Source organism: Kitasatospora sp. NPDC006697 (assembly GCF_042869935.1).
Classification (GTDB): domain Bacteria; phylum Actinomycetota; class Actinomycetes; order Streptomycetales; family Streptomycetaceae; genus Kitasatospora.
Genome location: NZ_JBIAGU010000031.1, coordinates 1 through 113,604 on the forward strand (window position 1 = coordinate 1; position 113,604 = coordinate 113,604).

Consider the following 113,604-nt stretch of genomic DNA (forward strand, 5'->3'; position numbering starts at 1 on the left):
GAGGAACTGCCGGACCGGTCACGCTCGATGATCCAGTGGGCCATGGTCAACTCCATGGCCACCCGACTGACCGCCAGCCCGGACAGAATCGGGCAATACCTCCGCCCGAAACTCCTCGCGGCAGCCTAAATCGGTATCGAACACCCTCTCAGGACTTCCTCGGTGTACCGCGTGGGCTTGGACATGGAACCCCTCCTTGTCGGGGGCAACGACCCAAGCCCAGGTCAAGTAACGGCCCATCATCAAACCAGATGAACCGGTGATGAGAATCACGTAACCCCGCCCCGGCCCGTTGACAACTGATTGGTACAGACCTATTGACCCTTGTGGTCCAGACCACATAAGTTCGGCGCCAATCCGCAGCGCGGCGGGCGGCGCGATGCCGTGCGGCCGGGGCGGGTTGTCCACGCAGCCCCCACGTTGGTACGCGCCCCACACCGTGTGCCAGCCGACACTCTCTCCTGGAGGACCGAGTGTTGATTCGCAATCAGGCCGGCGGGCGTCCCACCGCTGCCGGCCGTTCCAAGGCCGGACGGCGGCTCGGGTTCGCAGCCACGGCGGCGGCCGGCATCGCCGGGCTGCTGCTCGGGACCGTCGCGGCGGCGCCCTCGCAGGCGGCGGTCGACAACCAGGCCTGCCGGCCCGACGGGATGTACACCACGCCCGGCGTGAACGTGCCGTACTGCCTGGCCTACGACACCAGCGGCCGTGAGCAGATGGGCGCCGACCACCAGCGCCGGGTGATCGGGTACTTCACCGGCTGGCGCACCGGCAAGGACGGCACGCCCGCCTACCTGGTGAACAACATCCCCTGGGACAAGGTCACCCACCTCAACTACGCCTTCGCGCACGTCGCGGGCGACAACACCATCTCGGTGGGCACCGACGGGCCGAACAACGCGGCCACCGGGATGACCTTCCCGGGCGTGGCCGGCGCGGAGATGGACCCGACCGTGCCGTACCAGGGCCACTTCAACCTGCTGAGCAAGTTCAAGAAGCAGTACCCGAACGTCAAAACCATGATCTCGGTGGGCGGTTGGGCCGAGACCGGTGGCTACTTCGACGACTCGGGCAACCGGGTGGCCTCGGGCGGCTTCTACTCGATGACGGTCAACCCGGACGGCAGCGTCAACCAGGCGGGCATCAACACCTTCGCCGACTCCGCGGTCAAGTTCGTCGAGAAGTACGGCTTCAACGGCGTCGACCTCGACTACGAGTACCCGACCTCGATGAACAACGCGGGCAACCCGCTGGACTGGACGCTGGCCAACAGCAAGCGCGCCTCGCTGATGAAGGGCTACGCGGCGCTGCTGCAGACCATGCGTCAGAAGCTGGACACCGCCAGCGCGGCCGACGGCAAGTACTACCTGCTGTCGGTGGCGGCGCCGTCCTCCGGCTACCTGCTGCGCGGCATGGAGACCTTCCAGGTGACCAAGTACCTGGACTACGTCAACATCATGTCGTACGACCTGCACGGCGCCTGGAACCAGTACGTCGGCCCGAACGCCTCGCTCTACGACGACGGCAACGACGCCGAGCTGAAGTCGGCCAACGTCTACGGCACCTCGCAGTACGGCGGGATCGGCTACCTGAACGGCGACTGGGCCTACCACTACTTCCGCGGCTCGATGCCGGCCGGCCGGATCAACCTCGGCCTGCCCTACTACACCCGCGGCTTCGAGAACGTGCAGGGCGGCACCAACGGCCTGTGGGGCACCGCCTCCACCACCACCTGTCCGGCCGGCTCCGGCCTGACCACCTGTGGTGACGGTGCCGTCGGCATCGACAACCTCTGGCACGACCAGGACGCCAACGGCAAGGAGTCCCCGGCGGGCTCCAACCCGATGTGGCACGCGATGAACCTGCAGAACGGCATCCTGCCGGACTACCTGTCGAAGTACGGGCTCAAGGACACGTCGCTGACCGGCACCTACAGCCGCAACTACAGCTCCTCGCTGGTCGCGCCCTGGCTGTGGAACTCCACCAAGAAGGTCTTCCTCTCCACCGAGGACGAGCAGTCGGTCAACGCCAAGGCGGACTACCTGGTCAACCAGGGTGCCGGCGGCGCGATGATCTGGGAGCTGGCGGGCGACTACAGGTTCGACCCGACCGCCAACGGCGGCAAGGGCGAGTACGTGGCGGGCTCCACGCTGACCACCGACCTCTACAACAAGTTCAAGTCGGCCAGCCCGTACGGCAGCACCCGGGCGACCGTCGCGATGCCCGCGCAGACCCTGCCGATCGACGTGTCGTTCACCAACTTCGCGCTGGGGGACAACAACTACCCGATCAACCCGAAGATCCACATCGTCAACAACTCGACGGTGACCCTGCCGGGCGGCACCGAGTTCCAGTTCGACTACGCCAACTCGGCGCCGAACAACGCGCACGACCAGTCGGGCTTCAACTCCTCGGTGATCAGCGCGGACAACCCCGGTCCGGGGAACGTGGGCGGCCTCAAGGGCACCTACAACCGGGTCTCGCTGAAGCTGCCGGGCTGGCAGTCGCTGGCGCCGGGGGCCTCGGTGGACGTGGACTTCGTCTACTACCTCCCGGTCTCCACGCCGTCGAACTGGACGGTGAACGTCGGCGGCACGCTGTACGGCATCCCGGGCGACTTCACCCGCGGCAGCACCGGCGGCTCCACGCCGACGCCCACCCCCACGCCGACCCCGACTCCCACGCCGACCCCCACCCCGACGCCGACGCCTACTCCCACCCCTACGCCCACCCCCACCCCGACTCCCACCCCGACTCCCACCGGTGCCGGCTGCACCGGAGCGCCGAGCTGGAGCTCCGCGACGGTCTACGCGTCGCCCGGGAACAAGGTCGGCTGGAAGGGCCACTACTACAGCAACAAGTGGTGGACCCAGGGCGAGGACCCGAGCGTGAACGCCTCGGGCGTCTGGAACGACCTCGGAGCCTGCTGACCTGATCCACTGATCCAGGCTCAGCGCGCTCGCCGAGGCGAGTGACGGCGGTGGCGGTGCACCCGGTCGGGGGGTGCACCGCCACCGCTTTCCGTTGTCCCGATCACTCTCCGAGCACCCCCTGACCGGCCCTCGGAGGCGCTCAGGAGGCGCTCATCCCACGGGTACCATGTCACGTGGTGACATTTTACTCCCGCGCAAACAACGGTTCTGTTGCGACCTGTGCGAATCTGTGCGAAACCTCTTGACGCAGGAGGTTACGCGAGGGTGTCATAAGGCCACCTCGTTCGAACCTGTTTGGTTCTGATGGATTGTGGTCCCCACCCCTCGCAAGGAGCCCGACCCCATGACCACCGTGCGTAACCGTCGTCGTACCATCGCGGCCGCCCTCGGCCTGCTCGTCACCCTCGGCGCCTCCGCCTGCTCGACCGGGCAGCAGAGCAGCAACGCCTCGGGGGACACCGCCAAGGTGACCGGCAAGATCAGCATCACCTACCTGCAGAAGCAGGGCGACCAGCAGTACTTCATCGATGAGGCCGCCGGTGCCAAGGCCAAGGCCGCCTCGCTGGGCGTGGACCTCAAGGTGGTCAACCTGGGCAACGACGCCAACCAGACCGTCAACGACGTGCAGGCCGCCATCGCGCAGAAGTCCAACGGCCTGATCATCGTGGTGCCGGACCCGGCCGTCGGCCCGCAGGTCGTCCAGACCGCCAAGGACGCCAAGGTCGCGCTGCTCACCTCCGACGACCAGGTCTGTGCCACCGGCCCGGCCCCCGCCTCCTGTGACAAGTCCAACCTGGTGCCGCGGATCGGCTTCTCCGGCCAGCAGATGGGCACCGAGGTCGGCAAGCGCGCCGCGCAGGAGTTCCAGAAGGCCGGCTGGACCGCCGCCGACACCCGCACCATCTCGGCCTGGAAGCAGGACGTGACGGTCTGCGGTGACCGCGTGAAGGCGGCCAAGGACGCCTTCGGCCAGGCCGTGCAGGGCGTGCAGAACATCGACGTCGCCACCGACAACACCCCGACCGGCGCGCAGGACAAGATCGCCGCGACGCTGACCGCCAACCCGGGTGTCAAGCACTGGGTGATCTGGGGCTGCAACGACGAGAACGTGCAGGGCGGCGTCACCGCCACCGAGAACGCCGGGATCAGCCCCGACAACGTGATCGGTGTCGGCCTCGGCGCCTACCTGGCCTGCAAGGACTGGGGTTCGGGCAAGCCCTCCGGCATGAAGGCCGCGCTCTTCATCAACGGCAGCGACGTGGGCGCCCTCTCGGTCCAGACCATGGTGGACAAGCTCAAGGACGGCAAGGACTTCCCGCAGGAGTCCTTCGCCCCCACCCAGATGGTCGACGCCTCCACCTGGCAGTCGGCCGGCGTCAAGTGCAGCTGAGGCAGCCCCAGTGACGACCACGACCACGACCGCAGGCGCGGGCGTGCGGGACCTCGGCAAGCGGTTCGGCGAGGTCCGGGCGCTCGGCGGGGTGACCCTGGACTTCCCGGCCGGCCAGGTGACCGCGCTGATGGGGGAGAACGGGGCGGGCAAGTCCACCCTGTTGAAGATCCTGACGGGTGACCACCAGCCGACCGAGGGCACCGTGGTGCTGGACGGAGCCGAGCTCGCGCTCGGCTCCCCGGCCCGGGCCCGGGCCGCCGGCATCCGGATCATCCCGCAGGAACCGGAGATCATCCCGCACGTCTCCGTCGCCGAGAACGTCTACGCCGGTGCGCTGCCCCGCGGGGCCGGGCGCCGGCTGGACCGGGCCGAGCTGCGCCGGCGGATCCACGCCGACCTGGAGCGGCTCGGCTTCTCCCGGGTGCTCGACCCGGACCTGCTGGGCTCCGAGCTGACGCCGGCCCAGCGCCAGCTGGTGGAGATCATGCGCGCGCTGACCGGCGAGGCGAAGGTGATCGCCTTCGACGAGCCGACCAGCTCGCTCTCCGAGCAGGAGGTGGACGCGCTCTTCGCGCTGATCCGCCGGCTGCGCGACCAGGGCGTGGCGGTGATCTACGTCTCGCACCGGATGAAGGAGATCTTCCAGCTCGCCGACCGGATCGCGGTGCTGCGCGACGGCTCGCTGGCCGGGGTGCTGGACGCCGCCGAGGCGAGCGAGCAGGACCTGGTCCGGCTGATGGTGGGCCGCGACCTGTCGCAGCTGTTCGTGCGCCAGAACGTGGCCACCGACAAGGTGATGCTGCAGGTCACCGGGCTGTGCACGGACGACGTGCAGGACATCGACCTGACCGTGCGGGCCGGCGAGGTGGTCGGCCTGGCCGGCCTGATCGGGGCCGGCCGCTCGGAGCTGGCGCTGGCGCTGGCCGGCGACCAGCCGGTGCACCGCGGCACCGTCACGCTGGACGGCAAGCGGCTGCACTCCGGCCACCCGGGCGAGGTGATCCGGGCCGGGCTCGGGCTGGCGCCCGAGGAGCGCAAGGCCCAGGCGCTCTTCCTGCACCGGACCATCCGGGACAACACCACGCTGGTGGTGCTGGAGCGGCTGCGCCGGTTCCGGTTCGTCAGGCGCTCCGCCGAGAAGCAGCTGGCGCAGAGCTACACCGACCGGCTGCGGGTGCGCGCCCCTGGCATCGAGCACGAGGTGCGCAAGCTCTCCGGCGGCAACCAGCAGAAGGTGGTGCTGGCGCGCTGGCTGGCCCGCAAGCCCAAGGTGCTGATCCTGGACGAGCCGACCCGCGGCATCGACATCGGCGCGAAGGCGGAGATCTACCAGATCATCGCCGACCTCGCCAAGGAGGGCGTCGCGCTGCTGGTGATCTCCTCCGAGCTGCCCGAGGTACTCGGTCTGGCCGACCGGGTCGTGGTGATGCAGAGCGGCCGCATCACCGGGGAGCTGGACCGGGCCGAGGCGACCGAGGAGAAGATCCTCGCCCTGGCCATGGCCGATGACCTGAGCAACGAAGGAAGGCAACCATGACCACCTCCACCGCTGAGCGGAGTACGCCGGCGGCCACGAAGAGCGGGCGGCTCGGCCCGCTGGCCGCGGTCGGCGGGCAGAACCTGAGCCTGATCGCCGCCCTGGTCGTGGTGCTGGGACTGTTCGGCTCGCTGAACGGCAACTACCTGGCCTGGGCCAACGTCCAGGTGATCGCCGAGACGGTGACCATCGCCGGCCTGCTGGCCGTGGTGCAGACCGTGGTGATCATCTGCGGCGGTCTGGACATCTCGGTCGGCTCGCAGGCCGGCCTGGCCTCGGTGGTCAGTGCGATGGTCTTCACCTCGGCGGGCGCCAGCCCGTGGGCGGGCATGGCCGCCGCGATCGGCGTCGGCCTGGCGGTCGGCGTGCTGAACGGCGTGATCATCGTCTACGGCCGGGTCAACCCGACCATCGCCACGCTGGCCGGCCTGGCCGCCTACAAGGGTCTGGCGCAGCTGGTCTCGGGCGGCCGGGCGCAGGGCTACGTGCTCAACGACGACATCTTCATCTTCCTCAGCCGCGGCAAGATCGCCGGGCTGCCGGTGATGGTGTGGCTGCTGATCCTGGTCGCGGCCGCCGTGCACGTGCTGCTGAAGTACACCGACATCGGCCGCAACATCTACGCGATCGGCGGCAACGACACCGCCGCGCGGCTGGCCGGCATCAACCTGAACAAGTACCTGATCTCGGCCTACGCGCTGGCCGGTTCGGTGGCGGCGCTGGCCGGCATCCTGCTGACCGCGCGCACCGGCTCCGGCCAGCCGGTCTCCGGCAGCGAGGGCCTGGAGCTGCAGTCGATCACCGCTGCGGCGCTGGGCGGCTGCGCGCTCAAGGGCGGCAAGGGCGGCATCGGCGGCACCCTGCTCGCGGTCGCGCTGCTCGGCGCGCTGCAGAACGGCCTGACCGTGCAGGGGATCAACTCGTTCTGGCAGAACGTGGCGCAGGGCTCGCTGCTGGTCGTCGCTGTGGTCATCCAGCAGCGGCGCAGCGGTGAGCGGGCCGTGGGGTTGCCCGCCTGATCCTGTCGTCGCGAAGCGCGGTGGTCCCGACTCCTGTGTGGGGGAGCCGGGGCCGCCGCGACTCGTTCGCGGGCACGGGCCCGGTCAGGCCTCGATCTTGAGGTCGCGCAGCAGCTTGGCGACGTGGTTGGTGGCCTTGACGTTGTAGAGCGCCCGCTCGACCTTGCCCTGCTCGTCGACGATCACGGTGGAGCGGATCACGCCGACCACCGTCTTGCCGTAGAGGGTCTTCTCGCCGTAGGCGCCGTATGCCTCCAGGGTCTGCTTGTCCTCGTCGGCGAGCAGGGTGACCTTGAGGTTCTCGGTCTCGCGGAACTTGCCGAGCTTGGCCGGCTTGTCGGGGGAGATGCCGATCACGTCGTAGCCGGCGCCGGCGAAGACCTCCAGGTTGTCGGTGAAGTCGCAGGCCTGGGTGGTGCAGCCGGGGGTGAGGGCGGCGGGGTAGAAGTACACGATCACCTTGCGGCCGAGGTGGTCGGCGAGCGACACCTGGTTGCCGTCGGCGTCGGGCAGGGAGAAGGCGGGGGCGGTGTCCCCCGCCTGGAGGCGCTGGCTCACGGTCGGTTCTCTCCTCGTGCGGGACAGGTGGTCGTGCCGACTGCAAACCTACCCCTGATGGTGGGTGGGACTGCGCGCGGTCGAACCGGAGCTGACAGACTGATGGGGCAGCAGACCGTGACGTCAGTTCAGGTGAGTGAGGTGGCCCGGGTGGGCAAGGGGAAGACGAAGGACAGCGCCAGGGACGACGCCGGGCGGACCACTGCCGAGATCGAGGCCAATATCGCCCGGACCCGCGACCAGCTGGCCGACACGCTGGACGAGCTGGCGATGCGGGTGCACCCGACCACCATCGCGGCGCAGGCCCGGGCGAGGGCGCTGGCTTCGGTGGAGCAGAAGGTGGGCCGTTTCTACGTGGCGGCCAGCCGGGGCGTGGAGCGGGTGCGGGTCGAGCTGACGGACGACCAGGGCCGTCCGCGTCCGGAGCGGATCGCTCCCGTGGTGCTGGTGGGCGGCGGTGTGCTGCTGCTGCTGGCATCGGGGAAGCGGCGCAGGAAGGGCTGACACCGCCCGTCCGGGTGCCTGCGGAAGCCCGGGTCCGCGCACGGGCGCGGGCCCGGGCCAGGTACGGTCTGGGCGTGAGCGTGAACGACGACGAGCAGAACAGGCAGAGCGAGCACGGCCGGCACGACCGGCTGGGCGAGAAGCTGCCCATCCGGATGCTGCACGACCGGGTGCTGGTGCGCACCGACACCGGCGAGGGCGAGCGCCGCTCGACCGGCGGCATCCTGATTCCCGCGACGGCCGAGCTGTCGAAGCGGTGCACCTGGGCCGAGGCAGTGGCGGTGGGGCAGAGCGTGCGCGCGGTGGAGCCGGGGGACCGGGTGCTCTACGACCCCGAGGACAAGCTGGAGGTCGAGGTGCGCGGCGCGACCTACGTGCTGCTGCGTGAGCGGGACCTGCACGCGGTGGCGGCCGAGCGGCTGAAGGACGCCGAGGGGTCGACCGGCCTGTACCTGTAGGGCCGTTCACCCGCGGCCCGGTTCAGCCGTAGACCTGTTCGGAGCAACTGCGGTGGCCGGGGGCGGGGTTGGAGCTCACTGTTTGGAGCGGGGCGAATCCGCTCCGTGTGCTCTACCCCGAACAGGAGAACCACCCTCATGCGTGCCATATGGACGGCTGCCGCTATCGGCGCGGCGCTGGGCCTGACCTCGGCCACCGTTGCGACGGCCGCCGTTCCGTTCCGCGAACTCGACGGTCCCCGGGCGGTGGCGCCGGCCCAGCCGGCTGCGGCGCGTCCGCACGGGCAACTGGTGGCGGACCTGCCGCCGGCTGCCGCCGGGCTTTCGGCCCCGTCGGCGCCCTCGGCTCCGTCGGCTCCGGTCGCGCCCTCGGCGCCCGGGATGCCGTCCTTCCCCGGGCTGCTCGGCCAGTCCGGGCGGCCGGTCAAGGGCGCCGCGGCATCCGTGCCGACGCTGCCGGCCCTGCCCACCCTGCCCGCCCTGCCGACCGGTGCCGCCACCGCCCCCGATACCGGGGCGCTGCTGAAGCTGCTGAACACGCTGCTGGCGACCATCGGCAGCCTGCTCAGCGGGCTCGGACTGCCGGTCACCCTGCCGACGCTGCCCGGTCTGGGCGGCTGACGGTTATTCGGCTGCGCGGCGGCTCGGCTTGCCGCTAGCGTGAATCGACACAACTCCACATGCTTGCGCAGCCCCGAGCGACACCCGGGCACCCCCCGGGGGTCCGTCGCTCGGGGCCGTGGCGTTGTGCGTTCGCGCGGTGCGGGACGCGGTGGTCCCGCACCCAAAAAGTCGATAAGGAGACAGTCAATGGCCTCCTCGGCCGGTCTCTACCTGGCCATCGCCCGCGGCGGCTTCCGCCGCTACTCCACCTACCGAGCGGCGACCGCGGCGGGCGCCTTCACCAACACCGTCTTCGGCTTCGTCTTCGCCTCCGGGTTCCTCGCCCTCTGGCACACCAGGCCGCACCTGGGCGGCTACGACAGCCGGCAGGCCGTCACCTACATCTGGGTCAGCCAGGCGCTGCTGGCCTCCGTCGCCACCTGGGGCGGCGGGTTCCAGGACGACCTCCAGGAGCGGTTCCGCTCCGGCGACATCGCCGTCGACCTCTACCGCCCGTGCGACTTCCTCGGCTGGTGGCTGGCCGGCGACCTCGGCCGGGCCGGCTTCCAACTGCTCACCCGGGGCGCCGTGCCGCTCACCGTCGGGGTGCTGCTCGGCCACGCCCGGCTGCCGCACTCGCCGCTCACCTGGCCGCTCTTCCTCTGCTCGGTGCTGCTGGCGGTGGTGGTCAGCTTCGGGGTGCGGTTCCTGGTGTCGGTCAGCAGCTTCTGGCTGATGGACGCCAACGGGCTGCGCTCGCTCAGCGTGGTGGTCTCGATGTTCCTCTCCGGGATGCTGCTGCCGCTCGCGCTCTTCCCCGACGGGCTGCGCCAGGCGGCCCAGCTGCTGCCCTGGGCCGCGATGATCCAGGCGCCGTGCGACGTCTTCCTGGAGCGCGGCGGCGGCCGGGAGCCGGCCGAACTGGGGCTGCAACTGCTCTGGGCCGTGCTGCTGCTGGCCGCCGGCCGGGCCGCCCAGGCGCTGGCCACCCGCAAGGTGGTGGTGCAGGGTGGCTGAGACCTTCGACGCCGGGCGCCTCGGCGCCGTGCCCGTCGGCGGCGAGCCCTTCGGCACGGCCCTGCCGAGCGAGCCGCTGGGCGCCCGGATCCGGTGGGCCGTCACCTCCTGGCGGCTGGCCGCCGCGATGTGGATGCGCGCCCAGTTCGCCTACCGCGCCTCCTTCTGGCTCACCTCCGCCGGGAACCTGCTGATCACCTCGCTGGACTTCGTGGTGCTGGTGCTGATGTTCCGGCACACCGGCCGGCTCGGCGGCTGGTCGCTGCCCGAGGTCGGCCTGCTCTACGGCACCTCGGGCTTCTCGCTCGGCCTGGCCGACGTCCTGGTCGGGAGCGTGGAGGAGCTCGGCGGGCGGATCCGCAGCGGCGCGCTGGACGTGCTGCTGCTGCGGCCGGCCCCCGCGCTCTCCATGGTCTGCGCCGAGCGGTTCACCCTGCGCCGGCTCGGGCGGCCGGTGCAGTCGGTGCTGGTGCTCGGCTGGGCGGTGCACCAGCTGCCCGGGCGGTGGAGCGCGGCGCACCTGCTGCTGCTCGGCCAGCTGCTGGCCAGCGGCACGGTGATCTTCGGCGCGCTCTTCATCGGCGGGGCCGTGGTGCAGTTCTGGTGGGGCGAGGCCAAGGAGTTCCAGAACTCCTTCACCTACGGCGGCGCCACCCTGCTGCGCTACCCGCCCGGCATCTTCGCCCGGGAGCTGGTGGCCGGGGTGACCTTCGGCCTGCCGCTGGCCTTCGTCAACTGGCTGCCGCTCTGCCGGATCCTCGGCCGCCCCGACCCGCTCGGCCTGCCCGGCGCCTTCGAGTACGCCTCGCCGCTCGCCGCCCTGCTCAGCGCGGCCGCCGCCGGGCTCGCCTGGCGGGCCGGCCTGCGCGCCTACCGCGGCACCGGCAGCTGACCACCCCCTTGGCCATTGCAGAGGAGACAGGCATGGACCTCATCGAACTCGACCAGGTCTCCCGCACCTTCACCGTGCGGGCCAAGACCGGAAGACTGCGCCGCGAGCGCCGCACGGTGCGCGCCGTGGCCGACCTGAGCTTCACCGTCCGGGCCGGCGAGTGCGTCGGCTACCTCGGCCCGAACGGCGCCGGCAAGTCCACCACGATCAAGATGCTCACCGGCATCCTGGTGCCCAGCGGCGGCCGGCTGCGGGTCGCCGGGGTGGACCCGGCCCGCGAACGGGTGGCGCTCGCGCGGCGGATCGGCGTCGTCTTCGGACAGCGCACCACCCTCTGGTGGGACCTGCCGCTGCGGGACTCCTTCGAGCTGTTCCGGCGGCTCTACCGAATCCCGCCCGCCCGGTACGCGGCCAACCTGGACCGCTGCGTCGAGCTGCTGACCCTCGGGGACCTGCTCGACACCCCCGTGCGCCAGCTCTCGCTCGGCCAGCGGATGCGCGGGGACCTGGCCGCCGCGCTGCTGCACGAGCCGCAGGTGCTCTACCTGGACGAGCCCACCATCGGGCTGGACGTGATCAGCAAGGCCCGGGTCCGGGAGTTCCTGCGGGAGGTCAACGAGGCCGGCACCACCGTGCTGCTCACCACCCACGACCTCACCGACATCGAGCAGTTGTGCGGCCGGGTGATGGTGATCGACCACGGCCGGATGGTCTACGACGGCGACCTGCCCGGCCTGCACCTGGCCGGACGCAGCGAGCGCACCCTGGTGGTCGACCTGCAGAGCGAGCACCCGCCGATCGAGCTGCCCGGCGCCCGGGTGGTCCGCACCGAGGGCAGCCGCCAGTACCTGGCCTTCCCCGCCGAGCAGAGCGCCGCGCCGCTGGTCGCCGCCGTCGCCGAGCGCTACCCGCTGCGGGACCTGTCGGTGCGCGAGCCGGCCATCGAGGACGTGATCGCCCGGATGTACGCGGGCGCCGCCGTCCCGACCGGCTGAGCCCGTAACCCGGACGGCCCGCGGGCAGTTGGTCCCATGGGCCGTCCGGGCCCGGTCGAGCTTCAGACAGGTGGGCGGGGTGGGCGGGTGATCGCGGTGCGGCGCCGGCCCGAGGTCACCGTGCTGCTCGACGGCGGCGACCTCGCGCCCGCGCTGGAGGCGCTCGCCGCGCAGACCCTGAGCCTCGTCCAACCGCTGCCCTCCGGCACCGGCTGCCCGGCCGGCCGCTACCTGCTCCACCTGGACACCGCCGAGCGCCTCGCTCCCGAGGCGCTGCGGCGGCTGGTCGAGCTGGCCGACCGCACCGGCGCGGACGTGGTGCTCGGCCGTGGCGCCGACGACGCCGACCCGCCGCCACCGGCCTGGGCGCTGAACGGCGTCGCGCTGTTCCGCCGCGAGCTGAGCACCGGAGCGGCCGTGGACGCCCGGTTGCCGTTCACCCTGGAGCTCTGCCTGCGCGCCCGCCGGGTCGCGGTGCTGGACGGCTACGCCTGCCTGCGCCCCGCCCGGCCCGACCCCGCGGCCGGCGCACCCCGCGCCCGCCACGAGGACCGCCTGCGCGCCCTCGCCGCCGCCCTCGCCATCGCCGAACGCCTCGCCGAGCCCGGCCCCGACCTCACCGCCCTGCGCGCCCGCCTGCTCACCTGGGACCTCCCCCGGCTGCTGCGCCCCGACTTCCTCACCCTGGACGTGCCGGTGCAGCGCCGCGTCTGCGCGGGCGTCGCCCGCCTGCTCGACCGCCACGGCGACGCCGCCGCCCTGCAGCCCTTGGGCATCCGCGACCGCCTGCGCCTGGACCTCGCCCGCCGGGGGCGGCTGGCGGCGCTACGACGGCTGATCCGGTACCAGGCGGCGTATGGGGAGCGGACGTCGCCCCGGGCCGTCGGTGCCCCCGTTCCTGCTGCGCCCGTCGTACCGCCGCCACCGTCGCTGGCGCTGCAGGTCTGGCGGGGCGTGGTGCCGGCGCAGCTGCGGCGGAGCCTGCGGCAGCGGCGCGCGTGGCTGGGGTTCGCGCAGTGGGGGTACGCGCGGTGGGGGTAGCGGGCGTCAGGTGCTCGGGACGCCGGGCCGGGTGGCCGGGCCGGTCAGGCCGCCTGCGCGGGCCTGCGTTGCTGTTGTGGTGAGCTACCGGACGGGACGCGGCCCATCGGTGACACTGGTCCGGTGGAGAGTCAGCGCAGTGGGGCGACGGCGGTAGGGGTCCGGTTCACCGAGGCCGACGAGGAGAAGCGCCGCGGGGTGCGGCGGATGAAGGCGATCGCGACCGGGTTCCTGGTGGGCGCGACCGTGGTGTTCGGGCTGGCGAGTTGGGGCAAGGCGGCCGGGTGGGGGAGCTGGACGGGTTACGTGGCGGCGGCCGCCGAGGCGGGCATGGTGGGCGCGCTGGCCGACTGGTTCGCCGTCACCGCGCTGTTCCGGCGGCCGTTCGGGCTGCCGATCCCGCACACCGCGATCATCCCGACCAAGAAGGACGCGTTCGGCCGGTCGCTGGGCAGCTTCGTCGGCGAGAACTTCCTCTCCGCGCACGTGGTCCGCACCCGGCTGGCCTCGCTCGGCATCGCCCGGCGGCTCGGCGAGTGGCTGGCCGCGCCGGGCAACGCGGAGCGGGTGACCACCGAGGCGGCGGCCGCGCTGCGCGGGGTGCTGGCGGTGCTGCGGGACGAGGACGTGCAGGCCGTGGTGGGCGAGGCGGTGACCCGGCGGGCCGCCGCCACCCAGGTGGCCGCGCCGCTGGGGCGGATGCTCGGCCGGGTGGTGGCGGACGGCGGGCACCGCGGGGTGGTGGACCTGGTCGCCGTCCGGGCGCACGACTGGCTGGCCGAGCACCACCAGGACGTGGTCTCCAAGGTGGCCATAAAGTCGCCCGGCTGGACGCCCAAGTTCATCGACCACCAGGTCGGCGAGCGGGTCTACAAGGAGCTGATCCGGTTCACCCGCGCCGTCCGCGACGACCCGGAGCACCCGGCGCGCGGTGCGATCGACACCTTCCTCGCCGACTTCGCCCTCGAGCTGCAGACCGACGGCGCCACCCAGGAGCGGGTGGAGCGGGCCAAGGCCGACCTGCTCGCCCGGGACGAGGTGCAGGAGTTGATCGCCTCCTCGTGGAGCGCGCTGCGCGGCCTGGTGGTGGCCGCCGCCGAGGACGAGCAGAGCGAGCTGCGCCGCCGGCTGCGCGACGGGCTGCGCTCCTTCGGGGAGCGGCTGGCCACCGACGAGAAGCTGCAGCGCAAGACCGACGGCTGGCTGCAGGACGCCGCCGCCTACGTGGTGAACACCTACCGGGCCGAGATCACCTCGCTGATCTCGGACACCGTGGCGAGCTGGGACGCGGCCGACGCATCCCGCAAGATCGAGGCCAACGTCGGCCGCGATCTGCAGTTCATCCGGATCAACGGCACGGTGGTCGGCGCCCTGGCCGGACTGTTGATCCACACCGCGGCCACCGCGCTGGGCGGCTGACAGGGTCTAATGGCGGAGTTGCACACGACGATCTGTGAGGAGTGGGGATGACGCGCGGGATGGACGCGTTCATTGCGGGACTGCCCAAGGCGGAGCTGCACGTGCACCACGTGGGCTCGGCCTCGCCCCGGGTGGTGGCCGAGCTGGCGGCCCGTTACGAGGGCCGCAGCCAGGTGCCGGCCGATCCGGCCAAGCTGGCGGAGTACTTCACCTTCACCGACTTCGCGCACTTCATCCAGGTCTACCTCTCGGTGGTCGACCTGGTCCGGGACGCCGAGGACGTCCGCTCGCTGACCTACGGCGTGGCCGAGGACATGGCGCGCCAGCAGATCCGGTATGCCGAGCTGACCGTCACCCCATACAGCTCGGTGCGCCGGGGCATTCCGGACGTGGCGTTCATGGAGGCGATCGAGGACGCCCGGCGCTGCGCCGAGCGGGACTTCGGCATCGTGCTGCGCTGGTGCTTCGACATCCCGGGCGAGGCCGGCCTGGCCTCCGCCGAGGAGACCGCCCGGCTGGCGCTGGAGGTGGGCGCGGACGGCCTGGTCAGCTTCGGCCTGGGCGGACCGGAGATCGGCGTGCCGCGGCCGCAGTTCAAGCCGTTCTTCGACCGGGCCCGGGCGGCCGGCCTGCACAGCGTGCCGCACGCGGGCGAGTCCACCGGCCCGGAGACGGTCTGGGACGCGATCCGGGAGCTGGGCGCCGAGCGGATCGGCCACGGCACCCAGAGCTTCAAGGACCCGGCCCTGATCGACTACCTGGGCGAGCAGCGGATCCCGCTGGAGGTCTGCCCGACCTCCAACCTGGCCACCCGGGTGGTGGAGCGGATCGAGGAGCACCCGCTCAAGCGGTTCGTGGACGCCGGCCTGCTGGTCACCGTGAACAGCGACGACCCGCCGATGTTCGGCACCGACCTGAACACCGAGTACGCGCTGGCCGCCCAGCTGCTCGAGCTGGACGAGGCGGGCGTGGCCGGCCTGGCCAGGAACGCGGTGGAGGCCTCGTTCCTGGACCAGGCGGGCAAGGCCCGGCTGACCGGCGAGATCGACGCCTACCTGGCGGGCTGGACCCGCGGCTGACCCGGCGCCGGCTGCACCGGGGCGGCTTCGCCCCGGTGCAGCCAGGCCTGCTGGGCGGCCTGCGCCGCGCCGGTCCAGTCGCTGGCGAAGCGTCGATCTGATGGTGCGTCGGCAGCTCAGCCCAGGGCGACGGTCTGTCCGGTGGCCGCCGAGTGGCGGGCCGCCTCGAGGATGGTGAGGGTGCTGGCGGCGTCCTGCGGGTCGACCGGCGGCGGGGTGCCGGTGGCGAGGGCGTGCGCCAGGCCGGCGTAGAAGGCGGGGTAGTCGCCGGGCTCGGTGGGGAGCACGGTGCTCGACTCGTCGGTGCCCAGGGTGCCGTGCTGCGCCGGGTCCTCCGCGCCCCAGGGCCGGTGGGTGTCCGGGCGCAGACCGGCCCGCAGGTCGGCCTCCTGCGGGTCCATGCCGAACTTCACGTACCCGGCGGTGTCGCCGAGCACCCGCAGCCGCGGCCCGGCCAGCGGGGCCAGCGCGCTGGTCCACAGGTGGGAGCGGACCCCGCCGGCGTGGGTGAGGGCGAGGAAGGCGTCGTCGTCCACCACCGCGCCGTCCCGCCGGACGTCGATCTCCGCGTACACCGAGGAGACCGGGCCGAACAGGGTCAGCGCCTGGTCCACCAGGTGGCTGCCCAGGTCGTAGAGGGTGCCGCCGGCCTCCGCCGGGTCGGCCAGCTCGCGCCAGCCGGCCTTGGGCTTGGGCCGGAAGCGCTCGAACCGCGACTCGAACCGGTGCACCCGGCCGAGCGCGCCCTCCGCCACCAGCTTGCGGACGGTGAGGAAGTCGTTGTCCCAGCGGCGGTTCTGGAAGACCGTCAGCAGGGTGCCGCGGGTCTCGGCCAGCCCGCAGAGGGCCCGTGCCTCGGCGGCCGTCACGGCCAGCGGCTTGTCGACCACGGTGGCCAGTCCGGCCGTCAGGGCGGCCCGGGCCAGCGGGAGGTGGGTGCGGTTGGGGGTGGCGATCACCACCACGTCGAAGTCGCCGGCCCGGTCGAACAGCTGCTCCGGGTTGGTCAGCGCCTCGGCCTGCGGGTGGTCCTCGGCCAGCCGGGCCCGCCGCTCGGCGTTGGCGGTGACCACGGCGGCCAGCCGCAGCCCGGGCGTGGTGGCGATCAGCGGGGCGTGGAACGCGGCGCCGGCCAGGCCGTAGCCCAGCAGCGCGACGCGGTAGGGCGCGGGGGAAGCGGTACTCATACCCGCGAGTCCATCACACCGCGGGGCGGCGGGTCCCGAGGCGCTCGGGGCCCGCCGTCAGGGGGCGTCCTCGCCGGTGTGTCAGATCAGGTCGACCAGGTCGGCGATCGAGTCGACCACCCGGGTCGGGCGGTACGGGAAGCGCTCGACGTCCTGGGCCTGGGTGAGGCCGGTGAGCACCAGGAAGGTCGACATGCCGGCCTCCATGCCGGAGACGATGTCGGTGTCCATCCGGTCGCCGATCATCGCGCTGTTCTCCGAGTGCGCGCCGATGGCGTTCAGGCCGGCCCGCATCATCAGCGGGTTCGGCTTGCCGACGAAGTACGGCTCGACGCCGGTCGCCTTGGTGATCAGCGCCGCGACCGCGCCGGTGGCCGGCAGCGCGCCCTCGGCGGACGGGCCGGTCTCGTCCGGGTTGGTGGCGATGAACCGGGCGCCCGCGTTGATCAGCCGGACCGCCTTGGTCATGGCCTCGAAGGAGTAGGTGCGGGTCTCGCCGAGGATCACGAAGTCGGGGTCGCTGTCGGTGAGGACGTAGCCCACGTCGTGCAGGGCGGTGGTGAGGCCGGCCTCGCCGATCACGTAGGCGGTGCCGGCCGGGCGCTGGTCGTCCAGGAACTTGGCGGTGGCCAGGGCGGAGGTCCAGATGTGCTCGGCGGGCACGTCCAGGCCCATCCGGGCCAGCCGGGCGTGCAGGTCGCGCTGGGTGTAGATGGAGTTGTTGGTGAGCACCAGGAACGGCTTCCCGGAATCGCGCAGGCGCTTCAGGAAGGTGTCGGCACCAGGGATCGGCACGCCCTCGTGGATGAGGACTCCGTCCATGTCGGTCAGCCAGGTCTCGATCTTGCGCTCTGCCACGTCGGTGTCTCCTCGGTGTTGCGATGGTTCTGAACGATCTCGTGCATCGCTCCGGACGGACACCGCTGGCCGGCCGGGCGCCACTGGCTGCCCCAACACGGACCAGCCTAGTCGGCGGGGGCCGCTGCTCGTAGTGCTGGTCAGTGGGCGGACGGGCCCGGACGCATCACGCGTCCGGGCCCGTCTTTCGGCCGTGCGGTCGGCCGGCTCGTCGCCGGCCGTCGGGCAGGCTCAGGCGAGTCCCTTGCGCCGCGCCGCCTCGCCGGCCCGGCGGGCGGTGCGGGCCATGGTGAAGGCGACCTCGTGCAGGTCGTCGCGCTGCCAGCCGGAGGCGCCGGTCGGGCTCATCCCGTCGCCTTCGTTGTTGTGCGAGAGCAGCACCGAGTAGAGGTCGACCACTCCGGGGGTGCGCATCCGCTCGCCCAGCTCGTCGAGTTGCCCGGCGACGTCCTCGATGTGCCGGTGGCGCACCAGCAGGTCGCCGTACTGCTGCTCCGACTCCGGCTGCAGCAGGTGCAGCACCCGGGTCTGCCGGTCGGCGACGGCGCCGGCCTGGGTCTCCCGGTAGGTGCGGATCACCGAGTGGCCGCCGTCGATCAGCCGGAAGACCGTCAGGTTGCCCTTGGGACGGGCGCCGTAGAGCACGGCCTGCTGGATCAGCGTGGGCAGGATGTCCGGCACCAGGCCGAGCGCGCCGTCCCCGACGAAGGCCAGCACGTTGCCGTCCCGGGTGAGCGCGACGGAGGGCACGGCCTGCAGCGCGTCGCCCATCAGCGCCCGGCCGTACCAGCCGGAGAAGCCCGGGCCGGTGCGCGGCAGGTTGCGGATCGCCGACATCGCGCCGCGCCCGACGTCGTACAGCCCGGTGTAGCGGTAGCCGTGACGGGTGATCAACTCCTCCACCAGGGTGCCGAGGTGGTGGAAGAAGTAGTTGGGGCTCATCGGCAGCAGCGGCAGCTGGTGCACCATGTCCGAGGCGCTGTCCCGGGTTTCGGCGATCGCCGCACGGCGCAGCGCCAGCACCTCGGGGTCCACCGGGTCGGCGGCCAGCCGCTCGCGCAGCTGGCGCAGGAAGGCCAGCGCGTCGGCCTGCACCTTGACGTCGGCGAACGGCGCCAGGTGCGCGGCCTCCCGGGTGACCTGGGTGATGTGCAGGGTGCGTTCCAGCGCCCGCTGCTGGAACGGGGTGGTCAGCTCGGCGATCCGGCTGTTCAGGAAGAGCAGCGCCAGCTCGTTGCGCTTGCGCAGCCAGCCTTCCCGGTGCAGGAACTCGTGCACCCGGGAGGAGCAGCCGAACATGCCCAGCGTGCCCAGGTACTCGGGTATCCGCTCGCCCTCGTGGTAGCGGGCCACGGCGCCGGGCCGGATCGGCGAGTCGGCCAGCGCGATGCCCGCGGTGCGGGCCAACTCGTAGGTGAGCGACCGCTCCTGGGTGCCGAGCGGGCCGCACTGCCAGAGCAGCCGGACCGGCTGTTCGGCGACCGCCCGGGCCACCTCCTCCAACACGTCGGCCTGGACCAGCAGTTCGGCGGTGGGGCGGGGCTGCGGCAGTTCGGCCGGCCCGGTGGCGGCCGCGTCCAGCACGGCGGCCGAGACCAGCAGCACCACCGGGCCCTGGTCGGCCTCGTAGGCGGCGAAGGCGGTGGCCAGGTCCTCGGTCAGCCGGGCCGGGTCCTCCAGGTAGACGCCGTTCAGCCGGCGGGCCTTGAGCACCTCGCGGGAGTCCTCGGCGGCGTGCACGGTGCCCTGGAACGGGAACCAGGCGTCGGAGCGCGAGTCGGCGCAGACGATGAACCCCCGGGCCCGCGACTCGCGCAGGTTGGCCAGGGTGCCGCGGAACTCGTCCACCATGCCGTTGGTGACCACGATCAGGAACGGCGCGGCGTCCAACTGCCAGCGGGCCAGCGCCCCGCTGGCCAGCCCGTGCTCGCTCGGGCCGCGCAGCACCGGGTTGCCGGACTGCTCGGCCCGCACCTCGAGTTCGCCGATCAGGCCGGTGACCATCGAGCCGGTGTAGTAGTGCAGTCCCCAGGCGCTGCCGGAGCGGGCGCCGAGGAAGCCGGTGAGCGCGTCGGCCAGCGCCCGGCGGGCCGGCGCGGCCCCGCGCAGCGCGTCCGCCGCGTCGTGGAACTGCACGAAGTCGGCCAGTGCCCGGACCACGTCGGCGGCCAGCAGCCCTGGCTGGTCGGGGAGTTGGCGCACGGAGTGGGCCGGGGCCAGCCGGGCCTCGGCGGCGGCTCCGGCCGCTCCGGTGTAGACGTGCACGGTGTAGGCCGACAGGTCGGCCCGGACTCCCGCGGGCAGCCGCTCGCCGAGCTCGCGCAGTGCGGGGCCGACGGTGTCCGCGAGCGGGTCGGTGCTCAGCCCGGCGGCGGCCGCGTCGACCAGCAGCAGGGCCAGGGTGTCGACGGTCTCCGGGCCGGCCGCCGCGGCCAGCGCGGCCGGCAGCCCGTCCAGGTCGTCCACGGCCAGCCGCTCGACCCGTTGGCCGGCCAGCGCGCGGAGCAGGAACCGGCGCGCGCGGCGCACCGTCTCGGTGTAGGCGGGGTCTTCGTCCGACCGGTCGGGCCCGGGGGAGGGCTCCCGGTCGTCGGTGGCATCTCGCAGGGCGGTCTCGATGGTGTCGTGGAACCGGGGATCCTTGCCCACGCCCACCACCAGCAGCCGTTCGATCGGCAGTGCTGTCCGGTCACTGCTCTGCATCGCTGACCCTCCGTCGGTCACTTGGCGGGAACGGGCACGGCCTCGATCAGGCTCTCCGCACGCGCTGAGCGCAGCGGAGCGGAACGGACCGCGCGGACCTCGAAGCCGGCGGTGGTGAGCAGGGTACGGTACTCGGCCTCGGTGCGGTCCCGGCCGTCCAGCGTGAGCAGCATCAACAGGTCGATCAGCCGTCCCTGGAAGGCGGCTTGGGCGGCGCGCTCGGAGGACGGCGGCTCGGCGGCGGTGCCGGGCTCCTCCTCCAGCCGCTCGAAGACCAGCAGCCGGCCGTGCTCCGGGATCGCCTCGCGGACCCGGCGCAGGATCGCCAGCGCCTGCTCGTCGTCCCAGTTGTGCAGCACCCGGGTGAGCGTGTAGACGTCGCCGCCGGCCGGCAGCGGGTCGAAGAAGCTGCCGGGGGCGAACTCCACCCGGTCGGCCACGCCCGCGGCGGCGAGCTTGGCGCGGGCCTGGGCCACCGACTTGGGCAGCTCCACCAGCACGCCGCGGGCCTGCGGGTGCCGGCCCAGCACCCGGGCCAGCAGCCCGCCCTCGCCGCCGCCGACGTCCACCAGGGTGCCGAGGCCGGTGAGGTCGCAGCCGGCCAGCGCGGTCGGCACCGAGGCGCTGCCCATCGCGGCGGCGAAGGCCGCGGCGGACTCGGGGTGCTCCTCCAGGTAGGAGTAGAACGGTGCGCCGTGCACCTTCTCGAAGGCCGGGCGCCCGGTCCGCAGGGTGTGCAGGATCTCCCCGAAGGACTGGTAGACCTCCTCGCCGAACAGCGTGGCGGCCACCGAGCTGGACCGGGTGGTGTCGGTGCAGAGCAGCCGGGTGGTCGGGGTGAGGCCGTAGCGGTCGCCCGGCTCCTCGGTGAACAGGCCGGCCGCGGCGAGCACACCGAGCACCCGGCGCAGCGCGTGCGGGTCGGCGCCCGCGGCGGCGGCCAGCTCGGCGACCGGGCGGGGGCCGGCGGCGAGCAGGTCGGGCACGCCGAGCCGGGCCAGCGCGTAGCAGCACTGGGCGGTCCAACCGCCGGTCAGCACACCGAACATGGCGACGCGTTCGGTGTAGCCGGGGGAGCGGTCCTCGAGCGGCGTCACGGTGGTGCGGTCCTCGTTCCGGGGCTGGAGGGGTTGGGCGGGGAGCACGGGCGCGGTCATCGGGCCCCTCCGGCGGCGGCGCGGGCGTCGGCCAGGTGGGCGCCCAGCCGGCGGACCGCCTCGGCCGCCGAGATGGCGTGGCAGCGGCGGTTGCCGTGCCGGCCGTCGGCGCTGATGATGTCGGTGGCCGAGGCCAGGTGGTCCGTCAGGTCGACGTGGATGGTGCCGAGTTCCGCCGCCAGGTCGAGGGTGGCGCGGGTCAGCTCGGACAGCCGCAGGTCCAACTGCTGCTGCGCCTCGGCGGAGAGCCGGGGCGACTTGGCGCCGGCGAACATGCCGACGGTGATCACCTCGGCGCCCTGGTCGCGCAGCGCGGTGATGATGGCGCGCAGTTCGGCGGCGGTGGCGCTCGCCTCGAAGGTGCGGCGGAGCAGGTCGTAGCCGCCGCAGGAGACCAGTGCCAGGTCGGGGCGGAAGGCCAGCGCCTGGTCCAGCTGGGTCTCCCGGACCTTGGCGGCCGGAATGTTGCGCCGTCCCAGGTTGAGGTATTCCAGATCGGGCTGGACGGCGGTCAGTTCACGCGCGATCCGGGTGGCCCAGGGTTCGTCCGGATAGCCGGGGACCGGATCGCCGATCCCCTCGGCCACACTGTCCCCGAGGACGGCGAAACGCCGCCAGGGGTGTCCGGTCAACAGCCGTTCCGCCTCGTGTTCGCGCAGGCAGTGCGGATCAGCGGCTTCGCCGCTCAGGTGCTCGCTCAGCATGACGTCGCTTGGCCATTCGTTCGTGGTCGGTTTGCTTGGTCCCGCTCATGCCAACATCCGCGTCGAGTCTAGAGCACGATCGATCGCTCGTTTTTTGGTTCTCGGGACGTTCTCGCGGTGTTTCCCGATGTGCGGAGGGCGTGTTGGGACAACCGTCGGAGATTGGTCAAGACGGCCTTCCTCGCTGAGTATCAGCTGTACGTCGACGGCCCCCGCGGCGGCATGATCATGGCCGTTTTCTCGCAACTTAAACTGCACGATCGTTCGTCCAAGCGGTACTCTCGGGTACGTCGCCCGACCGCGGCTCGCTCTGCCGCGCCCGCCAACCGGAGGGGCTCATGACCACCGTTCCGTCCCGGTCCGCCGACAGCGCGGACACCGCCCCGCCCACGCAGGCCCCGCTTGCCAAAGAAGCGAGCCCCCGCTCCCAGCTGGAGCGGATCGCCCTGGTGCTCGCCTCGGGCGCCACCTTCCTCGCCGTGCTCGACACCACGGTCGTCAACATCGCCTTCGCCGACCTGCGCAAGAGCTTTCCGCACGAGGCACTGGCCAACCTGACCTGGGTGGTGACCTCCTACACCATCGTGTTCGCGGCGCTGCTCGCGGTCGCCGGCCGGGTCGCCGACGTGGTCGGCCGCCGCCGGCTCTTCCTCTGGTCCACCGCGCTGTTCACCCTCGCCTCGCTGCTCTCCGGCGTCGCCCAGGGCCTGGACATGCTGGTCATCGCCCGGGCCGTGCAGGGCCTGGGCGCGGCCGGGATGATCCCCTCCGCGCTCGGCCTGGTGCTGGCGCACACCCCGCCGCAGCGCCGGCACGCCGCGATCGGCGTCTGGGGCGCGGTCGGCTCGCTGGCCGCCGCCGTCGGCCCGAGCCTGGGCGGCCTGCTGGTCGACGTCTGGGGCTGGCGCGCGGTCTTCCTGATCAACCTGCCGCTCGGCCTGGTGATCGTCGCGCTCACCGCCCTGCGGCTGACCGCCGACCGCACCTCCGGGCGCCGGATGCCCGACCCGGTCGGCACCGTGGCGCTCGCCCTGGGCCTGGGCGGCCTGGTCTTCGGCGTCACCCAGGGCAGCGACTGGGGCTGGAGCGACGGCCGGGTGCTCGGCCTGCTGATCGGCGGCGCGGTCTTCACCGTGCTCGCCCTGGTGCTCTCCCGCCGGCACTCCTCGCCGGCCATCGAGTGGGACCTGTGGCGTAGCCGGGTCTTCGCCGGCACCAACGTCAGCTCGTTCTTCTTCGGCGCCTCGATGTACGCCTACCTGCTCTCCAGCCTGCTCTTCCTGAACGCGGTCTGGAACTACTCCGAGCTGAAGGCCGGCCTGGCCGTCTCGCCCGGCGCCTTCGCCGCCGCGATCGGCGCGGTGGCGGTGGGCCGGTTCGCCGGGCCGTCCCGGCAGTGGATCGCGGTCGGCATCGGCTCGGCGCTGTTCGGCGGCTCGCTCTTCGCGCTCTACGGCCTGCTCGGCACCGACCAGCAGTACCTGGCGGTGATGCTGCCGATCGGCATCGTCGCCGGCATCGGCATCGGCGCCGCGCTCACCGGCATCTCCAACGCCGCCGCGGCCGCGCTGCCCGCCGACCGGTTCGCCGCCGGCACCGGCCTGCTGATGACCTCCCGCCAGGTCGGCGGCGCGCTCGGCATCGCGGTCTTCGCCGCGATCCTCTCCGACTCCGGCGTGATCGGCCCGCACGGCTACCTGCGGGCCTTCCTCGCCTCGGCGATCTGCGCCGTCATCGCGGCGGTCTCCGCGGTCGGCCTGCGCGAGCGCACCCGCTGACCAGCGGGGCGCGGTCCCCGGGGGACCCCGCCCCAGCCCCACCACGCGCGCCTGAGCGGCCCGCACCGGCAACGAGGAGTACCGATGGACATCCGTGCCCTGCACACCCAGGCCCTCGCCCTGGTCACCGAACTGGTCGACCAGGTCAAGGAGGACCAGCTCGCCCTGCCCACCCCCTGCGCAGACTGGGACCTGCGCACCCTGCTGGGCCACATGATCGGCCAGAACTACGGCTTCGCCGCCGCCGCCGAGGGCCGCGGTGAGGACGGCGAGGCGTGGCGGGACCGCACCTTCGAGGGCGCCCCGGCGCAGGCCTGGGCGGCCTCCGCGGCCGAGCTCGGCGCGGCCTTCGCCGCCACCGCCGGGCCGTTCCGGATCCCGGAGATCCGCGAGGGCGTCGACATCCCCGCCGACATGGCGATCTCCTTCCACTTCATCGACACCCTGGTGCACGGCTGGGACCTGGCCGCCGCGCTCGGCCTGCCGTTCGAGCCGCCGGCCGAGCTGGCCCAGGTCGGCCTCGTGGTGGCCGAGCAGGTGCCCGCCGGTCCCGAGTTCCGCGGCCCGGGCCGGGCCTTCAGCGAGGTGCTGGAGCTCGAGGAGGAGCAGCCCGCCGCCTTCCACCGGACCCTGGCCCTGCTCGGCCGGGACCGGAACTGGACCGCCGCGGCCTGACCGCACCCCGCTAGCATGCGCAGGTGGCTCCCCCCGGGCGGGGGGAGCCGCCTGCTGCGCATCGATGGGGGAGAAGTGACGGCGGTCGAGGGAGCGGTCGAACTCGGGTCCGAGGCGGGCGCCGAGGCGGAGGTCGAGGAGAAGAAGGTCACCTGGGCGGAGGCCTACTTCGACCTGGTCTTCGTCTTCGCGATCACCCAGATCTCCAACCTGCTCTACCTGCACCACGGTGCGGGCGGCCTGCCGCGCGCCCTGGTGGTCTTCATCCCGGTCTACTGGTGCTGGGTCGGCACCACCGTCCAGGCCAACGTGCGCGACGTGGACAGCCCGCGGGACCGGTTCGGGATCTTCGGGGTCGGCCTCTGCGGCCTGCTGATGGCCCTCGCCCTGCCGGACGCCTACGGCGACCGCGGCGTGCTCTTCGGCGCCGCCTACTGGGGCGCCCGGCTGACCCTGCTCTGGCTGATCACGCGGATCGGCAACGGGGTCTGGCGCGGCCCGTTCGGCATCGGCGCGGCGATCAGCGGCCCGCTGCTGCTGACCGGCGGCCTGCTGCACGGCGACGCCCGGCTGGCCTGCTGGGCGGCCGGCGCGCTGATCGACCTGTCCGGGCCGACCCTGCTGCGCCACCGGCTGGCCCGGGTCACCTACCACCCCGGCCACCTGCCCGAGCGGTTCGGGCTGCTGATACTGGTCGCGCTCGGCGAGTCGATCGTCGGCACCGGCGCCCCCGCCGCCGCGGCCGCCCACCTGACCGACGGCGAACTGGCCTCCGTGGTCGCCGCGTTCACCATCTCCTGCGCGCTCTGGTGGATCTACTTCGCGCACGCCAACGAGGCGATGCGGTACGCCGTCACCGTCGCCGGCTACCGCCGCGACCTGGTCCGGCAGGTCTTCTCCTACGCCCACCTGGCGCTGGTCGCCGCGGTGATCGCGATCGCGGTCGGCTTCCACATGACGGTGGCCCACCCCGGGCACCCGCTCGACCCGGCCAGCGTCGGCCTGCTCTACGGCGGCAGCGCCGCCTACCTGCTGACCTTCGGCTACACCCGCTGGGTGATGTTCCGGGTGCCCGCCTACACCCGGATGGCCGCGGCCGCCCTGGTGCTGGCGCTGGCGCCGGTGATGCCCGGCGTGCCCGCGCTCTCCGCGCTGGCCGCGCTGGCCGTCCTGCTGGTCGTGCTCAACGCCGTTGAGGAGTACCGGATCCGGCGTGGCCGACGCCGGGCCCCGGCCGCCGAATAGGAGCTGTCGGCGCGGCTGTGTAGCGTGCGGGGTGAACGAGCGGGTCCGAGGAAGGGCGATGCGGTGACCGAGGTCGCTGAGGTGGAAGCAGCCGTGCTGGAGAACGAGTTCGAACTCCCCGAGTCCTGGCGGGAGGTGCTGGCGGGGGAGACCGCCAAGCCGTACTTCGCGCAGTTGGCGGAGTTCGTGGCGGCCCAGCGGGCCGAGCACCAGGTGTTCCCGCCGCGCGGGCAGGTGTTCTCGGCGCTGGCCGCCACCGGCTACCAGGACGTCCGGGTGCTGGTGCTGGGCCAGGACCCGTACCACGACGACGGGCAGGCGCACGGCATGAGCTTCTCGGTGCTGCCCGGCACCAAGACGCCGCCGTCGCTGCGCAACATCTTCAAGGAGCTGAACGCCGACCTCGGCACGCCGGTGCCGGACAACGGCTACCTGATGCCCTGGGCCGAGCAGGGCGTGCTGCTGCTCAACGCGGTGCTCACGGTCCGCGCCCACGAGGCCAACTCGCACAAGGGCAAGGGCTGGGAGAAGTTCACCGACGCGGTGATCAAGGCGGTCAGCGACCGCGAGCAGCCCTGCGTCTTCGTGCTCTGGGGCAACTACGCCAAGAAGAAGCTGCCGCTGATCGACACCTCGCGGCACGTGGTGGTGCAGGGTGCGCACCCCTCGCCGCTCTCCGCCAAGCTCTTCCTGGGCAGCCGCCCGTTCTCGCAGATCGACGAGGCGCTGGCCGGCTTCGGCGGCGAGCCGCTGGACTGGCGGATCCCGAACCTGGCCGGCTGACGGCGCGGGGGCTCCGGCCCACCCCGGCGGCCCGTTGGGCCGCCGGGGTGGGCCCCCTGCCGCCGCACCGCGGCGTCCTTCTGACGGTCCGTCAGCCGGTCGCGCCGAGGAAGGTCTGCCAGCCCCCGGCCGGGGCCTGGCCGATGCCCAGGGTGCGGAGCTTGCGCAGCACCGCCTCGTCCTGGACCTCCAGCCACTCGACCAGCTGGCGGAAGGAGACCAGCCGCACCTCGGGCTGGCCCGCGATGTCCTTCAGCACGGCCTCCACGGCGTCCATGTAGATGCCGCCGTTCCACTGCTCGAAGTGGTTGCCGATGAAGAGCGGGGCCCGGTTGCCGTTGTAGGCCCGGTTGAAGCCGGCCAGGTAGGACTGGTGGGCCTGGTCCCGCCAGGCGTTGTACTGGCCCGGGTCGCCCTTGGGGTTGCCGTTGTCCTGGTTGGCCATGATGTTGTAGTCCATCGACAGCACCTCGAAGGTGTGTCCCGGGAACGGTATGGACTGCAGCGGGAAGTTCCAGATCGCGCCGTTCTGCACCTTCTGCGGCCACAGCTGCTTCTCGCCCGGCGAGCTGGCGTCGTACTTCCAGCCGAGCTTGGCGGCGGTCGGCAGCAGGCCCTGCTGGCCGTCCAGGCAGGGGGTGCGGCCGCCGATCAGCTCCTTGGTGTAGTCGAACGGGAACGGCGGCACGTCGGTGAAGCCGGTGTTGGTCCGCCACTGGGTGACGAAGCCGACGGCCTGCTGGATCTCGCTCTCCCAGTCGGCCGGCGACCACTTGTTGACGCCGTTGTGGTCGGGCCGGGTGGAGCAGAAGTGGCCGTTGAAGTGGGTGCCGATCTCGTGCCCGTCCAGCCAGGCCTGGCTGATCATCTTGATGGTGTTCTTCACCGCGCCGTCCGACAGGTAGGGGATGTCGGAGGCGCCCACCGAGTGCTGCGGCGGGTGGTAGAGGTCCTTCTTGCCGGCCGGCAGGCAGTAGATGCCGGAGAGGAAGAAGGTGAAGGTCGCCTTGTGCTCCTGGGCGAGCTTGAGGAACCGGGCGAACTGGCCGTCGTCGGTGGCGCCGGCGCCGTCCCAGGAGAAGACCACGAACTGCGGCGGGCGCTGGCCCGGCTGCAGCTTCTCGGGCTTGGGCTGGTTGGGCTGCGGGCCGGTGTCCGAGGTGGAGCCGTCGCCGATCGGCACGGCCTTGCCGGAGGCGGAGGCCGAGGCGCTGGGCGACGGGCTGCCGGGGGCGCCGGTGGTCGCGCCCGCCTGGGCGTTGTCCTGGTGCGGCGTCTTGGCGCTGGTGCTTCCGCACGCGCTCAGCGCACCGAGCGCCGCGGTGGCCGCGCCGGCGCTCAAGACGTTCCTGCGCGAGATGCTGCTCATGGTCTCCCCAGCCAGGTCGCGCCCGGCCGACCCGTGGGCATCGGGCAGCAGCCGGGCAATTCACGGCATTTGATCATTATTTTTTCATCAGGATGTCATGGAGTAGGCCCGGTATCCAAGGACGCCGGACCTTCCGGGCCCGTCGAGCCGGTGAACATTCCCGACACTGCTGGGGAAGAGCGCCAGAAGTCGGCCGACGGCTCCGCGGCAGGGGCTTCTGTTGCGAACCTGGGACAGAGCCGGGAGCCGGCCGGGGATCCGGGGTCAGGCCGCCTCGACGGCCTCGATCGGCTCCTCGGTCTGGACCATGACGGAGAGCTTGCGGCTGCGCCGGACCATCCGGGCCACCACCGCGGAGATCATCGTCGCGGCGGCGCAGGAGACCACCAGGCTCAGCCAGGTGGTGTTGAACCAGTGGCTGTTCAGCCAGCCCAGCGAGACGATGTAGCCCGCCCAGACCGCCGCCGACAGCGCCGACCAGTGCAGGAACCGCCGGGAGCGCTGCGGGGAGTGCCCCATCGCCAGGTCCAGCACGGTCCGCCCGCCCGGCACGAACCGGGCCACGATCACCACGGTGGCGGCCGCCCGGCTGGTCCGGCTCTCCAGCGCGCGCTGGACCCGCCGCACGTTGGCCGCCGTCTTGGGGTTGCCGGCCAGCCGGCGGCGCAGGAACGGTGCGCCGCGCCGGGCCAGCGAGAGCAGCAGCACGTCGCCGAGGAAGGAGGCGGCGGCCACCGCGAGGCCGAGCAGGAAGGGCTCGCCGGTGCTGTGCTCGCTCTTCAGCACCGCGAGGATCACCAGGGTGCCGCTCGGCAGGAAGGGGAGGAAGGCGTCGCCGAGCACGGCCAGCACGGCCAGCACGCAGAACCAGGACGACGTCAGCACCGTCGCACTTCCCATGATCGGAACTCCCTCTCCGGACCGCCCGGAGAGCACAGGTGGCACCGTCCCCCAACGCTAGCGGCCCCGCATGAGCGGTTCCTCGGCGCCCCCTGGATGTGCGATGAGTACCGGCCGCCGCCCCGGTGACCCAGTGTCCCCGACGGCGCTCGATCCGCCCTGGAGACGGACGTGGGCCCCCGCGGCGGGGTGTCCGCCGCGGGGGCCCACGTGGTGACCCGGGACTGGTCCAGTCCGCTGGCCTTGCTGAGGAGTGCACGCGCTGGTGGGCGCATCCGCACTGGTCACCAAGCCTGCCCGATCCGGCCCGCCGGTGGCGAGAGCGGGCGCCTGGCGAGAACCGGCGCTGGCGCATCTCCGCCAGTCGGAGCGGCAAGAATATGGCGGGATAAGGCACTAGACGCCGCGTCAGGTGACAGCCCGTCGAACAGGCCCCCGCGGTGTGGCGTTGGTCACATCCGCAGCGGGTCCGGCACCGCCTGCCAAGGCCGGGCCAGCAGCACGAAGGCGAGCAGCGCGGCCAGCGCGAACCCCAGCACCACCACCGCCATCGGCAGCGCGCTGCCGTGGCCGCCCAGGCCCACCAGGGCCGGGGCGAGGGCCCCGGTGAGGAACTGCACCGAGCCGACCAGCGCCGAGGCGGTGCCCGCCGCGTGCGGCGCCTGCTGCAGGGCCAGCGCCGAGGAGGGCGGGGTGGAGGTGCCCAGCGCCACCGCCATCAGGCAGAGCAGCCCGGTCACCGGCCAGAGCCCCGCGTGCCAGACCGTGCAGGCCAGCACCAGCAGCACCCCGGACAGCGCCAGCCCCAGCACCCCCGCCAGCTGGATCCGGTGCGAGGCGAACCGCCCCAGCAGCAGCCGCCCGGTCACCTGGGTCATCCCGACCAGGCCCAGCTCCACCAGCGCGAAGATCAGGCTGTACCGCTGCGCCGAGCCGTGGAACACCTCCTGCACCACGTACGGCGAGCCGGCGATGAAGGCGAAGAGCGTGCCGAAGCCGAACGCCACGGTCAGCAGGTAGGCGCTGAACAGCCGGTCGGCCAGCAGCGCGCGCATCGCCCGCAGGGTGTCCGGCAGCCCGCCGGAGCGCCGCCGCTCCCGGGGCAGCGTCTCCGGCACCCGCAGCGCCGCCGCGGCCAGCAGCACCACGCCCAGCACCGCCAGGAACGCGAAGATGCCCCGCCAGCTGGTCACCCGCAGCAGCTGCCCGCCGAGGATCGGGGCGAGCAGCGGCGCCGAGCCGGAGACCATCATCAGCGTGGTGGCGAACCGGGCCGCCGCCAGCCCGTCGAAGAGGTCCCGCACCACCGCGCGGGCGATCACGATCCCGGCCGCCCCCGAGAGCCCCTGCAGCAGCCGGCCGGCGATCAGCAGCTCCACGTTCGGCGCCAGCGCGCAGGCCGCGGTGGAGGCCGCGTACAGCACCAGTCCGACCACCAGCGGGCGCCGGCGCCCGAGCGCGTCGCTGAGCGGGCCGGCCACCAGCTGGCCCAGCGCCAGCCCGGCCAGGCAGGAGGTCAGGGTCAGCTGGACCAGCGCGTCCTGGGTGTGCAGGCCGGTGGTGATCCGGGGCAGCGAGGGGAGGTACATGTCCATCGAGAGCGGCGCCATCGCGCTCAGCGAGCCCAGCATCAGGATCAGCACCGGGCTCACCCGCGCGCCGCCGCCGGCGGCCGGTGGGGCGGACGGCGGGGTCGGTGCGGCGCGCGGCGGGGTCGGCCGGATGCTCGGCGGCGGGGTCTCAGGCATCGCACCACGGTACGCGGCCCCGTTCGGGACTCGTACCAACGTCCGGTGGCCCGATCGGGAACACCATGGGGCGCTTGGCTGTTGACTCCGCCGACGACCCGCGGCAGGCGCGGGCCGCGCCGAGCGAGAGGGTGGGCCGATGACGGCTGGAGCCACGCACGACCAGGGCGGGCAGGAGCGCGCGGACATCCGCGGCACGGTGCGCGGCACCGCGCCGGCCCCGCTCTCCATCCTCGACCTGGCCACCGTCGGCGCCGGCGTCACCCCCGGGGAGGCGCTGGCCGCCACCACCGAGCTGGCCCGCACCGCCGAGCGGCTGGGCTACCACCGGTTCTGGGTGGCAGAGCACCACGGCATGCCCGGGGTGGCCAGCTCCACCCCCGCCGTGCTGATCGCCCACCTGGCCGCGCAGACCAGCACCCTGCGGCTCGGCTCCGGCGGCGTGATGCTGCCCAACCACGCGCCGCTCGCCATCGCCGAGCAGTTCGGCCTGCTGGAGGCGCTGCACCCGGGCCGGATCGACCTGGGCCTGGGCCGGGCGCCCGGCACCGACCCGGCCACCGCCCGGGCGCTGCGCCGCGGCAGCCTGGAGGACGGCGAGGAGTTCCCGCGCCAGCTCGCCGAGCTCACCCACTTCCTGGACGGCGACTTCCCCGACGGCCACCCCTACGCCCGGCTCACCGCCGTGCCGCACAACGCGCACCGCCCGCCGATCTGGCTGCTCGGCTCCTCCGGCTTCAGCGCCCGGCTGGCCGGGCAGCTCGGCCTGCCGTTCGCCTTCGCCCACCACTTCAGCGCCGCCAACACGGTGCCCGCGCTGGAGCTGTACCGCAGCAGCTTCCGCCCCTCCGAGGTGCTCTCCGAGCCCTACTCGCTGATCGGCGTCAGCGCCGTCGCGGTGCCGGAGGGCGGCGTCGAGGCGGCCCGCTTCCTGGCCCGCTCGGCCGCGCTCGGCATGATGCGGGTGCGCCAGGGCCGGCCCAGCCCGATCCCCACCCCGGAGGAGGCGGCCGCCTACCCGTACAACCCGGCCGAGGCCGAGTTCGTCGAGGGCTGGCTGGCCAACGTGGTGCTCGGCGAGCCGACCCAGGTGGCCGACGGCCTGGAGGAGCTGCGCAAGCGCACCGGGGCCGACGAGCTGATGGTCACCTCGCACTTCCACGGCCTGGAGCACCGGCTGCTCTCCTACGAGCTGATCGCCCGGGCCTACGGCCTGCTCGGCTGACCCGCCCTCAGCGGGCGACGGGGGACCACTCGGGGTCCGTGCTGCGGACCCCGCCCTCGCGCAGTATCGAGGCGACCGAGGCCGGATCCCCGGGGCGGGCGAAGAACCAGCCCTGGGCGGTGTCGCAGCCGGTCTGCCGCAGCCGCTCGGCCTGGGCGGCGCTCTCGATGCCCTCCGCCGTGACGGTCAGCCCGAGGTCGTGGGCCAGCCGCACCATGGCGCCGACGATCTGCTCGTCCGCCTCGCTGCGCCGGGAGCGCGGCTCGGGGCGGCCGATCGGCGCCGGGTCGCGGAAGCCCTCGATGAAGGTGCCGTCCAGCTTCAGCGCGTGCACCGGCAGCCGGGAGAGATAGGCCAGGTTGGAGTAACCGGTGCCGAAGTCGTCGATGGCGATCCGCACGCCCATGTCGGCCAGCGCCTGCAGCGCCTGCAGCGGGCGGCCGCTCGGGCCCAGCACGGCGCTCTCGGTCAGCTCCAGCTGCAGCAGCCGGGCCGGCAGGCCGGTCCGGTCGAGCACCTGGGCCACGTCCGCCACCACGTCCGAGTCCCAGACCTGGCGGGCCGCCAGGTTGACGCTGACGAAGGCCTCGGTGTCCGGGAACTCGGCCAGCCAGCCGCGGGCCTGCCGGCAGGACTCCTCCAGCACCCACTTGCCGAGCGGCACGATCGCCCCGGACTCCTCGGCCAGCGGGATGAACCGGTCGGGGGAGAGGGTGCCGAACCGCGGGTGCCGCCAGCGCACCAGCGCCTCCGCGCCGTGCACCGAGCCGTCCGCCAGGCCGACCAGCGGCTGGTACTCGACGGTGAACTCGCCGCGCTCCAGGGCCGGGCGCAGCGCGGTGGTGAGCAGCCGGCGGGTCAGCTGGTGGGCGCCCCGGTCCCGGTCGTAGAGGGTCCAGCGGGCCCGGCCGTCGGCCTTGGACCAGTAGAGCGTGGCGTCCGCGTCCTTCACCAGGTCGGTCGGGCTGGTGGTGGCCACCGGGCGCTCCACCACGCCGATGCTGGCGGTCACCGCCAGCCGGTGCCCGGCCACCTCGAACGGGCGCTCCAGCACCGTCAGCAGCTGGCCGGCCAGCGCGGTCAGCTGCTCGCTGCCCTCGCTGTCGGTGACCAGCACCGCGAACTCGTCGCCGCCGAGCCGGGCCACCACCTGCCGGTCGCCGATCGCGAAGCCGCGCTCCAGCCGGGCCGCGACCGCGCTCAGCAGCTGGTCGCCGACGTGGTGGCCGAGGGTGTCGTTGATCGCCGCGAAGCCGTCCAGCCCCACGTAGCAGATGCCGACCCGGCGGGCCGCGTCCTCCGGCTCGGCGGGCTCGCCGCCGGTGCGGGGCGCGCAGGCCGCGTTCAGCCGGTCGAAGAAGAACGCCCGGTTGGGCAGCCGGGTCAGCGGATCGTGCAGGGCCTGGTAGGCAAGCCGGTCGCCGAGGCGGCGGCGCTCGGTGACGTCCTCGAACATCCCAAGGGTGTAGAGCGGGGTGCCGGCCGCGTCCCGGACCAGCGAGATGGTGACGCTGCTCCAGACCTCGCGGCCCTCGCGGTGTTTGAGCTTGCGCTCCAGCCGCAGCCGCTCGCGGACGCCCTCGACCAGCTGCCGGTAGAGCCGGCGGGAGCCGTCCTCCGGGGTGAGGATGTCGTTGATGTGCATCCGGACCAGCGCGGAGACCTCGTGGCCCAGCATCTCGGCCAGCGCCGGGTTGGCCTCGATCACCAGGCCGTCGGTGTCGATCAGCAGCATGCCGATCCCGGCATCGGCGAAGGCGGCGCGGAACCGGGACTCGCTGGCGCGCAGCGCGGCGAGCAGCTGGTCCGTCCCCGGGGGCGGCGAAACCGGCAGCGGTGCGGCGCAGTTGGGGCAGTGGGCGGTGGCCTCGGGGGCCTGGTTCACCCGGTTCAACGGCACTCGGCCCACCGGCTCCGGGCCGACCGCCCCCGCGTCAGGGGGCGGGCACGGCGCAGTCTGCCGCACGCCCTGGCGGTGTGCGTCGGCCCCCTCGTTCCGGCCTCGCACGGCACGCTCCCGTCCGCTGCTGACGCTCAATCACTGGGGCCGATCATAGGCCGCCCCGGGAAGGCTGGGCCACTGCCGACAGGGTGATTCGCCGGATTTCGGGGGAGCGGTGGCGTTTCCGGGGGGAGGAAACAGCACACCCCCGGCGGGCACCGGGGGGTGCGCGCCGAGGGTGTGCGCCAGTGACGCTGACGTTCCGTGCCCTGGTGGGGCGTCAGACCAGCTTGGCGTTGAGCGAGATGGTGGTGCCGGCCAGTGCCTTGCTCACCGGGCAGTTCGCCTTGGCGTCCTCGGCGGCCTTGACGAAGGCCGCCTCGTCGATGCCCTCGACCTGGCCCTCGACGGTGAGCACGATGCCGGTGATGCCCTCACCGGGCTGGAAGGTGACGTCGGCCTGCACGTCCAGCCGGGTGGGCGGGGTGCCGGCGCCGGTCAGGCCGTGCGACAGGGCCATCGAGAAGCAGGCCGAGTGGGCGCCCGCGATCAGCTCCTCGGGGCTGGTCTTCCCGTTCGGCTCCTCCGAGCGGGCCGGCCAGGAGACCGGGAACTGGCCGATGCCGGACGAGGCGAAGGTGACCTCGCCCTGGCCGGCGACCAGGTTGCCCTGCCAAGCGGTACGAGCGGTGCGGACAGTTGCCATGATCGGTGCCTCCTGCGGTTGGATGTGTCGATCCGGTCACGCCGGGGACCAGCCTAGACGTCAGGGCAGCTGGCAGAAGGTCACCGGGGCCCCGAACGGGTCAACGCAGGGGACCAGAGTGCCGTACGGGGAGTCGAAGGGCTCGCGCAGCACCCGGCCGCCGAGCGCGCCGGCCTGGTCCGCCGCGTGGTCGGCGTCGGCGACGGCGAAGTAGGTGGACCAGTACGGGCGCGGCACGGCGGTGCGATAGCGGCCGCAGACCGGCAGGCCGTGCGAGCCCGGCACGGCCCAGGCGGAGTAGTCGAAGCCGAGCCCGTCGCCGATCTGCTTCTGCTGGTACGGGAAGAGCTCGGCGTAGAACGCGTCGGCCCGCTCCGCCGCCGGGGTGGTCAGCTCGTGCCAGCACATCGCGCCCGGCTCCCCGTAGACCGCGGCGCCGTGGTGGCCGCCCGCCTGCCAGAGGCCGAAGGCGGCCCCGTCCGGGTCGATGCCGAAGGCCAGCCGGCCCGCCGCCGGCACCTCGCGCGGGCCCAGCACGGCCTCGCCGCCGGCCGCCGCCACCCGCCGGTAGACGGTGTCCAGGTCGGCGGCCGCCAGGTAGACGTTCCAGACCGCCGGCAGCTGCTCGGCCCCGGCCGGCGGCGGCAGCAGCCCCGCGGCCGGTCGGCCGCCGGTGAGGCACATGGTGTAGCCGTTGTGCTCGGGGCCCAGCTCCTCGAACTCCCAGCCGAGGATCGGACCGTAGAAGTCCTCGGCGCCGAGCGGATCGGTGCAGGTCAGATCGGCCCAGCAGGGGGCGCCGTCGGGGTAGGAGTCGCGCACGGGCATCGGGGCGGGCCTCTCTGGGGGTAAGTGGTGACCTCGTGCGGCCAGGATCGGCCCGGCGGTGACGGAGGGCAACCGGACTGCTCCACTCGGTGGCCGGGTCCACATGCCGGACGTTCCAGCGAAACCCGACCTCCCGCACGACCCCCTCCTGTTACATTTGCCCGGCCCGACCGCCCCCGCCGACCGGAGCAGAAACCCATGAGCGAGCAGCCCGCCACCCTCGAAGGCATCGACCCAGAGGTCCGTGCCGAGCTGTCCGGCCTGCGCCAGAGCATCGACAACATCGACGCCGCCGTGGTCCACATGCTCGCGGAGCGCTTCAAGGCCACCCAGCGTGTCGGCCGCCTCAAGGCCGAGCACCGCCTCCCCGCCGCCGACCCGGCCCGCGAGCGCGACCAGATCGAGCGCCTGCGGGAGCTGGCCGCGGGGGCGCACCTGGATCCGGTGTTCGCGGAGAAGTTCCTGAACTTCATCATCGCGGAGGTCATCCGGCACCACGAGGCGATCGCGAAGGACGCCTCGGGCAGCTGAGCCGCCGCCGCTGTCGCTCCTTCAGGTGCGCTGCGGGCTTTCCGCCCCGCCGTCGCCCGGCCTGTGGTCATGATGGCCTCCGGCCGAACGAGAGGCAGTGCGATGAGCCACACCCCGCCGTCCGGTACCCCCGGGCCGACCTGGCCCGGAAGCCGTCGGGGCACCCGCGGTCCCACGCGGCTCCGGCGCCGTCCGCACCCCCCGTTCCCGGTCACTGCCGACGGCCAGGAGAGCGAGATGAGCCCGCAGAAGGAACCCTCCGGATCCCCCACCAGCCTCCCGGGCGTCCCGCCGCCGCCACCGGGCCCGCGCAACCCGCCCCCGCCCACCGGCCCGCCGGTCGACCCGCCGCGCAAGGGGGCCGTCTGACGGCGCCCCGAGGCCAGGGCATGGCGTGGTGCCGAGCCGCGGGGGACGGGCGCTCAGGGCCGGTCCTGCGGATCAGATGCTCTCCTCAGCAGCGCTCCGCCTCCACGGGCACCCCGACACCCGCCTCCGCCGGCACCGCCTGCGCCGCCCCCGCCTCCGGCGCGCGGGCCGACTGGGCCACCAGGGCGCCCGTCAGGACCAGGGTGCCGCCGACCAGTTGCGGGGTGCCCAGGTGTTCGTCCAGCAGGATCCAGGCGGTCACCGTGGCGACCACCGCCTCGATGTTCGCCACCACGCCCGCGACCGGCGGCGAGAGGTGCCGGACCGAGACCACGCCGGTGAGGTAGGCGAGCACGGTCGCCACCAGCACCATCCAGGCCGCCGGCAGCAGGGCCGGGATGTGGTGGCCGGCCATGACGGCGGAGCCGCCGAGGCGGGACCAGTCGGCCTCCCAGGGGCGGGCGATCACGGTCAGGGCCAGGGAGCCGATCAGCAGGCCGTAGGCGCTGACGCCCAGCGGGTCGGCGGGGCGGTCGCCGCGGCTGCCCGCGTCGGCGAGGACGAAGTAGCCGACCTGGCAGCAGGCGGCGCCCAGTGCGAAGAGCACGCCGAGTGCGTCGAAGCGCAGGCCCTGCCAGGCCTGGACCACGCAGACCAGCCCCGTGACGGCGATCCCGGCGCCGAGCGCGGCCTGCCGGGTGACCGGCTTGCGCTGCACCACCCGGACGTAGCCGAGCAGCAGCAGCGGACCCAGGTACTCGATCAGCAGCGCCACGCCCACCGGGATGCGGGAGATCGCCGCGAAGTAGCCCGCCTGCACGCCCGCCACCGCCAGCAGGCCGAAGCCGAGCAGCAGGCCGGGGCGCTCCCGCACGATCGCCCGGTGCCGCCAGGCGAGCGGGAGCAGCACCAGGGCGGCGCCGGTGGCGCGGAGCCACGCCACCTGGAGCGGGGCGAGGCCGGTCTCGATCAGCGGCTTGGCGGCGGTGCCGGAGCCGCCGAAGGAGAAGGCGGAGACGAGGGCGAGGGTGAGGCCGACGGCCCGGCGGGAGGCCGCGGGCGCGGTCAGGGTGGTGCTGCGCATCGGGGCATTCTGCCAGCAAGCGAACAAGATCGGCAGAGCGGGCGAATCACCCCACCGGGGTCGGCACCAGCACCGCGGTCTCCGAGGCCGCCGCCTCGCCGCCGCTGCTCGGCCGCGGCGTCGGTACGGCACCGGAAGTCGGCCGGTCCGACGTCCGGGACGGCTCGAGCGAAGGCGACGGCGTAGGCGTGGGTGTGGGTGTCGGCACCGGGGTGGGCGTCGGCGTCAGAACAGGAGTCGCACTCGGCCGCGGCGCGGGCGTCGGCGAGGAGGACGGCTCCGGCGCCCGGGTGGGCGTGGACGAAGCCGACGGCGCGGACGACGCGGTGGGTGCGCTCGGGGCCTTCGAGCCGGCGGGTGCGCTGCCGGCGTCCGCACTCGGCGTCTCGCGCGCGGGCGCCGCCCCGGGGAAGTCCCGCACCGGCTGTCCCTTGAGCGCCGCCTTCATGTAGTCCGTCCAGATCGCCGCCGGGTACCCCCCGCCCGCGACCCGCCCACCGCCGGCCGCGCCCGCCAGGGTGACCTGGTTGCCGGTGCCCTGCTGCTCGCCGAACATCGCCACGGCCGTCACCGCCTCCGGGGTGTAGCCGACGAACCAGGCGGAGCGGTTCCCGTCGGTGGTGCCGGTCTTGCCCGCCGCCGGCCGGCCCAGCTCGGCGGCCCGCCGGCCGGTGCCGCCCGGGTCGGAGACCACGCCCCGCAGCATGTCGGTGACCTGCCGGGCGGTCCGCTCGCCGACCGCCTGCTCGGTGCGGTGCGCGGGCAGCGCGAGCTCGGCGCCGTCGTGCCGCACCGACCGCACCAGCCAGGGCTCGGTGCGCTTGCCGTCGTTGTCGAGGGTGGCGTAGACCCCGGCCATGTCCAGCACGCTGGGCGTGGAGACGCCGAGCGGGATCGAGGGCAGCGCGGCCAGGTCGCCGGTGCCGGCCGGCAGGCCGAGCGCGACGGCGGTCTGCCGGACCTTCTCCAGCCCGGTGTCCTGGCCGAGCTGGGCGAAGGTGCTGTTGACCGACCAGTCGGTGGCCTGGCGCAGCGTGATCTGTCCGTAGTCGCGCTCGCCGTCGTTCGGCGGCGCGTACGGCTGCCTGGCCGGACCGCCCTGCACCGGGCGGCGGTTGCCGCCCTCGTAGCGGGTGTCCGGGGTGATGGCGCGCCCGTCCTGGGTCCTCGCGCCGCTCTCCAGCGCCGCCGCCAGCGCGATCGGCTTGAAGGTCGAACCGGCCTGGTAGTCGCGCCGGGTGGCGTTGTTGACGAAGTGCGAGGTGTAGTCGGCGCCGCCGTACATGGCCAGCACCGCGCCGCTGGCCGGGTCGACCGAGACGGCGCCGGCCTGCACGTCGGCGTCGCCGGGGCGGGCCTTCGGGTCGAGCCGGCCGGTGAGCCGGCGGGCCACCGCGTTCTGCAGGTCGGCCTGCCGGTCCTTGTCGATGCTCAGGGTGATCCGGTAGCCGCCCTTGGCCAGCGCCGCCTCGTCCGCCAGTCCGCTGGCGGCCAGGTAGGCCTTGGCCTCGTCGATCAGGTAGCCGGCCTGGCCGGTGGTGCCGAGCGCGGGCTGCGGCGGGCGCACGTCGGGGAAGGAGAGCGCGCCGCGGTCGGCGGCGGAGAGCCAGCCCTCCTTCACCATGCCGTCCAGGGTGTACGCCCAGCGGGCGGCGGCGGCCTTCTTGCCGGCCTCGGTGGCGGTCGCGGTGTCGTAGGCGGAGGGGGCGTTGAGCAGGGCGGCCAGGTAGGCGCCCTGGGCCGCGTCCAGCCGGCTCGCGTCCACGCCGAAGTAGGCCTGGGCGGCGGCCTGGATGCCGTAGGCGCCGCGGCCGTAGTAGCTGGTGTTCAGGTACTCGGTGAGGATCTGGTCCTTGTCCAGGGTGGCATCCACCTTGAGCGCGATGAAGAGCTCGCGGACCTTGCGCCCGACCGTGCGCTCATGGCTCAGGTAGGCGTTCTTGACGTACTGCTGGGTGATCGTCGAACCGCCCTGCGCACCCTTGCCGGTCACGGTGTTCCAGCCCGCCCGCAGCAGTGCGCCCGGGTTGACGGCGCCCTCGCGGTAGAAGCCGCGGTCCTCGGCGGCCAGCACGGCGTGCCGGGCCTCCGGGGAGACCTGGTCCAGGGTGACGCTCTGCCGGTTGGTCCCGCCGGTCTGCGCCAGCACCGTGCCGTCCCGGTAGAGCCAGGTGTTGCGCTGGGCGACCGCGGCGGCGTGCGCGTCCGGCACCTTGACCAGGGCCAGGCCGAGCGCGAGGAAGCCGGCGGTGAGCAGCACCACCGCGACGCCGGAGAAGAGCGCGAACCGCCAGGTCGGGACCAGCCGGCGCCGCCCGCTGCGCCGCGGCCTTCCCGAGTGGACCAGCCGGCGGAGCCGGGACGGGGCGGAGGTCGGTCGCGGCACGGGACCAGGCCTTTCTGCGAGCCCCGTGCCGGTCGGTGCACACGCGGCCGGACGATCGGAGGAACAGGTGAACCGTGTCAGCCTGCCGGGGACATTTCGGCACCCGGTAGGGACCTTTGTCCCCTTTCGGTATGAGTTGCGCCTCCGGGTGCCGGCACCGGCAGCACCAGCGCCACCTCGAACCCGCCCGCCGCCGTCGGTTCCGCGCTGATCCGCCCGCCCAGCAGCTGCGCCCGCTCGCGGAGCCCGACCAGGCCGTGGTGCCCGCCCGGCAGCTCCGGTGCCGGGGCGCCCGGCAACGGCGCCTGGTTGCGCACCGTCACCCGCAGGCAGTCCGGCTCGACCCGCACCACCACCTCGGTCGGCGCCTGCGGCGCGTGCTTGCGCACGTTGGTCAGCGCCTCCTGCACGGTCCGGTAGGCGGCCCGCTCGACCGGCTCGGGCAGCTGCCGCCCGGCCGGGTCCAGGCCCTCGAAGCGCAGGGTGGCGGCCACCTCGGCGGCGGCCACCAGCCGGGCCAGGTCGGCGAGCCGGGGCTGCGGCACCAGCTCGGTCGGCCCGGCCCCGGCGGCCCGCAGCACCAGGATCATCGAGCGCAGTTCCTCCAGGGTGGCCACCGCCAGCCCGCGCAGGGTGGCGGCGGTCTCCCGGGTCACCGGGTCCTTGGTGGTCACCTGCAGCGCCCCGGCCTGCACGGCGATCAGGCCGGCCTGGTGGGAGACCACGTCGTGCATCTCCCGGGCGATCCGGGCCCGCTCCTCGGCCAGCACGGTCTTGGCGTACAGCCGCCGCTCGTGGTCGCGCAGCTCGGCCAGCTCGGCCACCCGCTGGGAGAGGTCGATCCGGGTCCGCACCAGCAGGCCGAGCACCACCGGGCCGGTGCCGAGCATGGCGCCGTAGATCAGGTGCTGGGTGATGTCGCTGGCGCTCTCCCTGGTCAGGTAGTCGATCGGCCAGGGCAGGAAGCTGCCCAGCACCACGGCCAGCGCGGTGCCGCGCTTCTGCCAGGAGGGCAGGTCGTTGCGGGCCACCGTGTAGGCGGCGATCATCGGCGCGACCAGCGCGTTGCCCGCGTACAGGCCGGGCAGGCTGAGCAGCAGCACGGTGCGCGGGAACCGCCGGCGGGCCACCAGCACCACGGCCGAGGCGGCCGATATCCAGAAGTGCCAGTCGCGCGGCGGCGGGAAGTTGAGCAGGGCGTCCAGCAGGGCGGGGACCACCAGCAGCAGGTCGGCCGGCCAGGCCGGGAGCCGCCGGCTCCGCACCGAGTCGAGGAGGCTCATGGGCGTCTCCGATCAAGCCGGAAAGGCGTTCCTCCGAGGGAGGAACGCCTTTTCCGTTGGTGTGCGCCGCCAGGGACTCGAACCCCGGACCCGCTGATTAAGAGTCAGCTGCTCTAACCAACTGAGCTAGCGGCGCCCGTGCAACGCGGTGAACATTACCTGATCAGCGGCCGGATGCCGAAATCGGCGGCGGTCAGCAGGGGCGGCCGGCCTCGATCCGCAGCAGCAGCCGGTGCAGCTCGGCCTGCTCGGCGGGGTCCAGTGGGGCCAGTACCTCCTGCTGCACGGCACGCGCCTGGGCCAGCTGCTCGGCCAGCGCGTCGCGGCCCGCTGTGGTGAGGCTCACCTGGATCCGCCGGCGGTCGGCGGCGGACCTGGTCCGCTCGACCTGCCCGGCACCGGCCAGGTCGTCCAGCACCCTGACCAGGTCGCTGGGGTCGATCGCCAGTCGCTCGGCGAGCTCGCGCTGCACCTGCGGGCCGAAGTCCGCCAGCGCGGCCAGTACCGCGAGGTGCCACAGTCGCTGCTGCCGTTCGGCGAGCCGGGCGGCCAGCCGGGCGCGGGCGGTCCGGCCGGTGCGGGCGAGCAGGAAGCTGGTGAGGTCGAGCAGGCTCGGCGGCACGGTCTGCATGGGGAAAGTGTAGGGTGCCCACCAATAGTGGGCCGCGACCCATGAATGGTCCACACCCACTGATTCTCGGGAGGGTTCCATGGATGCGCTCTACCCCCGCCTGCTGGTGGCCGATTTCCCCGCCTGCTTCCGCTTCTACGACGCGGTGCTGCCCGAGCTGTCCGGCGCGGTCCGGCAGAAGGGCGAGGCCGCCGGGCCGTACGCCACCTGGGACCTGGGCGACCAGGCGGTGCTCTCGCTGCTGGCTCGGGCCGGGCTGGCCGAGGTGCTGGGCGAGGTCCGGGCGCCGGCCTCGGATGCCACGATGCTGACGCTGCGGGTGGCTGACGTGGACGCGGCGCTCGCGCACTGCCTGGCGCACGGCGGGACGGCGGTGGCCCCGGCCACCGACCGCCCGCACTGGGGGCCGAACCTCCGTACCGCGCACCTGCGTGATCCGGAGGGCCGGCTGATCGAGCTGCAGTCCTACTGAGCGGTCATTCGCCGCCGGCCGGCGCCTTGGTGCGCAGCACCTCGATGAAGGCGCGCATCCAGGACGGGTGGTCCGGCCAGGCCCGGGCTGAGACCAGCACGCCGTCCACCACCGCCGCACCGTCCTGGTAGGTGGCGCCGGCCGCCTTCACGTCCGGCTCCAGCGCGGGGTAGGCGGCGGTGGTGCGGCCGGCCAGCACCTCGGCGGCGGCGGTGATCTGCGGGCCGTGGCAGATCTGTGCGACCGGCTTCTCGGCCTCGAAGAAGTGGCGGGTGATCCGCTGCACCTCGGGGTCGTTGCGCAGGTACTCCGGCGCCCGGCCGCCGGGGATCACCAGGGCCGCGTAGTCGCTCGGGTCCACCTCGGCGAAGACCAGGTCGGCGGGCCAGGTGTAGCCGGGCTTCTCGGTGTAGGTGTCGTAGCCCTCGATGAAGTCGTGGACCACGAACTGCAGCTTCTTGCGGCTGGGCGCGGCGATGTCGACCTGGTAGCCCTCCTCCAGCAGCCGCTGGTACGGGTAGAGCACCTCCAGCGATTCGGCGGCGTCCCCGGTGACGAGCAGCACCTTCACAGCCATGGCGGCCTCGATTCTCGGTTCTCGGTGCGAGCGGAGCGTTGGTTAGCGCAGCGTGACCGAGTGATCACGCACCCAGGCTCCTGCATGCCCAGCGCCACCGGGGCGAAACGCGAACGCCGAAGGGCCCCTCGCAGTTGCGAGGGGCCCTTCGGGTGTCGGTGCGCCGCCAGGGACTCGAACCCCGGACCCGCTGATTAAGAGTCAGCTGGACCGGGTGTCGGGCGGTGTCGGCGGGGGCTATCAGGTGTCGTCCAGGTCGGTTTGTGCAACTGGCGGGCGGTTCTGGGTGTCGCCCGATGTCAGGGGGTGCGGGGGGGTGCTGCCTCTGCCAGTCCCATCCCAGTCCCAGCACGGCGCCTGCTGGGGACTGGCGTGTAGTAACGGGTGAGCGATGCGGTATTGACATCGAATAAGAGGCAGTGCCCGCAGCGTGCGCCTATCGGGTTCGCTTAGGGAGTGCGTCACCGAGTTGGTCGACCATCGCCTCCACCTCGTGGGGATACTCCTGGGCCCATATGGTCAGAAATGCAGTTGCGACAGTATGAGCTGAAGTGAAGTCAAGATCCGCGCCGATCTGAGTCCAGATGACGTGGCGATCCGTGTTGGTAAGAGCCCGCTCTCGTACCACTCGGGCTACGCGATCTTGTTGGTTCAACGGCAGCTGCATGGACAGTGTCAGCTTCGCTGCGACGGTGTCGAGTTTCTCACAGATGGAGTCGAAGATGTGAGCTTCGGGCTCGGCAGTGCCTGGGAGTGCGTAGATGCCATTCGTCGCGTCCGTTTTGTCTGCCTGGTCGCCGTCGAGCAGGCAGACGGACGGGAAGGCCATGGTTGGGTCGAGGTTGTGTTGCTCGTTCACCTTGATGGCGGGCCCTGCCCCGCCCATCCCGTGGACTTTGACGGCATCGAGTTCGATGCCGCCGTGGTTTCTCAATGCCGTCATCACCATGAGCTCAGCAAAGCTGTCCTCCACAAAGATGGCCAGCTTGGCGTCGATCTGACCGGTGATGGTTCGCAGGGCATTGATGTCCAGCTTCCCTTGCAGGACTTCCCCGTTGAAGGCGGCCCAGATGGCGTTGGACGGGAGTGGGGTGAGGGCGTCGTTCGAATGGGTAGTGAAGATGACTTGACACGCCTTGCGGTGCGCGACGTCGATCAGGTATTCGACCATGCGTCGCGTCGCCACCGGGTGGAGGCCGTTCTCGATCTCCTCAATCAGGATCATGACTCCGGGCGGGGCTGCCTCCACCTCCGCAATGATGCGGATCACGCTTGCTTCGCCTGCCCCGAAGTGGAACTCTGAGTACTGCTCGCCGTGTCGGGTGCGGCCCGTGAACAGGGTGACCCGACCACCAGCGTCGACGAAAAGTTGACTGAAACCGTCGATGGGCTTGCCGAGGATTCGAGCCACGTACTTGCCGACCTCGTCGGAGAGGGCAATCTCCTGTGCTGCGGCGAACTTGCTGCCGACGGCCTTGACCAGGTCACGGCGCTCGGTCGCGGGAACCGTCCGCTCTACCCCGAAGAGCAGAACCTGACGGTCCACAGCTGCCCGGTTCCATTTTGCTTGCTTGAAGCTGGCCGTACGCGCCACGGAGACCCGCTTGTTGAGATCCTTGTCGATGATCTCGTACTCGACGGACCAGTCCTTCATACTGCTGTCGTACTTGCCGCTCTTGGCGAAGAAGCGCTTCGGTTGGACGTCCTTGTAGATAAGCGCGGCAGCGCCGAGCAGGTCTTGCCGCCGCCGTTCGGCCCCACCAGTGCGGTCACGGGAAAGTCAAAGGTGATCTCACGGTCTACGAACCCGCGAACCTTTTTCAAGATCACGCGCTTGAGGTACTTGTGATAGTTCCCCTTGGAGACCTTCTCGTCCAGCGCGACGATCGTGCTGTTACGGACCTCGCTCCGGTGATCGCTCACTCATGCTCCATGCGCTTGTCTGCAGCTGGGGACTTGACGCCGTCGGTGCACTCTCGGCAAGACGGGATCGCTGCCGTCCTGGTCAGGCGCACCATGAAGTTTGTTGGCCGGTACGGCGGTGGCGCCTATGGAACGGAGGGCGGAACCATCAGCTCATCGGCAGGCACGATGGTCACGCTACCGGACCCGACCGACACACTACGTGCAGTAAGCAGACTCCACCGGATCGTAATAGTGCTGTGGCCCGCCGTTGACGGGTCCGAGCAGGGATGCTGTTGGGAGCCGCCTGTCGTGGCATCTCAAAGGCGGCTTCGTATCTGGCGTCGCGGTGAAGACCGCACTGGGACTGTGAGTTCTCATCCTTGTTCTGGCGGCCCGGGAGCAGGCCTGGCGCTCTGATCCGATTTCAGGTGAACGCGAGTCGGCGGAAGGTGTTGCGGACGGCGGTCAGTGGTTCGCGGTCGCGGCTGTAGTAGAGCTTGTTGGTCAGCAAAACCGCCCAGGTGCCGCGCTTGGGCGAGATCCACAGGCCGGTGCCGGTGAAACCGTAGTGGACATAGGTGCGGTCTGCGGGGTCGGTGTCGGGGGCGGGGTGCCAGAACAGGCCGCGGACGGGGGCGAGATCGCCGGTTTGCACGGTCAAGGACGCTTCGGTCCAGCCTGGACCGAAGCCCGGTGCTGTGCCTGCGGTGGTGGGGTCGAGCATGTACTGCAGGAAGCGGGCGAGGTCGTCGAGGGTGGAGAAGGCGCCGGCGATGCCGCACACGCCGCCGAGGAGGCGGGCGGAGAAGTCGTGGGCGGTGCCCTTGAGGTGGGTTCCGGTGTCCTGGTCTAGCTCGGTGGGCGCGCAGTTGGCCGTGATTTCGGTGGGCAGCGGACCGAAGCGGGTGTTGGTCATGCCGAGGGGTGTCCAGGTTCGCTGTTGGGCGAGTTGGTCGAGGGGCTGGCCGGAGAGGTGTTCGGCGAGGTAGCCGAGGATGAGGGCTGCTCGGTCGGTGTACTCGACGGCTTCGCCGGGTGGGCGGTGTAGTTCCTCGTGGAGGACGCCGCTGCGTACGGCGTCGGAGTTGGTGCCGTAGAGGTTCTTGAGGTTGGCTCGCAGCGGTACGCCTGCGGTGTGGGTGAGGAGCTGGCGTGCTGTCACCTGGCTGAGTGGGTGGCCGGTGACCTCGAGCCAGAAGGTGCCGAGTGGTTCGTCGAGTGGGAGGTTGCCGTCCTCCCAGAGGGCGCCGATGGAGGACCAGACGGCGAGGATCTTGGTGAGGCTGGCGACGTCGAAGACGGTGTCCAGCCGCATCGGTACGTCCGGTTGATCGGGGTCGAGGACGCCGATCGCGCCGCTGGCGTGGGTGCCGTGGGCGTCGCCGACGGCCCAGACCGCGCCGGGGTAGACCTTGTCGCGGTAGCCGTCGTGCAGGAGTTGCTCGATGCGGTCGGTATTGAGCGCCATGGTCTCCCTGTTCGCCGTTGGGGTGTCCCGCCGTTCAGCGTAGTGACGTATCCGGGGCGGGGTCGGGCGCGGCACGGGCCGTCACCCGAACTGTGTGCCGAGGGCGTTGAGCGCGGCGGCGGTGGTACTGAGTGGGTAGCGGGCCGCATTGTGCAGGCCGGCGGCTCGCAGGGCGGGGATCAGGTCCGGTTCGGTCCGCAGACGAGTGAGGTCGCGGGCGAGGGTGACTGGGTCGGCGAGGTTGGTGGCCAGGGCGGAGTCCGCGAGGGCTTCGCGCAGGCCGGGGACGGGTTTGTAGAGGACGGGCAGGCCACAGGCCTGGGCTTCGAGGGCGACCAGGCCCATGGCTTCCAGGGTGGTGGAGGGCACCACGAGGGCGTCGTGTTCGGCGAACGCTTGCCAGAGCTGAGGGCGGGTCAGCCAGCCGAGATAGCGGGCATGGACGCCGAGCTGACGCAGGAGCGGAGTGAGGGCGTGGAACTGGCCGACCGGGGCGGCGATGCTCAGTTCGACACCAGGCGCGAGGGTCAGGGCTTTGACCAGGGATTCGACGCCCTTCTCGGCGCTGAGGCGTCCGGCGTAGATCAGTCGCAGATGGCCGGTGCGGGTTCGTGTGGGTCTGGCCGGCGGGTGGGCCAGGAGGCGGCCGGGGATCCCCCAGGGAATCTGGGTGATCTTCCGGCGGTCGATGGTGGGCGCGAGGCTGATCAGGTGGTCGGCCATCGCACTGGTGGGGACCACGATGGCATTGGCTGCTCGTGCGGTCTCGCGCAGGACACGGAGTTGATCGCGGTGCGATTGGGCGAAGAGCAGATCGGTGCCGTGGACCAGTGCGATGCGGGGGTGTCGGGGGAGGGCCCTGAGCAACGCCGGACTTGCACCAAACGCGAGGTGCTGGAGGTGCAGCACGTCGATCCGGCTCGGGTTGATTACGGCGGCGAGCGATCGCCGCAGAGCAGCGACGTAGATGCTGAAGGCGGGGCTTTCGAGGCACTTGCCGGCGACCGCCAGTAGGTCGAGTCCGGCCGGGACGCGTGGTCGGCGGCCGGGCGGCGCGAGCATGAACGCGCGTCCAGGGATGAGGGGTTGGGGGCCGGTGTAGAGGTCGAGGAAGAGTTCGACGCTGCCACCGGGGCTACCGGCGGGCAGGTCGAGCGCGGTGGCGACCAGAGGACCCGGTGTGGGGCTCACAGGGTGCCTCTGCGGATTTCCTCGTAGAGGCGGGAGATATCGATGCCGTCGGTAGCCGCGTACTTGCGGCCGTGGGTCTGATAGCTGGCCGGGGCGCCGAAAGTCTGCAGGAAGATCACCTTCCCGAAGGTCATACCGGGGTAGACGCGTACGGGCTTGGCGGCGCGGATCTCCAGCGTCCAGCGGATCGCGTGTCCGGCATGGCCGAGTGGGGCGGAGACGTGGACCCAGATGCCGAGGGCGCCGGTGGTGCGGTCGCCGTTGAGCATCTGTGCGTACCGCTCCGAGCCGGTTCGCTCCAGGGTGAGGCCGAGGTACAGCACTCCCGGTCGCAGGATCAGGCCGTCTTCCGGGATCGTAATTTCTTCGAAGGAGGTGGGGGCAGCGGCGTCCAGATCGCCGTCGCAGATGCGTAAGGTCGCGCCGAGCCGCCAGTCGTAGGCGTTCGGGGACAGACGGGCCGGGTCGAACGGGTCGATGGCGATCTCGCCTGCCGCGACGGCGGCAGCGATCGCTGGACCGGTGAGGATCACGAAACCACCGCCCGGACGGTGGTCTGGTCGCGCCAGTAGCCGGAGGGCTGCGGTCCCAGCGCCGACTGGTACTTGCCTGCGTACAGGTCGACGGGGCCGACGGAGACGAAAAACATGATCTGCCCGATCTTCATCTCCGGGTAGACCCGCAGCGGGCGGACCGGGTTGAGCATCAGGGTCCACTGACCGTGGAAGCCGATGTCACCGATGGGGGCGGTGATCTCGACGAACAGTCCGAGTCGGCCGACCGAGGAGCGGCCGAACAACAGCGGGACGAAGGTGTCCGAGCCGACCTCTTCAACGGTGTGGCCGAGGTAGAGCTCACCGGGCTGGAGGACATAGCCGTCGTCTCCGATCTCGACCGTCTTCGTGGGGTTGGGACGGTGGACGTCGATGACCGGATCGCTGTAGGTCAGCAGGGTACGGCCGAGACGGACGTTGTAGCTGTTGGGGTTGACCTGATCCTCCTCGAACGGGGCGATACGCACCCGCCCGTCACGGGCAGCGGCGGTGATCTCGGGACCGGTAAGGATCACTTCGACTCTCCCTCGTTGCAGTCAGTGAGGACGCGGCGGATGGCCTGGCCGAGCCGCAGGCCGGCCTCGTGCCCTCGGCCGTTCAGGAGTGTCTCGGCGAGGTAGTCGGTGGTCAGCACGCTGCGGAGGTCTTCGGGAAGCGGGTCGGGGGCCGTGACGAGCGGGCCGGCACGCTCGGTGAGGTGGGCCAGGAGGCTGGGTAGGTCGCGCTCGAGGGCGTCGGGCAGCGGCGCATGGACGAGCTGGTTGTCGAATGGCTCGATGGTCAGCAGGTCGGACAGGTGCAGGGTCTCGCCCAGTTCGGTGGGTCGAAGAGCGGTCTCGTTGAGGATCACGGCGGAGGCTCCGAGACCGGTGCACAGACGGTTCGCGGTCGCCGTCAGCAGCGTCCGTCGGTCGGGCACTTCCCTGCGCCACCGGTCGGCCACCCGCCCGACTGGTGAGGCCAGCTGTCCACGGAGCAGGTCGATCTGACGAGTGATCGCCGTCAGCTCATCGGGTACCTGCGCGGTGTCGGGGAATCGGCAGGTGCGGGCGGCCCAGCTCTCGTCGACGGGCTCGGCGACTGCGTACCCTTGCCCGAGTTCGGCGCCCTTGACCACGAGGGTGTTGCCGACCGGTTCGGGACCGTAGTGATCGCTGTGGCAGTGCCCGGCGAAGACGACGTCCAGGAATGGGCAGGAGTCGGCGAGTTGTAAGTCCTCCTCGAAGCCCGAGTGTGAGAGAAGGATCCAGGCGTCGACCTCGTGGTGGTGGGTCAGCAGAAGTTCCACCAGCGCGCGAGCCGGGTCGGTGACACGATGCCCGGCCCGCTGGCCGAGCGGGATGGCAGCGAACGCCTGCGGGCCGATGACGGCGGTCAAAGCCACCAGACGCCCACCGATTTCTGCCAGATGCAGACGCCGGAACAGGTGCCGGCCGGTGGCGTCGTCGACCGCGTTCGCGCACATTGTCAGCTCGCGTAATCCGGGCTCGAAGTGGTGGGTCCAGCCGTGGTTGCCCGGCGTGAGCACGTCGTAGAGGGACAGCAGGATCTGGCGCTCTACGGTGCCGCCGCCGAGCCGGTAGTAGCCGGTGCCCTCGAAGAAGTCGCCGCAGTCCACCACGAGTGAAGTCCTGCGTGCATGGTGGAGGTGGGCGAGCATCGGGGCAGGCCGGGCGAGGCCGGAGTGGACGTCAGTGGTCGCCACGATTCGCTTGAGTGTCCGGGTGCCGGTCATCGGGCGACCATGGCGATGTCGGCGCCGAGGGCGCGGAGCTTGGCGGGGAGGTCGGCGTGCCCGCGTCGCAACTGGCTCAAGCCGGTCACCGTGCTGGTGCCGCGAGCGGTAAGTGCGGCGACCAGCAGGGCAGAGCCGGTTCGGATGTCGGTGGCCTCGACGGCAGCCCCGGTGAGCCGCTGCGGGCCGGTCAGCCGGCACTGGGTGGGTGAGAGGCCCTCGATCTCGGCACCGAGGAGGGAGAGTTGGGGCAGCAAGTTGCCGTGGCGGCCGGGGTTGATGGAATCAGCGAACACGTGCGTGCCCGGCAGTCCGAGGGCCAGTGCCATCAAGGCAGGCTCGAAGTCGGCGTCCAGGCCGTCGGGGGCGAGCGAGGCGACCGCCCGAAGGGGCCGGCCGGTGGGCTGGGTGTCACCGTGGACGACCAGGGCGCCAGGCTCGAAGGAGGCCGAGACTCCCAGCCAGTTAAGGGCCTCCACCACCGGAGCGACATCTTCGCCTCGGACGCCCTCGATCCTCCCGCTGCCGCCGGTGGCGGCGATCGCGCAGGCCAGCGTCCCGGCCTCGACCTTGTCGCCAGGCACGATCCACGCGACCGTCTCCACCCGAGCACAGGTCAACGGTGCGACGGTCAGCGTTGCCTCCCCGAGGTCGACCTGCCACCCGGCCCTGCTCAGTGCCCGGCACATCCCGGTGAACTCTGGTGAGAGGTTGGGTTTGTCCAGCAACAGCCGGTGGCCGCCGACCACAGCGCGCAGGACAGCGGCCACGCTCGCGCCCCGCGAGCGGAACGGCAGAGAGACCCTCACCTCCTCAGACGGCGTCTCCGCTGCGATCACGCGGTACCCGGTGTCGTCGACCAGGATCCTGTCGCCGAAGGCTGCGTAGACCTTGAAGTGCAGGTCCATGCCCCGGTCACCGATCGAGCAGCCACCGGGCCAGGGCAGCTTCGCCTGCCCGCAGGTGCCCAGCAGAACGGGCACGAGGTAGTAGGAGGCGCGGATCTGGGCGGCGGCGAGCAGATCGGGCGGCACGATGCGGTCCGCCTGGGGCAGGATCACCACTCCCGTGGGGTTGGTGACCGGCCGGGCGAGGCGGAAGCCGCACTCCTGAAGCAGGGTCAGCATGACCTGCACATCGGCACTGCGGGGCACGTTGTCCAGGTGAACCGGGAGGCGGGTGGCGGCAGCCGCCGCCAGCAGTGGCAGAGCGGCGTTCTTCGAGCCGTCCACCTGCACGGTGCCAGACAGGGGCTGACCCGGGCGGACAGTGATGGCATCGGCGATGGTCAGCGCGGGTGGGGTGAGAGTCATGCGGATCCTCCGGGCGGCGCGTGGAATCGGGTGTGTGGTACCGGTCGTGCCGTTCTCAGGGGTGGGAGAGGTGGGCCGATTAGGCGGCGGCGAGCTTTCCGCGCGGGAGAACGCAGGTGATCTGCTTGCCGACCGGGCTGGGTTCGACCTGCCAGCCCGGTGCGAGGACATCGAGGATCCACAGGCCCCGTCCGGACTCGAACTGCGCGTTATCTGGTGACTCAGCCTTGCGCTCGGGGACCACCGCAGACTGTGGGTCGTGCACCTGAACCGTCACATGGACCTCGTCGGTCGCCACCTGAACGACCACCGGCGCCCACGGACCGCACAGCCGCGCGGCGTTGGCGACCAGCTCGCTGGCCACCAGCCGGGCCGAGTCAGCCAGGTGCTCGTCCGCTCCCGCGCCGGCCACAGCCTTGAACACCTGGGCCCGCATCGCGTGCAGGTGCTCGGCGCTGACGCTCATGTGCACGGCGATGCCGCCAGGGCGGGGCACGAGGTAGAAGCCGCAGGCGGCCACGTCGACGTTTTCCGGGGGCACAGGGTCGTGCGAGATTGCGGTGGGCTCGGGGCGGACCTGGTCTTCGTACATGGCGTGCTCCCCAGTCGAAAAAGCGGGCACCGGCCCGAGGTCGTCGGGCGCGGGTCGCGCAGAGGGTCGGCAGACACGTCGGCCCCAGGGAGCATCCACCCCGGAAACCGACGCAAGGCAACGGCATATGCCACGAAGCGCAATCATGTCATCACGCTTCGCTACCGCTAGCCAGCATGCCCCCGGACTATCGGATTGGGCAATATGCCCAGTTAGATTTCCCCAGATTGGTTGTCCTGCCCTGCGTGACAGTGGACACTTGGCGCCATGACGTGGAAGAGGAACCCGGCTCCGCAGTCGGTGTATCGCCGTCAGCTCTCTGCCCGACTCAAGGAGTTGAGGGATCGAGCTGGGATGACGCTGACCGAGGTTGCCAAGGTTGTCGAGGTCAACCAGGGGTCGCTGAGCCGGATCGAGACCGGAGAGCGGGGCACCAGCCCGGTTCTGGTCAAGGCTCTGCTGGACTGCTACGAGGTCACCGACCCGGCCGTCCGGGAGGACATCCTGGACTTGGTCCGCGCCGACCAGGCCCAGCGCCAGCCGTGGTGGAAGAAGTACTCCGCCGTCATCAACACCACGCAGTACGGCGGCTACCTGGCCTTGGAGTCCAGCGCGACGACGTTCCGTTCCTACGAGCCGCAGCTGATGCCCGGCCTGCTGCAGACCCCGGACTACGCGCGGCAGGTCATCGCCGAGATGCGCGTGGACCTGGATGCGAAGCAGGTGGACGCGCTGGTCAACGTGCGGATGCAGCGTCAGAAGCTACTGGAGGGCGAGGGCGCCCCGAGGCTGTGGGCGGTGATCGACGAAGCCGCCATACGGCGGGTCGAGGGTTCGCCGGCCGTCCTGAAGGGCCAGCTGGAGCACCTGCTGGAGGTCGAACCGCGGATCAACGTCACGCTGCAACTGCTGCCGTTCGCAGCCGGGTTCCACCCCGGACTGTACGGCTCCTTCATGCTCATGGGCTTCCCCGAACCCAATCCGGACGTGGTGTGGGTGGAGAATCTGACCAACTCGGTGTACTTCGAGGGATCAGCCGATGTGGACCGCTACACGGAGGTCTTCGACCACCTGCGAGCCCGCGCCCTCGGCCCGCCCGAGACCCGGAGCCTGATCAACAGCATCATCAAGGAGTTGTAAGTGAGCACCACCAAGCCCAACCCCGCCGAACTGGACTTCTCCGGTGTCACCTGGGAGAAGAGCCCGTTCAGCGGCGGAAACGACAACTGCGTGGAGTTCGGCGCTATCGGCAACATGGTGGCCCTGCGCGACTCGAAGCGTCCTGAGCAGACCCCGCACGTCTACACCCGAGACGAGATCGCCGCGTTCCTGGCGGGTGCGAAGGCCGGCGCCTTCGACCACTTGGCCTGATCCAGGTTTCCTGAGTGGGCCGGCAACTCCCAGGTAGGTCCTGTCGGTAGCGGCGGGCCGATCTTCATGCGGCCGGGCAGTTACCTGAACGGGTGATTGCCCGGCCGCGTGATGGTCTGAGGTGACGGCACGCCGATCGATACAAGGAAGTCCGCGAGGTCGTATGGATCGGGCGCTCCATAGAAGATGTCTTCGGCGCGCGACCAGCCAGCAGCTACGTCGCTCAGCATCTGGGCGCCGAAGCCGGCCAGTCCGTCCCGGAGCGAGTCGGTGAGCGACTGAAGTACCAAGTCGCCGTCCTCGACTATGACAACCAGCCTGCCGTGTTGGGAGTCCGATTTGATCTCTCTTCTCGGCCTCGAAGAAGTGGCGGGTGATCCGCTGCACCTCGGGGTCGTTGCGCAGGTACTCCGGCGCCCGGCCGCCGGGGATCACCAGGGCCGCGTAGTCGCTCGGGTCCACCTCGGCGAAGGCCAGGTCGGCGGGCCAGGTGTAGCCGGGCTTCTCGGTGTAGGTGTCGTAGCCCTCGATGAAGTCGTGGACCACGAACTGCAGCTTCTTGCGGCTGGGCGCGGCGATGTCGACCTGGTAGCCCTCCTCCAGCAGCCGCTGGTACGGGTAGAGCACCTCCAGCGATTCGGCGGCGTCCCCGGTGACGAGCAGCACCTTCACAGCCATGGCGGCCTCGGTTCTCGGTGCGAGCGGAGCGTTGGTTGGCGCAGCGTGACCGAGTGATCACGCGCCCAGGCTCCTGCATGCCCAGCGCCACCGGGGCGAAACGCGAACGCCGAAGGGCCCCTCGCAGTTGCGAGGGGCCCTTCGGGTGTCGGTGCGCCGCCAGGGACTCGAACCCCGGACCCGCTGATTAAGAGTCAGCTGCTCTAACCAACTGAGCTAGCGGCGCCTGCTGACAGAGGAGAACATTACACGGCCTGCGGGGAAACGCCGAATCGTCATCGGGTGGCTACCCGGTGTCACACCGGCCGGTCAGCGGTCCCTGGACGGGCCGAGCCGCCAGAACAGCAGCGCCACCAGGAAGGAGCCGGCCGACAGCGCCGCGGTCCACCAGGCGGTCCGGGTGTCCCCGCTCATCCAGGCGTCGGTGGTCACCGTGATCGCCCAGAGCTGGCCGATCACCACGGTGATCGCCACGGTCAGCCGGGCGGTGAGCAGCGCCGCCCGCTCCGGCTCGCGCTCGCCGCCCGCGCCGCGGCCCGGGCCGCTGGCCCGCACCCGGGAGTCGGCCCAGCCGCTGTTCGGGCGGATCTGCGGATAGCGCTCGTGCAGCGGGCGGTTGAACCGGGCCTCGGTGCTGTGCGCGGTGTACGGGGGCGGCTCGGGGTCCTGCTGGTCCGTCATGCCTGGGCTCCCGAGGCGCCGTTGTCCGCTGTCGCGCTGTCGCTGGGGCTGGGACCGTCGCCCGGGTCGCCGCTCGGCCCGTCACCGGGGTCGCCCGGGTCGCCGGGACCACCGCCGGACCCCTTCGGGCCGCCCGGCTGGTCGCAGCCCGCCTGTTCGGCCGCCACCGGGTCGCGCTCGCGCAACTGGCGGCACAGGCCCTGCTGCTCGCTCTCGCCGGAGCGGGCCGTGCCGATCGCCCAGACCCGGCCCCTGGCGTCCTCCACCAGCACCACCTTGGGCAGCGGCCGGGGCGGCGGGCCGGACTTCACCGCCCCGGTGCGCACGTCGAACACCCCGTCGTGGCACGGGCAGTAGAGCTCGCCCTCGTCGCCCCGGCCGGGCTGCCAGAGCACCCCGCAGGCCAGGTGGGTGCAGACCGTCGAGTAGCCGACCAGGGTGCCGTCGTCCAGCCGCACCGCCATCGCCCGGTCCCGGTCGGTCGGGTAGTCGAAGGCCACCGCCTGCCCGCGGGTGAGGTGCGGGGCGACCAGCAGCGGCGGCGCCCCGCCGTCGCCGTGCCGGGGCAGCACCCCGGCGGCGATCACCGTGGAGCCGACCGCCAGCCCGCCGGAGACCGTGGTGACGATCCGCAGGTAGTCCCGGCGGGTGGTCAGCGAGTCCGCCCGGACCCGTTCCTCGTCGAACCCGGCGCCCTCCTCGGGCCCGGTCACACCGGTTCCCCGTTGACCTCGACGATCGGCAGCCCGCCGGGCAGCGGGCCGCGGTGCGCGGCGGGCGCCACCATCGCCACCCCGGTCTGCACCACCACCTCGCCGAAGGCGAACTCGGCGGTCACCGTCACCCCGGGCCGCTCGGCCTGCAGCTGCTCCAGGGTGCCGTAGTAGAGCGCACCGGACGGGCAGACGGTGGCGCACATCGGCGCCAGCCCGGCCGAGGTCCGGTCGTAGCAGAGGTTGCACTTGAGCTGCAGCTTCTGCGCCGGGTCGACCAGCGGCACGCCGAACGGGCAGGCGTTGACGCAGTTGGCGCAGCCGATGCAGCGGGTCGGGTCGGCGGTCTGCACCACCCCGTCGGCGGTCACCAGGATCGCCTCGGCGGGGCAGACCTCGGCGCACGGCGCCACCGGGTCCTCGCAGTGCATGCAGACGGTCGGCAGCGCGGCGGCGGAGCTGCCGGCGTCCGGGTAGTCCACGTGGATCATCGAGGTGCCCCGGTGCGAGTCGCACTCCCGGCAGGCCGAGACGCAGGCCTGGCAGCCGATGCAGCGCCCGGGGTCGATGAAGAGGGTGCGGCCGAGCACGGTCTACCTCCGGTCGTCGGTGCCGCGGCCCTGCGGCGAGGTGGGCGGCATGTGGTCGTCGGGGACGGGGCGCGGCGGGCGCCCCGGCGGCTGCGGCGGGGCGGCGACCCGGTCCAGCTCGCCGCCCGGTTCGATCCGCACCGCGCAGACCTTGAACTCCGGGATCTTGGAGCGCGGGTCCAGCGCGTCGATGGTCAGCTCGTTGGCTGCCACCGGGTGCGCCCAGTGGTAGGGGATGAAGACGTGGTCGGCTCGGATCGCGGTGGTCACCAGGGCCGGCAGCACGGTCGAGCCGCGCCGCGAACTCACCTTCACCGCCGCCCCGTTGGCGAAGCCGTGGGAGGGGTGCAGCTCCACCCACGGGCGCGGGGCCTGGTCCACCAGCGGGTCCAGCCGGCGGGTCTGGTTGCCGGAGAGGAAGTGCGCCACGGTCCGCCCGGTGGTCAGGGTGAGCGGGTACTCGGCGTCCTTGGGGTCGGCCGGCGGGTGCCAGTCCACCAGCTGCAGGTGCACCTTGCCGTCCGGGTGGTAGGTCCGGCCACCCTCGAACAGCCTTGGCGTGCCCGGGTGTTCCAGGGTCGGGCAGGGCCAGGCGATCCCGCCGGTGGCCTCCAGCCGCTCGTAGGTGATGCCGTAGTAGTCGTTCACCGCCCCGGCCGAGGCCCGGCGCAGCTCCTCGAAGACCTCCCGGGAGCCGGTGAACGGGAACTTGTCGCCGTGGCCCAGCCGGCGGGCCAGCTCGCAGAGCACCCAGGTGTCGGTGCGCACCCCGGGCGGCGGCTCCTGGGCCTTGTTGTGCTTGACCACCCGGGCTTCGGCATTGGCCATCACGCCCTCGTCCTCGGCCCAGGTGGTGACCGGCAGCACCACGTGGGCGTTGGCCGCGGTCTCCGAGAGGAAGAAGTCCAGCTGCACGTGGAAGGCGAGCTGGTCGTAGCCGTCCTTGACGGTGGAGTAGTGCGGCAGCGAGACGAACGGGTTGTTGCAGACGCCCAGCAGGCCGCGGATCTCGCCGGCCTGCATCTGCCAGACCATCTCCATCATCGAGGTGCCGGCCGGCGGCAGGTCGGCCTCGTCGACGCCCCAGACCGCGGCCACCTCGGCCCGGTGCACCGGGTCGGAGATCGACCGGCCGCCGGGCAGCATGTCGGACTTCTGGCCGTGCTCCCGGCCGCCCTGCCCGTTGCCCTGGCCGGTCAGCGTGCCGTAGCCGGCGCCCGGCCGGCCCAGGTTGCCGGTGGCGGTGCAGAGGTTGATCACGCTCAGGCAGTTGGCCACGCCCTGGGTGTGGTGCTCGATGCCGCGGGCGTGCCAGGCCATCGCCTTCTCCGCCGAGCCGAACATCCGGGCCACCCGGACCACCTGCTCGGCCGGCACCCCGCAGATCCGGGCCGCCCGCTCCGGCGGGTACTCGGAGACCTTGGCCTTCAGCTCCACCCAGCCGGTGGCGTGCGCGGCCAGGAAGGCCTCGTCGGTCAGCTCCTCGCGGACCAGCACGTGCAGCACGGCGTTGAAGAAGGCCGCGTCGGTGCCCGAGCGCAGTGCCACGTGCTCGTCGGCGGTCCGGGCGACCACGGTCTCCCGGGGGTCCACCACGATCAGCCTGGCGCCGCGGTCCCGGGCGCCCCAGAGGTACTGGGTGAGCACCGGGAAGCACTCGCCGACGTTGGCGCCGGCGATCAGCAGGCAGTCGGTCTGCAGGATGTCGGCGAACGGGTTGGCCGCCCGGTCGATCCCGAAGGCCAGCTTGTTGGCGCCGGCCGCGCTCACCATGCACAGCCGCCCGTTGTAGTCCACGTGCCGGGTGCGGACCGCGACCCGGGCGAACTTGCCGACCAGATAGGCCTTCTCGGTGAACAGGCTGGCGCCGCCGAGCACCCCGAAGGCGTCCCGCCCGGACTCCTGCTGGATCCGGCGCAGCTCGGCGGCGGTGTGGTCCAGCGCCTCCTCCCAGCCGACCTCGCGGAACGGCTCGTCCCGGGAGCGGCGCAGCAGCGGAGCGGTCAGCCGGTCGGGGTGGTTGACCTGCTGGTAGGCGTTGATGCCCTTGGGGCACATCCGCATCCGGTTGATGTCGTGGTCGCGCGGCTCCACGCCGAAGACCCGGCCGCCGCGGTCCACCCGCAGGTACATCCCGCACTGCACTCCGCAGAAGCAGCAGTGGGTGGGCACCAGGGTCTCGCCGGTGCGCTCCGCCACCACGGGCGCCGGGCCCTCCACGAACGTCACTTGAAGCCCCGCTTCACCTGGTCGAGGTAGGCGCCGCCGCGCAGCACCCGTCGGCAGCGCGGGCAGTACTCGGCCCAGCTGTCGAAGTCGAGTGCCAGCTCCCGCATGGTCGCCCGCAGGTTGGCCACGGCGGGCCCGGTGTCCACCGCCTCGCCGCAGCGCCGGCAGGCCTGCGCCTGGTGCTTGCGGCGGGCGGTCTCCTTGAACAGCTGCATGCCGACCGCGGCCGGGCGCTGCACGATGTGGAAGAACTTGCCGAACGGCAGGTAGATCAGGGTGAGCACCACCGAGACCATGTGCAGGATCGCCAGGAACTGGTAGCCGCCGCCGTGCAGGGCCAGTTCGGAGAAGGTGAGCAGCAGCCCGGTCACCGAGACGGTGAGCAGCGCGATCAGCGGCACGAAGTCGTAGCCGAAGCGCTGCCCGGTGACCGCCTGCCGGTCCCGGGTGCGGCGCCAGAGGAAGTAGCCCACCCCGCCGATCACCAGCACCGCGGCCAGGTCCAGTCCGTGGAACATCGACCAGCCGAGGAAGCTGTCCTGCCGGAAGGAGAGGAGCCGGTAGCCCCAGAGCCGCATCTGGTAGCCCGGCCCCTGCGGGGAGGCGGCGGTGAAGGTGAACCAGCCCCAGGTCAGCGGGAAGGTGATCACCACCGCCAGCAGGCAGCCCCAGAAGATCAGCTGGTGGGCGATCCAGCGGGCGTGCGAGCGGGCCCCGAGGAACTTCTGGAAGCCCAGGTAGGTGAGGGCCAGCCGGGGCAGCGAGGCGGGCGCCGCCCGCAGGTTGTGCCAGGAGAGCGCGGTGCGCCAGCCCTGCACGAAGAGCCGCCGGGCGGCCGGCCTGCCCACCCAGGAGGTGTATCGGTAGGTGACCCCGAAGGCCAGCAGCACGGTGGCCGCCGCGTACGGCACCAGCGCCGAGTCGAAGTCCCGCAGGCCCCGGCTGCCCACCACGATCGCCAGCAGCAGCACCAGCGCGACCAGCACCGACGGCAGGAACGGGGTCGGCAGCGGAGGCGGTTTCCGGGGCTCCGGCTCGGGGGGCGCCGCCTCGGGCGCGGTCTCCTCGGCCAGGACCACCTGGAACCTCCACCCTCGTGCGGTGACTGACGGTCACATTCTGACCGTCACGCTAGGCGGCAGGGGTCCGACCCGCCCGGCGGCTGGGTCGTTCGGGTGACGGCGGGTCAGCGCTGCGGCGGCAGCCGGGCCAGGAAGACCTCGAAGGCGGTCGGCCGGACCGCGTTGACCCCCTTGAACGGGTAGTCCATCTCCTTGATCGCCACCAGCGGCACCACCACCAGGCAGGTCAGGATCAGCACCATGGCCAGGTGCGCCCTGGTGTTGGAGAGGCCGAAGAGGAAGGCGAAGGCGATGGTCAGCGCCCCGCCGCCGATCAGCGAGATCCACAGCAGGGTGGGCACCAGGTCCTCGATCTCGCTGAGCCGGGCCCGGCGCTCGCCGGCCAGCTCCTCCACGTCGTCCACCGTGCGCTGGAAGAGCACCTGGTCGCGCGCGTTGGGGGGTTGGAAGGAGAGCGCGGTGTTGCGGATGTCGTACATCAGCCGGGTGGCCTGCGGGTCGCTGTGGTGCTCCTCCATCTCGGTCCACTCGGTGTCCACCACCGCGTGGGCGTAGCGCAGCGTCTGGTCCTCCAGCTGCGCGCCGAGCGGCAGCGGCATCTGCCGGGACATCCAGTAGACCCCCGCCAGCGCGTCCGCCTCCTTGAAGGTGGTGGCCTTGGCGGCGTCGGTGTTCTCCCAGACGGTGATCACCACGAAGGCCAGCAGGACCGCGTACAGCACCCCGACCACGGCGAAGATGAAGCCGGCCACGTCGTTCTGCCCGACCCGGCGGGTGTGCGGGAAGGACTTGGTGACCACGGCCAGCACGACCGCCACGGAGAGCAGCGCGCCGATCAGGATCCAGACGTCCTTGGCGGTCATCCGGCACCACCGGCCGCACACCTTGCGTCACAGTATCGCTACATGGAGTCATTTCTCCCATGTGATCGATCGCCCGGTGTCAGGGACACGCCTTGACGGTGCGTCAGCCCCAGTGGCAGGCGGCTCCGTGATCCTCCGTCAGCTCCAGTGCGGGGGGCTGCTGTTCGCACCGTTCCCGGCGTTCCGGGGCGAGTCCGGTGTAGAGCGGGCAGCGGGGGCGGAAGGCGCAGCCGGTGGGGCGGACGGTCGGCGAGGGCGGGTCGCCGGCCAGCAGCACCCGGGTGCGGGCGCGTTCGGCGGCCGGGTCGGGCAGCGGCACGGCGGCCAGCAGGGCGCGGGTGTAGGGGTGCCGGGGCGCGGCGAAGACGGCTTCCACCGGGCCCTGTTCGACGGTGCGGCCGAGGTAGGTCACGCTCACCCGGTCGGCCAGGTGCCGGATCACCGAGAGGTCGTGCGAGACGAAGAGGTAGGAGAGCTCCAGGGTGGCCTTGAGCTCCTGCAGCAGGTTGAGCACCCCGGCCTGGATCGAGACGTCCAGGGCGGAGACCGGCTCGTCCAGCACCAGCAGCTCCGGGGAGACGGCCAACGCCCGGGCGATCGAGATGCGTTGGCGCTGGCCGCCGGAGAACTCGTGCGGGTAGCGGGCTGCGTGCTCCGGCAGCAGGCCGACCCGGACCAGCAGTTCGGGCACCCGCTCGGCGATCCGCTCCCGGGGCGCGCGCTGGGCGGTCAGCGGCTCGGCGATGATGTCGCCGACCGGCATCCGCGGGTCCAGGCTGGCCATCGGGTCCTGGAAGACGATCTGCAGCTTGGCGCGCAGCCGGTGCGCCGCCTCCCGGGAGAGGGCCGCGGTGTCCTGGCCGAGCAGCTCGATCCGTCCGGCCTCCGGGCGGCCCAGGCCCAGCACCTCGAAGAGCGTGGTGGACTTGCCGGAGCCGGACTCGCCGACCAGCCCCAGGGTCTCGCCGCGCCGGATGTCCAGGTGCACCCCGTCCACCGCGTAGACCTCGCCCACCTTGCGCTTGACCACGGTGCCCCTGAGCACCGGGAAGGTCTTGGCCAGCCCGGTCACCCGGAGCACCGGCGGCAGCGCCGAGCGGTCGGCGACCGGCGCGGGCGGCGGCAGCACCGGGACGGGGTAGACCTCGCCGGGCGCCGGGCGCTCGGCGGCCAGCCGGGCGGACCGCAGGCAGGCGGCCAGGTGCCCGGCCCCGCCGGCCAGCGGCGGCTCGGCGGTCAGGCAGTCCGGCCCGGCCAGCGGACAACGCGGGGCGAACGGGCAGCCGGGCGGCAGCTCGCCGAGCGCCGGCGGCTGGCCGGGGATCGGCACCAGCGGCCCGCCGGACCGGTCCAGCCGGGGCACCGCGCCGATCAGGCCGAGCGTGTAGGGGTGCCGCGGGGCCGCGAACAGCTCGTCCACCGGCGCGCTCTCCACCACCCGCCCGGCGTACATCACCGCGACCCGGTCGGCGAGTTGGGCGATCACCCCGAGGTCGTGGCTGACCAGCACCAGGGCCGCGCCGGTCTCCCGCTGGGCGGTGCGCAGCACGTCCAGCACCTGGGCCTGGATGGTGACGTCCAGCGCGGTGGTGGGCTCGTCGGCGAGCAGCACGTCCGGCTCGTTGGCCACCGCCATGGCGATCATCGCGCGCTGCCGCATGCCGCCGCTGAACTCGTGCGGGAAGGCGTCCAGGGCGCGCCGCGGGTCCGGGATGCCGACCAGGTCGAGCAGTTCGGCGGCGCGCCCGCGGGCGGCGGCCCGGTCCACCCGGTGGTGCGCCCGGACCGCCTCGGCGATCTGGTCGCCGATGCGGTAGACGGGGGTGAAGGCGGAGAGCGGGTCCTGGAAGACCATGGCGATCCGGTTGCCGCGGATCCGGGACAGCTCGCCGGCCGGCAGGCCGACCAGCTCCCGTCCGTCCAGCGCGACCGAGCCGCGCACGGTGGCGGTGCCGGGCAGCAGGCCGAGCACGGCCAGCGCGGTGACCGACTTGCCGGAGCCGGACTCGCCGACGATGCCCAGGGTCTCGCCGCGCTCCAGCGTCAGGTCGACGCCGCGGACGGCCGGCGCGCTGCCGCGGCCGCGCCGTCCGGCGAAGTCCACCCGCAGGTCGCGGACGGTGAGCAGCGGGGTGGCGGTGGTGGTCACGCGGGTTCCTTGACGTCGGTCGTGGGCTCGGCGAGGGCGGCCAGCGGGAGCCGGGCGGCGCGCCGCGCGGCTCGCCGGGACGGGCGCCGCCCGGCGTCGGCGGTGGGGTCGAGCGCGTCGCGCAGCCCGTCGCCGACCAGGTTGACGGCGAGCACGAAGAGCACCAGCAGCCCGGCGGCGAAGTAGAACATCCACGGGAAGGTGGCGGCCGACTCGGTGCCGTCGCTGATCAGGGTGCCGAGCGAGACGTCCGGCGGCTGCACGCCGAAGCCGAAGTAGGAGAGCGCGGTCTCGTTCATCACGGCCGCGCCGACCGCGATGGTGGCGTCGACGATCAGGTAGGAGGCACAGTTGGGCAGGATGTGCCGCCAGATCACCCGCATCGGCCGCACCCCCATGAACCGGGCGGCCCGGACGAACTCGCGCTCCTTGAGCGAGATCGTCATGGAGCGCACCACCCGGGCGGTGATCATCCAGTTGAAGGCGGCCAGCAGCACCACGAAGGCGATCCAGCCGCTGCTCTTCAGCTGCGGCGAGATGATGGTGATGATCAGGAAGCTCGGGAAGACCAGCATCAGGTCGACGAAGAAGATCAGCAGCCGGTCGGTCCAGCCGCCGAAGTAGCCCGCGCAGGCGCCGACCAGCCCGGCCAGGCCGGTGGAGAGCAGCGCCACCAGCAGGCCGATGATCAGCGACTTCTGCAGCCCGCGCAGGGTCTGCGCGTAGATGTCCTGGCCCAGCCCGGCGGTGCCGAACCAGTGGCGGGCGGACGGGGGTTGGCGCATCGCCGTGTAGTCGATGTCGGTGTAGCGCCAGTGCGTCAGGTAGGGCCCGGCGAAGGCCAGCAGGAAGAGCAGCAGCACCAGGCTGCCGCCGACCACCACCCCGGGCGAGGAGCGCAGCCGGGCCAGCACCAGTCGGCCGCGGGAGCGCGGCGCCCCGGCCATCAGACCCGCACCCGCGGGTCGAGGGCGGCGTGCAGGGTGTCCGCGAGCAGGCCGGAGAGCAGCACCGTCACCGCCGTGAAGAGGGTCACCGCCACCACCGAGTTGGTGTCGTTCTCCTGGATCGACTGGATGAACCACTCGCCCATCCCGTGCCAGGTGAAGATGATCTCGGTGAAGGTGGCCCCGGTGAAGATGGCCAGGAAGTTGTAGGCGAAGAGCGTCGACATCGGGATCACCGCGGTGCGCAGACCGTGCCGCAGCAGCGCCTGGCGCCGGGTCAGCCCCTTGGCCTCGGCGGTGCGCAGGTAGTCGGAGCCGAGCACGTCCAGCATGGTGCCGCGCTGGTAGCGGCTGTAGGTGGCCAGGCCGATCAGCGCCAGCGACAGGGTGGGCAGCAGCAGGTGCACCGACCAGTCGCCCAGGTGCGCGGCCAGGCCGCCCTTGAGGCCCGGGGACTCGTAGCCGGTGAAGTTGATCAGCTGGTGCCCGGTGGCCTGGTTGAGGGCGATGGCGCCGTTCTTCAGGAGGAGCGCCAGCAGGAAGACGGGGGTGGAGAGCAGCACGAACGAGACCAGGGTCAGCGCCCGGTCGGAGAACCGGTACTGCCGCACCGCGCCCCAGACCCCGATGGCCACCCCGAGCACCATGCCGAGCAGGCTGCCGATCACCAGCAGCCGCAGCGAGACCAGCAGCCGGCGGCCGAAGTCGGCGTTGACCGAGGTGCCGTGGATGGTCCGGCCGAGATCGCCGTGCACCACCAGGTCCTCGGTCCAGCGGCCGAACCTGACCACCACCGGGGTGTGCCCGTTGATGTTGAGCGCGGTGAGCTGGCGGTCCACCGCGGCGGCGGACGGGCGGGGCTGCTTCTCCTCGAAGTAGGCCCGGGGGTTGAGCGCGCTGCTCGCCAGGGCGTAGGCGAGGAAGACCGAGACCACCAGCAGGACCAGGTAGTAGGCGAGGCGCTTCGCCAGGTAGCGCAGCATCAGCGCCTGCCCGGGGGCGCGGTGCGACGGTTCGTCATGACCAAATGCCTTCGCTCGATGGGCTCTTCGCGCAGTTGGAAGCAGCGCGATTCTCCGACCGGCCGTTCGGTTGGTCAAGGGTTCGCGCGGTACCGTTCCGTCCGGTGGGACGAAGCAGCAGGTCAGAGTGAAGCAGTCGGTCACGACGGCGGTGTTGCACGGGTGTTGCGGTGGATGTCGATCCGATCAGCAGTGAACACGGTCCTCTGGTGGGCGAACTGAAGCGCTGTTAGGTTCTGCTCGCGGCCCACTCTCTTGACTGCCCGCCTTCAAGCCCCGCCACACCCGGCGGGCCGCCCACTCCACCGACGCACCCCGAACCCCAGGAGGGACCCGTCATGGACGCCACCACCCGACGCCTGACCCGAGGCCTGGTCGCCGCCACCGCACTGGCCCTGGCGGTCAGCGGATGCAGTTCCAGCTCGGGCTCGGGCTCCGGCGCGGCCGCGAGCCAGAGCGCCATCCCCAGAGCCGGCGCCGAGGACATCAACCCGCAGCCGCTGGAGAACGTGAAGGACGGCGGCGAGCTGCGGATACCGCTGCAGCAGTGGATCGACCAGTGGAACCCGTACCAGGTGGACGGCACCTACGGGGACTCGGTCGAGATCATGAAGATGATCGAGCCGCTGCTCTTCCGGATCGACTCCAGCGGCGTCTACCAGCCGGTCCCGGAGTTCCTGCAGTCCGCCAAGGTGGTCTCCACCACGCCGCAGACGGTGCTCTACACGCTCAACCCGAAGGCCAAGTGGTCGGACGGCAAGCCGCTCTCCTACCTGGACTTCAAGGCGGTCTGGCAGGCCGCCAACGGCTCCAACCCGGCCTTCAACACCTCCACCACCCTGGGCTACAACCAGATCTCCGACGTCTCCCAGGGCGACGACCCGACCCAGGTCAAGGTCACCTTCTCCACCCCGTTCGCGGACTGGCAGAGCCTCTTCTACCCGCTGCTGCCGGCCGCCGGGATCGGCACCCCGGACCAGTTCAACAAGGGCTGGGTGGAGCAGGTGCCGATCACCGGCGGCGCCTTCAAGCTCGGCGCCGCCGACAAGTCGGCGCAGACCCTCACGGTGGTCCCGGACCCCAGCTGGTGGGGCGCCAAGCCCAAGCTGGACAAGTTCACCTACCGGGTGCTCTCCACCGCCGCGATGACCCAGGCCTTCCTCAACAACGAGATCGACTACGCCTCGGCCGGCCGGGCCGACTCCTACAGCCAGCTCGCCGCCGACAAGGACGGGGTGATCCGCAGCTCCAGCCCCTGGGACGAGGTGCACATCTCCTTCGGCTCCAACGGCCCGCTGGCCTCCCAGCAGGTGCGCCAGGCCCTGGAGAAGGCGATCGACCGGCCGGCCCTGGTCAAGGTCGCCAACCAGGGCGTGCCGGTGCAGTTCCCGCTGCTCGGCAACCACCTGCTGATGACCAACCAGGCCGGCTACCAGGACAACTCCGGGGAGTGGGGCAAGTACGACCTGGCCGGCGCCCAGAAGCTGCTCACCGCGGCCGGCTGGCAGGACGCCGGCGCCGGCAAGCCGCGGACCAAGGACGGCCAGCCGCTGGAGCTGCACTTCATCCTCTCGGACGGCTCCCCGCAGCAGAGCGTGGACCTGGCCACCGCGACCCAGAACATGCTGCTGCAGGCCGGGGTGAAGATCGACATCGACAAGGTGCCGGCCAACGACTTCGACGAGAAGTACATCAACGTCGGCAAGTTCGACCTGGCGATGTGGCGGAACACCGGCTCCTTCCCGCCCGCCCTGGTGATCCCGTTCTACCAGGCGCCGCAGGGCGACAACGTGTTCCAGAACTACTCCAAGCTCAGCACCCCGGAGATCGACTCGCTGCTCAAGCAGGCCTCGCAGACCCTGGACCCGGCGCAGGCGGCCAAGCTCTACAACCAGGCCGACGCCAAGATCTGGGAGCTCGGGCACACCGTCGAGCTGTACCAGCGGCCGTATGTGACGGCCTACCGCAAGGGGCTGGCCAACTTCGGCTCGGCGGGTCTGGCCGACTTCGACTACACCAAGGTGGGCTGGCAGAAGTGACCGGCCGGCCGGCCCGGGCAGCGCGCTGTCGGGCAGCGCGGTGATCACGAGGCCGGTGCGGTCCGCCGGTGGGGGAGCCCCCGCCACCGCCGCCGCACCGGCCTTGACCTTCCGCGTTGCCCGCAGGACGCCCTTCTCGCCGTTCCACTGGAAGGGAATGTAACCGGGCAATCGGGGCGATTGCACCCCGCGACACCCGGGCGCTTGGCCGGGCGGGGACGGTGTCACCCGGTTCGCGCACTCGCCCGTCAACTCACCTTGACCGCCCGGACGGTCGGGCGCGCGGTCCGGACGGCCCCGGGGCGTGCCGGGCCGGGCCGGTGCGTGCGCGCAGTGCCGCAGGCTGCCACCATCGGGGCCCGGGGCGGAACGCTCCCGCCCCCCGAGCCCCTGGAGCCCCGCCCGATGCCCCCCAGCCACCAGCCCCTGCTGCGCCCGATGCGGCCGCGCCGCCGCGACGAGCCGCACCGGGTCGCCACCTCGCTGGAACTCTTCTTCGACCTCTGCTTCGTGGTCGCCGTCAGCCAGGCCGGGCGGGAGCTGGCCGGCACGCTGGCCGAGGGGCACCACGCCGGAACCGCTGTTCTGCGCTATGCCCTTGCGTTCTTCGCCCTGTGGTGGGCTTGGATGAATTTCACCTGGTTCGCCTCCGCCTACGACTGCGACGACGTGCCCTACCGGCTCACCACGCTGGTGCAGATCACCGGTGCGCTGATCTTCGCGGCCGGCATCCCGCGGCTCTTCGCCGACGCCGACTTCGCGGTCACGATCGCCGGCTACGTGGTGATGCGGCTGGCCCAGGTCACCCAGTGGCTGCGGGCCGCCCGGGGGGAGCGGGGGGAGGCCCGGCGGATGGCCCGCTCGTACGCGCTGGGCATCGCGCTGGTGCAGGCCGGCTGGGTGGTGCTGCTGTTCCTGCCGAAGGCCGCCGTGAACTGGTGCCTGCCGATCGGCGCGCTCGCCGAACTGGCCGTGCCCGCCCTCGCCGAGCGGCGGGTCCGGAGCCCCTGGCATCCGCACCACATCGCCGAGCGGTACGGCCTGTTCACCCTGATCGTGCTCGGCGAGACGGTCTCCGCGGCCACCATCGCGGTGCAGAGCGCGGTGGACGAGCACGAGGCGGTGCACGAGCTGATCCCGATCGCGGTCGGCGGGCTGCTGGTCTGCTTCGCCGCCTGGTGGATCTACTTCGCCACCCCGATCCACCAGCACCTGCGCGGCAACCGGCAGGCCTTCCTCTGGGGCTACGGGCACTACCTGGTCTTCGGCTCGGCCGCCGCGATCGGTGCCGGACTGGAGGTGGCGGTGGAGCACGCGGTCGGCAAGGCGCACCTGTCGGCCGCGGCCTCGGCCGCCAGCGTGACCGTGCCGACCGCGCTCTACCTGGCCACCGTCTGGCTGCTGCACTCCCGGCACAGCAAGACCGGGGCCGCGCAGTGGGTGCTGCCCGGCACCGCCGTGCTGGTGCTGGCCTGCACCGCGCTGGGCGACGCCGGGGTGCTCACGGCCGGGCTGCTGCTGGCCGCCGCCGTGGCGCTCGGCCTGCTGCTGGCCGCCCGGTCGCCGGAGCCGGCCCGGCCGTCAGTGCCGGATGCCAGCATCGACTGACCCCTGCCCCGCACCGACCGGAGCCGCCCGATGGACCTCGCCGACCAGCCCTACGCCCACCTGCTGGAGCCGCACCCCGGCCCGCTGCGCGCCGACCAGCGCTATGACACGGTGCGCTTCGACGACCTCGAACTGGACGCCCCGCAGGCCGACGGCGCGAGCTTCCTGGAGTGCGCCCTGGTCGGTCTGACGATCAATCAGGGACGGCTGCGGCGGGCGATGTTCACCGAGTGCTGGGTGGAACGCAACCGCTGGGTGGCCACCGACCTGGCCGAGACCGAGTGGCAGGACTGCACGGTGGCCGGCTCGCTGCTGGCCGGCGTCGCGGTGCACGGCGCCCAGCTGCGCCGGCTCACCCTGCGCCAGTGCAAGCTGGAGGCGGTCAACCTGCGCGCCGCGGTGCTGCGCGACGTGGTCTTCGAGGACTGCCAGCTGCGCGACGTGGACTTCGCCGAGGCCCGGCTGACCGGCGTCTCGTTCCCCGGCAGCTCGCTGGAGGAGGTCCGGTTCGGCCGGGCGAAGCTCTCCGGCACCGATCTGCGCGGTGCCACCCGGCTGGAACTGCCGGACGGTCACGAGGGGTTGCGCGGTGCGCTGATCTCCTCCGGCCAACTCATCGAACTGGCACCGCAGTTCGCCAAGGCGCTGGGTGTGGAAGTGCGGGACGCCTGACCCCGGGCCGACACACCACCGCGGCACGGAGTTCACCGGAGGGCCGTTCGCTGACGGTCGGGAAAACAGTCCGCCAAGCCTTGCTCGGGGAGCCTGGTGCCCGCCCGGCCGAGGGTCCAGGATGTCCGGCGGCCCATGTTGTACACACAACCGAAGGGTTGGCCCTCCCAATGAGTGACCTCAGCCGCAGGACCTTCATGGCCGTCTCGGCCACCGCGGCGGCCGGTGCCGCGGTGGCCGGAACGGTCGGTGGCGCCTCCGCCGCCCCGGCCGCCACGCTCTCCAGCACGGGCACCATCAAGGACGTGCAGCACGTGGTGATCCTGATGCAGGAGAACCGCAGCTTCGACCACTACTTCGGCACCCTCAAGGGCGTGCGCGGCTTCGGCGACAAGGCCACCATCCTGCTCTCCGGCGGCTACTCGGTCTTCAACCAGCCCAACGGCACCGCCCGGCAGTACCCGTGGGCGTTCAGTGCGGGCAGCTCCGAGCAGATCTCGCAGTGCAACGGCGACCTCTCGCACGCCTGGAGCGACCAGCACGCGGCCTGGAACGGCGGCAAGATGGACTCCTGGGCCGCCGCCAAGCGGACCAACCGCACCCTGGGCTACCTGCAGCGGGGCGACATCCCGTTCCACTACGCGCTGGCCGACAACTGGACCATCTGCGACGCCTACCACTGCTCGGTGCTCTCGGCCACCGGCCCGAACCGCACCTACCACTGGTCCGGCATGATCGACCCGAGCGGCACCGCGGGCGGCCCGGCTTACGACGGCGGCGACGAGTCCGGCCTCAGGTGGCAGACCTATGCGGAGGCGCTGGAGGCCGCGGGGGTCAGCTGGAAGGTCTACCAGAAGGCCTCGGACAACTTCGGCGACAACGCCCTGGCCTACTTCTCCCAGTTCGCCAACGCCCCCGCGGGCAGCGCCCTCCAGGTCAAGGGCATGGGCTCGGTGCCCAGCGTGACCGGCCGCACCCCCGACGACATCGCCGCCGCGATCAGGGCGGACGTGCTCGGCGGCACGCTGCCGCAGGTCTCCTGGATCGTCGCCGACCAGCAGTCCTCCGAGCACCCCTACGCCACCCCGGAGGACGGCGCGCACTTCGTCCACATGGTGATGGACGCGCTCAACGCCGACGCCAACGTCTTCAACTCCACCGTCCTGCTGATCAACTACGACGAGAACGACGGCTTCTTCGACCACGTGCCGCCGCCGGCCGCGCCGGCCGGCACCGCCGGGGAGTTCTACAGCTCGACCAGCATCGGCCTCGGCTTCCGGGTTCCGATGCTGGCCATCTCGCCCTGGACCCGCGGTGGTTGGGTGAACTCCGAGGTCTTCGACCACACCTCGGTGCTGCGCTTCCTGGAGGTCTGGACGGCCGCACTGGGCACCCCTGCCCAGTGCCCCAACATCAGCGCCTGGCGGCGCAGGGTCTGCGGCGACCTCACCTCGGTCTTCGACTTCGCCAACCCGGTGTACGGCATGCCCGCGCTGCCCGACACCTCGCAGACCATCGGCCTGGCCACCTGCGGCCCGCTCGGCAACCCCTCGCCGGTCACCAACGCGCTGCCCGCCCAGGAGGCCGGCACCCGCCCGGCCCGCGCGCTGGCCTACCAGCCGAACGCCAACCTGGACCACCTGGAGTTCGGCACCGGCGGCGTCATCAAGGTCTGGCTGGCGATGGACAACAAGGCGGCCACCGGCGGAAGTTCGGCGCACTTCGCGACCTACGCCAACGCCTACCGGACCGGCGGCCCGTGGCAGTACACGGTGGACCCGGGCGCGGCCACCAGCGACTTCTACAACTGCGGCACCAACTACGGCAGCGGCAAGTACGACCTCACCGTGGTCGGCCCCAACCGCTTCCTGCGCCGCTTCCAGGGAGATGCCACCAAGTCCGGCAAGACCGCCCTGGTGACCGCCTCCTACGCCGCCGCCCCCGACACCGGCAAGCCGGCGGTCTACTTCGCGATGGCCAACAAGGGCAGCTCGGCGGTCACCTTCACCATCACCTCCAACCAGTACCGCACCGGCAGTTGGACCTACACGGTGCAGCCCGGCGCGACCACCAGCGACTACTTCAACCAGGTCGCGCTCTGCAACGGCTGGTACGACTTCACCGTCACGGTGAGCGGCGACACCAGCTTCTCGCAGCGCTTCACCGGCCACCTGGAGAGCGGCGCCGCCAGCGTCAGCGGCTGATCCGGCCCGCCCCCGCGGCGCCCGCCCCCGAGCCGGGGGCGGGCGCCGCGCCGCGTTCAGTCCGCCATCAGCCGCTGCAGCATGTCCAGCAGTTGCTCGCGCTCGCCGGTGCCCAGCGCGGTGAAGGGGTCGTTGACGAAGGGCATCCGCCGCCGCAGGTCGGCCGTCACCTCGCGCCCCTGTCCGGTGGCCGCGACCAGCTTGACCCGCCGGTCCGCCGGATCCGGCCGCCGCTCCACCAGCCCGCGCTCCTCCAGCCGGTCCACGATCGCCGTGACGTTGGACGGCTCCGCGTGCACGGTGTCGGCCACCGCCCGCATCCGCACCGGCCGCTCGGCCGCCAGCAGCGCCTTGGCCTGCAGCGCGGTCAGCCGGTGCGCGGCGGCGGCCTGCTCGATCTCCCGGGCGTAGCGGCGGTTGACGGCGGCGAACAGGCCGACGAGCTGCCGGGTGAGGCCGTCGGGGTCGGTGCTGGACATGCCGGTCAGTCTACCGAGGTGCTTGACACGGTGAACTATCCCTGAGCATAGTTATGGCGAATAGTAGTTATCGGCCATAAGTAAGAGGGTGCAGACCATGACCACCAAGACCGTGCTGGTGACCGGGACCTCCTCCGGTATCGGCCTCGCCACCGCCGTGGCCCTGGCCGAGGCCGGCTGGCGGGTGATCGCCACCATGCGCGACACCGGCCGGGCGGCCGCGCTGCGCGAGGCCGCCGGCGAACTGCCCGGCCTCGAGGTCCGTGCGCTGGACGTCACCGACCCCGCCTCGATCGACGCCTGCCTGGCGGGCCTGGACCGCCTGGACGCGGTGGTCAACAACGCCGGCGCCGGCCACGTCGGAACCCTGGAGCTGGACTCGATCGAGCAGATCCGCGGCGTGCTGGAGGTCAACTTCTTCGGCGTGCTCAACGTCTCCAAGGCCGCCCTGCCGCTGCTGCGGGCGAGCGGCGGCCGGCTGCTCACCGTGACCAGCGTCGGCGGCGTGGTCGGCCAGCCGTTCAACGAGGCCTACTGCGCGGCCAAGTTCGCCGTCGAGGGCTACCTGGAGTCGCTGGCCCCGGTGGCCGCCCAGCAGGGCATCGCGGTGACCGTGGTCGAGCCGGCCGCGGTGGCCAGCGAGTTCGTCGGCAACGTCGGCGGCACCGACCGCGGGCTCGAGCAGGACGACCGGTACGGCCCGGCGTTCGCCGCCTACCTGGCCCAGGTCGGGCAGGCCTTCGCCGCCGCCCAGCCGGTCCGGGAGGCCGCCGAGGTGATCGTGGCGACCCTCGCCGCCGAGCGGCCGCCGTTCCGGGTGCAGACCTCCGAGCGCGCCCGGGCCGTCGCGGCCCTCAAGCTGGCCGACACCGACGGCTCCGCGGTGCAGCGGGCCACCTCCGGCTGGATCGCCTGATCCCTCCCGGCGCTCCTCCGACGTGCGGGGCGGTGCGACCGGTGACATGTTGGTGACTGCCCAGGTCGGACGAACCGCGAGGAGGAGACATGGGCATGATGGACAAGCTCAAGGAGATGTTCGGCGGCCAGAGCGAGAAGGCCACCCAGATGGCGGACACCGCCAAGCAGCGGGCCGGCGACGCCGGCCAGCAGGCTGCCGAACACATGCCCGGGCCCGCCGCGGACGCCATGCGCAACATGTCGGGCAAGGCCGCCCAGGGCTCGGGCGAGCAGGTCGAGCAGGTCGAGCAGGTCGAGCAGGCCAAGTCGGACATGACCGAGGAAGGCGGCCACGAGTGGGAGAAGTAGCCCGCCACAGCTGAACACGGACGGGGCGCGCCCGGCGGGCGCGCCCCGTCCGTGCTGTGTCAGCGCGGCGGCAGCGGCGGGCGCCGCAGGTCCGGGCGGGGGGAGCCGGCGGGCGGGGGAGCGGCCGCCGGGTGGGCGTGCAGCAGCTCCAGCGCCACCCGGACGGCCTCGGCCAGCTCGGTGTTCCGGCCGGCCGCCCAGTCCGCCGGACTGCGCACCACCTGGATGTCCGGCGCCACCCCGTGGTTCTCCACCCCGTAGCCGTGGCCGTCGATGAACCAGGAGGCGTTGGCCGGCACCTGGATCTGGGTGCCGTCGCCCAGCCCGTGCCGGCCGATGGTGCCGACCACCCCGCCCCAGGTCCGCCGCCCGACCACCGGGCCCAGGCCCAGCAGCTTCACCGCCAGGATGATCACGTCGCCGTCCGAGCTGGTGGCCTCGTCCGCCAGCGCCACCAGCGGCCCGCGCGGCGCGTGGCTCGGGTAGCGCACCGGGCGGCGGCCCCGGGTGTGGTCCCACCCCAGCACCCGCCGGCTCAGCTTCTCCAGCACCAGTTCGGAGACGTTGCCGCCGGCGTTGCCCCGGACGTCCAGCACCAGCGCCGGTCGGTCCAGCTCGCGCCGCAGGTCCCGGTTGAACTGCGCCCAGCCGGAGCCGCCCAGGTCCGGGATGTGCAGGTAGCCGCAGAGCCCGTCACTGAACTCCTTGACCAGCTTCCGCCGCCGGGCCACCCAGTCCTGGTAGCGCAGCGGCCGTTCGTCGGTCAGCGGGGTGACCGCGACCCGGCGCACCGGGCCGTCGCCGCGCCGGAAGGCCAGCTCCAGGGTGGCGCCGCCGGCCCCGGCCAGCAGCGGCGCGGGCCCGCGCACCGGGTCCGGCGGCCGGCCCGCCACGGCGACCAGCTCGTCGCCCTCGCGCACCCCGTGCCCGGCCAGCGGCGCCCGGGCCCGCGGGTCGGAGGACTCGCCCAGCAGCACCCGGCCGACCAGCCAGCGCCCGTCCGCGGTGCGGTGCGCGGAGGCGCCGAGCAGCCCGAGCGGCTGCTGCACCGGCGCCGGGCCCTCGCCGCGCCGGGCCGCCGTGACGTAGGCGTGCGAGGTGCCCAGCTCGCCCAGCAGCTCGCGCAGCAGGTCGGCGAAGTCGTCCGGGGAGGCGATCCGGTCCAGCAGCGGCTCGTACTGGGCGACCAGGGCCGGCCAGTCCAGGCCGCCCATCCCCTCGTCCCAGAACTCCTCCCGGACCAGCCTGGCCGCCTCGTGGTAGGCCTGCCGCCACTCCGGGCCCGGGTACACGGTGTGGGTGATCCGGCGCAGGTCCACCGGCACCGCCGGGCCGGCCAGCGGCAGCAGCTTCAGCAGGCCGGAGGCGAAGGTGGAGACCGCCGAGCCGTCGCCCGCCACCGCGAAGCCGTCCACCTGCTCCTGCAGCGTGGAGCGGGTGGCGGTGGCCAGGTCGAAGTGCTCCAGCGCGGGCCGGCCCGAGGTGTCGCTGGGGCTGGCGAAGGTCTGCCCGAGCGCGCCGGAGATCGGCCAGCGCAGCCAGACCAGGCCGCCGCGCACCGCCGCCGGGGTGGAGTACTTGGAGGCGATCACCGGGAACGGCACCAGCCGGTCGCCGATCCCCTCCGGGTCCACCAGCACCGTGCCGTCCCCCGGCGCCGGGTCCGGTTCGTCGCCGACCGGCGCGGCGAACGGCGAGGGGGTGTCGGCGGCGAGCGGCACCAGGTACGGGCGGCAGCCGAGCGGGAAGGAGAGGTCGCCGGTGTGCACGTCGTGCACCGGGTCGAAGCCGCGCCAGGAGAGGAAGACCAGGTAGCGGCCGTCCCGGGTGAAGACCGGCTGCTCGTCCTCGAACCTGCCGTCGGTGACGTCCAGCGGCAGGGCCTCGGCCCGGTCCAGCCGCAGCAGCCGGACCTTGCGCAGCGAGCGCCCGGCCACCGGCTGCGACCAGGCCGCCCAGCAGGAGTCCGGCGAGCAGGCCAGGCCGCGGATCGGGCCCCAGGCGGAGCGCGCCAGCTCGCGCACCGCGCCGTCGGCGGAGTCCACCAGCAGGAGCCGGCCGTCGCCGGTGGCGGCCAGCAGGGCCGCCCCGTCCGGGCTGCTGACCAGCTCCAGCACCCGGCCCAACCGCCCGGCGGCCAGCCGGCGGGCCGGGCCGCGGCCGGGGGAGCCGGGCAGCGGGGCGATCTCCAGCGCGTCCTCGCCCTCCGCGTCGGTGACCCAGGCGACCTCGCCGGTGTGCCCGAGCACGGCGGGCAGCCGGGCCCGCACCCCGGGGGTGTCGGCCAGCGCCCGGGCCGGCCCGTCCCGGTGGGTCAGCCAGTACAGGCTGCCGCGCACCCCGACCACGCCGGAGCGGCCGGTGGCGTCGCAGACCAGGTCGTTGAGGAACCGGGAGGCGGTCACCTGGTAGGGCCGGCGGCCGGAGCGGGCGCCGCCCAGCCGGACGTCCAGCCGGCGCGGTCCGGGCGCGGCCAGGCCGTCCAGCAGCCAGACGTCCCCGGCGTGCTGGTAGACCACCCGGTGGCCGTCGGTGGCGGCCTCCCGGGCGTAGAAGGTGTCGTGGTCGGTGTGCCGGCGCAGGTCGGTGCCGTCCGGTGCGCAGGAGTAGAGGTTGCCGGTGCCCTCGTGGTCGGAGAGGAAGGCCACCCGGCCGTCCACCAGCATCGGGGAGGCCAGGTGGCCGGGCAGTCCGTCCAGCAGCTGCTCGCCGTCCAGCCAGAGCCGGCCGGTGGCGCCGCCCCGGTAGCGCTTCCAGGCGGCCGGCTCGTGCGGGGCGGCGGCGGTCAGCAGCAGGGTGTGCCCGGCCGTGACCTGCGCGTCGCGCACCGGCCCCCAGGGCTCGCGCCGCCCGGGCCCGCCGTTCGGCGGCAGCGCGTGTGCCCAGGTGTAGTGGGCGAACGGCTCGTGGTACGAGGTGACGGCCAGCACCTCGCCGTCCGGCAGCCAGCCGCGCACCCGGGTGTCCTGGCTGCCCCAGTAGGTCAGCCGGACCGAGGGCCCGCCGGCGGTCGGCGCCGTCCAGACCTCGGGGGTGAGCGCGGCCCAGGAGGTCCAGGCCACGGTGGCGCCGTCCGGCGAGAGCCGCGGGTGGGAGACCCGGGTGCGGTCGGCGCTGAGCCGCCAGGCCCGGCCTGACACGCCGTCCGCGGAGAGCGGGGCCAGCCAGACGTCGTCCTCGGCGGTCAGCGCCAGCAGGTCGCCGTGCAGGTGCGGGAAACGCAGGTATCCACTCACCTTGCCATCCTTCGGCGGAGCCGGAGGAGCGGCAAACGGAGAAAACCGTCAGGCCGGGCGCTCGCAGCCCTCCGGCCAGACCTCGTGCACCCAGAGACCGGCCCGGCGGGCCAGCGCGGCGGCCCGGGCCGGCTCGCCGTCCGGGTCGCCGTCCCAGACCGCGACCAGCTCGTCCACCATGCCGACCAGCGCCCGGTCCAGGTCCTCGCCCAGCCCGCCGGCGGACTCCGGGGCCAGCCGGTGCACGGCGGTGGCCTCCCGGGCGAACTCGCCGCCGGGGAGCGGGCCGGCCGAGGCGGGCAGCAGGACCTCGATCTTGCCGCCGTGCTCGCGGACCGCCCCGGCGAACCAGGTCTCCGGCCCGGGGCGCAGCGCGGTCACCCCGACCAGCTCGTAGGGCCCGTAGGTGGTGACCAGCCGCCACAGCTCGCCTTGGACCAGCAGCTCGGTGAGGTCCGACAGCCCCCGGTACCCGGTGATTCCGACGCGCATCCTTCGCAGCCCTCCGCTCGGGCCGTGCCGGGGACAGCATAGAACGCCTGAGGGGCCCCTCACCGAAGTGAGGGGCCCCTCAGGCTCGTCTGTGCGCCGCCAGGGACTCGAACCCCGGACCCGCTGATTAAGAGTCAGCTGCTCTAACCAACTGAGCTAGCGGCGCCCGCTGACATCGAGAACAGTACCCGGTCGGCGCCCGAATCGCCGAATCGGGGCGGACCGGCGTGGTGGGCGGATACGAGTGTTTGTCATACCTACAATCGCTCTGTCCGTTTTCGGCAGGGGAGAGGGGAGGAGGGGACCGTGGGCCAGCTCTCACTGCTCTTCCTGGTGCTGCTGGCCTCGGTGGTGACGGTGCCGCTGGCCCGCCGCTCCGGCATCCCGCAGCCGGTGCTGATGACCGTGCTGGGCCTGCTGATGGCGGTCGAGCCGCAGATCCCGGACATCTCGGTGGAGCCGGGCCTGATCCTGCCGCTGGTGCTGCCGCCGCTGATCTTCGCGGTCGCCCGGCGGGCCTCGCTGGCCTACTTCAAGGGCAACATCACCTCCATCCTGCTGCTCGCGGTGGGCCTGGTGGCGGTCACCACCACGGCCGTGGCCGGCACCTTCCACGCCCTGCTGCCCGCGCTGCCGGCCGCCGCCGCGGTGGCGCTGGGCGCGCTGGTCTCGCCGCCCGACCCGGTGGCCGCCGTCGCGGTGGCCGGCAGCGTCGGGCTGCCCCGGCGGCTGGTCTCGGTGCTGGAGAGCGAGGGGCTGTTCAACGACGTCACCGCGATCGTCATCTACTCGCTGGCCGTCGAGGCCGTGGTGGACGGCGACTTCTCGGTGCCGCACGCGCTGCTGCGGTTCGTGCTCTCCGCGGTGATCGCGGTCGCGGTCGGCGGCGCGCTCGGCTGGCTGACCACCAAGGTCTCCGCGCTGCTGGACGACCCCACCCTCCAGGTGGCGCTCAACCTGCTGGTGCCGTTCGCCGCCTACACGCTGGCCGAGGAGGCCGAGGGCTCCGGGGTGCTGGCCGTGGTGGTGGTCGGCCTCTACCTGGCCGACCGGGCCGCCGACGCCGACGACGTGGCCTACCGGCTGGTCGGCAGCGCCTTCTGGGACATCGTGGAGACCCTGATCACCGGCGTCGCCTTCGGCCTGATCGGGCTGGAGCTGGCCACCGTGCTCAAGGACGTCGGCACCGGCTGGCACACCATGGTCGGCGACGCGGCCGTGGTGATCGCGGTGGTGGTCGGGGTCCGGCTGGTCTGGCTGCTGCCCGCCGCCTGGCTCTCCAAGCGGATCACCCACGGTGAGGAGGACGTGCCGCTCAGCTGGCAGGAGACCGTGGTGCTCTGGTGGTCCGGGATGCGCGGGGTGGCCACCGTGGCGCTGGCGCTGGCCGTGCCGCTCGGCACGCACGGTGGGCACCCCTTCCCCGGGCGCAGCCGGATCGTCTTCATCGCCTTCTGCGTGGTGCTCTTCACCCTGGTGGTGCAGGGGCTGACGCTGCCCTGGCTGGTCAAGCGGCTGGGCATCGACCCGCATCTGGACCGGCGCGAGCAGGAGGAGCGGATGCTCTGGTGGCGGGCGGCCAAGGCGGCGCTCGGCCGGCTCTCCGAACTGGAGCAGGAGGACCGGCTGCCGGTGGAAATCGTGGAGAAGCTGAGGGAACGCCAGCATGACCGGCTGGCGCGGCTCTGCCCCGAGCAGTACGAGGAGGAGGAAGCCGAGGAGGCCCGGCAGCGGGTCGGGAACCTGCGCAAACTCCGCCTGGTGGAGCAGGAGTTGCTGGCCGCCTCGCGGCGCGAGATGGTGGCCGCCCGGGGCGAGCCGGGAGCCGACCCGGAGCTGGTCGACCAGGTGCTGCGCGGTCTGGACCTGCGCTCCGAGCGGAAGTGACGCCAGCGCGTCAGCAGCGGGTGGCGCCGGGGCAGCTGACAGTTCCGTAGGCTGGTCGCGGTCGAGCCGCCAACAGTGTCGGCGCCGATCGGGCCCCTCACCCTCAGGGCCCGGAGCACCGCATCCCAGACCGATTCGAGGAGAAACCGATGCCGGAGACCCCCGCCAGCGGACGTACCCCCCTGGACCGCACCCCGCAGTGGGCCGCCCTCGGGAAGCACCGGGCGGAGCTCGGTGAGCTGCACCTGCGCGAGCTGTTCGCCGCGGACCCGCAGCGCGGCAGCCGCTACACCCTGCAGGTCGGGGACCTGTACCTGGACTACTCCAAGCACCTGGTGACCGACCGGACGCTGGAACTGCTCCGCTCGCTGGCCGAGCAGGTCGACGTGGCCGGCCTGCGGGACGCGATGTTCCGCGGCGACAAGATCAACACCACCGAGGACCGCGCCGTGCTGCACACCGCGCTGCGCGCCCCGCGCGGCGCCGTGGTCGAGGTGGACGGCGTGAACGTGGTGCCCGAGGTGCACGCCGTGCTGGACAAGATGGCCGGCTTCGCGGACCGGGTGCGCAGCGGCGCCTGGACCGGCTACACCGGCAAGCGGATCAGGAACGTCGTCAACATCGGGATCGGCGGCTCCGACCTCGGCCCGGCGATGGCCTACGAGGCGCTGCGCTCCTACACCCAGCGCGACCTGACGGTCCGGTTCGTCTCCAACGTGGACGGCGCCGACCTGCACGAGGCGGTGCGCGACCTGGACGCGGCCGAGACCCTCTTCATCGTCGCCTCCAAGACCTTCACCACCATCGAGACCATCACCAACGCCACCTCGGCCCGCAGCTGGCTGCTGGCCCAGCTGGGCGCTGGCCAGGAGGCGGTGGCCAAGCACTTCGTGGCGCTCTCCACCAACGCCCGGGGCGTGGCCGACTTTGGCATCGACGTCGAGAACATGTTCGAGTTCTGGGACTGGGTCGGCGGCCGCTACTCCTACGACTCGGCGATCGGCCTCTCGCTGATGATCGCCATCGGCCCGGAGCGGTTCCAGGAGATGCTGGACGGCTTCCGCCTGGTCGACGACCACTTCCGCACCGCGCCGCCGGCCGAGAACGCGCCGTTCCTGCTCGGCCTGCTGGGCCTGTGGTATGGCCAGTTCTTCGACGCCCAGTCGCACGCGGTGCTGCCCTACTCGCACTACCTCTCCAAGTTCACCGCCTACCTGCAGCAGCTGGACATGGAGTCCAACGGCAAGTCGGTGCAGCGCGACGGCGAGCCGGTCGAGTGGACCACCGGCCCGGTGGTCTGGGGCACCCCCGGCACCAACGGCCAGCACGCCTACTACCAGCTGCTGCACCAGGGCACCAAGATGATCCCGGCCGACCTGATCGGCTTCGCCAAGCCGGTCGAGGACCTGGCCGACGGCCTGGTCGCCCAGCACGACCTGCTGATGGCCAACTTCTTCGCCCAGGCGCAGGCCTTCGCCTTCGGCAAGACCGCCGACGAGGTCCGGGCCGAGGGCGTGGCCGAGGCCCAGGTGCCGCACCGCACCTTCCGCGGCAACCACCCCACCACCGTGGTGCTGGCCGACGAGCTCACCCCGTCGGTGCTCGGCCAGCTGGTCGCGCTCTACGAGCACAAGGTGTTCGTGCAGGGCGCGATCTGGAACATCGACTCCTTCGACCAGTGGGGCGTCGAGCTGGGCAAGGTGCTCGCCAAGCGGATCGAGCCGGTGCTGCTCACCGGCGAGGGCACCGAGCAGCTGGACTCCTCCAGCGCCGCCCTGGTCGCCAAGTACCGCGAGCTGCGCGGCCGCTGAGCCGCCGTCCCGGTCCCGCCGCCGTGCTCGGCGGCGGGACCGGGCCCCGGGCGTTTACGGTGGGAACGCCGAAGGGCTCCTCGCTGCTGCGAGGAGCCCTTCGGATGTCTGTGCGCCGCCAGGGACTCGAACCCCGGACCCGCTGATTAAGAGTCAGCTGCTCTAACCAACTGAGCTAGCGGCGCCTGCTGACAGGGAAGACTCTAGCAGCGGCCGCAGGCCTCGCCAAAATCGATTGCCGTCGCCCGGGTCAGGCCGGTGAGAGCGGCAGCAGCTGGGCCGGCCTGCTGACCAGCGGCTCCCTGGTGCGGGACGGCTCGGGCAGCGCCGCCGAAGCGCCGCGGGCCGCCCGGACGCAGGCCCAGAGCACCACCCCGGCGCCCGGCAGCCAGGGCTCCCGGCCGTCCGGCGCGACGATCCAGCGGCTGTCCGGGACGGCCGCGGCCGGATCGGCGGCCCGGCGCACCGGCGGCACGGTGACCGCGTCGCCCAGGCCGTGGCAGAGCAGCGGCGGCACGTCCCGGGCCCACTCCTCCCAGGCCAGCAGGGTGCGCAGCCGGGCGGCCGCGCCGGGCTGCACGAAGAGCAGGGTGCGCCCGCGGAAGCCGGCGACCGGGCCGCAGCCGGGGCCGGAGGCCCACAGCTCGTCCAGCACCCGGCGGCCGAACAGCGCGGGCATGCTGATCACGTCGAAGGAGCGTCCGCAGGGCAGCACCGCCGGGGCCCACGGGCGGGCCTCCCAGAGCGCCCGCATGCTCTCGGGGAACTCGCTGGCCGAGGCGAGCCAGCTCTCGCCCGCCTCGGTGAGGCAGGCCACGGATTGGTACGTCCAGGTGTCCACGCCCAGCAGGGTGCTCCCGGCCCCGGGCCGCCTGCAGCGAAAACCCGATTCGCCGGACAGCGGGGCGTACTTGGGCGTAGGGTTTCCCGCCGCATATGCCAGCGGCGCGAGTCACGCCCCGGCTACTCGCCGGAACGGCGCTGGCGCAGCAGGCCCCGGCCGTACTCGACCATCCGCGAGGCGTAGTCCGGCGTCCAGTCCGCCCGGTCGGCGATCTGGGCCGGGGTGAGCGCGTCGAACCGGCGCGGATCGGCCAGCTGGGCCGCCGCGATCGCCTGGTAGTCGGTGGCCCGCTCGGCCGCCACCCGGAACGCCAGCGCCAGTTCGGTCGAGCGCCGCAGCAGCTCCGCCGGGTCGTCGATGCTCTCCAGCTGGAAGAAGCGCTCGGGCTCGGTGGTCAGGGCGTCGGGCTCGAAGAGCAGCGGGGCGGGGCGGAGACGGCGCGGCGGATCCTGGCGATCAGGCATGGACGGACACCTTCGGGAAGGGAGGGGACGGCTGACCGGAACGAACTGGCCGTCGTCCATTGTCACTCGCGGCCCGCCCACACGGAACGGTGCTCGGCCCGGCGCTCTGCCGGACCGCACGCCCCCCGGGAGTCCGCCGAGGTCAGAGCCGGATCCGGTGCTCCGCGAGCTCCGCCAGCACCCGGTGGTTGGCCTCCCAGCCGTCCGGGAACTGGGCGCCGACCCGCTCCAGCAACGGGATCACCTGGCCGCCGATCTTGCCCTCCCAGCCGTGCGGGATCCGCACCGCGCTGCCCAACTGCACCGGCTCGGTGGCCGGGTGCTCGTCCAGCAGCGCGTCGATCCCGGCCCGGGCCACCACGATGCAGGCGTGCCGGTGCCGGGAGGCCAGCACGCAGAGCCGGCCGGTCTCCAGGTGGAAGGCGGTGGCGTCGTGCCGGCCGGAGAGCGGGTGCAGCACCACCGTGACGTCGTACTCCCGGCCCTGCAGGCGGTTGGCGGTGTCCACGGCGACCGCCGTCCCGGCCGTGCCGTCCACCGGGATGCCGAGCGCGGCCAGCGCCGCCCGGACCGCCGCCGCCTGGTCCCGGTGCGCCGTGCCGACGGCGATCCGGTCGGCGGTCAGCGTTCGGCGGCCCTGCTCGGAGGAGGCGGTCAGCGAGCGCTCCAGCAGCCGGCGCACGGTGGCGGCGACGGCGGCCACCGCCTGCGGGTCGGTCCGCACGGTGTGCCGGGCGGGCAGCTCCAGCAGCGCCCAGCCGTGCTCGGCGGCCTCGTCGATCGCCGCGTCCACCGCCGAACCGTCGGCCCGGGCGCCCGGCAGCAGCAGCCGGTCGCCGGGCCCGGTGCCGGAGCGGAACGGGGTGTATGGGTAGAACGCCTCGGAGATCAGCGGCGCCGCCGAGGCCGGCAGCCGCCAGGAGACCGGCAGCCGGTGCGGCCGGATCGCCGGGTTGTGCGCCAGCAGGGTGACCACCGCGCTGTTCGACGGGTCGTGCGAGAGGCCGGACCACTGCTCGGTGCCGACCACGGTGAACGGGTCCAGCTGGCCCGGGTCGCCGACGAAGAGCGCCCGCTCGAACAGCCGGGCCACCGCCAGCAGCGCGTCCGAGCGCATCTGGTAGGCCTCGTCCACGATCGCGTGCCGCCACGGCTCCACGCCCTGCACCCACTGCCACTTGGCGGCGGTGGCCACCACCACGTCCAGGCCCAGCAGGTCGCCGGGCTTGCCGGAGGCCGTCACATTGGGGTGCCGCAGCGCCTCGGCGGCCGGCAGCGCGTCCGCGCCGTGCAGCCGGCCGATCGTCAGGTCCGGGGCCTTCTGGGCCAGCCGGTCCACCAGGTCGTCCACCTGGCTGTTGGTCTGGGCCACGATCATCAGCCGCTCGCCGGAGCCGACCAGCTCCTGCGCGGCCCGCACCACCAGGGTCGACTTGCCCGCGCCGGGCGGCGAGTCGACCACCACGCCGCGCGGGGCGCCGGGCGCCGGACGGACCGCGGCGTCCAGGATCGCCGCCACGGCGGCATCGGCGGCGGTCGCCGGGTCGGCGAGCCCGGTGGTGTCGAGGAAGGTCACGGTGCTGGTCATGCCCACTCTTCGGCGACGGCAGTCGAACTCTGGACGGCGGACGGCGGGCCGCCGTGTGTCCACGGGGTGTCGTCCGGCTCGGGCAGCGGCGCGGACTGACGCGGCGTCAACTCGAAGAGGGTGAAAAGCACCTGGTCGCCCGGCTCGGGCAGGCTGCCCGGCTCCGGGTCCTTGCGGCGGCCCATGCCGCTCAGCACCCGGACCGTCAACCGGCCGCGCTCCGGCTTGACTTCGATCACCCGGGCCTTCTGGGCGGCTGGGCCGCCGACCCGGTGCGCCTCGGTGCCCGGCTCGGCGTGCGGCTTGTCGGCGGTGCGCAGCACCAGCAGCGGGCGCGGCTTGGGGGAGCGGCCCGAGGTGTCCCAGTCCGGCACCACCTCGACCACCTCGGCGCTGAACGCCTCGCCGGCCAGGCGCCGTTCGGCCATCGCCAGCGGATCGTCCAGCGCCTCCTGGACCTCCAGCCGGACCTGCTCGCGCTCGCGCTGGGCGAGCTTGCGGGCGGCCGTGACGGCGTCGTCGAGCCGGGGCTGCGGCGGCTCGCCGGCCGCCACCCGGTCCCGGTGGCCGGTGTAGGACCAGCGGTCGCCCTCCCAGCGCTCGGCCAGGTGGGCGCCGGGCGGCAGCGTGCGCAGCAGGTCCACGCCGTGCCAGACGTCCCGCCAGGTGGGCAGCAGCACGGTGAGCAGCAGCTCGCGCAGCCGGGCCGCGCAGCGCTCGGCCGGCTCGGCCGGGCCGCCCTGGCGGCGCACCGTGAGCGCCGCGTCGAACCGGGCGATCGCCGGGGCCAGCAGCTTCTCGTCGAACCGGGGATCGGTGGCCGGCCCGGCCGGCGGGTGCAGCAGCTGGCCGTGCTCGTCCCGCCCGGTCTCGGCCAGCTCGGCGGCCTGCCCGCCGGTCAGCCCGGCGGGCGGGGCGTGCCAGGCCAGTTGGGCGGCCAGGTGCTGGTCCTCCAGCATCGACTGGCCGGTGGCCCAGTGCCGGCCGAGCAGGCCGGTCATCGGCAGCAGCAGGCTGGAGCCGGGCACCCGGGCGCGGTCGGTGAAGTGGGTGAGCCAGCGGCCGAGCAGCGGCACCCGGGCCGGCGCCGGGTACGGGCCGGGGTCCGGGTCGGCGGCGGTGCGGCGGAACCGGGTGGCCCGGCCGACCAGCGCCAGATGCCGGATGCCGGCCGCGTTGGGCACCAGCAGCTGTGGCGCGTCCGCGCACAGCTCCCTGGTCACGGCGGTCTTCTCGCCCGTCACCGGGTCCTTCTCGGTGCCCGCCACCTGCTCGGTCGCCTCGGCGAAGGACTCCAGGTAGGGCAGCAGGTCGTCGGCGAAGGCGGCCAGGAACTCGGTGCGCAGCTCCCGGTTGAGCGGCTGCGGCACGAAGTGCAGCACCGGCGCCTCGCGGTCGGTGCCGAGCAGCACGGCCAGCGGTGCGCCGTCCTCGGCGGCGGTGGCCAGCGGTACCAGCACCATCGGGCGCTCGCTCAGGTGGCGGTGGCGCACGGTGGCCAGCGGTTCGGCCCGGCCGCTGCGCACCGCCTCCAGCCGGGCCAGGGTGCTGAGCAGGCTCATGGAGCCGCCTTGGCGGCGGTGGCCAGTGCCTCGGCGCGCAGCCGGGCGGCGAACCGCAGCCGGTCGGCCGACTCACCGGCCCCCTGCGCGCCGTCGGCCGACGCCGCGCAGGCACTCAGGGCCTCCTCGACGGTGGCCAGTTCGCCGAAGTCGGCGCGCACTCCCCGGCCCAGCTGCTCCAGCCCGCCGGCCGAGCGGGCCTGCGCCCGGCAGTGGAAGCCGAGTTCGCAGCTGGACAGGCACTCGGGGCCGTAGGCGGCCGGCACCGCGTCCACCGAGGCGGCCAACTCCTCGACCGGTCGGGTGGGTTGACCGGCCTGATCGGGCGCGAGATCGAAGCTGGCGGTGGCCGGCAGCGCGTCCAGCAGCTCCTCGACACCGGTCATCCTGGTCAACTGCCGCCGGGTGGTGGCCAGTTCCTTGCGGACGTCGATGGCGGCCGCGGTCGGCCGCTGGCCGAAGTCGAGCGGGCAGACCAGCAGCACCGTCAGCTCCGGCGCGCCGGGCACGCCCGGATCGGCGGCCCGGGCCAGCGCGGCCGGCACCCCGGCCGCCTCCTGCAGCGCCAGCACGTAGACCGCGGCCTGCCGGGCGGCGGCGCCGACCTTGGCCGGGTCGGCCGAGCCGTCCAGCACCGGGAAGGACTTGATCTCCACCACGGTGCACCGCCCGCCGTGCACCACGACCGCGTCCGGCTCCAGGTAGGCGGGGGCGCCGGCGACGGTGAGCCGGAGCATCGGGTGGTCGAGCAGGGTCCAGCTGTGCGGATCGGCCTGCGAGGCGGCGACCGCCTCGGCCAGCGCCTGCGTCGTGCGGGCGGCGCGCACCGCCGGGCCCGCGCCGGTCAGCAGGTCGGGCTGCGCCAGCCGGTCGTCGTCGTGCGCCGGCAGGCCCAGGTGCTGCCGCAGCGGGGCGAGCAGCGCCGAGCACCCGTCGGCCTTCAGCCGGGCCTCGAAGACGGTGCCGCGGGCGATCGCGAAGGGGGAACGGCCGAACGGCGCCGGGCGGCCGAGCCGGCCGGCCACCGCGGCCTTGTCCACCCCCGCCGCGTCCAGCAGGGCGCGGCGGCGGCACCCCGGATTGGCGGCCAGCGCGGCCAGCGCCCGGGCGTCCAGGCCGCGCGGTTCGGCCGGACCGCGCAGCGCGGCCAGCCGCCGCGTGGGTTCTGCGAGCGAGACGTTCATGGTGCTCGCCAGTGTCGCACCTGCCACCGACAGACCCGATACACCGGGCCTGCGGCGGGGTGGAGGATCATGTCTGTGCAGAAACCGCGCGGCGCCCGTCCGGGCCGTCCGCGCCCAGCCCGTCAGGAGTCCGCCATGCCCGCTCGTCTGATCCTCGTCCGCCACGGTGAGACCGCCTGGTCGGCGAGCGGCCGGCACACCGGCCGGACCGACATCCCGCTCACCGAGGAGGGGCGCGAGATGGCCCGGCTGCTGGGCGCGCGCCTGGCCCGTGCGCCGTGGAACTCGCTGCCCGAGGCGCGGATCTACACCAGCCCGCTCTCCCGGGCCCGGGAGACCGCCGAACTGGCCGGCTTCGGCGACCGCGCGGTGGACCGGCCGGAGCTGATGGAGTGGGACTACGGGCAGTACGAGGGCCGCACCGGCACCGACATCCGGGAGCACGACAACCCGTCCTGGCTGATCTGGCGGGACGGCGTGCCCGGCGGCGAGAAGATCTCCGAGGTGGCCGCCCGGGTGGACGGCTTCCTGGCCGGGATCGAGGCCGAGCACGGCGCCCCGCACCCCGACACCACCACCATGCACACCGCCGACTGCGAGGTGGCGGTCTTCGCCCACGGCCACCTGCTGCGGATCCTGGCCGCCCGCTGGCTGGGCCTGCCGCCCGAGTTCGGGCAGCGGCTGAAGCTCGGCACGGCCGCGCTCTCGGTGCTCTCCTGGGAGTACGGCGCGCCGGCGATCGAGATCTGGAACGACCACAGCCACCTGGACGGCCTGGGCGGCTGACCCGTCCGGCCCCGGCGCCCGACCCGCGGCAGTGCGGCCCGGGCGCCGGGCCCGGCTCAGGCCGCTGCCGCCGCGCCGTCGTGGGCCAGCAGGAACCCGGTCACCCCGGCGACCTGCCGGTGCCCGCGCAGCCGGGCCGCGGTGCCGGCCAGCATCGCGCGGATCCGGGCCGAGCGGACCTGTCCGAGCAGGCCGACCGCCGCCGTGCCGTGCGCGGCCGCGCCGGCCAGGTCGCCGCGCCCGAGCCGGTCGTGCGCCAGCTCGGCGGTGTAGAGCGCCCGGTTGCGCACGAAGTGCGGCTCCTGCAGCGCCACCGCCTGGCCGGCCCGCGCGGCGGCCCGGTCCCAGTCGCCGAGCGCGGCCCAGCACTGGGCCTGCAGTCCGGCCAGTTCGGCCTCGCCGAAGAAGGACATCCACTCCGGGTCGGCCTGCGACTCGCCGCGCTCGAACAGCGCCTCGGCCTCGGCCAGCGCCCGGCCGCAGGCGGAGCGGTCGCGCAGCAGCGCCCAGGCGCCCGCCTCCCGCATCGCCAGCAGGGCCAGCAGCCGGTCCGAGCCGAGCTGCCGGGCCGCGCTCTGCCCGGCCTGCGCGGCCCGCAGCGCCTCGCGCGGGCGCCCGGCGTCCCGGGCCAGGAAGGCGCTGTTGCAGAAGACATGGGCCTCCAGGCCCGGATCGTCGGCCATCCGGGCGGTGGCCAGCGCCTCGGCGTAGAACGAGCGGGCGTCGCCGAGCCGGTTGGAGTCGTGTGCCAACCAGCCCACCGAGATCGCCAGTTCGCCGGCCGCGGCCTGCAACCGCCGTTCCGTGGTGGGGGAGTAGTCACCCTCGTTCAGCAGCACGTAGGCGTTGCGCAGCGACTGGCCGGCGCGTTCGAAGAGGGTGTCCGCGCCGTGCACGTCATCGGCCAACCGGATCTCGCGGACGGCCTGTTCGACGATCTGGACGTCGGCCGCGCCGACTCTGCGCGGCGCCGGCAGGGGGGTGGGGGAGTACAGCGGGTCGGTGCTGTGGGCGGGACCGTCCAGGCCCAGCACGGTGGCCAGGGCGGTGGGTCCGCCGGTCAGGAACGCACGGCGGTGCACGTCGTCGTTCTCCTCGTCCGGGTGATGCAGGTGGAGATGCGGGGGATGCCCCGGCGGCGCGGGCCGGCGGGCGGTGGGGCGCCGTCGGACGGCCGAGCGCGGGGCGAAGCCGAGGTCCTCCAGGGACCGGTCCGGCCACAGGTGGCGGAAGACCCGCTCGTAGGCGTAGTTGGGGCAGCGGATCTCGCCGGACTCCACACGGCCGATGTAGCGGGCGTCGCAGGAGACGTGCTCGCCGATCTCCCGGGCCGCCCGGCGGATCACGGTGGCGAACTCGGCGGGCGAGAGTCCGCCGCGCAGCTCGCGCATGGGGGTGTTGGGTACGGGCGCGGTGGGCGCGCCGGCTTGACCGGCCGGGTCTGCCATGGGGTCGCTCCGTGCGTTGGTGCGGGGTGGGGCCCGTGGGTCGGGTGGGCCCGACCGGGGCGACGGCTCGACAGTACCGGCTGTCATCGGAAGCTCACGATGGGTTTCGGGGAAAATCACTACGATTTGATGGCAAAGCAGACATTTATCTCTGGTTCTGCCATGAAATGCCATGGCTTGCTGTAAGGCGCCCCGTGGCTATCCGCGGCCCGGACCCGTTGTGTTGATATCGGGAAGCCGCTCGGTGCGCGCCGTTGGAGGGCGGGCGTCCGTCGGCCTGAGTACCTCAGTAGCAGTCACATTCATACCATCAGTCCACAACAGTTCCTGATAAGCCCTCAGTTTCCCTGTCCCACAGGGAGATCCAGCGGCGCGCTGTCGAACGGCGGGGAAAGCGGACGTGATGGTCACGGGTAGCGAACCGAGTCGGAAGGGCCCGCAGTGATGGTCATCGGATTGCCGCAGTTCCGCAGTTACCGCAGCACGGGCGGGGGTTGCCCGGCCCGGGCGACCAGCGGCCGCAGCACGGACTGGGCCCGCAGCTGCGACACCGTGACGGTCCCGCTGCGGCACGGCCTGGAGACCGTCGACATCCTGCGGCTGCGCCGGGCCTGCGGATCGGTGGTCCAGGGGCCGTCCGGCACCGTCGCATTCCTGGTCCCGGCCGGCACCGCCGAGCGCTGGCAGCTGGCCGGCACCGACTGCACCCCCGGCGCGGCCCCGCTGCCCGCCACCGACCCGCGCTGGCTGCTCCCGCCGGCCGGGCCCGAGCTCGCCCCGCAGCCCACCGACCCCTGGGTGCTGCGCGACGCGCTCTGCGAGGCCGCCCGGACGCTGGCGGCGGGCGGCCTCGGGCCCTTCTAGCCGCCGGCGGCTCCTGATTCGGCGTTCGCCCAGGTCACCGGGGATACTTCGCCCCATGGGACGAGAACAGCGGGCGCCGCGTACTCACCGCACCGAGACCGGCCTGGCCGAGCTGGTGCCCGACCGCGACCACCCGCAGTCCTGGTCGCTGCTGCTCGACGGCGCCCCGCAGTCGCACGTCGACCTGGCCGACCCCGGCCGCCTGGCGTTCGAGTACCAGCGCCGCCTGGGCCACGTCGTCGACCTGGCCGCGGACCCCGGCAAGCCGATCCGGGTGCTGCACCTCGGCGGCGGCGCGCTCACCCTGGCCCGCTACACGGCCGCCACCCGGCCGCGCTCGCGCCAGCAGGTGGCCGAACTGGACGGCGCGCTCACCGAGTGGGTCCGCGCCGAACTCCCGCTGCAGCCGGGCTGGCAGATCAAGGTCCGCGGCGCCGACGCCCGCGCCGTGCTGGAGCGCGCCCCCGAGGGCGGCGCCGACCTGGTGATCGCCGACGTCTTCTCGGGCGCCCGGGTGCCCGCGCACTGCGCCACGGTGGAGTTCGCCACCCTCGCCGCCCGGGCCCTGGCCCCCGGCGGCCGGTACGCCGCCAACATCACCGACGGGGCCCAACTCGCCTTCGCGCGCTCGCAGGTGGCCACCCTGCGGGCGGTCTTCCCGGAGGTCGCGCTGATCGCCGACCCGGCGGTGCTGCGCGGCAGGCGGTTCGGCAACCTGATCCTGGTGGCCGCCCACACCCCGCTCCCCGTCACGGAGTTGACCCGCCGGGTGGCGACGGATTCGGCGCTCGGGCGGGTGGAGCACGGCAAGGCCCTGGCGGCGTTCCCTGCGGGCGCCCCGGTGGCCACGGACGCCACGGCGGCGCCGTCGCCCGAGCCGCCGCCGAACACCTTCGCCTGAGGGCGGGGCTCCTTCGAACGCCCGCGCCGGGCGCCGGGTCAGTGCCCCTTCGGCAGCCCGCGGTGCTTGTACATCGCCGCCCCCGTGAGCAGCAGTCCGGCCGCGATCGGGATCAGCACCGCGCCCTGCACGCCGCCGCCGGAGAAGGTCTGCGCCTCCTGGGCCGCGGCCACCGGCCGCCCGAGGCCGGCCGCCGACGAACCCGAGCCGTCCGGCGGCGCGGTGAGCAGCGCCGGCCCGCCGTCGACCGGCCGCGGCAAGCCGACCAGCGGCCGCGGCGCGTCACGGGAGGCCGCGTCGGCAGTGCGCGGCACCGCCGCCCCGCCGTCCCCGCTGTTCCTGCCGTCCTGTCCGCCCGCCGCCTGGCCGCCCGGCGCGCCGGCCCGGGGGCTCCCCGGACCGGCACGACCGGGCTCGGCGGCGCGGGCGCTCCCCTGGTGTCCGCCCGCGCCGCTGCCGTGCGCCCCCGGCGCGGCCGGCTGCCCGGCGCGCGTCGGACGCCCGGCGTCCTGAACCCCCTGCCGCTCCCGCACCGGATCGCGCGGCGAGCCCGGCTGGGCGGGCACGGCCGGCAGCAGCACCGCCGCGATGGCGAACGCGTCCGGCACCGCGGCGGCCTGCCCGGGCAGCGGGAGGCCGCCGGCCCGGATGCGGTCGCGCAGCAGGTCGTCCACCTCCGCGAGCGGCAGCGCCCCCGCGTCCGGCCCACCGGCGGAGTCGGCGCCGACGGCCCGGATCGCCCGGTCCACCGGGTCGCCGCCCCCGTCGGCCGCGTGCGCGACCCCGACGCCCAGGCCCCAGAGCTGCGCGAGCACCGCGCCTGCGGCGGCCAGCGCGCCGACCCGCTGCCGGCGCCCGGCCGCGGGCACCGGGGTGTGGACCCGCCGGCGCGGCACCCGCCCGCCCCCCGCGCGGGCGGGTGCCGCCGATGGGGCGGGCTGCGGCTGAGGCCCGGGTGACGCTTGATTGACTCGCACGTGAGGGCAGAACGAGCCGCGCCGGGCCGAGGTCACGCGGCGCGTTGACCGGGCCCGGCGCCACCCGGCCCGTCCGGCGGCGATTTTCGGCCGATCTGACGGGGCGGCAGCCGGGTGGGGCCGGTGATGACGGGTGGGACGGATGTGGCCTCAGGTCCCCCGAGTCATCCGACCCCCCTGGCCGTCCGACCCCCGGGCCGCGGGTGTCCCGGCCGTCAGTCGTTGGGCCGCAGCGTCCAGTGCACCGTCATCACGCCGGTGACCGCGCCGTCGGCCCGGGTGATCTCCACGGTGACCGGGAACTCCGGGCGCTCCCCGGCGTCCAGCTCCGCGACCACCTCGGCGATCGGGCGGCCGAGCACCGCGGTGGCCGTGACCACGCCCTTGGCGAGCTTCTTGTAGGCGATCTCGGCGCTGACGGCCAGCGGCACCGCCCGGGACAGCTGGTCGCCGAAGGCGGCCAGCACGATGCAGCCGCTGGCCGACTCGGCCAGCGTGAACATGGCGCCGGCGTGCGGCCCGCCCACGTGGTTGTGGTACTCGGGCTGGTCGGGCAGCTCGAGTACGGCGCGCTCGGCCGTGGTCTCCAGGAAGACCAGGTTCAGGGTGCGGGCCATCGGGACGGTGTCGGCGAGCAGCTTGCCGATCGGAGGAGTCGTCATGGCGGTCATGTTACTCGTGAGTAGTGAGCGCTGAACAGGGCGCGCCCGCAGGCCTGTTCGCCGGCCGGCTGTCCGGCTGTCCGGCTGTCCGGTCGCGGACATGCGAAGAGGCCCGGTCTGTGAAGACCGGGCCTCTCGTGATGGGGTGAGTGACGGGACTCGAACCCGCGACCACCTGGACCACAACCAGGTGCTCTACCAACTGAGCTACACCCACCATCTGTCCTGCGCGTTCCCGCGCTGACAGGAAGAACTCTACAGGATTCGCGAGGGTGCTCGCGCCAGGGTTTCCCGGGCCCGACCGGCGGATGGCCGCGCGGCGGCCGAACCCCCTTGCGGGCGGCGGCCGGTCGACCCGCCCGGCCGCCGCGACGTGGCGCAGCTCACAACGGCCGCCCCCGCGCCGGGACTCGGGCGGGGACGGCCGTGGCGGGCCGGGCACGACCGGGGTCAGCCGTTGGCGATCCGGTGCTTCGCCGCGATCTCCCGGGCCTGCTCGGACTCCGGGCCGGGCGCCGGGACGAACACCGCCTCGCGGTAGTAGCGCAGTTCGGCGATGCTCTCCCGGATGTCCGCCAGCGCCCGGTGGTTGCCCCCCTTCTGCGGGCTGTTGTAGTAGGCCCGCGGGTACCAGCGCCGGGCCAGCTCCTTGATCGAGGAGACGTCCACGATCCGGTAGTGCAGGTGGCCCTCCAGCGCGGGCATGTCCCGGGAGAGGAAGCCGCGGTCGGTGGCGACCGAGTTCCCGCACAGCGGGGTCTTGCCCGCCTCCGGGACCCACTCGCGCACGTAGGCGAGCACCTTCTCCTCCGCCTCCGCGAGGGTCAGCCCGTCGGCCAGCTCGTCGAGCAGGCCGGAGGAGGTGTGCATCTGCCGCACCACCTCGGGCATGGTCGCGAGCGCCTCCTGCGGCGGGCGGATCACCACGTCCACGCCCTCGCCGAGGATGTTGAGTTCGGAGTCGGTGACCAGGGCGGCGACCTCGATCAACGCGTCGCGCTCGAGGTCCAGGCCGGTCATTTCGCAGTCGATCCATACCAAACGGTCGTTCACCCGTCCCACCCTACGGCGCCGTCCCGCCACCGGCGCACCACCCCGGGGCCGCGCGGCGCACGGGGCGCACGGGTTCGGCCCCGCCCGCCGCCCGGGCGGGCGGTGGACGGGGCCGGGGGCCGCGCGTGGTCCGGGCGGGCCCGGAAGGCCGGGCCGGACCGGCGGTCTGGCGCCGGGTCAGCGCTCCGCGGCCGGGTCGGCCGCCGGGCCGGGCAGTACCGGAGCCGCCGCCGGTCCCGCGCCGCCCGCCGGGCCCGCCGCACCGTCGCCGCGCACCGGGCCCGCGCCCATCGGACGGGTCCGGGCGGCGCCGTCCGCTCCCGGCAGCGCCGGGCCGCCGTGCCGCGCACCGCCTCCGAGGCCGGGTGCGCCGCCGTTCGGCAGCGGGCCGCGCCGCACCCCTGACGGGCCGCCGGGCACCCCGCCCGTGCCCCGGACCGCACCGCCCGCGGGCAGGCCGGGCCGACCGGGCGCCGTGCCGGGGCGTCCGCCCGGCCGGGCGTCGGTCCGGGCCTCCGGGGCCGGCCGCTCGGCCCGGTGGCCGGCGCCCGTCCCGCGCACGCCCGGCTGGCCGAGGCCGTCCTCCGCCACCGCGTGCTCCACCGGCCGCGCCGGACCGGCACCGCGCCGGGTGGCCGGACCGGGCTGCGGCGGAACCAGCGGACGGATCCGGTTCTTGCCGGGCGCGGGCAGCGCCGGCTGCGGCGCCGGACGCTGCGGCTGCTTCGCCGCCGCGCCACCGGCCGCCGGACCGCCGGCCGGACCGGTCGGGGCACCCACCGGGGTCGCGACCCCGCCCGGCCCGAACTGGCCGGGCCCCGCCGTGCCGATCCGCTCCGCCGCCGTGCCCTGCGGGGGCACGCCGGCGGCCGGACCGGTGGCGTTGGGCCGACGGGCCCGGTAGCTGGTCCGGTAGGCGGCGGGGGAGACGCCCAGCTGGCGGCGGAAGTGGCCGCGCAGCGCGACGGGGGAACGGAACCCGCAGCGCCTGGCCACGTCGTCCACCGACAGCTCCGAGGTCTCCAACAGCCGCTGCGCCTGCAGCACCCGCTGGGTGATCAGCCACTGCAGCGGCGCGCTGCCGGTGAGGGTGCGGAACCGCCGGTCGAAGGTGCGCCGGCTCATGTAGGCCCTGGCCGCCAGCACCTCGACGTCGAACTGCTGGTTGAGGTTCTCCAGCGCCCAGGTGACCACCTCGGCCAGCGGGTCGTTCCCGATCTCCTCAGGTAATGACTGGTCGATGTACTGGGCCTGTCCTCCGCCGCTGCGGCGGTTGGGCACCACCAGGCGGCGGGCCAGCGCGTTGGCCGCCTCGGCGCCGTGGTCGCTGCGCACCACGTGCAGGCAGAGGTCGATGCCGGCGGCCGTGCCGGCGGAGGTGAGCACGTCGCCGTCGTCCACGAAGAGCTCGCGGGGGTCGACGTGCACCCGGGGGTAGCGCTTGGCCAGGGTCGGCGCGTACATCCAGTGGGTGGTGGCCGGGCGGCCGTCCAGCAGGCCGGCGGCGGCGAGCACGAAGGCGCCGGTGCACAGGCCGATGATCCGGGCACCCTCGTGGTGGGCCTTGCGCAGCGCGGCGATCGCCTCGACCGGCGGCGGCTGGGAGATCGAGCGCCAGGCCGGGACCACGATGGTGCCGGCCCGGGCCAGCGCCTCCAGGCCGAAGGGCGCGGTGAGGGTGACGCCGCCGGTGGTGGTCAGCGGGCCGTCCTCGCCGGCGCAGACCAGCAGGCGGTAGCGCGGGACGCCGGCGTCCTGGCGGTCCACGCCGAAGACGGAGAGCGGGATCGAGCTCTCGAAGATCGGCGCGCCGCTGAAGATCAGCACGGCCACGGTCTCGCGGCGCCGGCGGCCGGAGAGCTTGCGCGGTGCGGCGGCGCTGCCCGGCGCCGCACCACTGCCGCTCGGGCCGTTGCCGGGGCCGCCGTTCGGCCCGGTGCCGACCAGACCGCCGCCCATGCCGCCCGCGCCGACCGCTGAGGAGGCGAGCGCCGCGGCGCCGAAGACCGGCTCGCCGCCGGACGGGGCGGCGAGCACCGCCCGGGTGCCGAAGTAGGCGTCCTGATGGGGCGTCTGGTGATGGTGCGTCGGGTAGCCGGCCTGGGGCGGCGCGTGCTCCGCGGGCGAGGCGGCCGGACCTGGCGGGAAGGCGCCCGAATTGACGTACGGTCGGGCCGTCGGGTGGGGCTGGAGAGCAGGGGTACTTCGGGGGCCTGGCGGAACCGACTGGCCGCCTCGGCCGGTCGGGGACTGGCCGCTGTCAGGACCTGTCTCGCTCCTGCTCACCCTGTTCAAGGCGCCAAGCCCCCTCGGTGGTGTGGTGTGGTGGTGCGGCACTGCTCAACAAGATCGAATCTACTGGGTGGACCGTCACCGTTGTGACAAGTTCACCATCCGACGCTATGTCGACATGGCAATTTGGCGTGATGCATTCGATCACGAAGCGTGGCACCCGTCGACCCCTCTGGGAAGGGGGCGGGTCGGCGGGTGGCTGGTTGCCGTACGGCGGACCGTTGGTGGCGACGGGTCAGCACCGCAGACCGGCGCCCTGGCCAGCCAGGATGGCCAAGCGTGCCGGAGCGGCCGGAAACTGACTGAAAATCGGTGTTGCGCAAACGGGGCGCGCGGTGCATGCGTGCGCCGCTGGGCGGTGCGGGAGCGCCGGCGGGGTGCCGGGCCGGGGGCGGGCGGTGACGGGCGGGTGGGGGCGGGCTCGGGGTGGGCCGGTGGTGGTGCGGTCACGGGCCGGGGAGTGCGCCCGCGCTCGATCGGCGCTCGCCGTGCGCGGGGTGGGGCGGCCGGTGGTTCGCCTGACCGGGTGGGGGTGTCGGGGGGAGGTGGTGAGCGCCGGGTGGTGGCGGCGGGGGCGGACGGCCCGAACAGGCCACCGTCCGGCTGAGCGGAACGAAGAGAATCTGGTCCGACATTCACTGCAATAAGGGGATGGATTTTCGGTCGGCCGCGTCCTATCGCGTGCGGTGGCGGGAATGCCCGGGGGATTCCGGTTCGGCAAGTCGACTCGGTCGACTTCCAATGCGCGGGAGTATCGCGAGAGGTCGCAGCAACCGGCAGCGGACACGGTTGCGGCGCTATCTCCGGAACTACCGTACGTAGCCGTTCTGTCGCGGCCTGAACGTTCGGCGGAGGCTCCCGGGGACTTCCGGGGCTACGCGGCGGTGCCGATTCCGGGCGCGCCGAGCACCAGCCCGATCGCCTCCGGCAGACCCGGCGCGATCAGGGTCGGCCGGTAGCCGGCCTCCGCCCAGGGGCGGCCGTGGTGCAGCCAGACGCTGCGCAGGCCGGCGGCCTCGGCGCCCGCGATGTCGGCCAGGGCGTGGTCGCCGATCACCCAGCTGTCGGCGGCCAGGTCGCCGCCCCCGGTCGGCGCGATCCCGCAGCGCTGCGCGGCGATCTCGAAGATCAGCGGGTCCGGCTTGGCGCACCGCGCCTCCTCCGACACCACCCAGGCGTCGACCAGGGCACTGAGCCCGGTGCGCCGGATCTTCTCCAGCTGGGCCGTGGTCCTGCCGTTGCTCACGATGGCCAGCGTCCAGCCGGCCGTCCGGGCCGTGCGCAGCGCCGCGAGGTGCGAATCCGGGCAGCGGATGTGCGAGTTGATCGCCCGTTGGTACTGCGCCAGCAGCTCCTCCACCGGCTGCGCCAGCCCGTACCGGCGGCGGGCGGCACCGAGCACCGTGCCGCGCGGGACGTGGCCACCGCCGTCCAGCGTGGTCAGCCAGCTCAGTTCGGTCACGGGGAGGCGGTGCTCGGCGAGGAAGCACTCGGCCCAGGCCCGGAAGGCCGCGTCGCGTGGCAGCAGGGTGTTGTCGAGGTCCAGCAGCAGCAGCGGCATGCCGTGCATGCTGCCAGCGGCGCCGGTGATGAGGAAGGGAAGCCGCAGCTGAATGCGGTTGTCGGCCAGGGGAACGTCCAGAACCGAGCGGTGCCCCCCGCCGTCCCCTCCGATCCCAGGGAGCACCACCGCACCACGGGCAGCTGAACTTCTCACCTACGGTGCGTGGCCGACCTGTTGCGTCCGTCCACTCCGTCAGGCAAGCTCCATGGAACTGCGCGAAGGCGGAGCGTCTCCCGCTGTCACGGGGCGCGCACCGATTACTTCACGCCGCCGCCATTAGCGGGATCGTTGTCGTACCTGGCCCTGAAGGCTGGGCGGCCGCGTCCGGCCGTCGTACTCTGAAAGGAACAGGTCACTTACGGTGCTGCTCGGCCTTCACCGACTGCGTGCCAGTGAATGGCCTGCCGCCTGGGCAGCGCTGTCCTTCCTGTCGGCCCCTCTCACTCGAAGAGCCTCGATTCATGGCCGGTTCTGAGTCTCCCCGATCCGCAGACCCCTTCCGTTTTCTCGGGTCGCCGGATTTCCCGGATTCGTTGCCCAGTGATTCCCAGCTGCCCCAGTCGCCGCGGCAGTCGCCGCCGGCGCGCCAGGGAGTGCGGAGAACGCGGTGCGGGCGGTTCGCCGCGCGGTTGTTCCGCCCGTCGGTAGCGGTGGCGAAGGTCTTTGATGGTGCTGCCGGCGCCACGCCAGGCCCCGGCGAGAACGGCGGAGGCGACGTGAGGTCCCGGCACTCCAAGCAGCCGGCGCCGCTCGGCGGGCTGGACCCCGCCCTGCAGGCCGAGCCTGCCAAGCCCTGCGATCCGGCCTTCCAGCACGGTGTGGTGGTGGGTTTCGACGGTTCGCTCTCCAGCGAGCGGGCGCTCGCCTACGCGGTGGGCATGGCCCGCCGCTCGCACTGCGGGCTGGTCATCGTGCACGTGGCCAACCGGCTGCCCGCCACGGTCTGGGCCGGCTGCGAGCCGCCGGTCTTCGTGGACCTGCCGGACCACCGCACCGAGGTACTGGGCCTGGAGCTGGCCTGCGCGGACTTCCTCGCCGGGGTGCCGTGGATTCTGGTCGAACGCGGTGGCGACATCTGCCACGAGATCGAGGAGGTCGGCAAGGAGTACGCGGCCGATGCGATCGTGGTCGGTACCACCCAGGGACTGTTCGGCCGCATTTTCGGTTCGGTGTCCGGGCGCCTGGCGCGACGCGCCAACCGGCCAGTGATCGTCATTCCTTGACGCCGCGTCAGGCGGCGGCGGCATTGGGCCAATGGGGTCTTCGTTGCGGGTGATGAGGCGTGGCTGAGCCGTTCGGGGTGGGGTCGGCAAACAATTGAGCGGTGGTCACCCAATCCGCCCGACAAACTGTTCGACTACCTAGTATCCCGGTATTACTGAGCTCCCGTCAGTCCGCCTGGCGCACTGCGGCTGCGGCACTCACGGGGATGGGGGTACTGCTCGGGGCGGCCACTCCGGCGGTCGGCTCCGCGGCGGTATCCGGGGCGGGGGCGGTGCCGGGGCCGGCGGTGCGCGGGGGAGAGGCGCGGGAAGCGCTGCGCCTGTCGGTGACCACGAACGGGCGCGCCACCGGTGCGCCGAGGGTGCGGGCGGGCGTCGCCCTGCTCCGGGTGTACCGCCTGACCAACCGGGCCGAGTACCCCCTCACCGCCGTCACCATCGACGACCCCCAGCTCCAGGGCGCCCAACCGGACTGCGGCCGCCCGGCACCCCTCGTCCTGCAGGGCCTCGAATCGCTCGACTGCCGGATCAGGTTCCCGGCGGCCCCCGGTGACCAGTCGAGCCCCGTGACCGCCCGCGCCACCGCGCCCGCGGGCGTGCCGGAGCCGCAGGCCACGGCGGTCGCGAGCTATCACGGAGTCCTGTCGGGACTCCGGTTCGAGCGCCTTCCCGACTCCGGGAGCGCCGTTCCGCAGCCGCGGGCCGCGTACCGGGGCGGCGTCCACGGCTCCCTGCGCGTCGAAGCCGACCCGGCGGCCGCGAAGGGCGCGCGTGACGGCGGCGCGCTCGCCGGTCTCCACCTTCCTGGCCTCCCGGCCGCCCTGCCTGACCCTCGGACCACCCTGGCCACCGCCTACCACGGCGTGCTCCGCCTCCCCAGCACCCCGCGCGCCCTGCCCGCCACCCCGACGACACAACTCGGCCACCGTGACACTCGCCGTCAACCGTCAGTCGCTGAAGCCCTGCGGAGTCGGCGCGAGGGCGTGGCTTCGCCGACCGTCATCGGGCGGCAGGGAGCGCGCCTCCCAGCCGCGCCGCGGGCCGACCTTCCGCTACGGCTCCGGTTCGTTCTGCAGGCCCTCGGCGAGGTGCCGCTCACGGGTGTCGCCCTCTCCGACAGCGTGCCGGGCGTCAGCTCGGCCGACTGCCCGGGGCTGGCCGGCGGCGGAGCGCTCAACCCCGGGGCCACGGTCGAGTGCGCGGCGACCGGCCAAGCCCTGCCGGGACACCAGTCGGGGACCGCGCGGATCGCCGCCACCGTCGCCGACCACGTGGTGGGCGAGGACGGCAACGAACTCCCTGACCGCACGCTGAGCGCCGAGACCGACGGCGGCTACGACGGGCCGGCACCGCCACCGACCGGCCCCGCCCCCGGGGCGAGCGGCCCGGGCAGCAGCAGCGCTCCGGTCGGTGGCGGTGGCGGTGGCGGTGGGACTGAGAGCGCGGGAGGAAGCCAGAGCCCCGCTGGCACCTCGGGTTCCAACAGCACGGCATCGGGCAGCCTTGGCGGCACCGCGACGGGCCCGGCGACGAGCGGAGGCTCGAGCGGCGGCAGCCCCGGAACCGGCCCCAACTCCTCGACGACAGCCGGGTCCGCACCCGGCCCCCTCTTCGGCCAGCTCCCGACGTCGCCGTTCGCCGCCGGCAGTGTGCCAGGAAGCGCAGCAGGAGCGGCGGGTGTAGTCGGTGCAGCAGGAGCGGCCGGTGCAGCAGGAGCGGCGGGTGCAGCCGGTGCAGCAGGGGCGGCGGGTGCGGCGGGCGCTGTGGGGGCGGCAGCAGGCGGTGCGGTGGCCGCCCTCGCTGCTGCTGGTGCGGCTGCCGCGGCCGCAGCAGCCGGCGTGGCCCCGGGCGTAGGTGGGCAGGCCGCCGCCTTCCAACCGCCCTACCTCCCCGGCAACGGCCCCTCGCTCCCGGCGAGCCCCTTCCGCGCCGGGCCGACGCAGGGCAGCCGGCAGGGCACCCCGGCAGCCTCCGCACCCGGGCGCTTCCCGACCTCGGGAGCCGCGGCCTCCCGGCTGAACCAACCGGGCAAGAGGGCCGAACCGCAGCCCATCGAGGGGGACGGATGGGGGCCGGCAGAGGTGATGTGGCTGCTACTGGCGTTCCTCCTTCCGGTGATCTGCGTTCTGGCGGCCGCCTTCGCGGGCCGCGTGGGGCGGCGGCCATGACCCGCCCGGAACCGCCAACCCCCGCTGCCGCCCCGCGCACTGACAGCAGCTCCCACGGCCTGCGAGCCGCCGTCTGCCCACCCGTCGCCCATCGCAGGGAGCGCCACCACCCCGGCACTCCCACCCGCCAACCCCTGCCCCGACCTCAGCACGGAGGTGAGCGCTGATGTGGCGCGTTCTGCTCGGCGCCCTCGCCGGTGCCGCGCTGGCACTGGCTCTGGGAACGATGTTCGGTCGGACGCTGCGGTCGAGGGAGGGGACGGCCAACCCGCAGGCCCTGGCGTTCGCAGGAGCGGCGATCCTGGGGTTCTTCGCGCTGTTCACCGGGTTCAGCATCGCCGGGGCGTGGCAGGAGCTGAACTCGGCGCGGCAGCACACCTATGAGGAGTCCCGGGCGCTCACCGAGGTCTACTGGTCGAGCCGGGAACTGCCGGCCAAGGACCGGCAGGCCGTGCAGGCGGCGCTGCGGAACTACACCCGGATGGTCATCGGCGACGAGTGGTCGCAGATGCAGGCGGGGCACGGCAGTGCCGCCGCCTGGCTGGCAGCCGACCAGGTGCGCTGGGCCGCGCAGTCCGCCGGTCCGCAGACCCCGGCGGAGGTCTCCGCGAAGGCGGACACCGTGCAGGGGCTGACCGACCTCTTCTCCACCCGCAACGCCCGGCTCTCGGACATCAAGGCCGTCGTACCGGGGCTCGCCCTGGGCGGCCTGGTCGTCGGCTCGGTCCTGGTGGTCGCGACGCCGGTGGTGATCGGGATGACGGCCAACCGCCGGAACCTGATGGTGCTCTGCTTCGTGGGCGCGACCGTGACCTTCGCGGTCGGCCTGGTCCTCCAACTCAGCGGGCCCTTCAGCGGCGTGCTCAAGGTGCAGCCGGCCGCCTTCCAACTGGCCCTGGCCCGCTACGACCAGATCGACGCGGAGGCCGCGCAGCGCTGACCACGCGTCAGCGGCTGCCCGCCCACCGCGCCGACCCGGCCGGCGGATCGAGCCGTCAGGAGCTCATGCCCAGCTCACGCGCAATCAGCATCCGCTGGACCTCGGAGGTGCCCTCTCCGATCTCCAGGATCTTGCTGTCGCGCCAGAACCGGGCGACGGGGTACTCGTTCATGAAGCCGTACCCGCCGTGGATCTGGGTGGCTTCGCGGGCGTTGTCGACCGCGGCCTCGGAGGAGTACAGCTTCGCGATGGCGGCCTCCTTCTTGAACGGCTCGCCGAGCAGCAGCCGGGACGCCGCGTCCCGCCAGGCCAGGCGGGACATGTGCGCACGCGTCTCCATGTCGGCGATCTTGAACTGAATGGCTTGGTTGGCCCCGATCGGGCGGCCGAACGCCCGCCTGGTCGCGGCGTAGCTGAGGGACTGGTCCACGCAGCCCTGGGCCAGTCCGGTGGACAGGGCGGCGATGGCGATGCGGCCCTCGTCGAGGATCCGCAGGAACTGGGCGAAGCCCCGGCCGCGCTGGCCGAGGAGGTTGGCCTCGGGGACTCGGCAATCGGTGAAGGACAGCTCGCGGGTGTCGGAGGCGTTCCACCCGACCTTGCTGTACTTCTTCGACACCTGGAACCCGGGGGTGCCGACAGGCACGATGATGGAGGAGATCTCCCGCTTTGGCGAGGGATCAGCCCCCTCTTCACTCGAACGGATGAGCGGTTCGGTGAGCGCGGTCACCGTGACCAGGCCGGTGATGTCGGTGCCGGAGTTGGTGATGAAGCACTTGGTGCCGTTGATCACCCACTCCCGGGTGGCCTCGTCGAACCGGGCCGTGGTCCGGGTGGCGCCGGCGTCCGAGCCGCCCTCGGGCTCGGTCAGGCCGAAGGCGCCGAGCATGTCGCCGGCCGCCAGCCGGGGCAGCCACTCCCGCTTCTGCTCCTCGGTGCCGAAGCGGAAGATCGGCATCGCGCCGAGCGAGACGCCGGCCTCCAGGGTGATGGCGACCGAGGAGTCGACCCGGGCCAGCTCCTCCAGGGCGAGGCAGAGCGCGAAGTAGTCCCCGCCCATGCCGCCGTACTCCTCGGGGAAGGGCAGGCCGAACAGACCCATCCGGCCCATCTCCTTGACGATCTCGTACGGGAACTCCTCCCGTTCGTAGTACTCCCCGATCGTCGGAGCGACCACATCGTTGGCGAACTCGGCAACCGTGCGCCGCAGCTCCTCGTACTCGGTATCCAGGCGGTGGTCGAGCATCTGATCCTCCAGTGGTTCGCCCGAAGGGGTGACCTGGGCGCAACGGGGTGCGAATGGTCTCGCAGTGGTGCGCCGGCGCACCACGGCGCCGGCGGTCGGCGCGCGGGGTGACGGGTCGTCACCCCGCGGCCGGGGAGCGTCAGCCGGTCTGACCGGCCAGCGCCTGGACGGCTCGGGAGGGGCTGGGGCGGCCGAGTTCGCCGGCCAACCAGACGCTGGTGGCGACCAGGGAGGCGAGGTCGACGCCGGTCTCGATGCCGAGGCCGTGCAGCATCCAGACCAAGTCCTCGGTGGCGAGGTTGCCGGTGGCGCTCTTCGCGTAGGGGCAGCCGCCGAGCCCGCCCGCCGAGGAGTCGACCACGGTGACCCCGCAGCGCAGCGCGGCCAGGGTGTTGGCCAGCGCCTGCCCGTAGGTGTCGTGGAAGTGCACCGCGAGCCGGTCCACCGGCACGCCGGCGCGGTCGAAGGCGGTCAGCAGCTCCGCCACCTGACCGGCCGTCGCGACGCCGATGGTGTCGCCGAGGCTCAGCTCCGCACAGCCCAGGTCGAGCAGCCGGAGCCCGGCGTCGACCACCTGCCGCGGCGCGACCGGGCCCTCCCAGGGGTCGCCGAAGCACATCGAGAGGTACCCGCGGACCGGTACCCCGGCCTCGGCCGCCCGGCCGACGACGGGGCGGAACATCTCCATCACGCCCGCCACCGACCGGTTGAGGTTGCGCTGGGCGAACGCCTCGGTGGCGCTGGCGAAGACGGCGATCTCGTCGGCGCCCTGGGCGAGCGCCCGGTCCAGGCCGCGCTCGTTGGGGACCAGCACCGGCAGCCGCAGCCCGGGGTACTCGGCGCGCAGGCCGGTGATCCGGGGGAGCAGCTGCTCCGCGTCGGCCAGCTGGGGAACCCACTTGGGGTGGACGAAGCTGGTCGCCTCGACGGTCCGCAACCCGGCGGCGGCGAGCCGGGCGATGAACTCGGCCTTCACCTCGACCGGGACCAGCGCCTTCTCGTTCTGCAGGCCGTCCCGCGCCCCGACCTCGTGGATCCGCACCCTGGCGGGCAGCTGCGGGTCGCGGACGGTGCTCGGCAGGCCCAGTTCCAGGGCCCCCGGGTCGGCGGACTGCTCCGATCGGGTGGTTCCGGACAATCCTGCTGGCGATTCGGCTTGCGGAGGCGTTGGCTGAGTGCTGGTCATGATGAAGCCACCTTCCGGCTCTCGGCGGCGGTGTCCGACCCCTCGGGGAGGGCCACCTCCTCGGGCACGACGACTGCGAGCACCTGCTCCATCGCCACGGTCCCGCCGGCCGCGACCGGGAGTTCGCTGACCGTGCCGTCGTGCGGCGCAGCGATCACGTGCTCCATCTTCATGGCTTCCAGGACGAGGAGTGGTTGTCCGCGGCGGACCCGGTCACCGACCGCGGTCTTCACCACGGTGACCGTGCCGGGCATCGGCGCGGTCAAGGCCCCGTGGTGGGCCGCGGAGTCGGCGGCGCGGTCGGTGACGGGGTCGTACGGGTGGACGGCCCAGCTGTCGCCGTCCATGCCGAGCCAGAGCACCGGACCGCCGGTGGTGGGCGAGTCGTCGGTGGCCAGCGCGAAGGTCGTGCGCAGGCCGTCCAGGGTGAGTGAGAGGTCCGCGGCGCCGAGCGAGGCGCGGGCCCGGCGGACCGGTCCGTCGGCGAGGCGGACGTGGAGTTCGGAGAAGACGTCTGACGTGTCATCAGCGTGCTCGACCACGGTCGAGGCGCTGGCGGGCCGCACCCGCACCGACACCGGGTCCTGCCCGGGGACCCGGAGCCGGTGCGTCGTCCAGGCCGGTTCGCCGGCCAGGCGCCAACCGGAAGGGAGTGCGTAGGGATCGGTCCAGCCGTCGGAGGCGGCGGCCGGAACGAGTCGGAGGTGCCGCGCGAGTGCCGCGGCCAGGTAGACCGCCTCGGGCGTCGGGGCGGCGGGAACGGGGGCACCGTCGGAGGCGGCGGTGCCGGATGCGGCGGCGGAGCCGACGGAGGCCTGCTCGCCACCGCTCCCCGGTGCGGCCTCGCGCGTGTCCCGCGAGGCGAACCGGTCCTGACGGTCGGCCAGCAGCTCCGGGTGCTGCTGGACGGCCCGCTCGACCAGCCCGGTGTCGAGTCGGCCGGCGACCACGTCCGGGTGGGAGAGCAGCCGGCGCAGGAACCCGGCGTTGGTGGTGAGCCCGAGGATCCGGGTCTCCGCCAGCGCCCTGCGCAGCCGCAGCAGTGCGGTCGCGCGGTCCGGGCCATAGGCGATCACCTTGGCGAGCATCGGGTCGTAGGCGCTGGTGACGGCCGTTCCGGCGGTCAGGCCGGAGTCGACCCGGACGCCCTCCCCGGCGGGCTCGTCCAGCAGCAGGATCCGGCCGCCGGTCGGCAGGAAGTCCCGTGCCGGGTCCTCGGCACAGATCCGCGCCTCGATGGCGTGACCCAGGAAGGAGATGTCGGTTTGGGCGAACGGCAGTGACTCACCGGCGGCGACCCGGACCTGCCACTCGACGAGGTCGAGTCGGTCGACACCCGCAGCGGTGTCGGCCGCGGTCCCCGAGCCGGTCCGTCGTGCGACGGCGACGGCCAGCTCGGTGACCGGGTGCTCCACCTGCAGGCGGGTGTTCATCTCCATGAAGAAGAACTCCCGCCCGCCGGCCGCGGTCGCCCCCGGGTCGCCGCCGGGCACGATGAACTCGACCGTGCCGGCGCCGGTGTAGCCGCAGGCCTGCGCCGCGCGCACGGCCGCGGCCCCCATGGCCGCCCGCGTCTGCGGGTCCAACAGGACGGAGGGTGCCTCTTCGATCAGCTTCTGGTGCCTGCGCTGCAGGCTGCACTCGCGCTCGCCGAGGTGGACGGTGGTGCCGTGGGCATCGGCCAGCACCTGCACCTCGATGTGCCGGGGGTTGTCGACCCAGCGCTCCAGCAGCAGGGTGTCGTCGCCGAAGGCCGTGCGCGCCACCCGGCGCGCGGCCGCGAGCTCGGCGGGCAGCTCGGCCGGGTCGCGGACCAGCCGCATGCCCTTGCCGCCGCCGCCGGCCGAGGGCTTGATGAGCACCGGGTAGCCGATCTCCTCGGCGGCGCGGATCAGGTCCTCGTCGGTCGCGGCGCCCGCCCGGCTGCCGGGCACCACGGGCACGCCCGCCGCGCTGACCGCCTCCTTGGCGTTGATCTTGTCGCCCATCAGCTCGACCGCGCCGGCGGGCGGGCCGATGAAGACCAGGCCGGCCTCGGCGCAGGCGCGCGCGAAGCCCGCGTTCTCGGCGAGGAAGCCGTAGCCGGGGTGGATGGCCTGGGCGCCGGTGCGCAGCGCCGCGGCGATGATCTGGTCGCCGCGCAGGTAGGTCTCGGCGGCGCTGCTGTCGCTGCGGTCGGCGGGGCCGAGCCGGACGGCGAGGTCGGCTTCGCGGACGTGCCGGGCGTCGGCGTCGGCGTCGCTGTACACGGCGACCGACCGGACGCTGAGCCGGCGCAGGGTGCTGATCACCCGGACCGCGATCTCGCCGCGGTTGGCGACCAGGACGGTGTCGAACATGGGAGGTGTTCCTCCGGAGCGAGGGAAGCGGGGGAGAGGAGCGGGGCGGCGCCGGCGGCGGCCGGAGGTCACATCCGGAACACGCCGTACGGCGCGGCCGGTGCGAGCGGAGCGTTGGCGCAGGCGGTGAGGGCGAGGCCGACCACCGTCCGGGTGTCCATCGGGTCGATCACGCCGTCGTCCCAGAGCCGGGCGGTGGCGTAGTAGGCGTTGCCCTGGCGCTCGTACTGCTCGCGGACCGGGCGCTTGAACTCCTCCTCGGCCTCGGTCGGCCACCCCTCGCCGCGGGCCTCGAACTGGTCGCGGCGCACGGTGGCGAGCACCGAGGCGGCCTGCTCCCCGCCCATCACCGAGATCTTGGCGCCGGGCCACATCCAGAGGAACCGGGGCGAGTAGGCCCGGCCGCACATCGAGTAGTTGCCGGCGCCGTACGAGCCGCCGATCACCACGGTCAGCTTGGGCACCCGGGTACAGGCCACCGCGGTGACCATCTTGGCGCCGTGCTTGGCGATGCCCCCGGCCTCGTACTGGCGGCCGACCATGAAGCCGGTGATGTTCTGCAGGAAGAGCAGCGGGATGCCGCGCTGGTCGCAGAGCTCGATGAAGTGCGCGCCCTTGAGCGCGGACTCGGCGAACAGCACGCCGTTGTTGGCGACGATGCCGACCGGGTGCCCGTGGATCCGGGCGAAGCCGGTGACCAGGGTGGCGCCGTACTCGGCCTTGAACTCGGCGAACCGGCTGCCGTCCACCAGCCGGGCGATCACCTCGCGCACGTCGTACGGCGTGCGCGGGTCGACCGGCACCGCGCCGTACAGCTCGGCGGGGTCCACGGCCGGTGCCTCGACGGGGGAGACCTGCCAGGGCCGGGGCGTGCGCGGTCCGAGGTCGGCCACGATGGTGCGGACGATGGCGAGCGCGTGCTCGTCGTCCTCCGCCAGGTGGTCCGTCACGCCCGAGGTGCGGGAGTGCAGTTCGCCGCCGCCCAGCTCCTCGGCGGTGACCACCTCGCCGGTGGCCGCCTTCACCAGCGGCGGGCCGCCCAGGAAGATGGTGCCCTGGTTGCGGACGATCACCGCCTGGTCGCTCATCGCCGGCACGTACGCGCCGCCCGCCGTGCAGGAGCCGAGCACGGCCGCGATCTGCGGGATGCCGGCCGCGGAGAGCCGGGCCTGGTTGAAGAAGATCCGGCCGAAGTGGTCGCGGTCGGGGAAGACCTCGTCCTGCATCGGCAGGAAGGCACCGCCCGAGTCGACCAGGTAGATGCAGGGCAGCCGGTTCTCCAGCGCCACCTCCTGCGCGCGCAGGTGCTTCTTCACCGTCATCGGGTAGTAGGTGCCGCCCTTGACGGTGGCGTCGTTGGCGACCACCATCACCTCCCGCCCGGCGACCCGGCCGATCCCGGCGATCACGCCGGCCGCCGGGGCCGCGCCGTCGTAGAGGCCGTCCGCCGCGAGCGGGGCGACCTCCAGGAACGGCGAGCCGGGGTCGAGCAGGGTGTCCACCCGGTCGCGCGGCAGCAGCTTGCCGCGGGCGGTGTGCCGGTCGCGGGCCTTCGCGCCGCCGCCGAGTGCCGCGGTGGCCAGCTTGGCCCGCAGCTCGGCGACCAGCGCCCGGTGCGCCTCGGTGTTCGCCTGGAAGGCGGCCGAGCCGGCGTCGACCGCCGAGCGCAGTCGCGGGGCCGGTGCCGCCGCCGCGGCCGACGGTCCGTCGGCCGCACCGGGAGCCGTCTGCGCCCCGGCGAGGGTGGGTCCGGTGGCCTTCCAAGGGTATGGAGAGGCGAAGCCGGAGGTCGTCAGGGCCATCCCAAGAGCTCCCTTGCTCCAGGAAACCAGCGGGCGGCGGGCCGGATGGGTTCGGCGCCCGGCAAGTTAATGGTGGTTAACTCCTGCAGTCAGGTTAATCATCGATAACCCCGCTGTCTACGATGGGATTCATGTCGAACAGCCCCGGAGCCGCCACGACCCCCCGCAGAGACCAGATCCGCCGGGAGGCCGCTCGGCTCTTCGCGGCACGGGGATTCCTCGGCGTCGGGGTGGACGAGATCGGCAAGGCGGTCGGGATCAGCGGCCCGGGCCTCTACCGCCACTTCTCCGGCAAGGACGCGATGCTCGCCGACCTGCTGGTGGGCATCAGTGAGCGGCTGCTCGAGGAGGGTCGCCGCCGGTCCGCCGCCGCCGACCCGGCGGACGCGCTCGACGCCCTGATCGACGGCCACGTCGACTTCGCGCTCGACGACTCCGACCTGATCACCCTGCACGACCGCGAGCTGTTCCACCTCAAGGAGGAGGACCGCCGCCGGGTGCGCCGGCTGCAGCGCGAGTACGTGGAGCTCTGGGTCGCCACCGTCCGCGCGGCCTTCCCCGCGCTCGCCGCGCCGGAGCGGGAGCCCGCCGCCCGGGTCGCCGTGCACGCGGTCTTCGGCCTGCTCAACTCCACCCCGCACAGCCTCGGCCTGCGCCCCTCGACGGGCCCGGCCGCCGCGCCCGCGCCGGCTGCCCCGCAGGGCGGCGCACCCGACCGCGCGGACCTGCTCTCCCGCACCGACATGGCCGCCCTGCTGCACCGCCTGGCCCACGGCGCCTTCACCGCCGCCGGCGCCGCGGCCTGAGCACCACCCGCACCACCCGCCGGCTACGCCGCTCACGCGTCGCTCCGGCCACCTCCGCCCCCGGTCCTAGGGCGAGCGCTCCACCGCGCCCCCGCCGCTCGCCCCGTGCGCCCGGCGGCTCCTGAGTGCAGGCTGTTGGGGAAGGAAAACCGGCGGCCCGCTGTTGCTGCAGCCGGGTTGCACCGCCCCGCGTCCGCCCCCCGAACGGGCCCGCGCCGGCGTGCGACGCCCGCCCCCACCACCCGGCCCGGCGCCCCGAAACATCGTGGACGACCGCCTCAGGAAATGGTTAGTATCCCTAAATATGCCTGATACTCACGGCTCCACCAGGGAGATAGCCTCAGCGGCCCCGACCCCCGCCGCGGGGCAGACCCCCGCCCCGACCTCAGGTTCCCGCGACCCGGCCGTCCCGCAGGTCCCCGCCACCCCGCCCCGGGGCTGGCTGCGCCGGCTGACCACCTACTGCTGGCGCTACCGCCGCAACTTCCTCCTCTCGCTCGGCGCCTCGCTCGCCGGCATGGCGGTGACCGCCCTCGTCCCGCTCTTCACCAAGGTGATCATCGACGACATCGCGGCCGGCCGCTCCGGCTCGCTGGTCCCCTGGGCTGTCGCCCTGATCGCCGCCGCGCTGCTGGTCTTCGCCTGCACCCAGATCCGCCGCTACACCGCGGGCCAGCTCGCCCTCGACGTCCAGCTGGACCTGCGCACCGACCTGTTCCGCTCGATCTCCCGGTTCGACGGCGTCCGCCAGGACGCCCTCGACACCGGCCAGATGGTCGGCCGCGCCACCTCGGACCTGCAGCTGGTGCACGGCATGCTCTCGATGCTGCCGATGATGACCGGCAACCTGCTGCTCTTCCTGATGTCGCTGGCCGTGATGGTCTGGCTGTCGCCGCTGCTCACCGTGGTCGCGCTGGTCATGGCCCCCGCGCTCTGGTGGCTGGCCGACCGGAGCCGCAAGAAGCTCTTCCCGGCCACCTGGTCCGCCCAACAGGAGGCCGCCGCCGTGGCCGGCGTGGTGGACGCGGCGATCGGCGGCGTCCGGGTGGTCAAGGGCTTCGGCCAGGAGGAGCAGGAGCTGGGCAAGCTGGAGCGCGCCTCCCGCTCGCTCTACGCCTCCCGGCTGCGCGCGATCCGGATGAACAGCCGCTTCACCCCGGCGCTGCAGGCCGTCCCCGCGCTCGGCCAGGTCGCCGTGCTCGCCCTGGGCGGCTGGCTCGCCGTGCACGGGGAGGTCACCCTCGGCACCTTCGTCGCCTTCTCCAGCTACGTGGCCCAGATGACCGGCCCGGTCCGGATGCTCACCATGGTGCTCACCGTCGGCCAGCAGGCCCGGGCGGGCGTGGAGCGCGTCTTCGAGCTGATCGACGAGCGGCCGCTGGTGCAGGAGGCCCCCGACGCCCGCCGGCTGGAGCCGGTGGCCGGCGCCCCCGCGCTGGAGTTCGACCAGGTCGGGTTCCACTACCGCGACGCCGACGGCGCCGAGGACGGCGCCCCCGTGCTGCGCGACCTCACCCTGGCCGTCGCCGCCGGCGAGACGCTGGCCCTGGTCGGCTCCTCCGGATCCGGCAAGTCCACCGTCGCCCAGCTGATCCCGCGGTTCTACGACCCCTCCGGCGGCACCGTCCGGCTGTTCGGCCAGGACCTGCGCGAGCTGACCCTGGACTCGATCCGCTCCGTGGTCGGCATCGTCCCCGAGGACAGCTTCCTCTTCTCCGACACCGTCCGGGCCAACATCGCCTTCGGCCGCCCGGGCGCCACCGACGAGGAGATCGAGGCCGCCGCCCGCGCCGCCCAGGCCGACGAGTTCGTCCGCGCCCTCCCCGAGGGCTACCGGACCAAGGTCGGCGAGCAGGGCCTGACCCTCTCCGGCGGCCAGCGCCAGCGGATCGCGCTGGCCCGGGCGATCCTCGCCGACCCCCAGGTGCTGCTGCTGGACGACGCCACCTCCGCGGTCGACCCGAGGATCGAGTCCGAGATCCACCACGCCCTGCACGAGGTGATGGCCGACCGCACCACCGTGCTGATCGCCCACCGCCGCTCCACCCTCCAGCTGGCCGACCGGATCGCCGTGCTCGACCACGGCCGGCTGCTGGACCTCGGCACCCACGAGGAGCTGGAGGAGCGCTGCCCGCAGTACCGGGCGCTGATCACCGACCCGGAGGCCGAGCGCCCCGAACCCACCATCGAGGAGCTGGAGGGCGAGCCCGCCCCGGCCGCCGCCGAGCCGCCGCCCGGTCACTCGATCGCCCGCACCGCCGCCCGCGGCGCCGACCCGGAACTGCTGGCCAAGGTCGCCGCCCTCCCTCCGGCCACCGACACCCCGGCCATCCCGGTCGCCGAGGCCGCCGCCGGCGACCCCGACTTCTCGCTGGCCCGGCTGCTCAGGCCGTTCCGCCCCGCGCTGGCGCTGGCCTTCGTGCTGCTCGCGCTGGACGCCGCCGCCGGCCTGGCCCTGCCGGTGCTGATCCGGCACGGCATCGACGACGGCGTGACCAAGGCCGCGATGTCCGGCGTCACCTTCGCCGCCGCCGCGGCGCTGCTCGTGGTGCTCGGCGACTGGCTGGTGCAGAGCATCGAGAACCGGGTCAGCGGCCGCACCGGCGAGCGGGTGCTCTACAGCCTCCGGCTGAAGATCTTCGCCCACCTCAACCGGCTCGGCCTGGACTACTACGAGCGCGAGCTGTCCGGCCGGATCATGACCCGGATGACCACCGACGTGGACGCGCTCTCCTCGTTCCTGCAGACCGGCGTGGTCACCGCCGTGGTCAGCCTGCTGACCTTCTTCGGCATCTTCGTCGCCCTGCTGCTGATCGACGCCGGCCTGGCGCTCATCGTCTTCGCCGTGCTGCCGGTGCTGGCCATCGCCACCGTGGTGTTCCGCCGCAAGTCCAAGGCCCAGTACCAGGTCTCCCGCGAGCTGATCAGCACCGTCAACGCCGACCTGCAGGAGAACGTGGCGGGCATCCGGATCGTCCAGGCGTTCCGCCGCGAGCCGGACGCCGTCCGCCGCTTCCAGGAGCGCGGCACCGCCTACCGCGACGCGCGGGCCCGGGCGCAGCTGTACATCTCGCTCTACTTCCCGTTCGTCCAGTTCCTCTCCAGCGCCGCCGCCGCGCTCGTGCTGATCTCCGGCGCCCACCGGGTGCAGGCCGGCACCCTGACGGTCGGCGCACTGGTCGCCTACCTGCTCTACATCGACCTGTTCTTCGCCCCGGTCAACCAGCTCTCCCAGCTCTTCGACGGCTACCAGCAGGCGGCCGTCGGCCTGGGCCGGGTCCGCGAACTGCTGCGCACCCCGACCACCACCCCGCAGGCCGCCGAGCCGGTCCCGGTGGGCGAGCTGCGCGGCGAGATCCGCTTCGAGGACGTCACCTTCGCCTACAACGGCGGGGGCGAGGGCAACCCGGACGTGCTCACCGGCATCGACCTGCGCATCCCGGCCGGCCAGACCGTGGCCCTGGTCGGCGAGACCGGCGCCGGCAAGTCCACCCTGGTCAAGCTGGTCGCCCGGTTCTACGACGCGACCGGCGGCACGGTGCGGATCGACGGCACCGACGTCACCCGGTTCGACCTGACCGGCTACCGCCGCCGGCTCGGCGTGGTCCCGCAGGAGGCCTACCTGTTCGCCGGCACGGTCCGCGACGCCATCGCCTACGGCCGCCCCGACGCCACCGACGCCGAGGTGGAGGCCGCGGCCCGCACGGTCGGCGCCCACGAGATGATCACCGGACTGTCCGACGGCTACCGGCACCAGGTGGCCGGGCGCGGCCGCAACCTGTCGGCCGGTCAGCGCCAGCTGATCGCCCTGGCCCGGGCCGAGCTGGTCGACCCCGACGTGCTGCTGCTCGACGAGGCCACCGCGGCCCTGGACCTGGCCACCGAGGCGGCCGTCAACCGCGCCTCCGAACTGCTGCGGGAGAGCCGCCCGAACCGCCCGCACGGCCGCACCACCCTGGTCATCGCCCACCGGCTGACCACCGCCGAGCGTGCCGACCGGGTGGTCGTGCTGGACCACGGACGAGTGGTCGAGGACGGCACGCACCGCGAGCTGCTGGCGGTCGACGGCGTCTATGCGCGCCTGTGGCGGTCCTTCATCGCCGACGGCCGGATGGCCGCCGAGGTCGCCGGCTGACGGTCCGTTCGATCACGGAGCGGTTTCGGCCCGGTGCCGACTCGGCAGCCCGGGGCCGTTCGGGGCGCCACCCGATTCCCGGGTGGCGCCCCGAACTGGTAAACATGCGGAGCGACCGCACGGGGAGGGCGGGCGAGTCCCCACCCCCCTGAGGTCGAGAGGCCCCGACGTCCCATGTCCCCGCGCCTTCGCGTGGCGGGGCGCAGTGCTGCGCACCACGCTCCTCCCCCCGCGGCCGACCAGGCCCGCCTCCCGCTGATCGCGCTCTACGCGGTCGGCGCGCTGCCCGGCTACCTGGCACCGGCGATCACCGGCCGACTGGCCGCCGACTCTCCGCTGACGGCCACTCAGGCCGGCGCGATCGGCAGCGCCCTGCTGCTCGCCTCGGCCTGCGCCGCCGGTGCCCTGGCCGGCCGGGTCACCCGGTTGGGCCAGGCCCGGACGGCCCGGACCGGGCTGCTCCTGCTGCTCCTCGGCTGCCCGCTGGCCGGCATCGCCGGACCGGGCCGACCGCTCCTGCTGCTGGCCGGCTGCCTGCTGGCCGGCCTCGGCGCGGGCACCGCCGGCGCGGTCGCGGCCACCGGCATCGCGGCCGCCGCCCGGCCGCACCGCCTCTCGGTGCGCGGCCTGCTCGCCACCTCCGCCACCGCGAGCTTCCTCTACCTGCTGCTGCCCCGGCTCGGCCGGGCACCCGCCCTGCCGTTCCTGGCCCTGGCCCTGCTCGCCGCCCTGGCCTTCCCGCTCACCATCCGGCTGGCCGCCGCCCGGACCGGGGCCGCCGCCACCCGGACGGCCGGACGGCTGCCGCACCGGCGCGCCGGGCTGGCCCTGGCCGGCGGCCTGCTGCTCTGGTCGCTGGCGCAGAACGCGCTCTGGGGCATCAGCGCCCAGCTCGGCCTGCACCAGGCGGGGCTGACGGAGCGCCGGGTCGGCCTGGTGCTCGCCGTGGCGCTGGGCGGCGGCCTGCTCGGCGTGCTGGCGGCCGGCGCGCTCGGCGACCGGCTCGGCAAGGTGCTGCCGGTCGGCGCGGGCACCGCCCTGATCGCCGGCTGCGTCGCGCTGATCGCCGCCGGCCGCTCGGCGGGCGCCTTCGCCGGCGGCGAGGTGCTGTGGAACGGCCTCTACCCGCTGGTGCTCAGCTACCTGCTGGGCACGGCCGCCGCGCTCGACCCGGCCGGCCGCTGGACCGTGCTGGCCGGCGTGGCCTGCACCCTGGGCCTGGTCGGCGGCCCGCTGGCCGGCGCCCTGCTCACCGCCCGGGCGGGCGGCCCGGCGATCGGCGGCCTGCTCGGCGGGGTGCTGCTGCTCACGGCCCTGCCCCTGGGCCTGGCCGCCCGGACCGCCACCGAGCGGGCCCGCCCGGTGCTGCCCGCCCAGCGCCGGACCGACCACGTCGACCGGGCAGCGGTCTCAGGTGGAGATCAGTGAGGAGAGCAGCCCGGACACCTCGGCGCCCTTGGGCAGGTCGCTGACCTGCCCGTCACCGACCTCCACCACCATCCAGCCGCCGCCGTCCGCCAGCTGCGCCAGATCCGTGGTGACGAACCGGCAGCCCAGCGAGCGGACCAGGGAACGGACCAGGGTGAGGTCCGGCGCCGGGAACGCCCCGGGCGTGTCCGGGTGCGGACCGGTCAGCACCGGCTCGCCGTCGACCCACCAGACCCGGGCCTCGGAGCCGCGCACCGCACCGTCCGCCCCCGGCAGGTGCCCCGCGGCCGGGGCGAAGTCGTGGAACCGCCGCAGCACCACCCCGCCGGCCAGGTACTCGCCCTGCAGCTCGACGAACCGGTCCACCACCCGGGCCACCGCCGGCAGATCGGCCAGCTCCGGGATATAGCAGGCCTCGTGCCACTCGTGCTTGCGCGACTTCACGTAGTCCTTGACGATCGCCGGGCCCTGGCCGCCCAGCCGGTCCACGGCCCCGGCCAGCTCGCCGCGCCCGGCCCCGGCGGGCAGCCAGACGCTGTCCGGGGTGGCGCCCTCGAAGGTGCCGTACCAGCCGGGCAGCTCGTGCGCCGTCGCGTAGGCGGCCGCGCTGGTCAGCAGGTGGCAGTCGCGCTCGGCCAGCGCCCGCACGAAGCCCGCGTAGGCCGTGACCGGCAGCATCCATCCCCGGTACCAGGCCGGCCCGGTGCCCGCCGGCACCCAGCGCACCGCGGCGGCCGGATCGCCGGCCAGCAGCGCGTCGTGGTCGACCAGCGCCG

The 113,604-nt window shown here is 73.2% G+C and carries 92 protein-coding genes, 5 tRNA genes and 2 pseudogenes (1 of these 99 only partly in view); 39 read left to right on the forward strand and 60 right to left on the reverse strand.

What is annotated here, in order from left to right; all coding sequences use genetic code 11:
- Window positions 1-569: 569 nt before the first annotated feature.
- From ACFYNO_RS32045 to ACFYNO_RS32060, 4 genes are all read left to right on the forward strand, one after another.
- Window positions 570-2,930: a chitinase C-terminal domain-containing protein gene (locus tag ACFYNO_RS32045; protein WP_388020958.1), complete on the forward strand. Its 2,361-nt coding sequence runs from the start codon at window positions 570-572 to the stop codon at window positions 2,928-2,930.
- 346 nt (window positions 2,931-3,276) lie between these two features.
- On the forward strand, window positions 3,277-4,323 hold the full coding sequence (locus ACFYNO_RS32050; RefSeq protein WP_388020698.1) for a substrate-binding domain-containing protein: 1,047 nt from the start codon (window positions 3,277-3,279) through the stop codon (window positions 4,321-4,323).
- 10 nt (window positions 4,324-4,333) lie between these two features.
- Window positions 4,334-5,863: a sugar ABC transporter ATP-binding protein gene (locus ACFYNO_RS32055; RefSeq protein WP_388020701.1), complete on the forward strand. Its 1,530-nt coding sequence runs from the start codon at window positions 4,334-4,336 to the stop codon at window positions 5,861-5,863.
- On the forward strand, window positions 5,860-6,882 hold the full coding sequence (locus ACFYNO_RS32060; protein WP_388020704.1) for an ABC transporter permease: 1,023 nt from the start codon (window positions 5,860-5,862) through the stop codon (window positions 6,880-6,882). Before ACFYNO_RS32055 ends, ACFYNO_RS32060 begins: the two co-directional genes overlap by 4 nt.
- An 84-nt stretch (window positions 6,883-6,966) precedes the next feature.
- On the opposite strand, the gene bcp is transcribed toward ACFYNO_RS32060, so the two are convergent.
- Window positions 6,967-7,440 (reverse strand): thioredoxin-dependent thiol peroxidase, encoded by a 474-nt coding sequence (bcp, locus tag ACFYNO_RS32065; protein ID WP_388020707.1) that lies wholly within the window; start codon window positions 7,438-7,440, stop codon window positions 6,967-6,969.
- Between the two features lie 117 nt (window positions 7,441-7,557).
- Here bcp and ACFYNO_RS32070 point away from each other — a divergent pair, with 117 nt between their 5' ends.
- The 9 genes from ACFYNO_RS32070 (at window position 7,558) to ACFYNO_RS32110 (ending at window position 15,448) form a co-directional block, all read left to right on the forward strand.
- Entirely contained in the window at window positions 7,558-7,944 is a 387-nt protein-coding gene (locus ACFYNO_RS32070) for a DUF3618 domain-containing protein (protein ID WP_388020710.1), read from the forward strand.
- A 155-nt stretch (window positions 7,945-8,099) separates the two neighbouring features.
- Window positions 8,100-8,402 carry a co-chaperone GroES gene (locus tag ACFYNO_RS32075; RefSeq protein ID WP_246213857.1) on the forward strand — a complete coding sequence of 101 codons (303 nt, stop codon included), beginning with the start codon at window positions 8,100-8,102 and terminating at the stop codon, window positions 8,400-8,402.
- Between the two features lie 138 nt (window positions 8,403-8,540).
- Window positions 8,541-9,023 (forward strand): hypothetical protein, encoded by a 483-nt coding sequence (locus ACFYNO_RS32080; protein WP_388020713.1) that lies wholly within the window; start codon window positions 8,541-8,543, stop codon window positions 9,021-9,023.
- A 189-nt stretch (window positions 9,024-9,212) separates the two neighbouring features.
- Window positions 9,213-10,022 carry an ABC transporter permease gene (locus ACFYNO_RS32085; RefSeq protein WP_388020716.1) on the forward strand — a complete coding sequence of 270 codons (810 nt, stop codon included), beginning with the start codon at window positions 9,213-9,215 and terminating at the stop codon, window positions 10,020-10,022.
- Window positions 10,015-10,914 carry an ABC transporter permease gene (locus ACFYNO_RS32090; protein ID WP_388020719.1) on the forward strand — a complete coding sequence of 300 codons (900 nt, stop codon included), beginning with the start codon at window positions 10,015-10,017 and terminating at the stop codon, window positions 10,912-10,914. The genes ACFYNO_RS32085 and ACFYNO_RS32090 overlap by 8 nt, the downstream gene beginning before the upstream one ends.
- 32 nt (window positions 10,915-10,946) lie before the next feature.
- A complete protein-coding gene (locus ACFYNO_RS32095) occupies window positions 10,947-11,909 on the forward strand; it encodes an ATP-binding cassette domain-containing protein (protein ID WP_388020722.1) in 963 nt (320 codons plus the stop codon).
- An 87-nt stretch (window positions 11,910-11,996) separates the two neighbouring features.
- The gene (locus tag ACFYNO_RS32100; protein WP_388020725.1) at window positions 11,997-12,950 is read left to right on the forward strand and encodes a hypothetical protein; all 954 of its coding nucleotides are present in this window, start codon (window positions 11,997-11,999) and stop codon (window positions 12,948-12,950) included.
- 63 nt (window positions 12,951-13,013) lie between these two features.
- Window positions 13,014-14,369, forward strand: coding sequence for a DUF445 domain-containing protein (locus tag ACFYNO_RS32105; RefSeq protein ID WP_388020962.1), 1,356 nt, complete (start codon window positions 13,014-13,016; stop codon window positions 14,367-14,369).
- Between the two features lie 47 nt (window positions 14,370-14,416).
- A complete protein-coding gene (locus ACFYNO_RS32110) occupies window positions 14,417-15,448 on the forward strand; it encodes an adenosine deaminase (protein WP_388020728.1) in 1,032 nt (343 codons plus the stop codon).
- Between the two features lie 116 nt (window positions 15,449-15,564).
- Here ACFYNO_RS32110 and ACFYNO_RS32115 read toward each other — a convergent pair whose 3' ends face one another.
- The 5 genes from ACFYNO_RS32115 to ACFYNO_RS32135 all read right to left on the reverse strand — a co-directional run bounded on the left by ACFYNO_RS32115 (window position 15,565) and on the right by ACFYNO_RS32135 (window position 22,057).
- Window positions 15,565-16,635 (reverse strand): Gfo/Idh/MocA family oxidoreductase, encoded by a 1,071-nt coding sequence (locus tag ACFYNO_RS32115; RefSeq protein WP_388020731.1) that lies wholly within the window; start codon window positions 16,633-16,635, stop codon window positions 15,565-15,567.
- An 81-nt stretch (window positions 16,636-16,716) separates the two neighbouring features.
- Complete coding sequence (locus ACFYNO_RS32120) at window positions 16,717-17,493, reverse strand: HAD-IIA family hydrolase (protein WP_388020734.1); 777 nt, start codon at window positions 17,491-17,493, stop codon at window positions 16,717-16,719.
- A gap of 231 nt (window positions 17,494-17,724) precedes the next feature.
- On the reverse strand, window positions 17,725-20,196 hold the full coding sequence (locus ACFYNO_RS32125; protein WP_388020736.1) for a hypothetical protein: 2,472 nt from the start codon (window positions 20,194-20,196) through the stop codon (window positions 17,725-17,727).
- A gap of 17 nt (window positions 20,197-20,213) precedes the next feature.
- Complete coding sequence (locus ACFYNO_RS32130) at window positions 20,214-21,353, reverse strand: methyltransferase (RefSeq protein WP_388020739.1); 1,140 nt, start codon at window positions 21,351-21,353, stop codon at window positions 20,214-20,216.
- Window positions 21,350-22,057 (reverse strand): SGNH/GDSL hydrolase family protein, encoded by a 708-nt coding sequence (locus ACFYNO_RS32135; RefSeq protein WP_388020742.1) that lies wholly within the window; start codon window positions 22,055-22,057, stop codon window positions 21,350-21,352. Before ACFYNO_RS32135 ends, ACFYNO_RS32130 begins: the two co-directional genes overlap by 4 nt.
- A gap of 338 nt (window positions 22,058-22,395) precedes the next feature.
- On the opposite strand from ACFYNO_RS32135, the gene ACFYNO_RS32140 reads away from it, so the two are divergent.
- The 4 genes from ACFYNO_RS32140 to ung all read left to right on the forward strand — a co-directional run bounded on the left by ACFYNO_RS32140 (window position 22,396) and on the right by ung (window position 26,538).
- The gene (locus ACFYNO_RS32140; RefSeq protein WP_388020745.1) at window positions 22,396-23,835 is read left to right on the forward strand and encodes a DHA2 family efflux MFS transporter permease subunit; all 1,440 of its coding nucleotides are present in this window, start codon (window positions 22,396-22,398) and stop codon (window positions 23,833-23,835) included.
- An 84-nt stretch (window positions 23,836-23,919) separates the two neighbouring features.
- Window positions 23,920-24,510 (forward strand): TIGR03086 family metal-binding protein, encoded by a 591-nt coding sequence (locus ACFYNO_RS32145; RefSeq protein ID WP_388020748.1) that lies wholly within the window; start codon window positions 23,920-23,922, stop codon window positions 24,508-24,510.
- Between the two features lie 75 nt (window positions 24,511-24,585).
- Window positions 24,586-25,755, forward strand: coding sequence for a low temperature requirement protein A (locus ACFYNO_RS32150; protein WP_388020750.1), 1,170 nt, complete (start codon window positions 24,586-24,588; stop codon window positions 25,753-25,755).
- A 63-nt stretch (window positions 25,756-25,818) separates the two neighbouring features.
- Window positions 25,819-26,538, forward strand: a complete 720-nt coding sequence (gene ung / locus ACFYNO_RS32155; RefSeq protein ID WP_388020753.1) for a uracil-DNA glycosylase — start codon at window positions 25,819-25,821, stop codon at window positions 26,536-26,538.
- A 91-nt stretch (window positions 26,539-26,629) separates the two neighbouring features.
- Here the strand turns inward: ung and ACFYNO_RS32160 are convergent, their stop codons facing one another.
- The 3 genes from ACFYNO_RS32160 to ACFYNO_RS32170 all read right to left on the reverse strand — a co-directional run bounded on the left by ACFYNO_RS32160 (window position 26,630) and on the right by ACFYNO_RS32170 (window position 30,555).
- Window positions 26,630-27,907 carry a hypothetical protein gene (locus ACFYNO_RS32160; protein ID WP_388020755.1) on the reverse strand — a complete coding sequence of 426 codons (1,278 nt, stop codon included), beginning with the start codon at window positions 27,905-27,907 and terminating at the stop codon, window positions 26,630-26,632.
- A gap of 264 nt (window positions 27,908-28,171) precedes the next feature.
- Window positions 28,172-28,807, reverse strand: a complete 636-nt coding sequence (locus tag ACFYNO_RS32165) for a DedA family protein (protein WP_388020758.1) — start codon at window positions 28,805-28,807, stop codon at window positions 28,172-28,174.
- A gap of 452 nt (window positions 28,808-29,259) precedes the next feature.
- Complete coding sequence (locus ACFYNO_RS32170) at window positions 29,260-30,555, reverse strand: multidrug effflux MFS transporter (RefSeq protein ID WP_388020760.1); 1,296 nt, start codon at window positions 30,553-30,555, stop codon at window positions 29,260-29,262.
- 139 nt (window positions 30,556-30,694) lie between these two features.
- Here ACFYNO_RS32170 and ACFYNO_RS32175 point away from each other — a divergent pair, with 139 nt between their 5' ends.
- Window positions 30,695-31,780 carry an LLM class flavin-dependent oxidoreductase gene (locus ACFYNO_RS32175; RefSeq protein ID WP_388020762.1) on the forward strand — a complete coding sequence of 362 codons (1,086 nt, stop codon included), beginning with the start codon at window positions 30,695-30,697 and terminating at the stop codon, window positions 31,778-31,780.
- Between the two features lie 7 nt (window positions 31,781-31,787).
- On the opposite strand, the gene ACFYNO_RS32180 is transcribed toward ACFYNO_RS32175, so the two are convergent.
- From ACFYNO_RS32180 to ACFYNO_RS32190, 3 genes are all read right to left on the reverse strand, one after another.
- Complete coding sequence (locus ACFYNO_RS32180; RefSeq protein ID WP_388020965.1) at window positions 31,788-33,674, reverse strand: putative bifunctional diguanylate cyclase/phosphodiesterase; 1,887 nt, start codon at window positions 33,672-33,674, stop codon at window positions 31,788-31,790.
- 328 nt (window positions 33,675-34,002) lie between these two features.
- Complete coding sequence (locus ACFYNO_RS32185) at window positions 34,003-34,428, reverse strand: OsmC family protein (RefSeq protein ID WP_388020764.1); 426 nt, start codon at window positions 34,426-34,428, stop codon at window positions 34,003-34,005.
- Between the two features lie 60 nt (window positions 34,429-34,488).
- The gene (locus ACFYNO_RS32190) at window positions 34,489-35,256 is read right to left on the reverse strand and encodes a VOC family protein (protein WP_388020766.1); all 768 of its coding nucleotides are present in this window, start codon (window positions 35,254-35,256) and stop codon (window positions 34,489-34,491) included.
- Window positions 35,257-35,454: 198 nt separating this feature from the next.
- Between ACFYNO_RS32190 and ACFYNO_RS32195 the strand changes: the two genes are divergently transcribed.
- Window positions 35,455-35,787, forward strand: coding sequence for a chorismate mutase (locus ACFYNO_RS32195; protein WP_388020769.1), 333 nt, complete (start codon window positions 35,455-35,457; stop codon window positions 35,785-35,787).
- Window positions 35,788-36,241: 454 nt separating this feature from the next.
- On the opposite strand, the gene ACFYNO_RS32200 is transcribed toward ACFYNO_RS32195, so the two are convergent.
- The 5 genes from ACFYNO_RS32200 to ACFYNO_RS32220 all read right to left on the reverse strand — a co-directional run bounded on the left by ACFYNO_RS32200 (window position 36,242) and on the right by ACFYNO_RS32220 (window position 41,540).
- The gene (locus ACFYNO_RS32200) at window positions 36,242-37,240 is read right to left on the reverse strand and encodes a DMT family transporter (protein WP_388020772.1); all 999 of its coding nucleotides are present in this window, start codon (window positions 37,238-37,240) and stop codon (window positions 36,242-36,244) included.
- Window positions 37,241-37,286: 46 nt separating this feature from the next.
- Complete coding sequence (locus ACFYNO_RS32205) at window positions 37,287-39,626, reverse strand: transglycosylase domain-containing protein (RefSeq protein ID WP_388020774.1); 2,340 nt, start codon at window positions 39,624-39,626, stop codon at window positions 37,287-37,289.
- Window positions 39,627-39,703: 77 nt separating this feature from the next.
- Window positions 39,704-40,909, reverse strand: a complete 1,206-nt coding sequence (locus ACFYNO_RS32210) for a sensor histidine kinase (protein WP_388020776.1) — start codon at window positions 40,907-40,909, stop codon at window positions 39,704-39,706.
- A gap of 62 nt (window positions 40,910-40,971) precedes the next feature.
- A tRNA-Lys gene (locus ACFYNO_RS32215) sits at window positions 40,972-41,045 on the reverse strand.
- A 57-nt stretch (window positions 41,046-41,102) separates the two neighbouring features.
- Window positions 41,103-41,540 carry a MarR family winged helix-turn-helix transcriptional regulator gene (locus tag ACFYNO_RS32220; RefSeq protein ID WP_388020778.1) on the reverse strand — a complete coding sequence of 146 codons (438 nt, stop codon included), beginning with the start codon at window positions 41,538-41,540 and terminating at the stop codon, window positions 41,103-41,105.
- A gap of 79 nt (window positions 41,541-41,619) precedes the next feature.
- On the opposite strand from ACFYNO_RS32220, the gene ACFYNO_RS32225 reads away from it, so the two are divergent.
- Entirely contained in the window at window positions 41,620-42,012 is a 393-nt protein-coding gene (locus tag ACFYNO_RS32225) for a VOC family protein (RefSeq protein ID WP_388020780.1), read from the forward strand.
- A gap of 4 nt (window positions 42,013-42,016) precedes the next feature.
- Here the strand turns inward: ACFYNO_RS32225 and ACFYNO_RS32230 are convergent, their stop codons facing one another.
- The 10 genes from ACFYNO_RS32230 to ACFYNO_RS32275 form a co-directional block, all read right to left on the reverse strand.
- A complete protein-coding gene (locus ACFYNO_RS32230) occupies window positions 42,017-42,589 on the reverse strand; it encodes a DJ-1/PfpI family protein (protein ID WP_388020782.1) in 573 nt (190 codons plus the stop codon).
- 436 nt (window positions 42,590-43,025) lie between these two features.
- Window positions 43,026-44,243, reverse strand: a complete 1,218-nt coding sequence (locus ACFYNO_RS32235; RefSeq protein WP_388020785.1) for an AAA family ATPase — start codon at window positions 44,241-44,243, stop codon at window positions 43,026-43,028.
- Window positions 44,240-44,512: an AAA family ATPase gene (locus ACFYNO_RS32240; protein WP_388020788.1), complete on the reverse strand. Its 273-nt coding sequence runs from the start codon at window positions 44,510-44,512 to the stop codon at window positions 44,240-44,242. Before ACFYNO_RS32240 ends, ACFYNO_RS32235 begins: the two co-directional genes overlap by 4 nt.
- Window positions 44,513-44,918: 406 nt before the next feature.
- Entirely contained in the window at window positions 44,919-45,962 is a 1,044-nt protein-coding gene (locus ACFYNO_RS32245; RefSeq protein ID WP_388020791.1) for a serine hydrolase domain-containing protein, read from the reverse strand.
- Window positions 45,963-46,043: 81 nt separating this feature from the next.
- The gene (locus ACFYNO_RS32250) at window positions 46,044-47,153 is read right to left on the reverse strand and encodes a glycosyltransferase family 4 protein (protein WP_388020794.1); all 1,110 of its coding nucleotides are present in this window, start codon (window positions 47,151-47,153) and stop codon (window positions 46,044-46,046) included.
- The gene (locus tag ACFYNO_RS32255; RefSeq protein WP_388020797.1) at window positions 47,150-47,686 is read right to left on the reverse strand and encodes a deoxycytidine triphosphate deaminase; all 537 of its coding nucleotides are present in this window, start codon (window positions 47,684-47,686) and stop codon (window positions 47,150-47,152) included. Before ACFYNO_RS32255 ends, ACFYNO_RS32250 begins: the two co-directional genes overlap by 4 nt.
- Window positions 47,683-48,222, reverse strand: a complete 540-nt coding sequence (gene dcd, locus ACFYNO_RS32260) for a dCTP deaminase (protein ID WP_388020800.1) — start codon at window positions 48,220-48,222, stop codon at window positions 47,683-47,685. Before dcd ends, ACFYNO_RS32255 begins: the two co-directional genes overlap by 4 nt.
- Window positions 48,219-49,442, reverse strand: a complete 1,224-nt coding sequence (locus tag ACFYNO_RS32265) for a metallophosphoesterase (protein ID WP_388020803.1) — start codon at window positions 49,440-49,442, stop codon at window positions 48,219-48,221. Before ACFYNO_RS32265 ends, dcd begins: the two co-directional genes overlap by 4 nt.
- Window positions 49,439-50,755, reverse strand: coding sequence for a UDP-N-acetylglucosamine 1-carboxyvinyltransferase (locus ACFYNO_RS32270; RefSeq protein WP_388020806.1), 1,317 nt, complete (start codon window positions 50,753-50,755; stop codon window positions 49,439-49,441). Before ACFYNO_RS32270 ends, ACFYNO_RS32265 begins: the two co-directional genes overlap by 4 nt.
- A 79-nt stretch (window positions 50,756-50,834) precedes the next feature.
- Window positions 50,835-51,347 (reverse strand): ATP-binding protein, encoded by a 513-nt coding sequence (locus ACFYNO_RS32275; RefSeq protein WP_388020809.1) that lies wholly within the window; start codon window positions 51,345-51,347, stop codon window positions 50,835-50,837.
- Between the two features lie 267 nt (window positions 51,348-51,614).
- Between ACFYNO_RS32275 and ACFYNO_RS32280 the strand changes: the two genes are divergently transcribed.
- Window positions 51,615-52,487 (forward strand): helix-turn-helix domain-containing protein, encoded by an 873-nt coding sequence (locus tag ACFYNO_RS32280; RefSeq protein WP_388020812.1) that lies wholly within the window; start codon window positions 51,615-51,617, stop codon window positions 52,485-52,487.
- On the forward strand, window positions 52,488-52,718 hold the full coding sequence (locus tag ACFYNO_RS32285) for a DUF397 domain-containing protein (RefSeq protein WP_388020815.1): 231 nt from the start codon (window positions 52,488-52,490) through the stop codon (window positions 52,716-52,718).
- Window positions 52,719-53,066: 348 nt separating this feature from the next.
- Here ACFYNO_RS32285 and ACFYNO_RS32290 read toward each other — a convergent pair.
- The 11 genes and pseudogenes from ACFYNO_RS32290 to ACFYNO_RS32340 form a co-directional block, all read right to left on the reverse strand.
- Window positions 53,067-53,396, reverse strand: a pseudogene (locus tag ACFYNO_RS32290) (DJ-1/PfpI family protein); the annotation flags it as partial.
- Between the two features lie 152 nt (window positions 53,397-53,548).
- A tRNA-Lys gene (locus ACFYNO_RS32295) sits at window positions 53,549-53,622 on the reverse strand.
- A gap of 83 nt (window positions 53,623-53,705) precedes the next feature.
- Window positions 53,706-54,077 (reverse strand): DUF6755 family protein, encoded by a 372-nt coding sequence (locus ACFYNO_RS32300; protein WP_388020818.1) that lies wholly within the window; start codon window positions 54,075-54,077, stop codon window positions 53,706-53,708.
- Window positions 54,074-54,790, reverse strand: a complete 717-nt coding sequence (locus tag ACFYNO_RS32305) for a Rieske (2Fe-2S) protein (RefSeq protein WP_388020821.1) — start codon at window positions 54,788-54,790, stop codon at window positions 54,074-54,076. Before ACFYNO_RS32305 ends, ACFYNO_RS32300 begins: the two co-directional genes overlap by 4 nt.
- Window positions 54,787-55,380 (reverse strand): 4Fe-4S dicluster domain-containing protein, encoded by a 594-nt coding sequence (locus ACFYNO_RS32310; RefSeq protein ID WP_388020824.1) that lies wholly within the window; start codon window positions 55,378-55,380, stop codon window positions 54,787-54,789. The genes ACFYNO_RS32305 and ACFYNO_RS32310 overlap by 4 nt, the downstream gene beginning before the upstream one ends.
- A 3-nt stretch (window positions 55,381-55,383) precedes the next feature.
- A complete protein-coding gene (locus ACFYNO_RS32315; RefSeq protein WP_388020827.1) occupies window positions 55,384-57,609 on the reverse strand; it encodes a molybdopterin oxidoreductase family protein in 2,226 nt (741 codons plus the stop codon).
- Window positions 57,606-58,619, reverse strand: a complete 1,014-nt coding sequence (locus ACFYNO_RS32320; protein ID WP_388020968.1) for an MFS transporter — start codon at window positions 58,617-58,619, stop codon at window positions 57,606-57,608. The genes ACFYNO_RS32315 and ACFYNO_RS32320 overlap by 4 nt, the downstream gene beginning before the upstream one ends.
- Window positions 58,620-58,795: 176 nt before the next feature.
- Window positions 58,796-59,554 carry a hypothetical protein gene (locus ACFYNO_RS32325; RefSeq protein ID WP_388020830.1) on the reverse strand — a complete coding sequence of 253 codons (759 nt, stop codon included), beginning with the start codon at window positions 59,552-59,554 and terminating at the stop codon, window positions 58,796-58,798.
- 103 nt (window positions 59,555-59,657) lie between these two features.
- Entirely contained in the window at window positions 59,658-61,703 is a 2,046-nt protein-coding gene (locus tag ACFYNO_RS32330) for a dipeptide ABC transporter ATP-binding protein (RefSeq protein WP_388020833.1), read from the reverse strand.
- Entirely contained in the window at window positions 61,700-62,650 is a 951-nt protein-coding gene (locus ACFYNO_RS32335; protein WP_388020836.1) for an ABC transporter permease, read from the reverse strand. Before ACFYNO_RS32335 ends, ACFYNO_RS32330 begins: the two co-directional genes overlap by 4 nt.
- Window positions 62,650-63,633, reverse strand: coding sequence for an ABC transporter permease (locus tag ACFYNO_RS32340; RefSeq protein ID WP_388020839.1), 984 nt, complete (start codon window positions 63,631-63,633; stop codon window positions 62,650-62,652). Before ACFYNO_RS32340 ends, ACFYNO_RS32335 begins: the two co-directional genes overlap by 1 nt.
- Before the next feature lie 377 nt (window positions 63,634-64,010).
- Between ACFYNO_RS32340 and ACFYNO_RS32345 the strand changes: the two genes are divergently transcribed.
- The 4 genes from ACFYNO_RS32345 (at window position 64,011) to ACFYNO_RS32360 (ending at window position 70,195) form a co-directional block, all read left to right on the forward strand.
- The gene (locus tag ACFYNO_RS32345) at window positions 64,011-65,711 is read left to right on the forward strand and encodes an ABC transporter family substrate-binding protein (protein ID WP_388020842.1); all 1,701 of its coding nucleotides are present in this window, start codon (window positions 64,011-64,013) and stop codon (window positions 65,709-65,711) included.
- 405 nt (window positions 65,712-66,116) lie between these two features.
- Entirely contained in the window at window positions 66,117-67,319 is a 1,203-nt protein-coding gene (locus ACFYNO_RS32350; protein ID WP_388020845.1) for a low temperature requirement protein A, read from the forward strand.
- A 30-nt stretch (window positions 67,320-67,349) separates the two neighbouring features.
- Window positions 67,350-67,991 carry a pentapeptide repeat-containing protein gene (locus ACFYNO_RS32355; protein ID WP_388020848.1) on the forward strand — a complete coding sequence of 214 codons (642 nt, stop codon included), beginning with the start codon at window positions 67,350-67,352 and terminating at the stop codon, window positions 67,989-67,991.
- Window positions 67,992-68,161: 170 nt separating this feature from the next.
- Window positions 68,162-70,195 (forward strand): phosphocholine-specific phospholipase C, encoded by a 2,034-nt coding sequence (locus ACFYNO_RS32360; protein ID WP_388020851.1) that lies wholly within the window; start codon window positions 68,162-68,164, stop codon window positions 70,193-70,195.
- 56 nt (window positions 70,196-70,251) lie between these two features.
- Here the strand turns inward: ACFYNO_RS32360 and ACFYNO_RS32365 are convergent, their stop codons facing one another.
- Window positions 70,252-70,674: a MarR family winged helix-turn-helix transcriptional regulator gene (locus ACFYNO_RS32365; protein WP_388020854.1), complete on the reverse strand. Its 423-nt coding sequence runs from the start codon at window positions 70,672-70,674 to the stop codon at window positions 70,252-70,254.
- Window positions 70,675-70,771: 97 nt separating this feature from the next.
- Between ACFYNO_RS32365 and ACFYNO_RS32370 the strand changes: the two genes are divergently transcribed.
- Window positions 70,772-71,590 (forward strand): SDR family oxidoreductase, encoded by an 819-nt coding sequence (locus ACFYNO_RS32370; protein ID WP_388020857.1) that lies wholly within the window; start codon window positions 70,772-70,774, stop codon window positions 71,588-71,590.
- A gap of 89 nt (window positions 71,591-71,679) precedes the next feature.
- Complete coding sequence (locus tag ACFYNO_RS32375) at window positions 71,680-71,940, forward strand: hypothetical protein (protein ID WP_388020860.1); 261 nt, start codon at window positions 71,680-71,682, stop codon at window positions 71,938-71,940.
- A 59-nt stretch (window positions 71,941-71,999) separates the two neighbouring features.
- Here the strand turns inward: ACFYNO_RS32375 and ACFYNO_RS32380 are convergent, their stop codons facing one another.
- The 3 genes from ACFYNO_RS32380 to ACFYNO_RS32390 form a co-directional block, all read right to left on the reverse strand.
- Window positions 72,000-75,176, reverse strand: coding sequence for a S41 family peptidase (locus tag ACFYNO_RS32380; protein WP_388020863.1), 3,177 nt, complete (start codon window positions 75,174-75,176; stop codon window positions 72,000-72,002).
- A gap of 48 nt (window positions 75,177-75,224) precedes the next feature.
- Window positions 75,225-75,668 (reverse strand): hypothetical protein, encoded by a 444-nt coding sequence (locus tag ACFYNO_RS32385; protein WP_388020866.1) that lies wholly within the window; start codon window positions 75,666-75,668, stop codon window positions 75,225-75,227.
- Window positions 75,669-75,760: 92 nt separating this feature from the next.
- Window positions 75,761-75,834, reverse strand: a tRNA-Lys gene (locus ACFYNO_RS32390).
- A gap of 140 nt (window positions 75,835-75,974) precedes the next feature.
- On the opposite strand from ACFYNO_RS32390, the gene ACFYNO_RS32395 reads away from it, so the two are divergent.
- The gene (locus tag ACFYNO_RS32395) at window positions 75,975-77,555 is read left to right on the forward strand and encodes a Na+/H+ antiporter (protein ID WP_388020869.1); all 1,581 of its coding nucleotides are present in this window, start codon (window positions 75,975-75,977) and stop codon (window positions 77,553-77,555) included.
- Window positions 77,556-77,704: 149 nt separating this feature from the next.
- Entirely contained in the window at window positions 77,705-79,366 is a 1,662-nt protein-coding gene (gene pgi / locus ACFYNO_RS32400; protein ID WP_388020872.1) for a glucose-6-phosphate isomerase, read from the forward strand.
- 111 nt (window positions 79,367-79,477) lie between these two features.
- On the opposite strand, the gene ACFYNO_RS32405 is transcribed toward pgi, so the two are convergent.
- From ACFYNO_RS32405 to ACFYNO_RS32430, 6 genes are all read right to left on the reverse strand, one after another.
- Window positions 79,478-79,551, reverse strand: a tRNA-Lys gene (locus ACFYNO_RS32405).
- A gap of 65 nt (window positions 79,552-79,616) precedes the next feature.
- Entirely contained in the window at window positions 79,617-80,207 is a 591-nt protein-coding gene (locus ACFYNO_RS32410; RefSeq protein WP_388020875.1) for a bifunctional DNA primase/polymerase, read from the reverse strand.
- A gap of 122 nt (window positions 80,208-80,329) precedes the next feature.
- On the reverse strand, window positions 80,330-80,674 hold the full coding sequence (locus ACFYNO_RS32415) for a hypothetical protein (protein WP_388020878.1): 345 nt from the start codon (window positions 80,672-80,674) through the stop codon (window positions 80,330-80,332).
- Between the two features lie 142 nt (window positions 80,675-80,816).
- Window positions 80,817-82,262, reverse strand: coding sequence for an AAA family ATPase (locus ACFYNO_RS32420; RefSeq protein WP_388020881.1), 1,446 nt, complete (start codon window positions 82,260-82,262; stop codon window positions 80,817-80,819).
- A complete protein-coding gene (locus tag ACFYNO_RS32425) occupies window positions 82,259-83,824 on the reverse strand; it encodes a hypothetical protein (protein WP_388020884.1) in 1,566 nt (521 codons plus the stop codon). The genes ACFYNO_RS32420 and ACFYNO_RS32425 overlap by 4 nt, the downstream gene beginning before the upstream one ends.
- Window positions 83,821-85,008, reverse strand: a complete 1,188-nt coding sequence (locus ACFYNO_RS32430) for a hypothetical protein (RefSeq protein ID WP_388020971.1) — start codon at window positions 85,006-85,008, stop codon at window positions 83,821-83,823. The genes ACFYNO_RS32425 and ACFYNO_RS32430 overlap by 4 nt, the downstream gene beginning before the upstream one ends.
- 135 nt (window positions 85,009-85,143) lie before the next feature.
- On the opposite strand from ACFYNO_RS32430, the gene ACFYNO_RS32435 reads away from it, so the two are divergent.
- A complete protein-coding gene (locus tag ACFYNO_RS32435; RefSeq protein WP_388020887.1) occupies window positions 85,144-85,794 on the forward strand; it encodes a histidine phosphatase family protein in 651 nt (216 codons plus the stop codon).
- Window positions 85,795-85,850: 56 nt separating this feature from the next.
- Here ACFYNO_RS32435 and ACFYNO_RS32440 read toward each other — a convergent pair whose 3' ends face one another.
- A complete protein-coding gene (locus ACFYNO_RS32440; protein WP_388020899.1) occupies window positions 85,851-87,242 on the reverse strand; it encodes a tetratricopeptide repeat protein in 1,392 nt (463 codons plus the stop codon).
- 444 nt (window positions 87,243-87,686) lie between these two features.
- Here ACFYNO_RS32440 and ACFYNO_RS32445 point away from each other — a divergent pair, with 444 nt between their 5' ends.
- Both ACFYNO_RS32445 and ACFYNO_RS32450 read left to right on the forward strand, forming a co-directional pair.
- Window positions 87,687-88,106, forward strand: a complete 420-nt coding sequence (locus ACFYNO_RS32445; protein WP_388020902.1) for a hypothetical protein — start codon at window positions 87,687-87,689, stop codon at window positions 88,104-88,106.
- A gap of 55 nt (window positions 88,107-88,161) precedes the next feature.
- Entirely contained in the window at window positions 88,162-89,007 is an 846-nt protein-coding gene (locus tag ACFYNO_RS32450) for a spermidine synthase (protein ID WP_388020905.1), read from the forward strand.
- A 38-nt stretch (window positions 89,008-89,045) separates the two neighbouring features.
- On the opposite strand, the gene ACFYNO_RS32455 is transcribed toward ACFYNO_RS32450, so the two are convergent.
- The 6 genes and pseudogenes from ACFYNO_RS32455 to ACFYNO_RS32480 all read right to left on the reverse strand — a co-directional run bounded on the left by ACFYNO_RS32455 (window position 89,046) and on the right by ACFYNO_RS32480 (window position 95,552).
- Window positions 89,046-89,903, reverse strand: a complete 858-nt coding sequence (locus tag ACFYNO_RS32455; protein ID WP_388020908.1) for a hypothetical protein — start codon at window positions 89,901-89,903, stop codon at window positions 89,046-89,048.
- 296 nt (window positions 89,904-90,199) lie between these two features.
- Window positions 90,200-90,655 (reverse strand): DUF4442 domain-containing protein, encoded by a 456-nt coding sequence (locus ACFYNO_RS32460; RefSeq protein WP_388020911.1) that lies wholly within the window; start codon window positions 90,653-90,655, stop codon window positions 90,200-90,202.
- 132 nt (window positions 90,656-90,787) lie between these two features.
- Window positions 90,788-90,863 (reverse strand) — tRNA-His (locus tag ACFYNO_RS32465).
- 233 nt (window positions 90,864-91,096) lie between these two features.
- Window positions 91,097-91,699 (reverse strand): oligoribonuclease, encoded by a 603-nt coding sequence (gene orn / locus ACFYNO_RS32470; protein WP_388020914.1) that lies wholly within the window; start codon window positions 91,697-91,699, stop codon window positions 91,097-91,099.
- An 881-nt stretch (window positions 91,700-92,580) separates the two neighbouring features.
- Window positions 92,581-93,658: pseudogene (locus tag ACFYNO_RS32475) on the reverse strand (helix-turn-helix domain-containing protein); the annotation flags it as partial.
- Window positions 93,659-94,865: 1,207 nt separating this feature from the next.
- Window positions 94,866-95,552 carry an HAD family hydrolase gene (locus tag ACFYNO_RS32480; protein WP_388020917.1) on the reverse strand — a complete coding sequence of 229 codons (687 nt, stop codon included), beginning with the start codon at window positions 95,550-95,552 and terminating at the stop codon, window positions 94,866-94,868.
- A gap of 761 nt (window positions 95,553-96,313) precedes the next feature.
- On the opposite strand from ACFYNO_RS32480, the gene ACFYNO_RS32485 reads away from it, so the two are divergent.
- From ACFYNO_RS32485 to ACFYNO_RS32495, 3 genes are all read left to right on the forward strand, one after another.
- On the forward strand, window positions 96,314-96,778 hold the full coding sequence (locus ACFYNO_RS32485; protein WP_388020974.1) for a universal stress protein: 465 nt from the start codon (window positions 96,314-96,316) through the stop codon (window positions 96,776-96,778).
- Window positions 96,779-98,464: 1,686 nt separating this feature from the next.
- Window positions 98,465-98,632: a hypothetical protein gene (locus tag ACFYNO_RS32490; protein ID WP_388020920.1), complete on the forward strand. Its 168-nt coding sequence runs from the start codon at window positions 98,465-98,467 to the stop codon at window positions 98,630-98,632.
- Between the two features lie 480 nt (window positions 98,633-99,112).
- Window positions 99,113-99,886 (forward strand): hypothetical protein, encoded by a 774-nt coding sequence (locus tag ACFYNO_RS32495; RefSeq protein ID WP_388020923.1) that lies wholly within the window; start codon window positions 99,113-99,115, stop codon window positions 99,884-99,886.
- Window positions 99,887-99,941: 55 nt separating this feature from the next.
- Here ACFYNO_RS32495 and ACFYNO_RS32500 read toward each other — a convergent pair whose 3' ends face one another.
- The 4 genes from ACFYNO_RS32500 to ACFYNO_RS32515 all read right to left on the reverse strand — a co-directional run bounded on the left by ACFYNO_RS32500 (window position 99,942) and on the right by ACFYNO_RS32515 (window position 106,459).
- The gene (locus ACFYNO_RS32500; protein WP_388020926.1) at window positions 99,942-101,132 is read right to left on the reverse strand and encodes an acyl-CoA dehydrogenase family protein; all 1,191 of its coding nucleotides are present in this window, start codon (window positions 101,130-101,132) and stop codon (window positions 99,942-99,944) included.
- Window positions 101,133-101,271: 139 nt separating this feature from the next.
- On the reverse strand, window positions 101,272-102,225 hold the full coding sequence (locus ACFYNO_RS32505; protein WP_388020977.1) for a hydroxymethylglutaryl-CoA lyase: 954 nt from the start codon (window positions 102,223-102,225) through the stop codon (window positions 101,272-101,274).
- A gap of 89 nt (window positions 102,226-102,314) precedes the next feature.
- Window positions 102,315-104,657 carry a biotin carboxylase N-terminal domain-containing protein gene (locus ACFYNO_RS32510; RefSeq protein WP_388020929.1) on the reverse strand — a complete coding sequence of 781 codons (2,343 nt, stop codon included), beginning with the start codon at window positions 104,655-104,657 and terminating at the stop codon, window positions 102,315-102,317.
- A gap of 68 nt (window positions 104,658-104,725) precedes the next feature.
- Entirely contained in the window at window positions 104,726-106,459 is a 1,734-nt protein-coding gene (locus ACFYNO_RS32515; protein ID WP_388020932.1) for a carboxyl transferase domain-containing protein, read from the reverse strand.
- 131 nt (window positions 106,460-106,590) lie between these two features.
- On the opposite strand from ACFYNO_RS32515, the gene ACFYNO_RS32520 reads away from it, so the two are divergent.
- The 3 genes from ACFYNO_RS32520 to ACFYNO_RS32530 all read left to right on the forward strand — a co-directional run bounded on the left by ACFYNO_RS32520 (window position 106,591) and on the right by ACFYNO_RS32530 (window position 112,828).
- Window positions 106,591-107,265 carry a TetR/AcrR family transcriptional regulator gene (locus ACFYNO_RS32520; protein WP_388020935.1) on the forward strand — a complete coding sequence of 225 codons (675 nt, stop codon included), beginning with the start codon at window positions 106,591-106,593 and terminating at the stop codon, window positions 107,263-107,265.
- Between the two features lie 304 nt (window positions 107,266-107,569).
- Window positions 107,570-111,400, forward strand: a complete 3,831-nt coding sequence (locus tag ACFYNO_RS32525) for an ABC transporter ATP-binding protein (protein ID WP_388020938.1) — start codon at window positions 107,570-107,572, stop codon at window positions 111,398-111,400.
- 174 nt (window positions 111,401-111,574) lie between these two features.
- Entirely contained in the window at window positions 111,575-112,828 is a 1,254-nt protein-coding gene (locus tag ACFYNO_RS32530; RefSeq protein ID WP_388020941.1) for an MFS transporter, read from the forward strand.
- Here ACFYNO_RS32530 and ACFYNO_RS32535 read toward each other — a convergent pair.
- Window positions 112,811-113,604: the 3' portion of an ATP-grasp domain-containing protein gene (locus ACFYNO_RS32535; protein ID WP_388020944.1), read on the reverse strand. 106 nt of this gene lie beyond the right edge of the window; only the last 794 of its 900 coding nucleotides appear in the window; the start codon falls outside the window, past its right edge — the gene reads right to left on this strand; the stop codon is at window positions 112,811-112,813. The two genes, ACFYNO_RS32530 and ACFYNO_RS32535, sit on opposite strands and share 18 nt — an antisense overlap.

Bases quoted from the DNA above. Each gene is read 5' to 3' on its own strand.
- ACFYNO_RS32050 (WP_388020698.1), top strand. From the start codon at position 3,277: ATGACCACCGTGCGTAACCGTCGTCGTACCATCGCGGCCGCCCTCGGC.
- ACFYNO_RS32060 (WP_388020704.1), top strand. From the start codon at position 5,860: ATGACCACCTCCACCGCTGAGCGGAGTACGCCGGCGGCCACGAAGAGC.
- ACFYNO_RS32075 (WP_246213857.1), top strand. From the start codon at position 8,100: ATGCTGCACGACCGGGTGCTGGTGCGCACCGACACCGGCGAGGGCGAG.
- ACFYNO_RS32080 (WP_388020713.1), top strand. From the start codon at position 8,541: ATGCGTGCCATATGGACGGCTGCCGCTATCGGCGCGGCGCTGGGCCTG.
- ACFYNO_RS32085 (WP_388020716.1), top strand. From the start codon at position 9,213: ATGGCCTCCTCGGCCGGTCTCTACCTGGCCATCGCCCGCGGCGGCTTC.
- ACFYNO_RS32095 (WP_388020722.1), top strand. From the start codon at position 10,947: ATGGACCTCATCGAACTCGACCAGGTCTCCCGCACCTTCACCGTGCGG.
- ACFYNO_RS32110 (WP_388020728.1), top strand. From the start codon at position 14,417: ATGACGCGCGGGATGGACGCGTTCATTGCGGGACTGCCCAAGGCGGAG.
- ACFYNO_RS32115 (WP_388020731.1), bottom strand. From the start codon at position 16,635: ATGAGTACCGCTTCCCCCGCGCCCTACCGCGTCGCGCTGCTGGGCTAC.
- ACFYNO_RS32125 (WP_388020736.1), bottom strand. From the start codon at position 20,196: ATGCAGAGCAGTGACCGGACAGCACTGCCGATCGAACGGCTGCTGGTG.
- ACFYNO_RS32130 (WP_388020739.1), bottom strand. From the start codon at position 21,353: ATGACCGCGCCCGTGCTCCCCGCCCAACCCCTCCAGCCCCGGAACGAG.
- ACFYNO_RS32135 (WP_388020742.1), bottom strand. From the start codon at position 22,057: ATGCTGAGCGAGCACCTGAGCGGCGAAGCCGCTGATCCGCACTGCCTG.
- ACFYNO_RS32140 (WP_388020745.1), top strand. From the start codon at position 22,396: ATGACCACCGTTCCGTCCCGGTCCGCCGACAGCGCGGACACCGCCCCG.
- ACFYNO_RS32145 (WP_388020748.1), top strand. From the start codon at position 23,920: ATGGACATCCGTGCCCTGCACACCCAGGCCCTCGCCCTGGTCACCGAA.
- ACFYNO_RS32160 (WP_388020755.1), bottom strand. From the start codon at position 27,907: ATGAGCAGCATCTCGCGCAGGAACGTCTTGAGCGCCGGCGCGGCCACC.
- ACFYNO_RS32165 (WP_388020758.1), bottom strand. From the start codon at position 28,807: ATGGGAAGTGCGACGGTGCTGACGTCGTCCTGGTTCTGCGTGCTGGCC.
- ACFYNO_RS32170 (WP_388020760.1), bottom strand. From the start codon at position 30,555: ATGCCTGAGACCCCGCCGCCGAGCATCCGGCCGACCCCGCCGCGCGCC.
- ACFYNO_RS32175 (WP_388020762.1), top strand. From the start codon at position 30,695: ATGACGGCTGGAGCCACGCACGACCAGGGCGGGCAGGAGCGCGCGGAC.
- ACFYNO_RS32185 (WP_388020764.1), bottom strand. From the start codon at position 34,428: ATGGCAACTGTCCGCACCGCTCGTACCGCTTGGCAGGGCAACCTGGTC.
- ACFYNO_RS32190 (WP_388020766.1), bottom strand. From the start codon at position 35,256: ATGCCCGTGCGCGACTCCTACCCCGACGGCGCCCCCTGCTGGGCCGAT.
- ACFYNO_RS32195 (WP_388020769.1), top strand. From the start codon at position 35,455: ATGAGCGAGCAGCCCGCCACCCTCGAAGGCATCGACCCAGAGGTCCGT.
- ACFYNO_RS32200 (WP_388020772.1), bottom strand. From the start codon at position 37,240: ATGCGCAGCACCACCCTGACCGCGCCCGCGGCCTCCCGCCGGGCCGTC.
- ACFYNO_RS32210 (WP_388020776.1), bottom strand. From the start codon at position 40,909: ATGAGCCTCCTCGACTCGGTGCGGAGCCGGCGGCTCCCGGCCTGGCCG.
- ACFYNO_RS32220 (WP_388020778.1), bottom strand. From the start codon at position 41,540: ATGCAGACCGTGCCGCCGAGCCTGCTCGACCTCACCAGCTTCCTGCTC.
- ACFYNO_RS32225 (WP_388020780.1), top strand. From the start codon at position 41,620: ATGGATGCGCTCTACCCCCGCCTGCTGGTGGCCGATTTCCCCGCCTGC.
- ACFYNO_RS32230 (WP_388020782.1), bottom strand. From the start codon at position 42,589: ATGGCTGTGAAGGTGCTGCTCGTCACCGGGGACGCCGCCGAATCGCTG.
- ACFYNO_RS32235 (WP_388020785.1), bottom strand. From the start codon at position 44,243: ATGAAGGACTGGTCCGTCGAGTACGAGATCATCGACAAGGATCTCAAC.
- ACFYNO_RS32245 (WP_388020791.1), bottom strand. From the start codon at position 45,962: ATGGCGCTCAATACCGACCGCATCGAGCAACTCCTGCACGACGGCTAC.
- ACFYNO_RS32265 (WP_388020803.1), bottom strand. From the start codon at position 49,442: ATGACCGGCACCCGGACACTCAAGCGAATCGTGGCGACCACTGACGTC.
- ACFYNO_RS32270 (WP_388020806.1), bottom strand. From the start codon at position 50,755: ATGACTCTCACCCCACCCGCGCTGACCATCGCCGATGCCATCACTGTC.
- ACFYNO_RS32275 (WP_388020809.1), bottom strand. From the start codon at position 51,347: ATGTACGAAGACCAGGTCCGCCCCGAGCCCACCGCAATCTCGCACGAC.
- ACFYNO_RS32280 (WP_388020812.1), top strand. From the start codon at position 51,615: ATGACGTGGAAGAGGAACCCGGCTCCGCAGTCGGTGTATCGCCGTCAG.
- ACFYNO_RS32300 (WP_388020818.1), bottom strand. From the start codon at position 54,077: ATGACGGACCAGCAGGACCCCGAGCCGCCCCCGTACACCGCGCACAGC.
- ACFYNO_RS32325 (WP_388020830.1), bottom strand. From the start codon at position 59,554: ATGACCGCCAAGGACGTCTGGATCCTGATCGGCGCGCTGCTCTCCGTG.
- ACFYNO_RS32335 (WP_388020836.1), bottom strand. From the start codon at position 62,650: ATGGCCGGGGCGCCGCGCTCCCGCGGCCGACTGGTGCTGGCCCGGCTG.
- ACFYNO_RS32340 (WP_388020839.1), bottom strand. From the start codon at position 63,633: ATGCTGCGCTACCTGGCGAAGCGCCTCGCCTACTACCTGGTCCTGCTG.
- ACFYNO_RS32345 (WP_388020842.1), top strand. From the start codon at position 64,011: ATGGACGCCACCACCCGACGCCTGACCCGAGGCCTGGTCGCCGCCACC.
- ACFYNO_RS32350 (WP_388020845.1), top strand. From the start codon at position 66,117: ATGCCCCCCAGCCACCAGCCCCTGCTGCGCCCGATGCGGCCGCGCCGC.
- ACFYNO_RS32355 (WP_388020848.1), top strand. From the start codon at position 67,350: ATGGACCTCGCCGACCAGCCCTACGCCCACCTGCTGGAGCCGCACCCC.
- ACFYNO_RS32360 (WP_388020851.1), top strand. From the start codon at position 68,162: ATGAGTGACCTCAGCCGCAGGACCTTCATGGCCGTCTCGGCCACCGCG.
- ACFYNO_RS32365 (WP_388020854.1), bottom strand. From the start codon at position 70,674: ATGTCCAGCACCGACCCCGACGGCCTCACCCGGCAGCTCGTCGGCCTG.
- ACFYNO_RS32370 (WP_388020857.1), top strand. From the start codon at position 70,772: ATGACCACCAAGACCGTGCTGGTGACCGGGACCTCCTCCGGTATCGGC.
- ACFYNO_RS32375 (WP_388020860.1), top strand. From the start codon at position 71,680: ATGGGCATGATGGACAAGCTCAAGGAGATGTTCGGCGGCCAGAGCGAG.
- ACFYNO_RS32385 (WP_388020866.1), bottom strand. From the start codon at position 75,668: ATGCGCGTCGGAATCACCGGGTACCGGGGGCTGTCGGACCTCACCGAG.
- pgi (WP_388020872.1), top strand. From the start codon at position 77,705: ATGCCGGAGACCCCCGCCAGCGGACGTACCCCCCTGGACCGCACCCCG.
- ACFYNO_RS32415 (WP_388020878.1), bottom strand. From the start codon at position 80,674: ATGCCTGATCGCCAGGATCCGCCGCGCCGTCTCCGCCCCGCCCCGCTG.
- ACFYNO_RS32420 (WP_388020881.1), bottom strand. From the start codon at position 82,262: ATGACCAGCACCGTGACCTTCCTCGACACCACCGGGCTCGCCGACCCG.
- ACFYNO_RS32425 (WP_388020884.1), bottom strand. From the start codon at position 83,824: ATGAGCCTGCTCAGCACCCTGGCCCGGCTGGAGGCGGTGCGCAGCGGC.
- ACFYNO_RS32430 (WP_388020971.1), bottom strand. From the start codon at position 85,008: ATGAACGTCTCGCTCGCAGAACCCACGCGGCGGCTGGCCGCGCTGCGC.
- ACFYNO_RS32435 (WP_388020887.1), top strand. From the start codon at position 85,144: ATGCCCGCTCGTCTGATCCTCGTCCGCCACGGTGAGACCGCCTGGTCG.
- ACFYNO_RS32440 (WP_388020899.1), bottom strand. From the start codon at position 87,242: ATGGCAGACCCGGCCGGTCAAGCCGGCGCGCCCACCGCGCCCGTACCC.
- ACFYNO_RS32445 (WP_388020902.1), top strand. From the start codon at position 87,687: ATGGTCATCGGATTGCCGCAGTTCCGCAGTTACCGCAGCACGGGCGGG.
- ACFYNO_RS32450 (WP_388020905.1), top strand. From the start codon at position 88,162: ATGGGACGAGAACAGCGGGCGCCGCGTACTCACCGCACCGAGACCGGC.
- ACFYNO_RS32460 (WP_388020911.1), bottom strand. From the start codon at position 90,655: ATGACCGCCATGACGACTCCTCCGATCGGCAAGCTGCTCGCCGACACC.
- ACFYNO_RS32480 (WP_388020917.1), bottom strand. From the start codon at position 95,552: ATGCCGCTGCTGCTGCTGGACCTCGACAACACCCTGCTGCCACGCGAC.
- ACFYNO_RS32495 (WP_388020923.1), top strand. From the start codon at position 99,113: ATGTGGCGCGTTCTGCTCGGCGCCCTCGCCGGTGCCGCGCTGGCACTG.
- ACFYNO_RS32500 (WP_388020926.1), bottom strand. From the start codon at position 101,132: ATGCTCGACCACCGCCTGGATACCGAGTACGAGGAGCTGCGGCGCACG.
- ACFYNO_RS32510 (WP_388020929.1), bottom strand. From the start codon at position 104,657: ATGTTCGACACCGTCCTGGTCGCCAACCGCGGCGAGATCGCGGTCCGG.
- ACFYNO_RS32515 (WP_388020932.1), bottom strand. From the start codon at position 106,459: ATGGCCCTGACGACCTCCGGCTTCGCCTCTCCATACCCTTGGAAGGCC.
- ACFYNO_RS32520 (WP_388020935.1), top strand. From the start codon at position 106,591: ATGTCGAACAGCCCCGGAGCCGCCACGACCCCCCGCAGAGACCAGATC.
- ACFYNO_RS32525 (WP_388020938.1), top strand. From the start codon at position 107,570: ATGCCTGATACTCACGGCTCCACCAGGGAGATAGCCTCAGCGGCCCCG.
- ACFYNO_RS32530 (WP_388020941.1), top strand. From the start codon at position 111,575: ATGTCCCCGCGCCTTCGCGTGGCGGGGCGCAGTGCTGCGCACCACGCT.